Source organism: Streptomyces sp. NPDC048142, from assembly GCF_043202835.1.
In the GTDB taxonomy this organism is placed as follows: domain Bacteria; phylum Actinomycetota; class Actinomycetes; order Streptomycetales; family Streptomycetaceae; genus Streptomyces.
The window spans coordinates 409,398-505,394 of the sequence record NZ_JBIDBC010000002.1 but is presented as its reverse complement, the minus strand read 5'-3'; the positions used below and the strand labels follow the sequence as shown (position 1 = coordinate 505,394).

At 70.1% G+C, this 95,997-nt stretch carries 87 protein-coding genes, 9 tRNA genes, 1 other RNA gene and 3 pseudogenes (1 of these 100 cut by a window edge); 56 read left to right on the top strand and 44 right to left on the bottom strand.

Annotation, left to right across the window (positions count from 1 at the left end; translation table 11 throughout):
• Positions 1 to 148: 148 nt before the first annotated feature.
• The 11 genes from ACGF2Y_RS04945 to ACGF2Y_RS04895 all read left to right on the top strand — a co-directional run bounded on the left by ACGF2Y_RS04945 (position 149) and on the right by ACGF2Y_RS04895 (position 10,274).
• A complete protein-coding gene (locus tag ACGF2Y_RS04945) occupies positions 149 to 1,243 on the top strand; it encodes an IS630 family transposase (RefSeq protein WP_392943286.1) in 1,095 nt (364 codons plus the stop codon).
• 1,106 nt (positions 1,244 to 2,349) lie between these two features.
• A complete protein-coding gene (locus ACGF2Y_RS04940; protein WP_392943285.1) occupies positions 2,350 to 3,012 on the top strand; it encodes an HAD-IA family hydrolase in 663 nt (220 codons plus the stop codon).
• 89 nt (positions 3,013 to 3,101) lie between these two features.
• Entirely contained in the window at positions 3,102 to 4,304 is a 1,203-nt protein-coding gene (locus ACGF2Y_RS04935; RefSeq protein WP_392943284.1) for a helix-turn-helix domain-containing protein, read from the top strand.
• A 193-nt stretch (positions 4,305 to 4,497) separates the two neighbouring features.
• Entirely contained in the window at positions 4,498 to 4,944 is a 447-nt protein-coding gene (locus tag ACGF2Y_RS04930) for a hypothetical protein (RefSeq protein WP_392943283.1), read from the top strand.
• The gene (locus ACGF2Y_RS04925; RefSeq protein WP_030725408.1) at positions 4,941 to 5,135 is read left to right on the top strand and encodes a hypothetical protein; all 195 of its coding nucleotides are present in this window, start codon (positions 4,941 to 4,943) and stop codon (positions 5,133 to 5,135) included. The genes ACGF2Y_RS04930 and ACGF2Y_RS04925 overlap by 4 nt, the downstream gene beginning before the upstream one ends.
• A 79-nt stretch (positions 5,136 to 5,214) precedes the next feature.
• Positions 5,215 to 6,102 (top strand): glycosyltransferase, encoded by an 888-nt coding sequence (locus tag ACGF2Y_RS04920; protein ID WP_392943282.1) that lies wholly within the window; start codon positions 5,215 to 5,217, stop codon positions 6,100 to 6,102.
• The gene (locus tag ACGF2Y_RS04915) at positions 6,099 to 6,980 is read left to right on the top strand and encodes a phosphotransferase (RefSeq protein ID WP_392943281.1); all 882 of its coding nucleotides are present in this window, start codon (positions 6,099 to 6,101) and stop codon (positions 6,978 to 6,980) included. Before ACGF2Y_RS04920 ends, ACGF2Y_RS04915 begins: the two co-directional genes overlap by 4 nt.
• Positions 6,977 to 7,708 (top strand): glycosyltransferase, encoded by a 732-nt coding sequence (locus tag ACGF2Y_RS04910; protein ID WP_390332258.1) that lies wholly within the window; start codon positions 6,977 to 6,979, stop codon positions 7,706 to 7,708. The genes ACGF2Y_RS04915 and ACGF2Y_RS04910 overlap by 4 nt, the downstream gene beginning before the upstream one ends.
• 32 nt (positions 7,709 to 7,740) lie before the next feature.
• Positions 7,741 to 8,622, top strand: a complete 882-nt coding sequence (locus tag ACGF2Y_RS04905) for a PIG-L deacetylase family protein (RefSeq protein ID WP_392943303.1) — start codon at positions 7,741 to 7,743, stop codon at positions 8,620 to 8,622.
• Positions 8,616 to 9,230: a hypothetical protein gene (locus ACGF2Y_RS04900; protein WP_392943280.1), complete on the top strand. Its 615-nt coding sequence runs from the start codon at positions 8,616 to 8,618 to the stop codon at positions 9,228 to 9,230. The genes ACGF2Y_RS04905 and ACGF2Y_RS04900 overlap by 7 nt, the downstream gene beginning before the upstream one ends.
• 6 nt (positions 9,231 to 9,236) lie before the next feature.
• Complete coding sequence (locus tag ACGF2Y_RS04895) at positions 9,237 to 10,274, top strand: glycosyltransferase (RefSeq protein ID WP_392943279.1); 1,038 nt, start codon at positions 9,237 to 9,239, stop codon at positions 10,272 to 10,274.
• Here the strand turns inward: ACGF2Y_RS04895 and ACGF2Y_RS04890 are convergent.
• From ACGF2Y_RS04890 to ACGF2Y_RS04865, 6 genes and pseudogenes are all read right to left on the bottom strand, one after another.
• Positions 10,271 to 11,317: a phosphotransferase gene (locus ACGF2Y_RS04890; protein WP_392943278.1), complete on the bottom strand. Its 1,047-nt coding sequence runs from the start codon at positions 11,315 to 11,317 to the stop codon at positions 10,271 to 10,273. The genes ACGF2Y_RS04895 and ACGF2Y_RS04890 overlap by 4 nt on opposite strands.
• 92 nt (positions 11,318 to 11,409) lie before the next feature.
• Positions 11,410 to 13,114, bottom strand: a pseudogene (locus tag ACGF2Y_RS04885) (mobilization protein).
• Between the two features lie 4 nt (positions 13,115 to 13,118).
• Entirely contained in the window at positions 13,119 to 13,505 is a 387-nt protein-coding gene (locus tag ACGF2Y_RS04880) for a plasmid mobilization protein (RefSeq protein WP_392943277.1), read from the bottom strand.
• Between the two features lie 294 nt (positions 13,506 to 13,799).
• Positions 13,800 to 14,603, bottom strand: a complete 804-nt coding sequence (locus ACGF2Y_RS04875) for a DUF2637 domain-containing protein (protein WP_392943276.1) — start codon at positions 14,601 to 14,603, stop codon at positions 13,800 to 13,802.
• A 191-nt stretch (positions 14,604 to 14,794) separates the two neighbouring features.
• A complete protein-coding gene (locus ACGF2Y_RS04870) occupies positions 14,795 to 16,084 on the bottom strand; it encodes a DUF3631 domain-containing protein (protein WP_392943275.1) in 1,290 nt (429 codons plus the stop codon).
• 230 nt (positions 16,085 to 16,314) lie between these two features.
• Entirely contained in the window at positions 16,315 to 16,545 is a 231-nt protein-coding gene (locus ACGF2Y_RS04865; RefSeq protein ID WP_392943274.1) for a hypothetical protein, read from the bottom strand.
• A gap of 94 nt (positions 16,546 to 16,639) precedes the next feature.
• On the opposite strand from ACGF2Y_RS04865, the gene ACGF2Y_RS04860 reads away from it, so the two are divergent.
• Entirely contained in the window at positions 16,640 to 17,329 is a 690-nt protein-coding gene (locus ACGF2Y_RS04860; protein WP_392943273.1) for a helix-turn-helix domain-containing protein, read from the top strand.
• Positions 17,326 to 18,852, top strand: coding sequence for a tyrosine-type recombinase/integrase (locus ACGF2Y_RS04855; RefSeq protein ID WP_392943272.1), 1,527 nt, complete (start codon positions 17,326 to 17,328; stop codon positions 18,850 to 18,852). The genes ACGF2Y_RS04860 and ACGF2Y_RS04855 overlap by 4 nt, the downstream gene beginning before the upstream one ends.
• A gap of 28 nt (positions 18,853 to 18,880) precedes the next feature.
• On the opposite strand, the gene ACGF2Y_RS04850 is transcribed toward ACGF2Y_RS04855, so the two are convergent.
• From ACGF2Y_RS04850 to ACGF2Y_RS04820, 7 genes are all read right to left on the bottom strand, one after another.
• Positions 18,881 to 19,345: a hypothetical protein gene (locus ACGF2Y_RS04850; protein WP_392943271.1), complete on the bottom strand. Its 465-nt coding sequence runs from the start codon at positions 19,343 to 19,345 to the stop codon at positions 18,881 to 18,883.
• A 588-nt stretch (positions 19,346 to 19,933) separates the two neighbouring features.
• Positions 19,934 to 20,007: transfer RNA gene (locus tag ACGF2Y_RS04845), tRNA-Lys, on the bottom strand.
• A gap of 207 nt (positions 20,008 to 20,214) precedes the next feature.
• Positions 20,215 to 22,446 carry a DEAD/DEAH box helicase gene (locus ACGF2Y_RS04840; protein WP_392943302.1) on the bottom strand — a complete coding sequence of 744 codons (2,232 nt, stop codon included), beginning with the start codon at positions 22,444 to 22,446 and terminating at the stop codon, positions 20,215 to 20,217.
• Between the two features lie 239 nt (positions 22,447 to 22,685).
• Positions 22,686 to 23,258, bottom strand: a complete 573-nt coding sequence (locus tag ACGF2Y_RS04835) for a hypothetical protein (protein ID WP_392943270.1) — start codon at positions 23,256 to 23,258, stop codon at positions 22,686 to 22,688.
• A 389-nt stretch (positions 23,259 to 23,647) separates the two neighbouring features.
• Positions 23,648 to 24,022, bottom strand: a complete 375-nt coding sequence (locus tag ACGF2Y_RS04830) for a fluoride efflux transporter FluC (RefSeq protein ID WP_392943269.1) — start codon at positions 24,020 to 24,022, stop codon at positions 23,648 to 23,650.
• Complete coding sequence (locus ACGF2Y_RS04825; protein WP_392943268.1) at positions 24,019 to 24,519, bottom strand: fluoride efflux transporter FluC; 501 nt, start codon at positions 24,517 to 24,519, stop codon at positions 24,019 to 24,021. Before ACGF2Y_RS04825 ends, ACGF2Y_RS04830 begins: the two co-directional genes overlap by 4 nt.
• Complete coding sequence (locus ACGF2Y_RS04820) at positions 24,516 to 24,866, bottom strand: metallopeptidase family protein (protein ID WP_032790371.1); 351 nt, start codon at positions 24,864 to 24,866, stop codon at positions 24,516 to 24,518. The genes ACGF2Y_RS04825 and ACGF2Y_RS04820 overlap by 4 nt, the downstream gene beginning before the upstream one ends.
• Positions 24,867 to 25,119: 253 nt before the next feature.
• Between ACGF2Y_RS04820 and ACGF2Y_RS04815 the strand changes: the two genes are divergently transcribed.
• From ACGF2Y_RS04815 to ACGF2Y_RS04800, 4 genes are all read left to right on the top strand, one after another.
• On the top strand, positions 25,120 to 26,745 hold the full coding sequence (locus ACGF2Y_RS04815) for a metallophosphoesterase (protein WP_392943267.1): 1,626 nt from the start codon (positions 25,120 to 25,122) through the stop codon (positions 26,743 to 26,745).
• 80 nt (positions 26,746 to 26,825) lie between these two features.
• Positions 26,826 to 26,898, top strand: a tRNA-Glu gene (locus ACGF2Y_RS04810).
• A 38-nt stretch (positions 26,899 to 26,936) separates the two neighbouring features.
• Positions 26,937 to 27,011 (top strand) — tRNA-Asp (locus ACGF2Y_RS04805).
• Between the two features lie 21 nt (positions 27,012 to 27,032).
• Positions 27,033 to 27,109 (top strand) — tRNA-Phe (locus tag ACGF2Y_RS04800).
• 38 nt (positions 27,110 to 27,147) lie between these two features.
• On the opposite strand, the gene ACGF2Y_RS04795 is transcribed toward ACGF2Y_RS04800, so the two are convergent.
• The 3 genes from ACGF2Y_RS04795 to ACGF2Y_RS04785 are packed head-to-tail and all read right to left on the bottom strand — an operon-like array spanning position 27,148 to position 29,433.
• Positions 27,148 to 28,038, bottom strand: coding sequence for a cytochrome c biogenesis CcdA family protein (locus ACGF2Y_RS04795; RefSeq protein WP_392943266.1), 891 nt, complete (start codon positions 28,036 to 28,038; stop codon positions 27,148 to 27,150).
• Positions 28,035 to 28,898, bottom strand: a complete 864-nt coding sequence (locus ACGF2Y_RS04790) for a DsbA family protein (RefSeq protein ID WP_392943265.1) — start codon at positions 28,896 to 28,898, stop codon at positions 28,035 to 28,037. The genes ACGF2Y_RS04795 and ACGF2Y_RS04790 overlap by 4 nt, the downstream gene beginning before the upstream one ends.
• Positions 28,899 to 28,956: 58 nt before the next feature.
• Complete coding sequence (locus ACGF2Y_RS04785) at positions 28,957 to 29,433, bottom strand: hypothetical protein (RefSeq protein WP_392943264.1); 477 nt, start codon at positions 29,431 to 29,433, stop codon at positions 28,957 to 28,959.
• Positions 29,434 to 29,591: 158 nt separating this feature from the next.
• On the opposite strand from ACGF2Y_RS04785, the gene hrpA reads away from it, so the two are divergent.
• The 3 genes from hrpA to ACGF2Y_RS04770 all read left to right on the top strand — a co-directional run bounded on the left by hrpA (position 29,592) and on the right by ACGF2Y_RS04770 (position 34,198).
• Positions 29,592 to 33,539 carry an ATP-dependent RNA helicase HrpA gene (gene hrpA, locus ACGF2Y_RS04780; RefSeq protein ID WP_392943263.1) on the top strand — a complete coding sequence of 1,316 codons (3,948 nt, stop codon included), beginning with the start codon at positions 29,592 to 29,594 and terminating at the stop codon, positions 33,537 to 33,539.
• 126 nt (positions 33,540 to 33,665) lie between these two features.
• Positions 33,666 to 33,740: transfer RNA gene (locus ACGF2Y_RS04775), tRNA-Asp, on the top strand.
• Positions 33,741 to 33,937: 197 nt separating this feature from the next.
• Positions 33,938 to 34,198 carry a DUF6274 family protein gene (locus ACGF2Y_RS04770; protein WP_392943262.1) on the top strand — a complete coding sequence of 87 codons (261 nt, stop codon included), beginning with the start codon at positions 33,938 to 33,940 and terminating at the stop codon, positions 34,196 to 34,198.
• Between the two features lie 616 nt (positions 34,199 to 34,814).
• Here ACGF2Y_RS04770 and bldC read toward each other — a convergent pair.
• On the bottom strand, positions 34,815 to 35,021 hold the full coding sequence (gene bldC / locus ACGF2Y_RS04765; protein ID WP_003949541.1) for a developmental transcriptional regulator BldC: 207 nt from the start codon (positions 35,019 to 35,021) through the stop codon (positions 34,815 to 34,817).
• Positions 35,022 to 35,737: 716 nt separating this feature from the next.
• Positions 35,738 to 36,589, bottom strand: a complete 852-nt coding sequence (locus tag ACGF2Y_RS04760) for a hypothetical protein (protein WP_392943261.1) — start codon at positions 36,587 to 36,589, stop codon at positions 35,738 to 35,740.
• A 176-nt stretch (positions 36,590 to 36,765) separates the two neighbouring features.
• On the opposite strand from ACGF2Y_RS04760, the gene ACGF2Y_RS04755 reads away from it, so the two are divergent.
• Both ACGF2Y_RS04755 and ACGF2Y_RS04750 read left to right on the top strand, forming a co-directional pair.
• The gene (locus ACGF2Y_RS04755; RefSeq protein WP_392943260.1) at positions 36,766 to 37,848 is read left to right on the top strand and encodes a Leu/Phe/Val dehydrogenase; all 1,083 of its coding nucleotides are present in this window, start codon (positions 36,766 to 36,768) and stop codon (positions 37,846 to 37,848) included.
• Positions 37,849 to 38,184: 336 nt separating this feature from the next.
• A complete protein-coding gene (locus ACGF2Y_RS04750) occupies positions 38,185 to 38,442 on the top strand; it encodes a DUF3073 domain-containing protein (protein ID WP_007447468.1) in 258 nt (85 codons plus the stop codon).
• Positions 38,443 to 38,577: 135 nt separating this feature from the next.
• Here the strand turns inward: ACGF2Y_RS04750 and purM are convergent, their stop codons facing one another.
• The 9 genes from purM to purS all read right to left on the bottom strand — a co-directional run bounded on the left by purM (position 38,578) and on the right by purS (position 48,235).
• Entirely contained in the window at positions 38,578 to 39,651 is a 1,074-nt protein-coding gene (gene purM / locus ACGF2Y_RS04745; protein ID WP_392943259.1) for a phosphoribosylformylglycinamidine cyclo-ligase, read from the bottom strand.
• Between the two features lie 60 nt (positions 39,652 to 39,711).
• Complete coding sequence (gene purF, locus ACGF2Y_RS04740; protein ID WP_392943258.1) at positions 39,712 to 41,238, bottom strand: amidophosphoribosyltransferase; 1,527 nt, start codon at positions 41,236 to 41,238, stop codon at positions 39,712 to 39,714.
• A gap of 331 nt (positions 41,239 to 41,569) precedes the next feature.
• Positions 41,570 to 42,424 (bottom strand): META domain-containing protein, encoded by an 855-nt coding sequence (locus ACGF2Y_RS04735; protein ID WP_392943257.1) that lies wholly within the window; start codon positions 42,422 to 42,424, stop codon positions 41,570 to 41,572.
• A 170-nt stretch (positions 42,425 to 42,594) separates the two neighbouring features.
• A complete protein-coding gene (locus ACGF2Y_RS04730; RefSeq protein ID WP_392943256.1) occupies positions 42,595 to 43,398 on the bottom strand; it encodes a sterol carrier family protein in 804 nt (267 codons plus the stop codon).
• A 44-nt stretch (positions 43,399 to 43,442) separates the two neighbouring features.
• The gene (locus tag ACGF2Y_RS04725; protein ID WP_392943255.1) at positions 43,443 to 44,360 is read right to left on the bottom strand and encodes a M23 family metallopeptidase; all 918 of its coding nucleotides are present in this window, start codon (positions 44,358 to 44,360) and stop codon (positions 43,443 to 43,445) included.
• 63 nt (positions 44,361 to 44,423) lie between these two features.
• The gene (locus ACGF2Y_RS04720) at positions 44,424 to 44,930 is read right to left on the bottom strand and encodes an ArsR/SmtB family transcription factor (protein WP_392943254.1); all 507 of its coding nucleotides are present in this window, start codon (positions 44,928 to 44,930) and stop codon (positions 44,424 to 44,426) included.
• A 130-nt stretch (positions 44,931 to 45,060) separates the two neighbouring features.
• On the bottom strand, positions 45,061 to 47,310 hold the full coding sequence (purL, locus tag ACGF2Y_RS04715; RefSeq protein WP_392943253.1) for a phosphoribosylformylglycinamidine synthase subunit PurL: 2,250 nt from the start codon (positions 47,308 to 47,310) through the stop codon (positions 45,061 to 45,063).
• A complete protein-coding gene (gene purQ / locus ACGF2Y_RS04710) occupies positions 47,307 to 47,987 on the bottom strand; it encodes a phosphoribosylformylglycinamidine synthase subunit PurQ (RefSeq protein ID WP_392943252.1) in 681 nt (226 codons plus the stop codon). The genes purL and purQ overlap by 4 nt, the downstream gene beginning before the upstream one ends.
• Entirely contained in the window at positions 47,984 to 48,235 is a 252-nt protein-coding gene (purS, locus tag ACGF2Y_RS04705) for a phosphoribosylformylglycinamidine synthase subunit PurS (RefSeq protein ID WP_010056446.1), read from the bottom strand. The genes purQ and purS overlap by 4 nt, the downstream gene beginning before the upstream one ends.
• A gap of 420 nt (positions 48,236 to 48,655) precedes the next feature.
• Between purS and ACGF2Y_RS04700 the strand changes: the two genes are divergently transcribed.
• The 5 genes and pseudogenes from ACGF2Y_RS04700 to ACGF2Y_RS04680 form a co-directional block, all read left to right on the top strand.
• Positions 48,656 to 48,991: an Lsr2 family protein gene (locus tag ACGF2Y_RS04700; RefSeq protein WP_392943251.1), complete on the top strand. Its 336-nt coding sequence runs from the start codon at positions 48,656 to 48,658 to the stop codon at positions 48,989 to 48,991.
• Between the two features lie 278 nt (positions 48,992 to 49,269).
• Positions 49,270 to 49,341, top strand: a tRNA-Gly gene (locus ACGF2Y_RS04695).
• Between the two features lie 79 nt (positions 49,342 to 49,420).
• A tRNA-Gly gene (locus ACGF2Y_RS04690) sits at positions 49,421 to 49,493 on the top strand.
• A gap of 183 nt (positions 49,494 to 49,676) precedes the next feature.
• Complete coding sequence (locus tag ACGF2Y_RS04685) at positions 49,677 to 50,684, top strand: ABC transporter ATP-binding protein (protein ID WP_392943250.1); 1,008 nt, start codon at positions 49,677 to 49,679, stop codon at positions 50,682 to 50,684.
• A pseudogene (locus tag ACGF2Y_RS04680) lies at positions 50,681 to 50,959 on the top strand (ABC transporter permease); the annotation flags it as partial. The gene ACGF2Y_RS04685 and the pseudogene ACGF2Y_RS04680, both read left to right, overlap by 4 nt.
• Before the next feature lie 31 nt (positions 50,960 to 50,990).
• Here ACGF2Y_RS04680 and ACGF2Y_RS04675 read toward each other — a convergent pair.
• A complete protein-coding gene (locus tag ACGF2Y_RS04675; RefSeq protein ID WP_392943249.1) occupies positions 50,991 to 52,187 on the bottom strand; it encodes an RNA-guided endonuclease InsQ/TnpB family protein in 1,197 nt (398 codons plus the stop codon).
• A 154-nt stretch (positions 52,188 to 52,341) separates the two neighbouring features.
• On the opposite strand from ACGF2Y_RS04675, the pseudogene ACGF2Y_RS04670 reads away from it, so the two are divergent.
• The 3 genes and pseudogenes from ACGF2Y_RS04670 to ACGF2Y_RS04660 all read left to right on the top strand — a co-directional run.
• Positions 52,342 to 53,259 (top strand): annotated as a pseudogene (locus ACGF2Y_RS04670) (sensor histidine kinase); the annotation flags it as partial.
• A complete protein-coding gene (locus tag ACGF2Y_RS04665; protein ID WP_392943248.1) occupies positions 53,256 to 53,876 on the top strand; it encodes a response regulator in 621 nt (206 codons plus the stop codon). The pseudogene ACGF2Y_RS04670 and the gene ACGF2Y_RS04665, both read left to right, overlap by 4 nt.
• Positions 53,877 to 53,899: 23 nt before the next feature.
• A tRNA-Gly gene (locus ACGF2Y_RS04660) sits at positions 53,900 to 53,975 on the top strand.
• Between the two features lie 68 nt (positions 53,976 to 54,043).
• On the opposite strand, the gene ACGF2Y_RS04655 is transcribed toward ACGF2Y_RS04660, so the two are convergent.
• The 6 genes from ACGF2Y_RS04655 to ffs form a co-directional block, all read right to left on the bottom strand.
• Positions 54,044 to 54,958 (bottom strand): phosphoribosylaminoimidazolesuccinocarboxamide synthase, encoded by a 915-nt coding sequence (locus ACGF2Y_RS04655; protein WP_392943247.1) that lies wholly within the window; start codon positions 54,956 to 54,958, stop codon positions 54,044 to 54,046.
• Positions 54,959 to 55,065: 107 nt separating this feature from the next.
• Entirely contained in the window at positions 55,066 to 56,520 is a 1,455-nt protein-coding gene (locus tag ACGF2Y_RS04650) for a N,N-dimethylformamidase beta subunit family domain-containing protein (RefSeq protein ID WP_392943246.1), read from the bottom strand.
• Positions 56,521 to 57,049: 529 nt separating this feature from the next.
• The gene (locus tag ACGF2Y_RS04645) at positions 57,050 to 58,771 is read right to left on the bottom strand and encodes a hypothetical protein (RefSeq protein WP_392943245.1); all 1,722 of its coding nucleotides are present in this window, start codon (positions 58,769 to 58,771) and stop codon (positions 57,050 to 57,052) included.
• Positions 58,772 to 59,159: 388 nt separating this feature from the next.
• Complete coding sequence (purD, locus tag ACGF2Y_RS04640; RefSeq protein ID WP_392943244.1) at positions 59,160 to 60,410, bottom strand: phosphoribosylamine--glycine ligase; 1,251 nt, start codon at positions 60,408 to 60,410, stop codon at positions 59,160 to 59,162.
• Between the two features lie 477 nt (positions 60,411 to 60,887).
• On the bottom strand, positions 60,888 to 63,215 hold the full coding sequence (locus ACGF2Y_RS04635; RefSeq protein ID WP_392943243.1) for a DNA polymerase III subunit gamma and tau: 2,328 nt from the start codon (positions 63,213 to 63,215) through the stop codon (positions 60,888 to 60,890).
• Between the two features lie 130 nt (positions 63,216 to 63,345).
• Positions 63,346 to 63,440: signal recognition particle sRNA small type (ffs, locus tag ACGF2Y_RS04630), an RNA gene on the bottom strand.
• A 133-nt stretch (positions 63,441 to 63,573) separates the two neighbouring features.
• On the opposite strand from ffs, the gene ACGF2Y_RS04625 reads away from it, so the two are divergent.
• The 3 genes from ACGF2Y_RS04625 (at position 63,574) to ACGF2Y_RS04615 (ending at position 66,389) form a co-directional block, all read left to right on the top strand.
• Positions 63,574 to 63,661, top strand: a tRNA-Ser gene (locus ACGF2Y_RS04625).
• A 377-nt stretch (positions 63,662 to 64,038) separates the two neighbouring features.
• Entirely contained in the window at positions 64,039 to 65,652 is a 1,614-nt protein-coding gene (locus ACGF2Y_RS04620) for an Eco57I restriction-modification methylase domain-containing protein (RefSeq protein ID WP_392943242.1), read from the top strand.
• Between the two features lie 11 nt (positions 65,653 to 65,663).
• Positions 65,664 to 66,389, top strand: a complete 726-nt coding sequence (locus ACGF2Y_RS04615) for a PaeR7I family type II restriction endonuclease (protein ID WP_392943241.1) — start codon at positions 65,664 to 65,666, stop codon at positions 66,387 to 66,389.
• A gap of 72 nt (positions 66,390 to 66,461) precedes the next feature.
• Here the strand turns inward: ACGF2Y_RS04615 and ACGF2Y_RS04610 are convergent, their stop codons facing one another.
• From ACGF2Y_RS04610 to ACGF2Y_RS04600, 3 genes are all read right to left on the bottom strand, one after another.
• Complete coding sequence (locus tag ACGF2Y_RS04610) at positions 66,462 to 68,228, bottom strand: tyrosine-type recombinase/integrase (protein WP_392943240.1); 1,767 nt, start codon at positions 68,226 to 68,228, stop codon at positions 66,462 to 66,464.
• Positions 68,225 to 68,524 carry a helix-turn-helix domain-containing protein gene (locus ACGF2Y_RS04605; RefSeq protein WP_392943239.1) on the bottom strand — a complete coding sequence of 100 codons (300 nt, stop codon included), beginning with the start codon at positions 68,522 to 68,524 and terminating at the stop codon, positions 68,225 to 68,227. Before ACGF2Y_RS04605 ends, ACGF2Y_RS04610 begins: the two co-directional genes overlap by 4 nt.
• Before the next feature lie 133 nt (positions 68,525 to 68,657).
• On the bottom strand, positions 68,658 to 69,203 hold the full coding sequence (locus tag ACGF2Y_RS04600; protein WP_392943238.1) for a helix-turn-helix domain-containing protein: 546 nt from the start codon (positions 69,201 to 69,203) through the stop codon (positions 68,658 to 68,660).
• 275 nt (positions 69,204 to 69,478) lie between these two features.
• On the opposite strand from ACGF2Y_RS04600, the gene ACGF2Y_RS04595 reads away from it, so the two are divergent.
• The 5 genes from ACGF2Y_RS04595 to ACGF2Y_RS04575 all read left to right on the top strand — a co-directional run bounded on the left by ACGF2Y_RS04595 (position 69,479) and on the right by ACGF2Y_RS04575 (position 75,012).
• Positions 69,479 to 71,008 (top strand): DnaB-like helicase N-terminal domain-containing protein, encoded by a 1,530-nt coding sequence (locus tag ACGF2Y_RS04595; protein ID WP_392943237.1) that lies wholly within the window; start codon positions 69,479 to 69,481, stop codon positions 71,006 to 71,008.
• A 250-nt stretch (positions 71,009 to 71,258) separates the two neighbouring features.
• Positions 71,259 to 72,104 carry a DUF2637 domain-containing protein gene (locus ACGF2Y_RS04590; RefSeq protein WP_392943236.1) on the top strand — a complete coding sequence of 282 codons (846 nt, stop codon included), beginning with the start codon at positions 71,259 to 71,261 and terminating at the stop codon, positions 72,102 to 72,104.
• 320 nt (positions 72,105 to 72,424) lie between these two features.
• Positions 72,425 to 72,985 (top strand): MobC family plasmid mobilization relaxosome protein, encoded by a 561-nt coding sequence (locus ACGF2Y_RS04585; protein WP_392943235.1) that lies wholly within the window; start codon positions 72,425 to 72,427, stop codon positions 72,983 to 72,985.
• Positions 72,982 to 74,724 carry a relaxase/mobilization nuclease domain-containing protein gene (locus tag ACGF2Y_RS04580; RefSeq protein WP_392943234.1) on the top strand — a complete coding sequence of 581 codons (1,743 nt, stop codon included), beginning with the start codon at positions 72,982 to 72,984 and terminating at the stop codon, positions 74,722 to 74,724. Before ACGF2Y_RS04585 ends, ACGF2Y_RS04580 begins: the two co-directional genes overlap by 4 nt.
• A gap of 156 nt (positions 74,725 to 74,880) precedes the next feature.
• On the top strand, positions 74,881 to 75,012 hold the full coding sequence (locus ACGF2Y_RS04575) for a hypothetical protein (RefSeq protein WP_392943233.1): 132 nt from the start codon (positions 74,881 to 74,883) through the stop codon (positions 75,010 to 75,012).
• On the opposite strand, the gene ACGF2Y_RS04570 is transcribed toward ACGF2Y_RS04575, so the two are convergent.
• Together ACGF2Y_RS04570 and ACGF2Y_RS04565 are read right to left on the bottom strand one after the other, a co-directional pair.
• Positions 75,007 to 76,014 (bottom strand): IS3 family transposase, encoded by a 1,008-nt coding sequence (locus ACGF2Y_RS04570; RefSeq protein ID WP_392943232.1) that lies wholly within the window; start codon positions 76,012 to 76,014, stop codon positions 75,007 to 75,009. The two genes, ACGF2Y_RS04575 and ACGF2Y_RS04570, sit on opposite strands and share 6 nt — an antisense overlap.
• Before the next feature lie 17 nt (positions 76,015 to 76,031).
• The gene (locus ACGF2Y_RS04565) at positions 76,032 to 76,415 is read right to left on the bottom strand and encodes a hypothetical protein (RefSeq protein ID WP_392943231.1); all 384 of its coding nucleotides are present in this window, start codon (positions 76,413 to 76,415) and stop codon (positions 76,032 to 76,034) included.
• A gap of 97 nt (positions 76,416 to 76,512) precedes the next feature.
• Between ACGF2Y_RS04565 and ACGF2Y_RS04560 the strand changes: the two genes are divergently transcribed.
• Entirely contained in the window at positions 76,513 to 76,935 is a 423-nt protein-coding gene (locus tag ACGF2Y_RS04560) for a hypothetical protein (protein ID WP_392943230.1), read from the top strand.
• A 21-nt stretch (positions 76,936 to 76,956) separates the two neighbouring features.
• On the opposite strand, the gene ACGF2Y_RS04555 is transcribed toward ACGF2Y_RS04560, so the two are convergent.
• Positions 76,957 to 77,439 carry an ATP-binding protein gene (locus ACGF2Y_RS04555; RefSeq protein WP_358375608.1) on the bottom strand — a complete coding sequence of 161 codons (483 nt, stop codon included), beginning with the start codon at positions 77,437 to 77,439 and terminating at the stop codon, positions 76,957 to 76,959.
• A gap of 329 nt (positions 77,440 to 77,768) precedes the next feature.
• Between ACGF2Y_RS04555 and ACGF2Y_RS04550 the strand changes: the two genes are divergently transcribed.
• Positions 77,769 to 78,392 carry a nucleotidyltransferase domain-containing protein gene (locus ACGF2Y_RS04550; protein ID WP_392943229.1) on the top strand — a complete coding sequence of 208 codons (624 nt, stop codon included), beginning with the start codon at positions 77,769 to 77,771 and terminating at the stop codon, positions 78,390 to 78,392.
• On the opposite strand, the gene ACGF2Y_RS04545 is transcribed toward ACGF2Y_RS04550, so the two are convergent.
• From ACGF2Y_RS04545 to ACGF2Y_RS04535, 3 genes are all read right to left on the bottom strand, one after another.
• The gene (locus ACGF2Y_RS04545; protein WP_392943228.1) at positions 78,379 to 78,837 is read right to left on the bottom strand and encodes a PPC domain-containing DNA-binding protein; all 459 of its coding nucleotides are present in this window, start codon (positions 78,835 to 78,837) and stop codon (positions 78,379 to 78,381) included. The genes ACGF2Y_RS04550 and ACGF2Y_RS04545 overlap by 14 nt on opposite strands.
• 27 nt (positions 78,838 to 78,864) lie before the next feature.
• Positions 78,865 to 79,866, bottom strand: coding sequence for an asparaginase (locus ACGF2Y_RS04540; protein WP_392943227.1), 1,002 nt, complete (start codon positions 79,864 to 79,866; stop codon positions 78,865 to 78,867).
• A gap of 67 nt (positions 79,867 to 79,933) precedes the next feature.
• Complete coding sequence (locus tag ACGF2Y_RS04535; protein ID WP_358375613.1) at positions 79,934 to 81,337, bottom strand: helix-turn-helix transcriptional regulator; 1,404 nt, start codon at positions 81,335 to 81,337, stop codon at positions 79,934 to 79,936.
• Between the two features lie 305 nt (positions 81,338 to 81,642).
• Between ACGF2Y_RS04535 and ACGF2Y_RS04530 the strand changes: the two genes are divergently transcribed.
• The 11 genes from ACGF2Y_RS04530 to ACGF2Y_RS04480 all read left to right on the top strand — a co-directional run bounded on the left by ACGF2Y_RS04530 (position 81,643) and on the right by ACGF2Y_RS04480 (position 90,684).
• Positions 81,643 to 82,404, top strand: a complete 762-nt coding sequence (locus ACGF2Y_RS04530; RefSeq protein ID WP_392943225.1) for a hypothetical protein — start codon at positions 81,643 to 81,645, stop codon at positions 82,402 to 82,404.
• A complete protein-coding gene (locus ACGF2Y_RS04525) occupies positions 82,401 to 83,087 on the top strand; it encodes a dTMP kinase (protein ID WP_392943223.1) in 687 nt (228 codons plus the stop codon). Before ACGF2Y_RS04530 ends, ACGF2Y_RS04525 begins: the two co-directional genes overlap by 4 nt.
• The gene (locus ACGF2Y_RS04520) at positions 83,080 to 83,949 is read left to right on the top strand and encodes an isocitrate lyase/phosphoenolpyruvate mutase family protein (RefSeq protein WP_392943221.1); all 870 of its coding nucleotides are present in this window, start codon (positions 83,080 to 83,082) and stop codon (positions 83,947 to 83,949) included. Before ACGF2Y_RS04525 ends, ACGF2Y_RS04520 begins: the two co-directional genes overlap by 8 nt.
• Positions 83,940 to 84,410 carry an NUDIX domain-containing protein gene (locus ACGF2Y_RS04515; RefSeq protein WP_392943219.1) on the top strand — a complete coding sequence of 157 codons (471 nt, stop codon included), beginning with the start codon at positions 83,940 to 83,942 and terminating at the stop codon, positions 84,408 to 84,410. Before ACGF2Y_RS04520 ends, ACGF2Y_RS04515 begins: the two co-directional genes overlap by 10 nt.
• A gap of 5 nt (positions 84,411 to 84,415) precedes the next feature.
• Positions 84,416 to 85,081: a TylF/MycF/NovP-related O-methyltransferase gene (locus ACGF2Y_RS04510; RefSeq protein WP_392943217.1), complete on the top strand. Its 666-nt coding sequence runs from the start codon at positions 84,416 to 84,418 to the stop codon at positions 85,079 to 85,081.
• Positions 85,078 to 86,001: an NAD(P)-dependent oxidoreductase gene (locus ACGF2Y_RS04505; protein WP_392943215.1), complete on the top strand. Its 924-nt coding sequence runs from the start codon at positions 85,078 to 85,080 to the stop codon at positions 85,999 to 86,001. Before ACGF2Y_RS04510 ends, ACGF2Y_RS04505 begins: the two co-directional genes overlap by 4 nt.
• The gene (locus ACGF2Y_RS04500; RefSeq protein ID WP_392943213.1) at positions 85,998 to 86,864 is read left to right on the top strand and encodes a hypothetical protein; all 867 of its coding nucleotides are present in this window, start codon (positions 85,998 to 86,000) and stop codon (positions 86,862 to 86,864) included. Before ACGF2Y_RS04505 ends, ACGF2Y_RS04500 begins: the two co-directional genes overlap by 4 nt.
• Before the next feature lie 30 nt (positions 86,865 to 86,894).
• On the top strand, positions 86,895 to 88,754 hold the full coding sequence (locus ACGF2Y_RS04495; protein ID WP_392943211.1) for a radical SAM protein: 1,860 nt from the start codon (positions 86,895 to 86,897) through the stop codon (positions 88,752 to 88,754).
• Positions 88,751 to 89,470: a 2OG-Fe(II) oxygenase gene (locus ACGF2Y_RS04490; RefSeq protein ID WP_392943209.1), complete on the top strand. Its 720-nt coding sequence runs from the start codon at positions 88,751 to 88,753 to the stop codon at positions 89,468 to 89,470. Before ACGF2Y_RS04495 ends, ACGF2Y_RS04490 begins: the two co-directional genes overlap by 4 nt.
• A 90-nt stretch (positions 89,471 to 89,560) precedes the next feature.
• On the top strand, positions 89,561 to 89,722 hold the full coding sequence (locus ACGF2Y_RS04485) for a hypothetical protein (RefSeq protein WP_392943207.1): 162 nt from the start codon (positions 89,561 to 89,563) through the stop codon (positions 89,720 to 89,722).
• A 56-nt stretch (positions 89,723 to 89,778) separates the two neighbouring features.
• Positions 89,779 to 90,684 (top strand): aKG-HExxH-type peptide beta-hydroxylase, encoded by a 906-nt coding sequence (locus ACGF2Y_RS04480; RefSeq protein ID WP_392943205.1) that lies wholly within the window; start codon positions 89,779 to 89,781, stop codon positions 90,682 to 90,684.
• Between the two features lie 246 nt (positions 90,685 to 90,930).
• On the opposite strand, the gene ACGF2Y_RS04475 is transcribed toward ACGF2Y_RS04480, so the two are convergent.
• On the bottom strand, positions 90,931 to 91,623 hold the full coding sequence (locus tag ACGF2Y_RS04475; RefSeq protein ID WP_392943204.1) for a hypothetical protein: 693 nt from the start codon (positions 91,621 to 91,623) through the stop codon (positions 90,931 to 90,933).
• 392 nt (positions 91,624 to 92,015) lie between these two features.
• On the opposite strand from ACGF2Y_RS04475, the gene ACGF2Y_RS04470 reads away from it, so the two are divergent.
• The 5 genes from ACGF2Y_RS04470 to ACGF2Y_RS04450 all read left to right on the top strand — a co-directional run.
• Entirely contained in the window at positions 92,016 to 93,371 is a 1,356-nt protein-coding gene (locus tag ACGF2Y_RS04470) for a hypothetical protein (RefSeq protein ID WP_392943202.1), read from the top strand.
• Positions 93,372 to 94,082: 711 nt separating this feature from the next.
• Complete coding sequence (locus ACGF2Y_RS04465) at positions 94,083 to 95,249, top strand: hypothetical protein (protein WP_392943200.1); 1,167 nt, start codon at positions 94,083 to 94,085, stop codon at positions 95,247 to 95,249.
• A complete protein-coding gene (locus tag ACGF2Y_RS04460; protein ID WP_392943301.1) occupies positions 95,162 to 95,398 on the top strand; it encodes a helicase-associated domain-containing protein in 237 nt (78 codons plus the stop codon). The genes ACGF2Y_RS04465 and ACGF2Y_RS04460 overlap by 88 nt, the downstream gene beginning before the upstream one ends.
• 139 nt (positions 95,399 to 95,537) lie before the next feature.
• Positions 95,538 to 95,870, top strand: coding sequence for a WYL domain-containing protein (locus ACGF2Y_RS04455; protein WP_392943198.1), 333 nt, complete (start codon positions 95,538 to 95,540; stop codon positions 95,868 to 95,870).
• Between the two features lie 61 nt (positions 95,871 to 95,931).
• Positions 95,932 to 95,997 carry the 5' portion of an ATP-binding protein gene (locus ACGF2Y_RS04450; protein ID WP_392943197.1) on the top strand. It continues 1,356 nt past the right edge of the window, so only the first 66 of its 1,422 coding nucleotides appear in the window; it begins with the start codon at positions 95,932 to 95,934; its stop codon lies beyond the right edge, outside the window.

Below are 95,997 nucleotides of genomic sequence, written 5' to 3'. Positions count from 1 at the left end.
TAACGGCTCCAGCTTCGGGCCCCGACGAGGAACAGACGCACCAGCAGCAGAAGTCACACAACAACTAACGATCAACTACTGGCGCAGGACACTAGTGTTTCGTGATTCCGTCAGCGTTACTTGATCTTGTGTGGCAGGGTCTCTTGGTATGGAGCTCTCCGTGGAACAGGCCGCCGAGTTGCGGGAGTTGGTGAACAGCAGGGACGTGCCTGCGGACATAGCCACGCGGGGCCGGATCGTGTTGTGGTCGGGCGAGGGGCGCCGCCGCAAGGACATTGCCGAGCTGCTCGGAGTGTCGCTGCCGACCGTGGACCGCTGGAAGACCCGCTATGCCGAGCAGGGCCTGGCCGGGCTGGAAGGGGAGCGTCCCGGTGGCGCACGGGAACAGGTGCCGGCGCGGGTGCGGGCCCGGGTGATCGCGCTGACGCGCATGACGCCACCAGACGGCACAGGGCTTTCGCACTGGTCCACACGGGAGTTGGCGAAGTACCTGGAGCGGACCGAGAACATCACCGTGTCCTGGCACTACATCGCGCGCATCTGGCGGGAGGAGAGCCTGAAGCCGCACCGGTCCGGCACTTTCAAGATTTCCAAAGACCCCGCGTTCGCGGAGAAGGTGGCCGATGTGATCGGCCTGTATCTGGCCCCGCCGGGCGGCGCGGTGGTCCTCTCGATCGACGAGAAGACGCAGATCCAGGCGCTGGACCGGACCCAGCCGGTACTGCCGGTCGCCTTCGCGGCGAGCGAGAAGCGCACCGCCGACTACGTCCGGCACGGCACCACGAACCTGTTCGCCGCCCTGAACGTGAGCACCGGCGAGGTGCTCGGCGAGTGCAAGCCGACCCGGAACGGCAAAGACTTCCTGGCCTTCCTGAAGAAGGCGGTGAAACCGCACGCCGGGAAGGACATCCATGTCGTCCTGGACAACCTCTCGACGCACACCACCCCGGAGGTCAAGGAATGGCTGTCGAAAAACCCACACGTCCACTTCCATTTCACTCCCGTCGGCTCCTCGTGGCTGAACCAGATCGAGATCTGGTTCGGAATCCTGACCCGGCAGTCCATACGCCGCGGCACCTTCTCCAGCGTCAACGTCCTGGTCAAACAGATCCGCGACTACATCAACTCCTGGAACACAACGGCCAAACCGTTCACCTGGACCGCGACCGCCGGCGAGGTCCTCGCGAAGGTCCGACTCGTCGCGACCAACGTGAAGAAACTCGTCAATAACAACTCGAACTGACATGAACAGGATCACGAGACACTAGCGAGCTACCGACCATTCATGGCTACGCCCACAGCCAGGGTGACGCCCCCAAGGGCAACTGCGAACAGCCGCAGTTTCCACGTTACGGGATGAGTGATCGCTCGCTGGGCCAAAGTCCAGTGCCGATATAGCAAGTAGCCCGCTCCGTCGAGAAGAACAGCGACACCACCTGCCAGCCAGATGTACGGCGTCACGGCGTGGGCTAGGTCTGCGACCCTTGAGAAGAGTTCCCCGCCAGGAACTGACTGCGTCCACCACGCCACTGTTGGGCAGAACGCCCAAGCCAGCATGATCGCAGCCCAGACCTGCGAGGGCAACGACGGCCGGGAGGATGCCGAAGTAGAGGTGGTAGCGACTAGATTTTGGGTCCCCCCGATCACGGTGGGCCCGGTGAAGAGGTTGTGGTGCACCTCCGAAGCGTCAGAGTCCTGAGTCATATTCCACCGCGCGCATGTTGACGATCTGGGTACCGCCCACCTGGGTTGGCCCATGGAACTGGTTGTCATGAACGTTTAGTTGGGTATGAGGCTGCGGCCCTCCCAAGGCATCCTGAAGCTGCCGCGCAAGGCGTTCGTCGGATACGGCAAGTTGGTGGACGTACCCGTACACGGCACTATGCAACGCCGTTGGATCCGATCGTCGAAGACGATCAAGATCTTCGATTCGTACAGCATCGCCGCTTCGCGAACGGCCTAAAATCGCACTCAGTCGCGGGCGCGCGGATGTATAGGCATCACTGACAAGCAGTCCCGTAAGTGCTGCGGTAACGCTCTCGACCAAAAATCTCATATCCGACATGCGACCCCCTACCTCTCAGTATGGGTAAGGGTACGCAGAACGACACCATCTGTCAGAGAGATCACCGAACAACGCCGCCTCCTTCCATGTACTGGCCAGCGGGCGTTCCGCAGGTCCCGGGCCGATTCACTCGATGCTGCACATCTAATGAGAGCGGGGGCGGGTCTTGGCTTGCCCCCCCTGCGGACTGCATGGGGCCAGTGACGCCCCCGGACTCTGCGCAGTCACATCGCCGCGCGATAGCGTCGCCCAGGAGACCAACTGCGGAAGGGGTCAAGCGCCGGATGTCACACAACACGGAGGCGTCTCAGACGGATAAGCAGGGCGGCCTGATCCTCGACTTCGCCGGCGTCCTCACCGCCAGCCCCGTCGACGTCCACCGAGCCTGGTGCGTCTCCGAAGGACTAGCCCCCGGAGCATGGCGCAGGACTCTCAACGATCACCCTGAAGGGCGCCGTCTCTACACGGCGTTGGAGATCGGCGAGATAGGGCAAGCCGAGTGGAACCAGAGCACGGCCCCGCTTCTCGGTGAGCATATCGATCCCGTGAACCTTATGGGGCGGGCCTGGGCCAAGGTGCCTGTGGCTAGTCGTATGGTGGCGCTTGCCCGCGCCGCGCGGGCGGCCGGTCATCGGCTCGCGTTGCTCTCCAACAGCTTCGGCCTCGATCCGTTCAACCCGTACGAACACGTCGGCATCTGGGACTTGTTCGACGTACACGTGGTGTCCGAGCTCGTGGGGCTGGCCAAGCCCGACCCCGTCATCTATGAGCTCGCTCTCGAACTCATCGGCGTCCCAGCCGAGCAGTGCGTCTTCGCGGATGATCACGCGGTCAACCTCCCGCCGGCTGCCGAGCTGGGCATCACCACCGTCCACGCGACCGACGAGGACATCTCGGTGGCCGAGCTGGAGGCGCTCCTCGGCGTAACGGCGACGACCGTCGCATAGGGCCAACTACTGTCCGGTCAAAGCCTGTCGGCACGATCGCTCCACCCAGTACTGTCCGTGTGGATCCCATCACGCGGAGGTTCTAGATCATGCAATGGTCGGAATACACCACCGCGGAGCGTATGAAGGCGCTCCGCGGCGCCCTGACCCAGGAGCAGTTAGCCGAGGCCGCCGCTGTGTCCGTCGGTGTGGTCCGCAAGCTCGAACGCGGAGGAACGGCGTCCCTCCCCTCTCTACTTTCGATCGCCGACGCGCTCGGCACGGACATCGCCGTGCTTCTCGGGCAGCAGGCTCCCCGGCGGTCCATGGACCGCGACGAACGCGCCGCTCTGCGCCTAGTTTCGGCAGCCACCCATGACGCTGCCATCGGTATCCCCGCCGATGTCGAGCCCGGCACCACCGAAGAGCTCCGTGCAGTCGTCCGTCGCGCGGACGCCGCCTACTGGGGAGGCAGGTACACCGAGCTCGGCACCCTCCTGGGCCGGCTCCTCCCCGAGGCGCGAGCCAGGTTCGACGCGGCAAGCAGCGTCGAGCGGGAAGCCGCAGCAGGCATTCTGATCGACACCTTCCAGACTGCGGGCATGGCGGCCAACGTGCTCGGTTCGCGCGATCTCGCGTACGCGGCGCTGACGTACGGCCGCCAGATCGCCGTGCAGACCGGGGACGATCTACGGGACGCCCACCTCGCCGCGACGACCGCGTGGGTCAACCTTCGAGACGGCCGTACGAAGCAGGGCTTCCTTCTCGCCGCAGCCCAGGCCGACCGGATCGAACCCAGGATGAGCGAGCACGATCCGGACCGGTTGAGCGTGTACGGCCAGCTCGTCACGAACGCCGCTGTCGCCGCGTCCCGAGGCGGTGCCGGAGCGGACAGCGCCCGCGAATATCTGTCTCAAGCCCATGCCGTTGCCGCCCGCATAGGTGAGGAACGGGCTCGTGGCTCCCATGCCCAGCCGTACGGGCCCATGTACGCCGCCACGCAGGCCATGAGCATCGCAGTGGCGCTCGGCGACACTGCCGGAGCGCTGCGGCTGATGGATACCGTTCGCCTGGACGAGGCCGTCCCCCTGGCAACCCGGGCCCGCTACGGCTTGGACGTCGCCCTCACCCAGGTCGAATGTCGGCGGTGGGACGCCGCCGCCGACACGCTCCAAAACGTCTGCACGATGGCTCCGGGATGGGTGCGCCACCAGATGCTCCCCGGGGTCATCATCAGTCGGCTCGCCGGAGTGTCCGTTCACCGGCTCAGGGGTCTCGCTGACTCCGCAGGCGTCCCACTCGCTGTGCGCTGACTCTCGTCGGCACTGCAACGGTCCGTAGCAGTGCGGTTGCTGCCATCTGCACGACTGACACGGATCGTTGCACCTAGCCAAGCTGGCTTCCCTCCCATGCCACGACGCGTGGCAGGGCAGTTGAGTTCGGGCCGCCGTCGGAGTCACGGGCCGTGTCTGGGCCCGTGACTGACAGCCCAGCAGCCTTGTGGGCATGCCGATCAATCCATCCGGCGCTCTGGGTCACGTTCCCGTTGCCGTCTACGTCTGCGCCCTCACCTCCACCGCCGTCCGTGAGGGAGAGGAGCGGGGTCGCTACTACGCCGACGCACGCCACTGGCACGTCGCCGGCGCATGGTCCGACTCCGACCCGGGCCTGCCACTCGCGGAACGTCCCGGCTGGCAGGCCGTCACGGCCGCCCTGTCCACAGGCATGATCCGGGGGATCGTCGTCGGTGCGCTGACTCATGTCGCGTCCGATGCGGCCCAGTTCGCCAGCCTCGGTGTCCTCATCCGCGAACGAGGCGGGTTCCTCACCGATGTCGCCGGGGCCTTGCCGACCCGCCACACGCCCGGCCAGCGCGAGCGGCGACGCGACATCGCAGACGCGGCCTCCGGCTGGTCACCACAGAGCCAAGCGGCCGAAGAAGGTGCTTCGTGACTGCGGCAAGGGCGTGGGTCGGCGACCTCGTCAGGGACGGGTGCGGCACACGAGCGATCGTCACCGATGTCCGAGCCCGCGGCACCGTCTGGGTGTTGCGACCGCCGGTCGGCGGCGGCCCCCACTGGGAGACCGACGACCCCGACACCCTGGAAATCATCGCCCGCCGCGGAGTCCACGACGGCCCGTAGGCCCCTGCTGCCCATCTCTTCCGACACCCTTCGACCCGTTCGTCATGCCCATGCACCACGCCCGGAAGGCGGATCACCCATGTACGCGTTCGGCCTGTGCATCGACCAGCAGTACCTCGTCCCCGGTCTCGCTGCCCTCTGCGGGCTGGCGGACGGACTCACTCCTGCGGACCGCCGCAGCGCCGCCGTACGCGTGCTGACGCTCGACCTCACCCGAACACAGGCCCTGCTCTTCTCCGACCTCGCCAAGCGAAGGGGCTTCGGCTCCTTCGACATTCGCCGTTGCGTCCCGTTGCGGACCTTGCGGATGGCTGACGCCTCCTACATCAGCATCACCACCTATCTGCGTTTCGAGTTCACCAGGACCTTCGTCCATCGGCCGTACCTGATCTACGTGGACGCGGATGTCCTCGTGCAGGGAGACCTCACCGTTCCGCTGGGCTCGCTCCGGCCGGACGAGACCGGTGCCGTACGCGACGAGTTCAACCCGACCGTCGGGGCATGCCCGGCCCTGCCCGGAGCTGCCGAACGCTGGCCCCACCTGCGTGGGCGCCCGTACTTCAACGCGGGCGTGCTCTGGCTCCATACCGACCACATGCCCCGTGTCCGCCGAGGCGTCGAGCACGCCCTGACGCACGCGCGGCGCCACATTCTCCACAACGACCAGGACGCCCTGAACCTGTGGCTCCTGCGATCCGGCCGAGTGCGCCCGGTGACCGGCGGCTTCAACCGGTTCGAGGTCGGCCGGTTCCTCGAACGCGGGAACTGGGTGCGCCGGGTCGTCATGCGATCGCCGAAGCCCGATCCAGCCGCCACTCTCGTGCACTTCGTCGGTCCCGAGAAGCCGTGGCAGGCCGGCTGCCCCGCCACGGAGGACGTCGTCGAGTACCGCCGACACCTGGCGGGTGTCATGAGGCAGGTCCGCCGGCTGGGCGCCGTCGGCGTGGAACCGGCGGGTGTGCGGTGACCGGGGCAGTCCCGGCCGTCGTCTCGCGCGCCGCCCGCACCCTGGCCGGTGCTCCGGCCCGCACCGCATGCCGCCTGTCCGTCCGCTCGCGCACGGCCGTGTACCGGGCGGGCCTGGCGGACGGGCGGAGCGTCGTGATCAAGCTGTACGCGGCCACCGCACGTCGAAACGCGGCAACGGAGAGCGCCGCGATCCGATCGGTGGCGGACCACGTCCCCGTACCGACTGTCGTCGGATACGGCCACGTCCCTGGTCACGAGGCGACCGCCCTCCTCACCTCCGACCTGGGGCCACTCACCCTCGGCAGCGCCATGCGATCTGGTCTGGTCTCCGACAAGCGGACCCTGAAGGACCTGGCCAGCCTGCTCGGGCGCCTGCACCGGGCACCCGTCCAGCCGTGGGCACCACGTCGGCCGTTCTACGAACAGGTCGCCTCGCTCGGCCGTCGCTGCCCGCCCAGCGGGCTGGACCGCATCGGTCCCGCCCTGGCTGCCATCACCGACGCATCCCCCACGGCGCTTGTGTGGTGCCACGGCGACCTGCACGGCGACAACGTCGTACTCGCCCGCCCCCGGGCCGTCCGCCACCTGGTCGACTTCACCGACGCCGCAGCCGGTCCCCGCGAGTCCGACGTCGCCCAGACCTTGGTCATGACCGATGCTCTCTCTCCACTCCTGGCCCGCACGGTCACCGACGCCTACCCCCTCGCCCTCGATCACCGCCTGCTGTCCGCATGGGCCGTCTTCCACACCACGCGCTCCTGGGCGTACTCCTCCCCGGGCGACGACCGCGCCCTGTGGGAACGCCGCCTGGACGACCTGAGCCGACGCACCCCGTACCTCTTCCGCACCCACCGCCCGGAAAGGACGCACCGATGACCACACCTGCCCTGTCGGTGGTGATCCCGGCCTACAACGAGGCCGCCTACCTGCCCCGCTACCTCCCCTCCGTCCTCGCCTCGCTCGCCCGCTGGGAGGAGGCCACGGGCCACATGGGGGAGGTGATCGTCGTCAACAACGCCAGCACCGACGCCACCGCCGACACGGCCGCCTCCTTCGGCGTCCGCGTCGTGACCGAGACCGTCCGCAGCATCGGCCGGGTCCGCAACACCGGAGCGACCGCCGCCCGCGGCGACCGGCTGTTCTTCACCGACGCCGACGTAGCCCTTCCCCTGGAGGCGGTCACCGCAGCTGCAGCCGCCATGAACGCCGGAGCCGTCGGCGGAGCCATTCCTCCGCTCTACACGCCCGAACGTCTCGGCGCCCGCCTGCTGTGCGCCTACTGGGACCACCACCGCACCCGGCGCGGGGGAGCCCAGGGCGTCAACCAGTTCTGCACCGCCGACGCCTTCCACCGCATCGGCGGGTACCGGGACGACCTGTTCATGAGCGAGGACGTGGAGTTCTTCGCCCGGCTCACCACACACGGCCAGGCCACCGGCCGCCCCGTGACGATCCTCGACGAACTGCGCGTACGTCCGTCGACCCGCCGCTACGACCAGTGGTCGAGCCTGCGGATGCTCTGGTGGCAGAACCCCGTGACCGCCCGTCTGCGCCTCCGGTCGCCCCGCAAGTGGCGCCACTGGTACGAGACCACCGTGCGATGACGAAGGAGTCCCCTGTGCGCCCGCCCTTGCCCGTGCCGGACGGCCACGGCATCTACACCTTCCCCGACGACCTCCACCGCGCCCACCAGGAGCACACCCGGCAGCTCGCCGACCGCCACCACGCCCACGACCACCACGTCCTGGAGGTGACCGCACCTCACACCCGCGTCCCTTACTACATCGAGGCCCGCACCCCCGCCGGCCGCCCGGTCCTCGTCGTCGAACCCCACCACGACGACTCCGCCCTGTCCGCCTCCGGCACCTTCCTCGCCCGCCCCCGACCGCTCACCGTCGTGACCGTCTTCACCCGCTCCCGCAGCGTTCACCCCGCCCTGGAGACCACGTACACCGACATCGAAGCGGTGTCTGGACTGCGCGACCGCGAGGGCGCCGCCGCGCTCGCACCGTTCGGCGCCCGCCAGTACCTCCTCGGCCACAAGGACGCCGACCCTCCGTACCGGCCCTACGCCCCCGAGAGACTCGACCGGATCACGGAGGAGCTCCACCGGATCGCCGTCGCCCACCCCGGCGCCGAACTCCTCGCGCCCGCCGCCGTCACCCGCCACCCCGACCACCTCCTCGTCCACGAGGCGGCCGTTCGTCTCGGGTGCCGCTGGTTCTGGGAGGACCTCGCCTTCTGGTCCACGTATGCCCTCGCCGGCTGCGACCAGCACCTCTTCCGTACGCGTACGGGGGCGACGATGCGACCCGAGCGGGTTGACATCACCGACGTGGTCTTGGACAAGGTCACCGTCCTGCGAATGCACGGCTCCCAGATGCACCCGGCCCGGAAGATGTACCGGCCGATCCGGCACGCCTTCACCACGGCCGCCGACCTCGTCGACCTCCCCGACCTCGTCGACCCACCCGGCCTCTACGCCGAGCGCTTCTACCGAACGGAGCCGTCGTGCTGATCGTCGCCCTAGAGGGACCCTCGTACGCCGGGAAGTCCACGGCGATACGCCACCTGCGCCGCACCGCCCTCGGCACCCGGGCGTTCGTCTCCGACTGCTACGTCAAGCACATCAGCCACCGCGACGACATCCCCCCGGCCCTCACCGCCTCTGCGGCTGCTCAACTCGGCGCCTTCGAGAGGTTCATGGAGATCGAGACCACCAGAGTCGCCGAGGCCGCCGCGAGCGGCAGACGCCTGGTGATCCTCGACCGTTCCGTGGACACGCTCCTCGCCCACGCGTACGCCCTGGACGCCCTGTTCGGGTACGGCGTCCACCACCAGCTCCACCACCGACTCCAAGTACTCCCGTTCCTCCGCCCCGACCACACCCTCTACCTCGACGTTCCGGCCGAATCCCTCCACCTGCGGCGCAAGGCCGCCGGGCATACGGCTGCCGAGTCCGACTACTTCCTCCACGAACCCGCCTTCCTGGACCACGCCCACGACTACTTCGTCCACACGGCCCGACAACCCGTGACACGAGAACTCACCGTCCTGGACGCGGCCGCCGACCCGGACGTCGTCGCCCAGGCCGTAGAAGCCCTCGTCTCCTTCTGGGCCAGGTGATCGCCGGTGCCCACCGCCCTCTTCGCCTGGCGCCGCACCCCGCCCCCGTTCCTCATCGGCGGCGCCGAGGTCACCCAGCAACTCCTCGCCGAAGAACTCGCCGCCTCGGGCTGGCACGTCACCTACCTCGGGTCGCACGAAGCCCCCTGGAACGGGAGGACCCAGCTCCCGGAAATGCGCGCCCACCTGGACCTGCATCGCGTGCCGTACGACGAGGAAGCGGGTGCCCTGCACTACCGGTGGAACGGGGTCGGGTGCTCCGCGTTGACGCAGAACAACGTGGAGCACGCGTTCGGGAGCCTGCTGAGCACGCTCCGTCCCGACGTCGTCTTCACCTCGCAGGAAGGCTCGGCGCAGCTCGCCGTACAAGCCCGTTCGACCACACTCGTCGCCGGCCTCCTGCATTCCGTCTCCGCCACGGGTCTGAGCGTCCTCGCCGGCCGACCCCACTACGGCCTCGCCGTGTCGGAGTTCGTCCGGGCACGCGCACATCACGCCGCCGGAACCCGCCTTGCCGTGATGCACCCGCCGTTCGCTCCACCCGGGCCGAGCACAGACGAGAACCGCTCCACGTCCGTACTGATGATCAATCCCATCCCGGCCAAGGGCTCGGATCTGCTCCATCAACTCATCCGCCTCATGCCGGAACAGCACTTCACCCTGGTCGAAGGCTGGTGGGACACGGCCGCCGACTTCGCCGCGCACCGGAACGTGACGTACGTGCCCCGCGTGTACGACATGGGGCCCCTGTACCGGAGCCACCGCCTGCTGCTGGTCCCGTCCGTCGTAGAGGACGCCTTCCCTCGCGTGATCATCGAAGCTGCGCTGCGCAGGGTCCCGAGCATCGGGACCAATCGGGGCGGCATCCCTGAAGCGATCGGCGACGCGGGCATCGTCTTGCCCGGCACCGCCGGCCCTGAGGCATGGACGCAAGAGATCCGGAACGCCGACTGCGAGGGCCTGGGAACAAGGGCCCTGCGCCGGGCGACCCGGTTCACGCGACCGTGCCTTCCCCAACTTCTGGAACTCGGTATCCAGAGCTAGACAGTCCCGGCGAACGCCCGCTCCACCGCGTCGAGCCGCTCCGTCCACCAGTGCAGGAGTGCCTCGTCGGCAAGGAAGAGGTCGTCGCAGGAGTGGTCACCCCGGTCGTAGTGGAATTCGAGCTGCCAGAAGTCCGTCATCCGCTTCCACCACAGCCGTCGGGCGGCATCGACCAGTACGGCCGACTCCAGCCGGATCACCGACCGGTAGCCGGCCGTGAACGCCGACACCCGCTCCAGGTCGAAAACACCTTTCACACCGAACTGCACCTGCGCCGTACGCACGACTTCCTCCGCGTACGAACGAATGCCCAGTCGGTCCCAGTCCAGAACCGCGACCAGCTCACCACTCGCCCAGAGGAGGTTCCGGTACTGGAAGTCGCCGTGGGTCCAACCGTGTGGCCCCGCATGGACTTCCCCCTCGGGGCGCAGGTGGGCGTGCTTGTCGAGAAGAAGCTTGCGCTCTTCGAGGGCAGCGGACGCGGCCACGTCGAAGACGTCGCCGACACCCCCGGTCGGCACCGCCCCCGCAAGCCGTTCGGCCTTCTCCACGGCTCGCCCGGCCTCCGTCACCTCCGCGGTAACCGACGGCGGCACGGCGGGCAGCCCTGCGCCCTCGGCGGCGCGGTTCAGTACCGCATGGAGCCGCGCGAGGTGTGCGCCGAGTTCGGAAACCTGCGACAAGCACAGGTCGATTCCACGCACATGCTCACCGTCAGACCAGGGGAACAGGCAATAGCCGCTGCCGCCAACTTCGGCGATCACATCGCCCGAAACGGTGGGTAGCGGAGCATGTACGGGGACGCCGTGCGAAACGAGGACGGGGAGGACCGCGAGGTTGCGCCGGAGCCGGTCGATCGGCACATCCGTGACCCGCTTGAGGGCGAACCTCCCGACCGGGGTGTCCAGCCGCCAGTTCACGTTCATCAGGCCATCGGCCAAGTGCCGCCGATCCAGCACCTCGCCGATGTCGAACACTTTGATCAACTCGGCAAGATCATCTACGGGGATGTGCGTCCTGCCCGCCACGTTCGCGTCGGTCACCTGGGCGACGATACGGGAGCCAGCTGCCCAGGCGCACAAGGATCACTGGCTGCTTCTGCGAGGCCGGACGTCTATGACGGGAACCACCGTGATCAACGTCGCCGTACATGTGGCTGCTGCGGTGCAACGGCCGGTGTGGCCGTCGCAGGGTGGATCGGAGTGCCGGGGCGTCGTGTGGTGCTGCGGGCCATGGCGGCTTGGGCGCGAGGGCCGGGGGTGTGGCGTTGGCCGAGACGGTGGATGCGCCAGGTCAGGGTACGGGCGGGGTTGCGGGCGTCGTCGAGGGTGCGTTGGCCGAGGGCCTGGTCGAGGAGGGTGGCGGGGTTGTGGCCGGCGGTTTCGGCGTCGGCGAGGACGGTGGCGAGGGCGTCCCAGGCGGGGTCTTTCAGGATGCGGTCGGCGTGCTCGGGGGCGGCTTGCTGGAGGTGGCGGGCGTAGCGGTGTGTGGTCTGGGGGCCGGGGGTGCGGCGGGCGATGCCGTCCAGGACCGGGACGGCGACGTGGGCGTAGGCGGTCTGGAGGTGGGTGAGGGTCTGTTCGGCGGCGGCTTCCTGCTGGGTGTGCTGGTGGGTTTGGTGCCAGTGCCGGGCGAAGGCCACGGCGATGAGGACGGCGTCCAGCAGCATCGCCAGTCCGGTCCCGTCGCGTGTGGTGGCGGGGGTGAGCAGGATGGTCTGGATGCTGCGGCGCAGGACGCGGGTGCTGTGGAGGTCGGCGGTGATGCGGGAGCGGGTGGCGCGCTCGAAGGCGGTGGCGGCTCGTTCGAGTTCCCGTTTCGCCTCGGCCGGTGCGGTGAGCGGCAGCAGGTCGAGGGCTTCTCCGAGGGCGACGAGCTGGCCTTGGGCGGTGTGGTCGCCGCTGTGGGTGAGGTGGTCGGGGATGCGTTCAGTGGCAGCGGTGGCCTGGTGCCAGGGGTCGGCCGGCCGCGCGGGGACGGGTTCGGGGCTGGTGGTGGTGAGGCGCTGGCGGATCTTGGGCAGGGAGAGGTCGCCGGCGAGGGTGGAGCCGGAGAACCAGACCGGTTCGCCGTGTTTGTTGAGGTCGCCGGGCAGGGCGACGCTGTAGCCGAGGGTGTCGCCGGACGGTCCGGTCTTGGGCCGCACGTTCACGCCGGTCGCTTCCAGCAGGGCGAAGACCTCCGTCTCGGTGGAGGCTGCGGCCACCGCGCGGCGGACGCGCCGGCGCAGGATCTCGCGGGTCGTGGTGTCCTGGCCCTGGCGTTTGGCCTTGAAGTGCTCCTTGCTGGTGGGGCGTTTGGCGGCGGTGCCGTCGCCGGGGTTGAGTCGGCGCAGGCCGAAGTCGATCTCGATCTTGCGGGCTTCTCGCTGGACGGCGCGGATGTCGTGGTCGCGGCGGGGGCGGCCGTCCTGGCGGACGAGGGTGGCAGCGATGTGGATGTGGTCGTCGGCGTGCCGAACGGCGACCCAGCGGCAGGCTTCCTCGTCGCCTTCGGGGGCGATGCCGGCGGCAGCCACGATCCGGCGGGCGATGTCCGCCCACTGGGCGTCGGTCAGAATCGGGTCCTCGGGCGCGGCGCGGACCGGGCAGTGCCACACCGTGGTGGCCGGGGCCTTGTCGCCGAGCATGTTCACGGGCTGGTCGAGCTGCGCGGCGAGCTGGTCCTCGACGTTCCTGGGGTTGCGGTGGGGGCTGCGGCCGGGGTCGGGGGCGAAGCCGTTCCAGGACGCCACCAGGTGGGGGGGCGGTGTGCTCGTTGGCGGAGCCGGGCCCGTACAGGTAGCCGATCAGACGGCGGGTAGCGCGGGCCCCCTTGCCGAGGATGATCTTCGGTATCACGCGGTCACCGTCCCGAGGTCACTTGGGCGATGGCCACGTCCACGTCGGCGACCGACGCCTCGATGTGGCTCAGCAGCCGCCGCACGAGGTCCGCTTCGGGCCAGGGGCCGTCCTGGTTGAGGTGGCGGGTGAGCTGGTTGAGGTTGTTGCCGACCTGGGCGAGCCGCCCGTTGGCGGCCATCAGCGCCTTGACCGTGGCGCGGTAGTCGGCGACCGCGGCAGCGGGGTCGTCGGAGCGGGCGGCGGCGAGCGAGGTCTCGGCGACGTAGCCGCCGACCGGCATGCGGCTCAGGCGGGCAGCGGTCGCGAGGAGGGCGAACTCGTTCTCGCTGAAGCGCGGGTGGACGCGCTTCTCACGCAGCGTCGGTTCACGCAGACGACGACGCGGCACGGACGACTGCGAGGTCTCTTCCCGAGTCGGCTCCCCCGGGCCGGCCGACACCGGCGCCCCCTCAGCGCCGGATGCCTCCGCGCCCCTGCGGGCGGAGGCCGGGTAAGGACTCCTTACCCGACAACTTGCTGCGCCCGATGCTGGTGTCGAGACCGGGTGCTGGACGGCCTGAGGGGGATCGGGGAGGGGCTGTTCGTGCATGTGCGGGCTCTCTGATCGGGCGACTGCGGTGAGGGAAGAGCTGCTCGCCCCAAGGTTTTCCTGGGGCGAGCAGCCGAGGTTCGGAGGGGCGAGCTACGTCGAAGTGGCGTCGCGGCTCTGGTCGAGTTCCTCCTGGAGGAAGCTCTTGACTTGGTCGAGGCGCTCGCGGCCGACACCGAATCCCTTGTCGCGAATGGCCCCCTCGACCTTGCGGCGGGATACCCGCCCGCCACGTCCCAGGGAGGCGGTGCGTCCGATCTCGACTGCCTGCTCGAAGGTGACGATCGCCTTCTGGGCATGTCCGGTGGCGGTCGGCTTCCTGGACTGAGCCACTTGCCCGACGGGGGCCTGAGCCACGTCCCTCTTGTCGGCCGTCGGCTCGTTCATGGCTGTCACGCCACGTTCCGGATCGGTGTCCACGGTGATGTGGTGGAGGTCTTCTCGTGGCTCCGTTTCCGTGGGTCGGCGTTGGACGATCAGGTAGAAGTGGACGGCTCCGGCCAGGGCGATGGCGGAGATGACGCCGACGGTGATGTTGTCGAGCGTGAGTCCGTCCCGGTGGGTCTGCTGGTTGAGGCGGACGGCGTGCAGGACGTTGGCCCAGATGCTCGTGATGGTGGCGACCCCGACCAGCGCCCCCACATAGCGGCGGGACCTCACGGGCGCGGTGCGCATGACCAGGAGGGCGCCGACGCCGATGGCGATGAAGCCGTCGATCACGAGGGGGAAGGCGTAGGTGAGCACCCGGTGGATGTGGCTGGCGACGGCCATCTGACGCAGTGCGTCGTAGGAGAGCGCGAGGGCGGCCACGGCCATCAGGGCGATGCCCGCGCGGATCAGGGCGGGAAGGGCTGTCGGTGCGGTGTCGGGCGGTGCGGTGGTGCTGGGCGAGGGCAAGGGGCGGGCACTCCAAGGGGTCAGGGAAGGTGGGCTCGGCCGTGTCGGGCAGGGACCTGTCGCAACCCGTCGCGTGCCTGGTCGGAGCAGGTACGGGTTGAGGTGGCGACATCGGGACGACCCGTCACGGGCGGGTGACCCGTCCCGGCCCTGACCTGCGAAGGGACGGGTCGTGCCGGGTCAGGCGCCGGTCATGCGGTCTGCAGGAGCAGTGGCTCGGCAGCCGGTGGAGGCTCAGGGCAGTAGCGGGCCCAGGCGTCGGCGAACTGCTCGCGGGTGAAGCCCCGGGCCTGGGAGTCACCGGGGAAGCGGTGGCTGGAGGCGCTGATGCCGTAGTCCTTCAGCAGGAGCTGCAGGCCGCGTGCGGTCAGGCCCTTGTCCTTGTACTCCGGCCAGGGCGACTCGGTGTCGTCGTTGAGGATGCTGAGGAGACGGCCGGTACGGAGCAGGGCCGGGTTGCCTTCGGCGGCGAAGGCGCGGCGGATGTCGGCGAGAAGCCGGAGGTTCAGGGCGCTGTTGTCCTGGTCCTGTTCGGCCTCGTGCCGCGTCATGGCCAGGCAGGCGGCCCGGGCAGCGGCAGGCCAGGTGCCGCCCGCAAGGTCGGCGACGGCTACCAGCGGCTCCCAGGTGTCGGCGGCCCGGTCTTCGACCGGCATGGGCGGGGTGAGGCCCATGGCGGTGTCGTAGAGCGGCCCGAGCCAGGCCACGAGCCGGTCCCGCACGGCGTGCAGGGCGGGGGTGTCCCGTACGGTGCGGAACTCGGCGGCCTTCTCCCCCGGCCCCCGGCGGCGCATCCGGATCACGACCGACCTGTCCATGATCGTGTCCGGTAGGTCCCCGATCCCGGCGAGGGCGGCCATGGCGAAGGTGGGGAACTTCGCCACCTCGTGGTTCGGGCCGGAGACCCGCAGGGTCGGGCGGTTGCGCTGGTGACCGGCGTTGAGCAGGCCGCGCATCTCCTCGTTCTTCTCCGCCACCTTCGCCGACCCGAAGAGCGTGTCGGCCTCGTCGACCAGAAGGGTCGGAGGGGCGTCGGTGATCGACCGGAACACCGCGGCAGCAGACGCGTTGACCGTGATCAACGGGTCGTGCACGGTCTCGGTCACTACGTCCAGGAGCCGCGACTTACCGCACCGCTTCGCCGGGCCGACGACCGCGAGGCGCGGCGCGTGCTGCCACGCCGTCTGCAGGTGCGTGGCCGCCACCCACAGCGTGACGGCGTCCAGCGCCTCCGGCGAGGGCAGGATCACGAACTTCGCCAGCTGCCCACGCAGTTCGTCTAGCACCTTCAACCCGGCGGTCGGCTCGGGGATCGGTGCCGCCTCCTCCGTAGGCACGTCCGCCGAGGCCCTCCCGGTCCCGTCGGCTTCATCGGCGACGGACTCTTCGCCCGTGTACCGACCGGGCATGCCGGGGATCGCGGTCGGCGGCCAATCCCGCGCGTCGAGATCGGAATGGGTCGGAGGTTCGGGGTGTTGCACAGGGCAGCTCCTTGTCTGGCGGCGGGCTCGCACGCCCTTGTCGCCGGGTTGGTTCTTCCAGGGCCGTTCGGGGTTGCTCGGGCCTCCGGCGTTGCACCGCCGGGGGCTCACCCCTGTCTCGCGGACTCCAGGCCACAGCGAGGGAACACGGACCGTACGTCCAAGCCCGGCAACAGTCCAGCCTTTCTGTGTCAGCTCAGCGCAGAACGGTTCGCTACGTTTCCGCCCCGTCACGCCGCCAGCCCGAGCAGCGCCAGCAGATCTGCGGTCACCACTCGGTAGGCGCTGCCCAGCCGCAGCACCCTGCACGGGTACTGGCCGCGCTTCGCCAGCTCGTACCCCTTGCTCCTCCCCAGCCCCAACGCTCGATTGCCCGTATCCAGGTCAACGGCAGCTGGCAGCTCCAGCAGCTCCTCGCGACTCATGCCCTTGGCACTGCTCGCGGGTCGACTCTCGCGCATGCACGCTCCATCCATGACTGAGCCCTCGGCGAACACGACGATCACGCTCGTCTCCAGGCCATGGAATCAACGGTAGGCAAGCTAATGTGTCCTCATGACACAGCGCCGCTCCGAACATGGATACGAAGAAGACACCGAGGCCGACGACCTCGAATGGGAGGACCACGTCATGGCCACCGTGGCCGGCGAGGTCCGCAGACGACGGAAGGAACTGCGTTGGAGCGCACAGGATCTGGCCGACAGATGCGAGGACATCGGCTACCCGATCCCCCGCAACGTGATCGCCAACATGGAGTCCGGCCGCCGCGCCGTCCTCCCCCTGGTCGAGGTCATGGTCCTCGCCAAGGCCCTGCGCATGTCCCCGATCAGCCTGATCTACCCCGTCGGCTACGTCGACGAAGTCCGCCAACTCCCCTACGAAGACCCGCAACCGGCCTGGGACGCGCTCCAGTGGTTCACCGGCAACGAATCTGCCGAAGACGCCACCGACCACATGCTCGACCACTTCCTCGCCCACGACCTCGAACTCCGCTCGGCCCTGGCCGCCGTGGAAAGCGAGGACTACGAACGCTGGAAGGTGAGGACCGCCCCCAACCGCGTCCAGCGGGAGGCAGCCGAGCGCGCACTGGCCCGGTACGCCGACCAAGCCGCCAATGCCAAGTACGAACTGGGCCGCCACCGCGACGCCATCCGTGAGGCCGGCGGCACCCCGCCCCACCTGCCCTCCCCGCTCGCCGACATCGACTCGCCCGACACCGACCCCACCGAGGAGAACGATCTTTGAAGGGTTCCACCCACCGCCGCTGCTACTGCCGAGACCCCCACACCGGCAAACCGCTCGGCAAGAAGTGCCCCAAGCTCACCAGCCGCAAGCACGGCTCTTACTCCATACGCCAGGAACTCCCACCCCGCGAAGACGGCACCCGCCGCTCCTTCAGCCGTGCCGGCTACGACTCCCTCAAGGCCGCCCAGGCCGACCTCGACCACGTCCGCGCGCTCCTCGCCCTGGCCGACACGGACGATCCCGACAGCCTCCAGCGCCTCGTCACGCTCCTGGAGGAGGTCGGGGACGAGAAGGCGCCACTGCCCGACGTCGAGGAGACACGGCGGCGTCTCAGGGCCGGGCTCGGGCTACGGGGCAGCCTCACGGTCGGCGAGTGGCTGGACGCCTGGTTCGCGTCGAAGAAGCGCCGCAGGACCACCCTCAACGGGTACGCGTCGCACATCCGCGTCCACCTGAAGCCCCGTATCGGGCACATTCGCCTGGACCGGCTCAATGTCGGCCACCTCGTGGAGATGTTCGATGGGATAGCCGACGACAACGAGGTGATCGCCGCCGAGAACCAGGCCCGCCGCGAGCAGATCGCCCGCTGCAAGCCGAGCCGTCCTGGCCGCCCGGTCACCGCCGAGCGGGCCCTGCTCGCCGCCGAACGGGCCAAGCTGGCGGAGATGAAGCCGTTCCGGAAGATCACCGGCCCGGCGACCAGGCAGGCCGTTCGCCGCACCCTCCGCGCGGCCCTGAACTCCGCCATCGCCCAGCAACTCATCACGTTCAACCCGGCCGCCCACGTCGAGCTGGAGTCCGGCAAGCGCCCCAAGCCGCTCCTCTGGACCGACGAACGTGTCCGCCGCTGGCGGGACACGGTCGAGGTCCCCGGTCCGGTGATGGTGTGGACCCCGCAGCAGTTCGGCGTCTTCCTGGACGCAGCCGAGAAGGACCGGCTCTACGCCGTCTTCCACCTCATGGGCACCCGCGGCCTCCGGCGCGGCGAGGCAGTCGGCCAGGACTGGCACGAGACCGACCTCGACGCCGGCCTCATCACCCCCGCCAAGGAGATCGTCGTCGACGGCTGGGACCCGTACGAGTCCGAGCCGAAGACCGACGGCAGCGCCGGCACGATCGCTCTCGACAGCGTGAACGTGGCCGTCCTGCGCGCGCACAGGAAGCGTCAGGCACGGAAGCGGAAGAAGGCGGGTGCCGCCTGGCAGGAGACCGGAAAGATCTTCACCAAGGAGGACGGCTCCTGGCTCCACCCGGAATCGGTCTCAGAGACCTTCCGCCGCCTCCTCGCCACCACCGGCCTCCCGCCCATCACCCTGCGGGACCTCCGCCATGTGGCGGCGACGCTCACCCACGGGGCCGGCGGCGACATCCACACGATCAAGGAGACCCTCCGCCACTCCACGATCACCCTGACCTCGGACACGTACACGAGCCTCCTTCCGGAGGTCGACCGCTCCGTGGCAGAAGCAGCAGCAAAGCTCGTGCCGCGTTCCCCTAGTCCGCAGCCGAAACGGGCACGGTGAAGAGCTACGGCAAGCCTCCGGGCCAGGCTCAGGAGGGCACGAGTCCTTCTAGAAACGGGGTTACCTCGTCGCTGTACATCTCAACCCACTCCGAGGGGTCGGCAAGTGGGTGCCCGACCACCGGAATACGCCGACAGAGGTTGCGGAGGTCCACAGAAGTGACATCCGCGCTATACCGGAGCCATTCGTCGGCGACCGGCCACCCTTGTCGATCGAGGATCGATTCGACACCACTGACTGGCCCATCCAGCCTTCGGGACGTGAGAACCCAGGCAAGCGGGGAAAAGTAGACCTCGGCAAACGTGTTGTAGTGCTCCCGTCTCCCAAGGACTCGCTGGGAGTACACCGGGCCGGTCAGCCGTGCGGTGCTGTGGGGATAGAGCGCCAAGCGCAGCTCAAGTCCCTCTGGCATGGAGATGCTCGCCTTGCACTCATGCAGGTTGGCCGCGAGCTGAGGGAACAGTTCCCGTAGATGCGGACTGATGGCGAACATCCCAATCATGACCGACCGCGCCACCAGACCTGGCGCAACGGAGACAGCCGGCGCTGCCTGCGGGTCAACTAGCCGGAGACGTTGGGCGGCCCACCCATAGGCCCGCAGCCTTCTCGCGAAGTCTCCGTAAGCAGCGTCATATCGGGCACCGGCGAAGTTGTTGCACTGCTCACACAGGCCCCGCAGCCAAAGTCCCCCTGCCGCGAAGCGGCCGTTCCTACGGACTCCATCCGAAATGCGCACGACCGCGCTCGTCACCTTGGCACTGTTGCCAGCGGCCTGGGGCGGCACGTGCGCCCGAGACATTCGCCGTATGTCGCCGCACAGCCCACATGGCCGCAGACTGCGGCTTCGCAGGTCCAACCCCAAAGTTCCTGGCGGGCGCTTATCAGCCATCGCTTGAGTGTAGAAGCCGACTGGGAGCGACCTGGGCGATTTTCTCGAACCGGCAGGTGTCCCCCAAGATCGACGCGTCCCGCTCACGCATCGCTCACGCACCCGCCCCCGAACGCCGAAGCGCCCCGCCCGGTCAAAACCGGTCGGGGCGCTCCAGCGCAGGTCAGAGGGTTGCTCCTCCCCTGCTGTCGGTAGGCCGTGTGGGACTCGAACCCACAACCAACGGATTAAAAGTCCGCTGCTCTGACCAATTGAGCTAACGGCCCTCGACGGATCACCCCCCGAGCATAGCCCGCCCGGCCCCGGCAGCCGATCCGGTATGGGTGTCGGGCTCGTCGCGGGCCCCGGGAGGCGGACTCCCGGGGGCCGGGAACAGCAACAGGGCCCGTACGTCACCGAGTCGGTTCGGTGGCGTACGGGCCCTGCCGGTCTGTCAGGCGGACCTGCTCGGCCGGGTGCCGGCCGGGCCGGGGTCAGCCGTTGCGCTTCCAGCGCGGCTTGTCGTCACGGCGGCCGAAGGAACCGGTGTTGGTGCCGGTGTTGGCGCCGCGGTCGTCACGACGGCCGGTCGGGCGGTCGCTGCTGCCGGGGCGGAAACCGCCCGAGGGGCGCTCGTCACGACGGCCGGTCGGGCGGTCGCTGCCGCCGGAGCGGAAGCCACCGGAGGGGCGCTCGTCACGACGGTCACGGTTGAACGCCGGACGGTCGTTGTCCCGACGCTCGAACGAACGGCCACCACGGTCATCGCGACGGTCACCGCCACCGGAGCGGAAACCGCCCGAGGGACGCTCGTCACGACGGTCACGGTTGAACGCCGGACGGTCGTTGTCCCGACGCTCGAACGAACGGCCACCACGGTCGTCCCGACGGTCGCCACCACCGGAGCGGAAACCGCCCGAGGGACGCTCGTCACGACGGTCGTTGCCGCCGCGGTAGCCGCCACGGTCGCCACCGCGGTTGTCGCGGCGCTCGTAGTTGCCCCGCTCGTCGCGGCGCTGCTCGTCGCGGGCGGCCGGCTGCTCCGGTACGGAGACGGCTGCCACGAGGGCGGCCTCGGCCTCGGCGGCGACCTCTGCCACCGCGGCCTCGGGGTCGTCGCCCCGCTCGCGGGCGGCACGGGCGACCAGGCGGTCGGCCTCCTCGCGCAGCTCGACGGCGCGGCGCTGGATGCGCTCCAGCTGCTTCGTCAGGTCGGCGGCCTCGCGCTCGGCCTGCTTGGCGGCGTTGTTCGCGGAGTCGGCCTGGACCTCGGTGAGCGAACGGGCGCCGGTGATCTCGGCGACCTCCGGCTCGAAGACGCCCGCGCCCTGGACGATGTGGCGCGAGGCGTCGACGCCCGCGTCCTCCATCAGGCGGAAGATCTGGCGGCGCTGGTGCGGGAGCGCCAGCGAGACGACGACACCGGACTTGCCGGCGCGGGCGGTACGGCCCGAGCGGTGCAGGTAGTCCTTGTGGTCACCGGCCGGGTCCACGTTCAGGACCAGGTCGATGCCGTCGACGTGGATACCGCGGGCGGCGACGTCGGTCGCGACGAGCGCGTTGACGTAACCCTTCTTGAAGTCCTCCAGGACCCGCGTACGGGCGCCCTGGGTCATGCCGCCGTGCAGCGCGTCGGCCTTCACGCCGGACTCGATGAGCTGCTCGGCGATGCGGTCCGCGCCCAGCTGGGTGCGGACGAAGATGATCGTGCGGCCCTTGCGGGCGGCGATGGCGGACGTGACCGGCGCCTTGTCCTTCGGCTTCACGACGAGGACGTGGTGCGACATGGTCGTGACGTTGCCCTGGGCGCTGTCGACCTCGTGCGTCACCGGGTTGGAGAGGTAGCGCTTGACCAGCGTGCCGATCTCGTTCTCCATGGTGGCGGAGAAGAGCATCCGCTGACCGCCACCGGGGATCTGGTCGAGCAGCTCGGTGACCTCGGGCAGGAAGCCCAGGTCGGACATCTGGTCGGCCTCGTCGAGGACGGCGACCTGGACGCTCGCCAGGGAGCAGGCGCCACGGTTGATGATGTCGCGCAGCCGGCCCGGGGTGGCGACGAGGACGTCGACACCGCGCTCCAGCGCGTAGATCTGGTTGCCCATCGACGTACCGCCGCAGACGACCTTCATCTTGAGGCCGAGCACGTCGCCGTACGGCTGCAGCGCGTCCGCGACCTGCATCGCGAGCTCACGGGTCGGGGTGAGGATGATGCCGCGCGGCTTCTTCTTCTCGGTGGTGCCACCGGAGAGGGAGGCCAGCAGCGGCAGACCGAAGGAGAGCGTCTTGCCGGAGCCCGTACGGCCGCGGCCGAGGATGTCCTTGCCGGCCAGGGCGTCCGGGATGGTCGCCGCCTGGATCGGGAAGGGGGCGGTCACACCGTTCTGCGCGAGCTTGCGGACGATGCCCTCGGGCAGACCCAGGTCGCCGAAGGTGACGGTCGGCTCGGCGTCGGCGTCGTCGGCGGTCTCCTCGGCGGAGGCCGCGATCTCCTCGGCGGGAGCGTCGGTCTGTGCGTCGGCGGTCTGTGCGTCGGCAGCCTTGGTGTCGGCAGCCTTGGTGTCAGCGACGAAGTCGGCGACCGACTTCTCGACGACGGGCTTCTCGGCGACGACAGGCGTCTCGGCGACGGTCTTCTCGGCGGCCGGGGCGGTGGCGCCGGCGGGGGCCTCGGTCACAGCGGCCTCGACGAGCTCGGCGAGCTCGGCGTTGTCGACGTTCTCGGGCATGACGGTGTGGTCAGAACTGGAAATTGACATGCGAAATGCGAAACCTTCCGGAGTCTCGGCACGCGCCCATAACTCCGTGATTCGCAATTTCGACCGCCTCAATGCGGTCCAGCCACGGCAGGGGAGAGTACGCGCCACACGGCGCTCTTCTGTGTCGGCGCCGGGCAATGGGATCAAACGATCTACTACCATACGCACTCTCACCCACATTGCGCAAACCGGCCGTGCCGGCCTCCCGGCTACACCGGCCTCACCTGCGGCGATGCCTCCGGAGTCCGCAACGGCCCGGCGTCCCCCGGTCCGCTCATCGCATGGGTCCGCAGCTGCGCGGCGGGCGAGGCCGAGGGGGGCGGCTCGGGCGGATCGGTGGGCTCCGGTTCGGGCTCCGGATCCGGGTCGGACGTCGGCGGGGCCGAAGGCTCCGGGGTGGTGGGCGGCGGCTCCCCCGGCCCCGGCGTCGAGGGCGTCGGCGAGGGCGGGGGGTCGCCCCGGGTGGGCACCGGAGCGCCCGGTTCGGGGCGCGCGCCCTTGGGGGTGGCCGACGGCACGGCGCTGGAGGCGTCCGGGCTCGGGCTGCTCCCGGGGGCGGCCCGGTCCGAGTGGGGGTGAGCGTCCCCGCCGCGCCCGCCGGCGTGCCCGGAGCCGGGAACCGTGTCCCCGGCCGGATCGGCGGCGGAGCCCTTCGGGCCGGCGGACCGTGAGGGCCCCGGCGCCCCGGCGCCGTCCTCGCCGACGCTCATACAGCCGGTGGACGCGGCGATCGTCAGCGCGGTGACGGCTGCCCAGCGAACAGGGGCGGACAACTGGCGCACGAGTGGCACCTCCGGGGCGGGAGCGAGGGAGCGGGAGGGGAGAGCGGGAGCGAGGGGGGAGCAAGGGGGTGGGAGCGAAGAGCGGGAGCGGAGAGCGCGGCGCCGGGGCGGAGCGGGACGTCAGGAGCGAGCGGTACGGCATCGCACCGTGCCCAACTCCCCCGACCCCGCCGGAGACACGCCCGAAACACCACACGCCCGCGCGAGGACCACCGAAGCGCCCCCCGAGCACCGCCCGGAACGGCAGCCCCAGGAGCGCCGAACACCCCCGCGCCACAACCACCGGGCCGCCCCCGACACCGCCCGGAACACCCGCGTCGCGCCGCGATACGTACGCCCCGGGCGGCGACCGCCGAAGCGCCCCCGCCGCCCGCCGCCCGCCGACCCCGCTACCCCCCGAATCCGCCCGCCAGTTCCGCCCCCAGGAACACCGCGCCCAGGCCCGCCAGCAGCGATGCCAGCACATTGGCCGCGGCCAGGAAGCCCCGGCCCGTCTCGGCCAGGCGGAGGGTCTCGTACGAGAACGTCGAGTACGTCGTCAGCGCCCCGCACAGGCCCGTCGCCAGCAGGGCGTACGCCGGGGTGGACACCGCGGCGCCGGTCAGCAGCCCGAGCAGCAGGCTGCCCGCCGTGTTCGCCGTGAAGGTGCCCCACGGGAAGACGTACGGGACGCCCGGCCCCTGGCCCGCCTGCACCGCACGGTCCGTCAGATAGCGCAGGGGCGCGCCCACCGCACCGCCGATCGCCACCAGCAGCCAGTTCACGCGGCCCGCCCTTCTCCCCGGGTGCCCCGGGTGCCCCGGATGTCCCGGATGCCCCGGGTGCCCCGGTCCAGCCAGGTCCGCGTCGCCACGGCCGCCGCCCACACCGCCCCGAGCGCGGTCAGCGCCGTCGCCGCCGCGTACGCCATGGCGGTCAGGGCCTCCTGACGCACCAGCAGTTCCGAGACGCCGACCGCGTACGTCGAGAAGGTCGTGAAGCCGCCGAGCACGCCGACGCCGATGAAGGGCCGCACCAGCGGGTGGGTCACCCGGCCCCGTTCGACGGTGAGCACCATCAGCACGCCGATCAGGGCGCAGCCGATCGCGTTGACGACGAACACCGTCCACGGGAAGCCGCCCGCGCCGGGCCACAGCTCCAGGGCCCCGTAGCGCGCGAGCGCGCCGAGCGCACCGCCGGCCGCGACCGCCGCCAGCACCCGGCCCTGTGGGGCGGCCGGCGGACCGGGCTCCGGCAGCTCGTCCGGCGCCTGCTCGCTCATCCGTAGCCCAGGGCGTGGAGCCGCTCGTCATCGATGCCGAAGTGGTGGGCGATCTCGTGGACCACGGTGATCTCGGTCTCCGCGACGACGTCCTCCTGCGACTCGCACATCCGCAGCGTCGGCCCCCGGTAGATGGTGATCCGGTCCGGCAGCACCCCGGCGTACCACTCACCGCGGTCGGTGAGCGGGGTGCCCTCGTAGAGCCCGAGCAGGTCGGGGTCCCCGGGCTCCGGCTCGTCCTCGACGAACACCGCCACGTTGTCCATCAGCCGCGTCAGCTCCGGCGGAATCCGGTCCAGAGCCTGGCTCACCAGCTCCTCGAACTGTTCGCGCGTCATCTCCAGCACCCGGCCATTGTCACGCACGACGGCCCCGCACGGGCAGGCGCGACCACACCGGGCCGCTCCGGGCTCGCTCGGGACCCACACCGGGCCTGCTCCGGCCCCCTCCGGGCTCGCTTCGGACCACTCCGGACCCGGGCTCCGGGCCCGCTCCAAACCCGGCTCCGGGCCCGCTCGGCACCGCTCCGGCCCCGCTCCCGCGACCGACGCGCACCCCGCGACCGGCATGGCGGAGGCCGCAACGGGGCATACGGGCCCAATGGCCCGCGTCCCGTTCCGTGCCGCAGCCGACCGCGTCCGGCACCGCCTCATCCAGCTCCTCCGCCCGAAGCCCCGGGGGCGTACCCCGGTCGGCTCCCGCACCGGCACGGCGGCCCCCGCCGACCTGACGGGCCCCGCCCGCCACCCCGGCCTCCGCGCCCTCGGCATGCTCGCCGTCGTCGTGCTGGGGGCCTGGCTGGGGCTGCTCGCCGTGGGCAGCATCCGTACGCCGGTCGGCCCCATGGACACCAACATGACGCTGCGCCCCTCCCTCACCGGCGGCAGCAAGATCAACGTGGCCCCGCTCGGGGCCCTGGAGCTGGACTCGCACATCGCGCCGCTCCGGCTCGACGTGGACGTGGACCGCCTCGACCCGCAACGCTCCCAGGCCCTGGTCGACCGGCCGGAGCGGTTCGCCGGCCTCCAGGACGAGGTCACCCGGGACGTCACCGCCGGCACCCGGGAGCTGGCCGTACGCTCCTGCGTCGCCGTCGTCTCCGGCGCGACCGCGCTGGGTCTCGTCGTCTACCGCCGCCCGCGCCGCGCCCTGACCGCCGGCGGGCTCGCCCTCACCCTGCTGGCCGCGTCCGGCGTCAGCGCGTACGCCACCTGGAACCCGAAGTCCGTCCTGGAGCCGAAGTTCTCCGGGCTGCTCTCCAGCGCCCCGTCCGTGGTCGGCGACGCCCGGTCCATCGTCACCGAGTTCGACATCTACCAGCAGGAACTGGCCCGCCTGGTCACCAACGTCACCAAGCTGTACGACGCGACCTCCACGCTCCCCGTCTACCGGCCCGACCCCGGCACCATCCGGGTCCTGCACGTCTCCGACCTCCACCTCAACCCGGCCGCCTGGCACATCATCGCCTCGCTCGTCGAGCAGTACGAGATCGACGTCATCGTCGACTCCGGCGACACGATGGACCACGGCTCCGCCGCGGAGAACAGCTTCCTCGACCCGGTCCGCGACCTCGGCGCGCCCTACGTGTGGGTGCGCGGCAACCACGACTCCCTCGTCACGCAGGCCTATCTGAAGAAGTTCAAGAACGTGCACGTCCTCGACGACGGGAAGGCGGTGAACGTGGGCGGACTGCGGATCGCTGGCACCGGCGACATCTCCTTCACCCCGAACCGGACCGCCCCGGTCGGCGGCAAGGCGGCCGCCCAGCTGGAGGGCGCGCGCCTGGCCTCCGCGCTGCGCGACCAGAAGCGGGCCGGCACCCCGGTCGACATCGCCGTCGCCCACGACCCGAACACCGCCCGGGAGGCCGACGGCACGGTCCCGCTGGTGCTGTCCGGCCACCTCCACCGCCGGATCAACGAACAGCTGAAGCTCGGCACACGGCTGAAGGTCGAGGGCTCCACGGGCGGCGGCGGGCTGCGCGCCGTGGAGAAGGAGAAGCCGGAGAAGGTGCGCGCGTCGGTGCTCTACATGGACCGCGCCACCCGCCGGCTCCAGGCCTGGGACGAGATCACCCTGGGCGGTCTCGGTCTGACGACCGCCGAGGTCAGCCGCCATCTTCCGGAGGAGAACCTGAAGAAGGGCGCCCCCGCCCCAGCCACCCCGTCCCCGGCCTCCTCACCCTCGCCGGACCGCTCCCCGACGCGCCCGACGCCCTCGCCGTAAACCGTTTTGGCGATAGCTCCACCCATCCCATATGCTTCTCTCGTCCCCGACGCGCTGCAAAGCGAACAGGCGGGCCAATAGCCCTCATCGTCTAGTGGCCCAGGACGCCGCCCTTTCAAGGCGGTAGCACGGGTTCGAATCCCGTTGGGGGCACGTTTCACCGTGTGCGAGACTTGTTTCGCACATTGCTTGGTCCTGTGGAGCAGTTTGGAGTGCTCGCCACCCTGTCAAGGTGGAGGCCGCGGGTTCAAATCCCGTCAGGACCGCTGCAGCCCCAGCGGCTGCGTGGCTGGGTAGCTCAGTTGGTACGAGCGATCGCCTGAAAAGCGATAGGTCGCCGGTTCGATCCCGGCCCCAGCCACCACTCGAAGGCCCCGTCCGGTGGACGGGGCCTTCGCCGTGTCACACCTTCTCGGTCTCCTCGTTCTCGCCGGTCCCGCCGGTCTTCTCGGTCTGCTCCGCCGGTACGTCGGCGTCGCGCCGGCGCCAGGCCCGTACGCCCAGGACCAGCAGCACCACGAGCACCACCGCCCCCAGCAGCACCCCGTCCGGCACCTGCTCGCCCAGGTTCTGCGCCCACTGCTCGACCGCGAACGAGTCGTCGACCCCCAGCAGACCGGGCAGCGCGGTCGTCCCGTCGTACACGAGGAACAGCGACCCGAGCCCGATGAAGAACAGCCCCGACAGCAGCGACGTGGTGTGCAGCTCGAACCGGCCGAGCCGGACGGCCCGGCCGCGCAGCCAGGCCCGGCGGCCGAGGTCGAAACGCTCCCAGAGCAGGGCGAGCACGAAGAGCGGTACGGCCATCCCGAGCGCGTAGACCGCCAGCAGCAGCCCGCCGTAGACCGGGCTGCCGCTGACCGCCGCGACGGTGAGGACACTGCCGAGGATCGGGCCCGCGCAGAATCCGGCCAGTCCGTAGACCGCGCCCAGGGCGTAGACGGAGAACGCGGTGGTGGGGCGGATCCGGCCGCTGAGCGCCGCGATCCGCCGGGAGGCGAAGCCGAGGCCGACGATCTGCGCGACGCCGAGCACGATGATCAGCCAGCCCGCGCCCGTGACGAGGGCGTCCCGGTGGCCGTAGAAGAGGCGGCCCGCGTAGCTGCCTGCCGCGCCGAGCGGGACGAGGGTGGTGGCGAGCCCGGCGTAGAAGATGCCGGTGCGGGCCAGCAGCCGGGAGGCGGAGTCGATGGAGTACGCGAAGAAGGCCGGCAGCAGCAGCGCGCTGCACGGGCTGACCAGGGCGAGCAGCCCGCCGAGGAAGGCCGCGAAGTAGCCGATGTCCGCCGTCACTTGGCGGAGTCCCCGCTGCCGTTTCCGGCGTTGCCCGTGGTCTTCGCCTTCGCCTGCTCGGCGGCTGCCTCGATGGCCCGGGTGAACGTCTCGTCCGGCTGGGCGCCCGCGATCGGGCGGCCGTTGACCAGGAACGACGGGGTGGACGTCACGCCGATCCCGTACGCCTGCTCCTGGTCCTTCGCCACGGCGTCCCGCGCGGGCTTGCCGTCGAGATCCTTCATGAACCGGTCCAGGTCCTTCACCCCGGCCTCCTCGGCCAGCGCCCTGACCCGGTCCTTGCCGAACCCCTTCTCCTTCGCCCCCTCGGCGTAGGCGGCGCTGTGGAACTCCCAGAAGCGGTCCTGCTGCCCGGCGGCCCAGGCGCCGCGCGCGGCGTTCTCGGACTCCTCGCCGAAGATCGGGAAGTTGCGCCACTCGATGCGCAGCGTGCCGTCCTTCACGTACTTCTCGATCAGCTTCGGCTCGGTGTCCCGGGCGAACTTGCCGCAGTAGCCGCACTTGAAGTCGGCGTACTCGATCAGGACGACCGGGGCGTCCGCGCGGCCGGTGGCCAGCTTGTCGTCCGCGTCCCGGCGGGCGAGCTTCGCCAGCTCCGGGTAGACGCCCTCGTTGGGGTCGGCGGAGACCTCGGCGGCCGGGGCGGAGGAGGTGTCCCGGGCGGTGTCGTCGGGGGCGGTGGCCCGGTAGGAGGCGAAGCCGAGGAGAGCGGCGGCGACGACGATCACGGCACCGTAGGCGAGGGGCTTCTTCGATCCGGACGAGGACTTCTTGGACGTGGACTTCGCGGGCGTGGGCTTCTTGGGTGCGGAGTTCTTCGGTGCGGACTTCGCGGGCGTGGGCTTTCCGGGCGTGGGCATGTGGCACTCCGTGCTGGTGGTGCGGGACGACTGGGGCGGGGGTGAGCGGGGTGCCCGCCTACACCCTCAGCACGGAGAGCTCGACCGGGGTCGGTGTGGCGGGGACCGGGGCCCCGGCCCGTATCCCCGGCGGCGGCTCGGCCGGCAGCGCGCCCGTCGCGGCGGGCAGTCCTCCCGGGGCGAGGCCGGGCGCCTGGTCGTACGCGGTGCGGGCGCGGGTGGGGACGGCGGGCTCGCCGTCGTGGTCGCGGAGCTTCCCGCAGCCGGGGACGGGTGCGCCCGCGCCGGCGGCTTCGACCACGGGGGCCGGGGCCGGGGCCGGGGACTGCGCCTGGGCCTGCGCCGGGGACGGCACCGGGGCCGGGGACGGGGACTGCATCTGGGCCTGCGCCAGGTCCTGCGTCTGCGTCTGCGCGACGGAAACCGCCGGCGCGAAAGCCCCGCGCTCCGCCGCCGAGGCCGCCGCCGGTCCGCACAGCAGCCCCACGACGACCGCGAGCAGCGCCGTCAGGCTCCACCACTGCGTACGGGACACGGGAACCGGGCCTTTCTCGCGGCAGGAACGTCTGGGGGCGGGAACGTCTGGGGGCGGGGCTGAGTGTTCGACTGCCCGAAATGGTACGTGGAGCGTGACGCAGCCCGCGCGAAATGAGGTCGCCACTCTGCGGGCCCGGGTGAGATCCTGGGATCCGTATGTCTACTTCCTTTGCCGATCTCCAGTCCCAGCTCGGACAGCTCTCGCTCCGTGACGCGAACCGGCTCGGCCGGCGCCTCGAAGGAGCGCGCCGCATCCGCAAGCCCGAGGCCCGCCAGTCCGTGCTGGACGAGATCGCGGCCGAGGCGGGCAAGGCGGCCGAACGGCTCGCGGCGCGCGCGGCCCGGCTGCCGGCCCTGTCGTACCCGGAGGAGCTGCCGGTCAGCCAGAAGAAGGACGAGATCCTGGAGGCGATACGCGACCACCAGGTCGTGATCGTCGCCGGGGAGACGGGGTCCGGCAAGACCACGCAGATTCCCAAGATCTGTATGGAGCTGGGGCGCGGCGTCCGGGGCATGATCGGGCACACCCAGCCCCGGCGGATCGCCGCCCGTACGGTCGCGGAGCGGGTCGCGGACGAGCTGAAGACGCCGCTGGGCGAGACGGTCGGCTGGAAGGTCCGCTTCACCGACCAGGTGAACCCGGAGTCGACGTATCTGAAGCTGATGACGGACGGCATCCTGCTCGCCGAGATCCAGACGGACCGCGAGCTGCTGGCGTACGACACGATCATCATCGACGAGGCCCACGAGCGGTCCCTCAACATCGACTTCCTGCTCGGCTATCTGGCCCGGCTGCTGCCCAGGCGCCCGGATCTGAAGGTCGTCATCACCTCGGCGACCATCGACCCGGAGCGGTTCGCGCGCCACTTCGGCGAGGCGCCGATCGTCGAGGTCAGCGGGCGGACGTATCCGGTGGAGGTGCGGTATCGCCCCCTGCTCGAAGATGACAGCGAGGACTCCGACCGCGACCAGATCACCGCGATCTGCGACGCCGTGGACGAGCTGGGCCACGAGGCCCCGGGCGATGTCCTGGTCTTCCTCTCCGGTGAGCGCGAGATCCGGGACACGGCGGACGCGCTGAACAAGCGGAACCTCCGGCACACCGAGGTCCTCCCCCTCTACGCGCGCCTCTCGCACGCCGAGCAGCACCGCGTGTTCCAGCGCCACACGGGACGCCGTATCGTCCTCGCGACCAACGTGGCCGAAACCTCGCTGACGGTCCCCGGCATCAAGTACGTGATCGACCCGGGCAACGCCCGCATCTCCCGCTACAGCCACCGCACCAAGGTCCAGCGGCTGCCGATCGAGCGGATCTCCCAGGCCAGCGCCAACCAGCGCAAGGGCCGCTGCGGCCGTACGTCGGACGGCATCTGCATCCGGCTGTTCTCCGAGGACGACTTCGTCACCCGGCCGGAGTTCACCGATCCGGAGATCCTGCGGACCAACCTGGCCTCCGTCATCCTCCAGATGACCGCCGCCGGGCTCGGCGACATCGAGAAGTTCCCCTTCATCGACCCGCCGGACCACCGCAACATCCGCGACGGCGTGCAGCTCCTCCAGGAGCTGGGAGCCCTTGAGCAGGGCGAGAAGTCCCCCCAGGAGGGGAAGAAGGGGCAGCGGCTCACCCCGCTCGGCCGCAAGCTGTCCCAGCTGCCCGTCGACCCGCGCCTGGCCCGCATGGTCATCGAGGCCGACCGCAACGGCTGCGCCCGTGAGGTCATGGTCATCGCCGCCGCGCTCTCCATCCAGGACCCGCGCGAGCGGCCCGCCGAGAAGCAGACCCAGGCCGACCAGAACCACGCCCGGTTCAAGGACGAGACGTCCGACTTCCTGGCGTATCTGAACCTCTGGGCCTACGTCCGCGAGCAGCAGAAGGAGCGTGGCTCGTCCTCGTTCCGCCGGATGTGCAAGCAGGAGTATCTGAACTTCCTGCGCATCCGTGAATGGCAGGACATCTACACGCAACTGCGTACGGTGGCCAAGCAGATGGGCATCACCGTCGAGGAGCCCAAGGCCGACGCGCCCATCCCGGAGCAGGCGGTGCACACCTCGCTGCTGGCCGGGCTGCTGTCGCACATCGGGCTGAAGGACACCGAGAAGAACGAGTACGTGGGCGCGCGCAGCGCCAAGTTCGCGATCTTCCCCGGGTCGGCGCTGTTCAAGAAGCAGCCCCGGTTCGTGATGTCGGCGGAGCTGGTGGAGACCTCCCGGCTGTGGGCGCGGGTCAACGCCAAGGTCGAGCCCGAATGGATCGAGCCCCTCGCCGAGCACCTGCTGAAGCGCACCTACAGCGAGCCGCACTGGGAGAAGGACCAGGCGGCGGTGATGGCGTACGAGCGGGTCACGCTGTACGGGGTGCCGATCGTCGCTCAGCGCAAGGTCAATTTCGGACGTATCGACCAGGAGGCCTCGCGGGATCTGTTCATCCGCAACGCCCTGGTCGAGGGCGACTGGCGCACCCACCACCAGTTCTTCCATGACAACCGCAAACTCCTCGGCGAGGTCGAGGAGTTGGAGCACCGCGCCCGCCGCCGCGACATCCTCGTGGACGACGAGACCCTGTTCGACTTCTACGACCAGCGGATTCCCGACCACATCGTGTCCGGGGCGCACTTCGACTCCTGGTGGAAGCAGAAGAAGCGCGAGGAGCCGGACGCGCTCGACTTCGAGCGCTCCATGCTCATCAACGAGAAGGCCGGGGCCGTCACCAAGGACGACTACCCGGACTCCTGGCGGCAGGGGAAGCTCAAGTTCAAGGTGACGTACCAGTTCGAGCCCGGCGCGGACGCGGACGGCGTGACCGTCCACATCCCGCTCCAGGTGCTGAACCAGGTCACGTCCGAGGGCTTCGACTGGCAGATCCCGGGGCTGCGCGAGGAGGTCGTCACCGAGCTGATCCGCTCGCTGCCGAAGCCGGTCCGCCGGCACTACGTCCCCGCGCCGGACTACGCGGACAAGTTCCTCGACCGGGCGGTCCCGCTCCAGGAGCCGCTGCCGTTCACGCTGGCGCGGGAGCTCCAGCGGATGGTCGGGGTGCCGGTCACGGCCGACGACTTCGACCTGGGCCGGGTTCCGGACCATCTGAAGATCACGTTCCGGATCGTCGACGAGCGGCGGCGCAAGGTCGCCGAGGACAAGGACCTGGAGGCGCTGAAGCTCCAGCTGCGGCCGAAGGCCCGGCAGGCACTCTCCAAGGCGGCCGCGGCGACCGCGGGACCGTCCGGCGAGTCCATCGAGCGCTCCGGCCTCACGGACTGGACGATCGGGGCGCTGGACAGGGTCTTCGAGACACGTCGGGCCGGGCAGCCGGTGAAGGCCTACCCGGCGCTCGTCGACCAGGGCGGGACCGTCGCCGTACGGCTCTTCGACACCGAGGCCGAGCAGCAGCAGGCGATGTGGCGCGGCACCCGGCGGCTGATCCTGCTGAACATCCCGGTGAACCCGGCGAAGTTCGCCTCGGACCGGCTCTCCAACCAGCAGAAGCTGGCCCTGTCCCGTAATCCGCACGGTTCGGTCCAGGCCCTCTTCGAGGACTGCGCCACCGCCGCCGCCGACCGGCTGATCGCCGCGCACGGCGGTCCCGCGTGGGACGAGAAGGCGTTCCGGACGCTGTACGACAAGGTCCGCGCAGATCTGGTGGACCTGACCGTCCGCACGATCGACCAGGTGCAGCAGATCCTGGCCGCCTGGCAGGCCTGCGAGCGCCGGCTGAAGTCGACCAACAGCCTGACGCTGGTGGCCAACGTCACCGACGTACGGGAGCAGCTGGCCCGTCTCGTACCGCCCGGTTTCGTTACGGCCACCGGACTGCGCCGGCTGCCGGACCTGATGCGCTACCTCGTGGCGGCCGACCGGCGGCTCCAGCAGATGCCGACGGCCGTACAGCGGGACACCACACGGATGGCGAAGGTCCACGAGATGCAGGACGAGTACGCCTGGCTGCTCGAACAGCTCCCGCAGGGCAGGCCGGTGCCGCAGGAGGCGCTGGACATCCGCTGGATGATCGAGGAGCTGCGGGTCAGCTATTTCGCCCACGCGCTGGGCACCGCGTTCCCCGTCTCGGACAAGCGGATCGTGAAGGCGATCGACGCCCTCGCACCCTGACTCAGCGGCTCGGCGGGGCCGGGGAAGCGGTGACGGAGTCACCACCAGGAGTGAAGTCGACCTGGGCCTCCCACCTCCTGTAGAGTCTGGTTTCGCAGCAAGCCGCAAGGCAAGCGGCGAAAGCCTGGTCCTGTGGAGCAGTTTGGAGTGCTCGCCACCCTGTCAAGGTGGAGGCCGCGGGTTCAAATCCCGTCAGGACCGCAGTAGAAGAAAGCCCGGATCGTTTTCGATCCGGGCTTTCTTGCGTCTTGCCTTGCGTCTTGCCTCGCGTCTTGACGGCGGCATCTGACGCGAGTAACCCGTAGAAGCAGAGGTCGTCCCTGTTTCCGTGTTCCGTCGGCGCCCCCTCGGCGCTCCCCACGGCGGGGGACGGCCGGGCTCACCGGGAGGTGGCTCGTATGGCCGCGTTCACAGCACGACATGAGACCCGCGCGCTGCTGCGCGCCCACCTGGCGGCCGCTTCCGCCTATCGCCACCTCACCCGGCACTGCGCGGTCTGCCATCGCCTCCTGCGCCTCGCCATGGAGCCCGGAGACCCCGGACACGTCGGGGAGCCGGGCGGGGACGGCGGCGGGAACGAGGCCGGGGACGGGGGCGGAGACAGGAGCGGGGACGGGGGCGGAGAGCGAGCCGGGGCCGAAAGACCTGCCGCGACATGACCATCGGCCGGATGTTTCCGCGTCCGGACAGTGGCAGGCTCGGAGTTGGCAAGCATCATGTGGTGTGACGGTAGTCACCGAAAGAGTTTTCAGGCCGGGGGATTTTACGCCTCGCCTACAACTGATGAATTTAATATGTGCAATTGCACGAGGGTGTCAGGTGCACGAGGACCGTTCCGTCCGGAGCTGTCCCGCCACGTCCCCACCCCTCGCCCGACCCACTCCGGGACGCTCACCCACACTCCCCCACAGACCCGCCCACAGGCCCACGAAGACCCCTCGGCGCCCGGCCCGCCACCCCTCGTGGGGCGACCGCCGACAGCGCGCCGGGAAGTCCGCTGAGCCTCCGAAGCCGACCGACCGCCCGGTTCTCGGCCGGCCGGCGCCCCGGGGCCGGGAGCGGCCCGAGCAGCCCCGCCGGGGCATAAAAAGATCGCGCTGGACTCGGCGGAGTCCAGCGCGATCGATACGACGACACCTGCGGAACACAGGTATGACGCCCGTTGGGGCAGGCGTCCGTCGAGTGGAGCTATGGGTGGGCGGCTGGGGTTGGGGGACCTGGCAGCTGCCCGGGTTGTGATGCTGTACTGCTGCGTTGCCGCGTGACAGGGGTGTGTCAGGCCTCGCTGCGCTGCTGCGGAATACCCGCAAGCAGTGCGCGGACCTCTGCCTCGCGGTACCGGCGATGCCCACCGAGCGTGCGGATGGACGTGAGCTTGCCAGCCTTGGCCCAACGGGTGACCGTCTTCGGGTCCACGCGGAACATCGTGGCAACCTCAGCCGGGGTCAGCAGCGGCTCGGCATCAGGGGTGCGAGCGGTCATGAGCGGCCTCCTCGGGAGAACCGAACCTTCTCGGTTCTTTCCTCTAAATTCTGCACCTTGACCCGCGTTGCCCGAAATGGCGGACGCGGGCCGAGTCGGTTATAGGACGAACGGCTTGTCCTCGGCACTACAACTACACCATCCGTCCAGCCACGTCGGCCAAACCGATGGAATTGCCCTCCCAGGTGTTCATCAGCGACGGAAGCCGATGGACCATGCCATAGCGGACAGTCACGCCCCAGTGACGATCAGTCACAGAGCGATCAGGAGTCGTCAGACCCCCCATAGGGTGCAATATCGAGCATTCCACTCTTACTTGGACAGAAGGAGCCCTCCCCGGACTCCTTGTCCTATTTTGGCATGAGGGGTAGGGATAGACGCAAGGGCCCCGTTAGTGCTGTCCATCACGCTTGAGGCAAAGGCCCGGTTCGGGACGTAGGTCCTGGACCCAGCGCAGTACGCTTCCGCCTCACACATCACACGCGTCACACAGGACGCAGGTTCACGGCCCGTCAACTGTTTGTCGAGCCCCTTCGTCGCCTCCGTCGCCCTCCTCGCCGCGCTCCGCCGAGGCGACCCGGCCTCCCCCTCCTTCCATGCCCTTCCGCTTCCTTCCGTACGGCCCGGCCCCGCGGCCCGTACGCCGGCCTCTCGGCCGTCCTGGATGAAGGATGCCCCGGTTCCATCACCTTGATGCCGCTGTGGGCCTTTTCGCGTCAATTGGTGAACTGGAGGTCCCGGACCGCCCGCCAGCGATCCGCGAGCCGCGCGTACGCCACCCCCGCGCCCTCGCTGTCGCCGTCCCGCAGCGCGGCGAGCCCCTCCGCCACATCCGCCGCCGACCGGTCCCCGGCGAGCCGCTCCGCCGACAGCGCGTGCACGAGGCCCCCGTAGTCCAGCTCGACCAGGGAGCGCGGGTGGAACTCCTCCAGCCAGCGCCCCACATCCACCAGGCCCTCGGTCAGCGGGCCCTCGGGAACGTGTCCGCGCAGGGTCCGCAGCGCCCGCGCCAGCCGGCGCCGGGCCTCGACCATCGGGGTGCGGTAGCGCAGGACCGGCGCGGCCCCGTCCTCGCCCGCCGCCGCGCACTTCCACTCCCGCTCCTCGTCGCGGAAGAGGACGAACCAGCGCACCGGGACCTGCCACACCGTGGTGCGGATCCAGGGCCTCGCGTCCGGGTGGAGCCGCTGCCAGCGCTCGTGGTCCGCCACCGCCTGGCCGCGCACCACCGCGGGCAGCAGGGCATCCAGCACGTTGGCCGGAAACATGCCCTCCCACTCCTCCAGGGCCAGCCAGCCCCGCAGCCTGGTCCGCCACGGGCAGACGCACACCACCCCGTCCAGCTCCGTCACGAACGCGTCGCCGCTCTCGTGCACCGGCACCCCGACCGGCGGCGTCGACGTCAGGTCGGCCAGCGAGCGGCGCAGTTCGTCCTGGGCCGTGGGGAGGTCCTCGCGCCGCGCGTAGCGCGCCCAGTGGCTCCGCTCGGGCTCGGCGAATGCGGCGAGCGGCTCGTAGACCCGGAGGTAGGACGTGTAAGGGACGAGCACCGAAGACACCACCGACATGCAGCGCATCGTGTCACGGCGGAGCACCCCCAGAGGGTGATCCTCCACGCGGGGGCAGATCCACGCCGCCGGAGGACTTACGCTCTTGCCCATCGGACCGGCCGTGCCGGTCGGTCCGGGGCCCTCCCCACCCCTAGGAGGGTCTTCCGCCGCTTCGTTGTTTGGGAGTCACCACAGTGACCGATGTGACTGACGGCGTCCTGCACACCCTGTTCCACTCGGATCAGGGGGGCCACGAGCAAGTCGTGCTCTGCCAGGACCGTGCCAGCGGCCTCAAGGCCGTCATCGCCCTCCACTCCACCGCCCTGGGCCCGGCCCTCGGCGGTACCCGCTTCTACCCGTACGCCTCCGAGGCGGACGCCGTCGCCGACGCGCTGAACCTGTCGCGCGGGATGTCGTACAAGAACGCCCTCGCCGGCCTCGACCACGGTGGCGGCAAGGCCGTCATCATCGGCGACCCGGACAAGATCAAGAGCGAGGAACTCCTCCTCGCCTACGGCCGGTTCGTCGCCTCGCTCGGCGGCCGCTACGTCACCGCCTGCGACGTCGGCACCTATGTCGCCGACATGGACGTCGTCGCCCGGGAGTGCCGCTGGACCACCGGCCGCTCCCCCGAGAACGGCGGCGCGGGCGACTCCTCGGTGCTCACCGCGTTCGGCGTCTTCCAGGGCATGCGGGCCTCGGCCCAGCACCTGTGGGGCGACCCGACACTGCGCGGCCGCAAGGTAGGCGTCGCCGGGGTCGGCAAGGTGGGCCGCCACCTCGTCGAGCACCTGCTCTCCGACGGGGCCGAGGTCGTGATCACCGACGTCCGCGAGGAGTCGCTGCGCCGGATCACCGACCGGCACCCCGAGGTCACCGTGGTGGCGGACACCGAGGCGCTGATCCGTACCGAGGGCCTGGACGTCTACGCGCCGTGCGCGCTCGGCGGTGCGCTGAACGACACGACCGTGCCGGTGCTCACCGCGAAGGTGGTGTGCGGCGCGGCCAACAACCAGCTCGCGCACCCGGGCGTGGAGAAGGACCTGGCCGACCGGTCGGTTCTCTACGCACCCGACTACGTGGTCAACGCCGGTGGCGTGATCCAGGTGGCCGACGAGCTGCACGGGTTCGACTTCGACCGGTGCAAGGCGAAGGCGGCCAAGATCTTCGACACCACGCTGGAAATATTCGCACGTGCGAAGGCTGACGGGATTCCGCCGGCCGCGGCGGCCGACAGGATCGCCGAACAGCGGATGGCGGAGGCGCGCGCCCACTGACCGGGCGGCGGCACGGGAGCGTCGAACGGGTTCCGAACGAACGCCGAACGAGTTCCGAACGAGCGGCATACGGCCCGCCGGCCGGCGAGACAAGACTCACGCCGGTCGGCGGGTCGTCCCTCCACAAGAGGTTAAAATCGCAGTTGACCAGGGAGGACGGGCTCTTCCCTGGCCCTGTGCCGGGTGCCGGAATGCGGGCGGCGTACCGTATGGCCACGGAAGCAGGTACCGTTAAAGCCCTACGGGCGCGGTCTCTCTGCCGAGAGTCCGTCCTGAAACATGAACGCGTGTCAAGACTCTGGGGCCGTCGAGCCCCGTCACCGAGGGGGTCGAGCCATGGGGCGCGGCCGGGCAAAGGCCAAGCAGACCAAGGTCGCCCGCCAGCTGAAGTACAGCAGCGGCGGGACTGACCTGTCGCGTCTGGCCAATGAGCTGGGCGCATCGCCTTCGAGTCAGCCACCGAACGCAGAGCCGTTCGAGGACGACGACGAGGAAGATGACCCGTACGCACAGTACGCGGATCGCTACAACCAGGACGATGACGAGGATCAGGACGATCAGTCCGGTCCGTCGTCACAGCGCCGCGGAGCTTGACCTCGCGCTGACACAGAAACCCGGTCCGGGCCAGCCCCGGACCGGGTTTCTGTGCGTCCCGGTCCGGGTTTCCCGCTTCCCGCGGTCCCGTGCGTGGTGCGCCCGGCGGGCCGCCCGGCGCACCACGGCGTACGGCTAGCGTGCGTAGTCGCCGGTCAGTCCGGCGCCCGTGGCGTGGTCACCGCGGTCGGTGATCTCACCGGCGACCCAGGAGTCGACCCCGCGGTCGGTCAGGGTCGTCAGCGCGGCGTCCACCGAGTCGGCCGGGACGATCGCGATCATGCCGACGCCCATGTTGAGCGTCTTCTCCAGCTCCAGCCGCTCGACCTGACCGGCCTTGCCCACGAGGTCGAAGACGGCGCCGGGCGTCCACGTGGAGCGGTCCACGGTGGCGTGCAGGCCGTCCGGGACGACCCGGGCCAGGTTGTTCGCCAGGCCGCCGCCGGTGACGTGGCTGAAGCCGTGCACCTCGGTCGTCCGGGTGAGGGCCAGGCAGTCCAGGGAGTAGATCCGGGTGGGCTCCAGGAGCTCCTCGCCCAGCGTCCGGCCGAACTCCTCGACCTCGCGGTCCAGGGACCAGCCGGCCCGGTCGAAGACCACGTGGCGGACGAGCGAGTACCCGTTGGAGTGAAGACCGGAGGACGCCATGGCGATGACCGCGTCACCCTTGCGGATACGGTCCGGGCCGAGCAGGCGGTCGGCCTCGACCACGCCCGTACCGGCGCCGGCGACGTCGAAGTCGTCCGGGCCGAGGAGACCCGGGTGCTCGGCGGTCTCGCCGCCGACCAGGGCGCAGCCGGCCAGGACACAGCCTTCGGCGATGCCCTTCACGATGGCCGCGACACGCTCGGGGTGCACCTTGCCGACGCAGATGTAGTCGGTCATGAACAGCGGCTCGGCGCCGCAGACGACGAGGTCGTCCACGACCATGCCGACGAGGTCGTGGCCGATGGTGTCGTACACGCCCATCTGACGCGCCAGGTCCACCTTGGTGCCGACGCCGTCCGTGGCGGAGGCCAGCAGGGGGCGCTCGTAGCGCTTCAGCGCCGAGGCGTCGAAGAGGCCGGCGAAGCCGCCGAGACCGCCGAGGCCCGCGACCTCGGGGCGCTGCGTCTTCTTCACCCACTCCTTCATCAGCTCGACGGCACGGTCGCCGGCTTCGATGTCGACGCCGGCCGCCGCGTAGGAGGCACCTGTTGTCTCAGACATGGCCTGGGATCTTTCGTGTGGAGATACGGGGCTGGTGGGGGAGGCGGCGGCGCGTCCGGGTCACGGACGGCGCAGCGCGTCGGCCGCGGCGGTCGCCGCCGGGCCCGCCGCCAGCTCGGTCTCCAGCAGCTGCTTGCCGAGCAGCTCCGGGTCCGGGAGCTCCATCGGGTACACACCGTCGAAGCAGGCGCGGCAGAGGTTCGGCTTGTCGATCGTGGTCGCCTCGATCATCGCGTCGATCGAGATGTACGAGAGGGAGTCGGCGCCCATGGAGGTGCAGATCTCGTCGACGGTCATGCCGTTGGCGATCAGCTCGGCGCGGGTCGCGAAGTCGATCCCGAAGAAGCAGGGCCACTTCACCGGCGGCGAGGAGATCCGGATGTGGATCTCGGCGGCGCCCGCCTCGCGGAGCATCCGGACCAGGGCGCGCTGGGTGTTGCCGCGGACGATCGAGTCGTCGACGACCACCAGGCGCTTGCCCTTGATGACTTCCTTCAGCGGATTCAGCTTGAGCCGGATGCCGAGCTGGCGGATGGTCTGCGAGGGCTGGATGAAGGTCCGGCCGACGTAGGCGTTCTTGACCAGTCCGACGCCGAACGGGATGCCGCTGGCTTCGGCGTAACCGACGGCCGCGGGGGTTCCGGATTCCGGGGTCGCTATGACGAGGTCCGCCTCGACGGGGGCCTCGGCGGCCAGCCGGCGGCCCATCTCCACCCGGGAGAGGTAGACGTTGCGCCCGGCGATGTCGGTGTCGGGACGGGCCAGGTAGACGTACTCGAAGACACAGCCCTTGGGCTTCGCTTCTGCGAATCGCGAGGTACGCAGACCGTTCTCGTCGATGGCGACGAGCTCGCCCGGCTCGATCTCGCGTACGTAGCTGGCGCCGCAGATGTCGAGCGCGGCGGACTCGGATGCGACCACCCAGCCGCGCTCGAGACGGCCGAGCACCAGCGGGCGGATGCCCTGCGGGTCACGGGCGGCGTAGAGGGTGTGCTCGTCCATGAAGACGAGGGAGAACGCGCCCTTGACGTCGGGGAGCACCTTGGCGGCGGCTTCCTCGATGGTGAGCGGCTTGTCGTTCTCGTCGCGCTGCCCGGCGAGCAGCGCGGTCACCAGGTCGGTGTCGTTGGTCGCGGCGACCTGGGTGGCGCGGCCGTCCTTGCGCGGGAGGTCGGCGACCATTTCCGCGAGCTGGGCGGTGTTGACCAGGTTCCCGTTGTGGCCGAGGGCGATCGAGCCGTGCGCGGTGGCACGGAACGTCGGCTGCGCGTTCTCCCACACCGAGGCACCGGTGGTGGAGTAGCGGGCATGACCGACCGCGATATGGCCCTGGAGGGAACCCAGAGACGTTTCGTCGAAGACCTGCGAGACCAGTCCCATGTCCTTGAAGACCAGGATCTGGGACCCGTTGCTCACTGCGATGCCCGCGGATTCCTGTCCGCGGTGCTGCAGGGCATACAGTCCGAAATAGGTGAGCTTGGCGACCTCTTCACCCGGAGCCCAGACACCGAAGACGCCACAAGCGTCCTGGGGGCCTTTCTCTCCGGGGAGCAGGTCGTGGTTGAGTCGTCCATCACCACGGGGCACAGCACCGAGTGTAGGCGAGATCGACCACTGGTCCGAATTGGGGACCGGTGGGCAAACGTGCGGTGAAGCACGGGGAACGGACCCGCCCGCTGCCCGGGGCGGGCGATTCGCGGGACTTCGGCCGGTGACGTTGCGTAACTGCCATGCGGGCGGCGCGGGCCCCGCGAAGCTGACGCGGGGCCCGCTTCCTGGCCGGGAGACCGGTTACCAGCCGGTAGGGACCGACTGTGACGGACGGTAGGCCGTGGCGCTCGGTGAACCCGCCCCTTCGCCGCCCCGGCCGTCGGCCGAACGCTCGTTCCGTGGTGAGACTCACACCGGGGAGCCGGGTTCAGCCGCCCTGAGAGCTGTTCTCGGCCCCTGGAGGTGTGGCCGTCGCGCCGATCCCCTTGCCGTCGTCCGCGGTGACGGTGAGCGTGCTGCCCTTGATCGTGTACGTCGTCGGGCCGCTGAGGGCGGCGAGCACGGCGCGCTCCACCGTCATCTCCGCCTCCGGGCACATCTTCCGGGTGGCCACCGCCGGCCCGAAGACGATCGTGGAGCCCTTGACCGCCGCCCGGCCGCGGAAGGAGTTGCAGCCGGAATCGCCCCGCACGGTGCCGTCCTCGGAGAAGGTCAGACGGGGCACCCGCTCCTTCGGCAGATCCGCCGGTACGGACGTGGCCGTCTCACCACTGAGCAGCGTGGTCACCGTCCACCGGGTGCCCACCAGGCCGGCCGCCTTCTCCTCGCTGAGCGCGATGGTGTCGCCGCCCTCGGTGGTGAGGGTCAGCTGCTCGCCGGCGAGCTTCGCGGTGAGTTCGCCGCCCATCGCGCCGGTGGCGGCCCTCTCGAACTTCTCGGTCTCCTCCTCGCACGCCATCTGCGTGGAGACGGGCTTGCCCACGGTGATCCGATCGCCCTCCACCCGGGCGTCCGCGCTGATGTGATTGCACCCGAAATCGGCCCCGATCCGGCCCTTCGGGTCGATCTCCAGCCGGGCCCCCGCCGGGGCCTCGGTCCTCTTCCCGCCGACGGTCACGGAGTCGACGCTCCACGCCACCCCGGTGACCGGGACATCGCTCCGCACGGTGTCACCGCCGTCGCCGGAACCCTTGCCGGAGCCCGAACCCGACTCCGTACCGCAGGCGGCGAGGGTGAGGAGGGCCAGGACGCTGACGCTGAGGGCCATACGTTGTGTGCGCATGGCGATGTGACGGTACGAGGGCCCGATCCGGTTCCGCGTGTACCCGGTCCGGCTGCCCTACGAGGCTCCGATCCGGATCCACGTGGCGCCCCCGATCCGGCCTCCGTACGAGGGTCCGATCCGGTTCCGCCCGTTTCGCTGCGGGGCGGGGCGGGGTGCGGTGGGCCGCCTCAGCCCATCAGGGGCAGCAGCGCGGCCAGGTCGGCACGCTCCCCGCCGGCGCTGACCTCGGCGTCCTCCAGGGCCCGTGCCCACTCCGTACGCCCGGTGGCGAGCCGGATCCAGGTCAGCGGGTCGGTCTCCACGACGTTGGGCGGGGTACCCCGGGTGTGCTGGGGCCCGCCAATGCACTGGACCACCGCGAACGGCGGGACACGCACCTCCACCGAGCCGCCGGGCGCCCGGTCCGCGAGCGTGTCCACCAGCATCCGGGTACAGGCGGCCAGCGCCTGCCGGTCGAGCGGAATCTCCGAGCCGAGCGCCTCGTTCAGGTCGTCCGTGTGGACGACCAGTTCGACGGCCCGGGTGACCAGGAAGTCGGTCAGCCGCATGGAGCCGACCACGGAGGCCACCAGCCGCTCCCCCGTGCCGGAGGCCGCGAGGGCGGCGGTGACCTCCGTCTCCACCTCATCGAACAGCGCGGTGAGGTCGGGGCGGTCGGCCGCCACCTTCTGGGCGTCCTCGGCGACCCAGGCGGCGAACGGGGCGGTGACCGAGGGATAGCCCAGCAGGGTCACCTCGGGCTGGGAGCCGGGCGGCTCCGGAGGGGCCAGGGCCCGGCTGATGCCGGCGAACCCCGTCGCGATGTGCACGGCCAGCTCGCGGACCGTCCAGCCGTCGAGCTGGGTCGGCCGGGCGAGCTGATCAGGCGTCAAAGTCCGTATGACATCGCGGACATGGGCGAACTGGGCGAGGACCGCCGTCTGGGTCTTGAGGTGATCGTAGGCGCGTGGGCGCTTCTTGGCCGGAGGCATGGTGCCGAGAGTAACCGCTAACCGGCCCCATGGACACCGTTCGGTCAGACCCCTGCGGCCCGGTCCCCGACGGTGAACGTCTCGCCGTTCGCGGGCAGTTCGAGGCCGCGCCAGGTGAACGGGACACCCCGGGCCGCATCGAGGTCCGGGCCGTCCATCAGGTGGAAGTGGAGGTGGGGTTCGGTGGTGTTCCCGGAGTTGCCGCAACGTGCGATCGGCTGCCCGGCCCGGACGGTGTCCCCGGCCCTCACCTGGAGCGAGCCGCGCTGGGCATGGGCGTAGACGGCGTACGTGCCGTCGCCGAGGTCGAGGATCACGTGGTTGCCGACGATCCGGTGCGCACCGAGGACCGAGCGGACGTTGGCCTCGATGAGCATCAGGTAGGCGAGAGCGGGCAGCGAGTTGCGGCTCAGGTGGTCGCGCTGGCCGTCGCTCGCCCGGACGACCGTGGCGTCGGCCACCGCGAGCAGCGGGGCGCCGAACGCCGGGAAGTGGCGGTTGCGGCGGACGACCGGCCAGAAGAGGCGGAACGGCGGACGGACCTGGGCCTCGCCCGCACCCGGCTCGGACCCGGAATCGGGCGCGGTCGCGGTCCCGGCCACGGACTCCGGCTCCGGCTCCGGCTCCGGCTCCGGCTCGGCCACGATGTCGATCGCGTACGTCTGCCCGTACACGTGCGTTCCGTGGCTCGGCACCTTGTCCGCCGGGCTGTTCAGGGCGGACCAGCGGCCCGTCACCGGCGGGTCGACCTCGACCGGGGGCCTCGGCTCTCCCCGGGGCGCGGCGGTGCGGACCTGCAGGGTCATCGCCGCCACCATGAGGGCGAGAACGACCGTCGCGGGCAGGGAGGTGGTCGCCCAGCCCGGTCCGGGCAGATCCGTGAAGAACTCGCCGGTCATCAGCGCGAACAGGACCAGCCAGGACAGCCGCATGGCGATCGGAACGGCGGTGCGGACAGACATGTTTCCCCCATGGCTTCTTGCGTTCTTCTCGTCGTGCCGGCCGCGCTCGTCGTGCCGGACCGGTCAGGGCCGCGCCGCCGTCAGCATCACCAGCAGCGGTACGACCCGGACCGGCGGGACCTCGTACCGGCCGCGGCCCGCCACGTGCAGCCATCCCGCGCCGGTCAGCTGGCGCAGGTGGTGGTAGATCTGGCCGGTGGTGCCTGCCCCGTCGAGCGCGGCCAGTTCGGCGGCCGTCCTCACGCCGCCGAGGATCTCGCGGAGCAGGCGCAGCCGGACCGGGTGGCCCAGCGCGGCGAACGACTCGGCGGTGTCCGTCCAGTCCCCGTCGACCAGGGCTTCGGTGAGCGCACCGTACTGCCACTCGTAACTCTCGCCGGTGGGCAGCCGTACCGAGCCGGTGTAGAGCACTCCCCCGTCGGACGCGGCCTCCCCGACATCGGTGAGCTGCTGTTTCAGCCCGTTCAGCGCCCAGAAGTCGCCGTCGCCCAGGCGGGGGGACTCCTCGTCCTGCCGTTCCAGCGCCGTGAGCCGCCGCTCCAGCTCGGCGACCCGCTGCTCCAGCTCCATGAGACCAACCTTACGTAATTACGTAATCTCCATCAAGGGATTCGGGGAAAGCCCGAAGCCCCCACCCGGACGACCCGGGCGGGGGCTTCAGACATACAGGTCGACGCGCGACCCGGCGGCTCGGCTCGGCTCAGGCGAGCAGCGCGGGGATCGTCGCTTCGTGGACCGTACGGAGCTCGCTCAGCGGGATGCTGAACTCGCCCTGGATCTCGATCTCCTCGCCGTCCACGACACCGATGCGGGCGACGGGCAGACCGCGCGCGCCGCACATGTCGTTGAAGCGGAGCTCCTCGCTGCGCGGGATCGAGACGACCGCGCGTCCCGCCGACTCGGAGAAGAGGAACGTGAACGCGTCCAGGCCGTCCGGCACGACCAGCCGGGCGCCCTTCCCGCCGCGCAGGCAGGACTCGGTGACGGCCTGGATCAGACCGCCGTCGCTCAGGTCGTGCGCGGCGTCGATCATGCCGTCGCGGGAGGCCGAGATGAGGATCTCGGCGAGCAGCTTCTCGCGGCCGAGGTCCACCTTGGGCGGCAGGCCGCCGAGGTGGTTGTGGACCACCTCGGACCAGGCCGAGCCGCCGAACTCCTCGGCCGTGTCGCCCAGCAGGTAGAGGAGCTGGCCCTCTTCCGCGAAGGCGATGGGCGTACGCCGGTTGACGTCGTCGATCACGCCGAGCACGGCCACGACCGGCGTCGGGTGGATCGCCGTCTCGCCGGTCTGGTTGTAGAGCGAGACGTTGCCGCCGGTGACCGGGGTGCCCAGCTCCAGGCAGCCGTCCGCGAGACCGCGGGTGGCCTCGGCGAACTGCCACATGACGTCCGGGTCCTCGGGGGACCCGAAGTTCAGGCAGTCAGAGATGGCCAGCGGCTTCGCGCCGGAGGCGGCGACGTTCCGGTACGACTCCGCCAGCGCGAGCTGGGCGCCGGTGTACGGGTCGAGCTTGGCGTACCGGCCGTTGCCGTCGGTCGCCATGGCCACGCCCAGGTTCGACTCGGCGTCGATGCGGACCATGCCCGCGTCCTCGGGCATCGCGAGGACGGTGTTGCCCTGTACGAAACGGTCGTACTGGTCGGTGATCCAGGACTTCGAGGCCTGGTTCGGGGAGGCCACGAGCTTCAGGACCTGCTCCCGCAGCTCGGCGGCGTTCGCCGGACGGGCGAGCTTGCCGGCGTCGTCCGCCTGGAGCGCGTCCTGCCAGGACGGGCGGGCGAACGGGCGGTGGTAGACCGGGCCGTCGTGGGCGACCGAGCGCGGCGGCACGTCCACGATCTGCTCGCCGTGCCAGAAGATCTCCAGCTGGGAGCCCTCGGTCACCTCACCGATGACGGTGGCGATGACGTCCCACTTCTCGCAGATCTCCAGGAAGCGGTCCACGTGCTGCGGCTCGACGATCGCGCACATGCGCTCCTGCGACTCGCTCATGAGGATTTCCTCGGGCGAGAGGGAGGAGTCGCGCAGCGGCACGGTGTCCAGCTCGACGCGCATCCCGCCGGAGCCGGCCGAGGCCAGCTCGGAGGTGGCGCAGGAGAGCCCGGCGCCACCGAGGTCCTGGATGCCGTCGACGAGCTTCTCGCCGAAGATCTCCAGGGTGCACTCGATGAGGAGCTTCTCCTGGAACGGGTCGCCCACCTGGACGGCCGGTCGCTTGGCCGGGCCGGTCGACTCGAAGGTCTCCGAGGCCAGCACGGAGACGCCGCCGATGCCGTCGCCGCCGGTGCGGGCGCCGTACAGGATGACCTTGTTGCCGGCGCCGGAGGCCTTGGCGAGGTGGATGTCCTCGTGCTTCATCACACCGATGCACCCGGCGTTGACCAGCGGGTTGCCCTGGTAGCAGGCGTCGAAGACGACCTCGCCACCGATGTTGGGCAGGCCCAGGCAGTTGCCGTAGCCGCCGATGCCCGCGACGACGCCCGGCAGGACGCGCTTGGTGTCGGGGTGGTCGGCAGCGCCGAAGCGCAGCGGGTCCACGACCGCGATCGGGCGGGCGCCCATCGCGAGGATGTCGCGGACGATGCCGCCGATGCCGGTGGCCGCGCCCTGGTAGGGCTCGATGTACGAGGGGTGGTTGTGCGACTCGACCTTGAAGGTGACCGCGTACCCCTGGCCGACGTCGACGACCCCGGCGTTCTCGCCGATGCCGACGAGCATGGCGTCGGACTGCGGCTTCTTCTCGCTGAACTGGGCGAGGTGGACCTTGCTGCTCTTGTACGAGCAGTGCTCCGACCACATCACCGAGTACATGGCGAGCTCGGCGCCGGTGGGACGGCGGCCCAGGATCTCGCGGATCCGGGCGTACTCGTCCTCCTTGAGGCCGAGGTCCTTCCAGGGCTGCGCGGCGTCCGGGGTCTCGGCCGCGTGCTTGACCGTATCCAGGCTCATGCGTTGACCAGCTTCTTGATGATCGAGGTGAAGAAACCGAGGCCGTCGGTGCGGCCGGTGCCGACGAGCGGCTCCACGGCGTGCTCCGGGTGCGGCATCAGGCCGACGATGTTGCCCGCGGCGTTGGTGATGCCCGCGATGTCGCGGAGCGAGCCGTTGGGGTTGCCGTCCAGGTAGCGGAAGGCGACGCGGCCCTCGGCCTCCAGCTCGTCGAGCGTGTGCTCGTCGGCGGTGTAGCGGCCGTCCATGTTCTTGAGCGGAACGCTGATCTCCTGGCCGGTGCTGTAGTCCGAGGTCCAGGCGGTCTCCGCGTGCTCCACCCGCAGCTTCTGGTCGCGGCAGATGAAGTGCAGGTGGTTGTTGCGCAGCATCGCGCCGGGCAGCAGGTGCGCCTCGGTCAGGATCTGGAAGCCGTTGCAGATGCCGAGGACCGGCATGCCGGCCTTCGCCTGCTCGACGAGCGTTTCCATGACCGGCGAGAAGCGGGAGATGGCTCCGGCCCGGAGGTAGTCCCCGTAGGAGAATCCACCGGCCAGGACGACCGCGTCGACCTGGTGCAGGTCCTTGTCGCGGTGCCACAGGGATACCGGCTCGGCGCCCGCGATCCGGACGGCGCGCAGGGCGTCCTGATCGTCGAGGGTGCCGGGAAAAGTGACGACGCCGATACGGGTGGTCACTTCTCCTCCTCCACCTTCACGACGAAGTCCTCGATGACGGTGTTGGCGAGGAACGTCTCGGCCATCTCGTTAATACGGGCCAGGGCGGCGTCGTCGACCGGTCCCTCGACCTCCAGCTCGAAACGCTTTCCCTGACGAACGTCCGCGATTCCCTCGAAGCCGAGACGGGGCAGTGCGCGCTGCACCGCCTGTCCCTGCGGGTCGAGGATCTCGGGCTTGAGCATGACGTCGACTACGACGCGTGCCACTGGCACTCCCGGTGTGGTGGTGTGATGCGGCTGTCTCTCCGGGGGGTTCCCCAGACCCCCGCGGGTCCACTCAGCGTACCTGGCCAAAATTTCTACGCGGGTAGATATCGGACGGCACGGACACGGCGAGCACCCTGCGCGGATCACACCGAGATATCGGCCGCGACACCGTACGGGAAAAGGTCTGGAAAAATCCCGCCCGGATTGCACACGGATTGCACACGGACACGCGGATGCAATTGACTGGGCTTCACAATGCGGTGCCCACCGCTGTACAAATGATTACCGGGGAAAGCACCATTGCCCCGGGACAACGGAACAGTCGACATCTCGTCGATCCGCATCCGCCCGCCTGACAGCCGGAAGGCCGGCATCCGCGCACGCGACACGCGCCGGTGCCGTAGGAAAGGACCGATATCCGTGGCTCAGCGCGTAGTGGTGACACTCTCCGACGACATCGACGGGGGAACAGCGGCGGAAACGGTGACCTTCGCCCTGGACGGGAAGACGTATGAGATCGACCTCAATCCCGCCAACGCGAAGAAACTGCGGAAGACCCTGGCTCCTTACGTCGCCGCCGGTCGAAAGCAGACAAATGCCAGCAAGCACGGCAGGACGCCCACGACCTACCACCACACCTCCCTCGCCCCGGACCCGGCGGCCGTCCGCGCCTGGGCCCGCTCGCACCGGATGGAGGTGCCGGCCCGGGGCCGCATCCCGAAGAAGGTCTACGAGGCGTTCGACGCGGCCGACTGAGCCGCGAGGCCGGCGGGCCGGCTGAGCCTCCCGGGCCCGCCGGCGTCCGGCGGGCCCGGAAGCCGGACACTCCGTCAGGCGGCCCCGCCCGACGGGACGGCCGGGGCCGCGGGGCCGTTCCGGGCTCGGCCCGAGTTCGGTCCGGGCCCGTTCCGGATTCGGTCCGGTCCCGGTCGGCAGGACCTGCGGGGAGCCGACTTGCGCGACACCCCCGCAGGTCGGCTAGAGTCTGGAGCACGCCGAGGGGCGAGGCCGCAAAGCCGAATCCCACGCAGCGTGCGGGTGTAGTTCAGTAGTAGAACATCCCCCTTCCAGGGGGAAGGCGCAGTGTGCAATTCCTGTCACCCGCTCTGCACAACTCTTCGGACCACTTCGTTGGATCAGGTAGAGTGGTGCTTGCTCCACCGGTGAAAGCCGAGTGGCTGCACTGCGGACGTAGCTCAGTTGGTAGAGCGCAACCTTGCCAAGGTTGAGGTCGCCAGTTCGAACCTGGTCGTCCGCTCAGCATCAAAGGCCCCGACCTTCTGGTCGGGGCCTTTGTCGTGCTCGGTCCTTTGTCGTGCTCGGTCCTTTGTCGTGCCCCTCGGTCTCCGCCTTACTCCCTGGGCACCCTCATGACGTTTGTCATGAGCAGTGGTGACAGCGCGCACTGCTCGCGAGCCGGTTCCGGCGGAAGCCTTGCAGCATGACCAGCGACGACATTCTCAGCGACCGCGTGGACGGTCCCGTGATCGAGGCGAACGGGGTCCGGCGCCGCTACGCCGGCGGCTTCGAGGCCGTGTCCGGGATCTCCTTCTCCGTGGCCCGCGGCGAACTGTTCGCCCTGCTCGGGACGAACGGCGCGGGCAAGACCTCCACCGTGGAACTCCTGGAGGGCCTGGCGCCGCCGTCCGACGGCACGGTCCGGGTCCTCGGCCACGACCCGTACCGCGAACGCGCCGCCGTCCGCCCCCGTACCGGGGTGATGCTCCAGGAAGGCGGCTTCCCCTCCGACCTCACGGTCAGGGAGACCGTACGCATGTGGTCGGCCTGCACCACCGGCGCACGCCCCGCCGCCGAGGCCCTGGAGACGGTCGGCCTGACCGCCCGGGGAGACGTGCGGGTCAAACAGCTGTCCGGCGGCGAGAAGCGCCGCCTCGACCTGGCGCTCGCCCTGACGTCCCGGCCCGAGGTGCTCTTCCTCGACGAGCCGACGACCGGGCTGGACGCCGAGGGCCGTCAGGAGACCTGGGAGCTCGTCCGGGCACTGCGGGACAACGGCACGACCGTCCTGCTGACCACGCACTACCTGGAGGAGGCCGAGGCGCTCGCGGACCGCCTGGCGATCATGCATCAGGGGAGGATCGTGACGACCGGGACCATCGCCGAAGTGACCGCGCGGCAGCCCGCCCGGATCCGGTTCGTCCTGCCCGAGTCCGTGCCGGCCGCCCGGCTGCCGCTCTCCCTGCGGGCCGCGGCCGAGGGAGCCCGGGTCGAGATCCGCACCCCCGCCCTCCAGGAGTCGCTGCACGAACTCCTGGAGTGGGCCCGGGAGTCCGGCGTACGGCTGCACGGCCTCGACGCCCGCTCCGCCTCCCTGGAGGAGGCGTTCCTCGACATCGCGAAGACCCGGCACGCGCCCCGGGACCAGGACCCGCGCCAGGCTCCGGTCCGCTCCACCCGCTCCGGCGGCACGAAGAAGGTGACGGCATGACGACCACGGCCCCCGTCCGCGACCGGACGCCCGCCGGCTCCCCCACGGGTGCGGCGGCCGTGGCCCGGCGACTGACCGCACTCGGCCGCGCCGAGCTGATCCTCCTGGTGCGCAACCGGACCGCGATCGTCGTGGCCCTGCTGCTGCCGCTCGCGATGATCTTCGCGATGCGGTCCTCGCTCGAACAGGTCGACCTCGGCGGCACCGGGCTCACCGTCGCGGGCGCGACCCTGACCGGCGGCACCGGCATGGTGCTCGTCCAGGTCGTCTACTTGACATTCTCCCCCTCCTGATGGAGGGAGGTTCCTACGGCTCGCGCCGTGGGGTTTTCTGCTTCGTCGCCGACTGCCCGCCCGGAGATCTCCGTTGAGGTCTTACACCGGCTCCACAGACTGTCACCGAGAGCCCCTCGGCCAGCACATTCTTCGCGGCGTTCACGTCACGGTCGTGCGTGACACCGCACGCGCACGTCCAGGTGCGGACGTTCAGCGGCATCTTCCCCTGAAGCGTTCCGCAGGCGGAGCACAGCCTGGAGGAGGGGAACCAGCGGTCGACGGCGACCAGGTCCCTTCCGTACCAGGCACACTTGTATTCCAGCATGCCGCGCAGCGTGGTCCAGGCCGCGTCCGAGATGGCGCGGGCCAGGGAATGGTTCTTGACCATGTTGCGTACGGTCAGGTCCTCGATCACGATCGTTTGGTTCTCACGAACGAGCCGAGTGGTCAGCTTGTGCAGGTGATCCCGCCTGCGGTCGGTAATGCGGGCATGGACCTTCGCGACCTTCCGGCAGGCCTTCGCCCGGTTCGCTCCGTCACCCCTGGCCTTCTTCGCCAGGTTCCGTTGGGCTTTCGCCAGGCGAGCCCGGTCCTTCCGTTCATGCCGGGGGTTGGTGACCTTCTCCCCGGTGGAGAGCGTCACCAGGCTGGTGATCCCGGCGTCGATCCCGACCGCGTTCGTCGTTTCGGGCATCGGTGCGGGAATGTCGTCGCACAGCATCGAGACGAACCAGCGCCCGGCCGGATCCTGCGACACGGTCACGGTCGACGGGGATGCACCCTCGGGAAGGGGACGGGACCACACGATGTCGAGCGGCTCGCGCATCTTCGCGAGGGTCAGCCGACCGTCCCGGTAGCGGAAACCGCTGGTGGTGTACTCGGCGGACCGGCGGGACTTCTTCCTCGACTTGAAGCGCGGGTACTTGGCCCGCTTGCCGAAGAAGCTGGTGAACGCCTCCTGCAAGTGCCGCAGCGTCTGCTGCAACGGCACCGACGACACCTCGGACAGGTAGGCCAGTTCCTCGGTCTTCTTCCACGAGGTGAGCATCGCGGAGGTGGCGTTGTAGTTGACCCGCTCCTGACGAAGCGTCCACGCCTCGGACCGTGCGGCGAGCGCCAGGTTGTAGACCTTGCGAACGCAGCCGAACGTGCGCGACAGCTCGGCTGCCTGCGCATCGGTCGGATGGAAGCGGTACTTGAACGCCCGCTTCACCTGGTTCGCGGCCATGCTCACAAACTAGCGACGCTGAGACTTAAGATCAAACCTGCGGGTCAGAGCACGACCTTTCGTCCGGGGGGCGAAAATCGCCCACTGCCCTGCTCCGCAGGAGCTTCGTTTCCTCCCCCACCCAAAGGTGAGGGTATCCACGGAAGGAGCCCCGATGATGTGGCAGGCGGAGGAGGCGCGGGACATGCAGGCCCGGCTGGCGGTGGCGGAGGAGCGGCTGCGGTTCGGCCGGGACATGCACGACGTGCTGGGCCGGAACCTGTCGGTGATCGCCCTGAAGAGCGAGCTGGCCGTGGAGCTGGCCCAGCGCGGGAACCCCGCGGCGATGGACCAGATGGTCGAGGTGCAGCGGATCGCCCGCGCCTCCCAGCAGGAGGTCCGCGATGTCGTACGCGGCTACCGGGAGGCCGACCTGCCCACCGAACTCATGGGCGCACAGGGCGTGTTGCAGGCCGCCGGCATCACCTGCACCGTCGAGGGCGCGGACGGCCCGGCCGGTATCGGGGCTCCTGCCGCCGTCCAGGCCGCGCTCGGCTGGGTGGTGCGCGAGAGCGCGACGAATGTCCTGCGCCACGGCGACCCGCGCCACTGCTGGATCCGGCTCACGCGGACGCGGGACGCGGTGGTCCTGGAGGTCGAGAACGACGGGGCCGGCGCCACGGATCCGCTCGGCGGCCCGGACAGCGGCGGCGACGGTTCGGGCCTCGCCGGGCTGCGCGAACGGCTCGGGGCACTCGGCGGAACGCTCAGCGCCGGAGTGGTCGGGAACATCGAAACCGCCGGATCCGCCGGGGCGGCCGGGAACACCGGATCCGCCGGGGCGGTCGGGGTGGCCGGGAACACCGGATCCGCCGGAACCGCTGAAGCCGCTGAATCCGGCGGATCCGGCGGGGACGACCTCTTCCGGGTGACGGCGACGGTGCCGCTCACGACCCCCCGCCCGCATGCGAACGCCCACACCCGCACGAACGGCCGCCCGGCTCCCTCCCCCCACACCCCCACCCCTACGCCCACCCCCGTCTCCGCTTCCACCTCCACCGACACCCCATCCGCCCTCCCGGAGGAACGATGACCACCGCGCAGCCCCTGCGGGTCCTGCTGGCCGACGACGAGCACCTGATCCGGGGCGCGCTGGCCGCGCTGCTCGCCCTGGAGGAGGACCTCGTCGTGGTCGCGGAGGCGGCGAGCGGACCCGAGGCGCTGGCGATGGCGCTGGCGCACCGGCCCGACGTCGCCGTCCTGGATCTCCAGATGCCGGGCGCGGACGGTGTGAAGGTCGCCACATCCCTGCGGGCCGAGCTGCCGCGCTGCCGCACCATGATCGTGACCAGTCACGGCCGCCCCGGGCACCTCAAGCGGGCCCTGGCCGCCGGCGTACGGGGATTCGTACCGAAGACGGTCAGCGCCCGGCGGCTGGCCGAGATCATCCGTACCGTCCACGCCGGAAACCGTTACGTGGATCCGGAGTTGGCGGCCGACGCGATCTCCGCCGGGGACTCCCCGCTGACCGCGCGGGAGGCCGAGGTGCTCGAACTGGCGGCGGACGGGGCGCCGGTCGCGGAGATCGCGGAGCGGGCCTCGCTGTCCCAGGGAACGGTACGCAACTACCTGTCCTCGGCCGCCGGCAAGATCGGTGCGGAGAACCGGCATACGGCAGTGCGTCTCGCACGCGAGCGGGGTTGGGTATAGTAGGCATCGCGCTGCGGCGCACTGCGGACGTAGCTCAGTTGGTAGAGCGCAACCTTGCCAAGGTTGAGGTCGCCAGTTCGAACCTGGTCGTCCGCTCCACAGAACAGAAGGCCCCGGTCCTTTCGACCGGGGCCTTCTGCGTATGCGTTCGCCCTTTGCGTTCGCCCTTACGACCAGTTGGTGCCGGTCAGCACCTCGTACGCCTCGATGTACTTGGCGCGGGTCGCCGTCACGATCTCCTGCGGCAGCGGCGGGGGTGGCTGCTCGCTCGCGCGGTCCCAGCCGGAGGCCGGCGAGGTCAGCCAGTCGCGTACGAACTGCTTGTCGTAGCTGGGCTGCGCGCGGCCGGGCTCCCAGCCGGCGGCGGGCCAGAAGCGCGAGGAGTCCGGGGTCAGCACCTCGTCGGCGATGATCAGCCGCTCGGTGCCGTCCTCGGTGGTCTCGAAGCCGAACTCGAACTTGGTGTCGGCCAGGATGATCCCGCGCTCGTACGCGATGTCCCGGGCCCGGCGGTAGACGTCGAGCGTCGTCTGCCGCAGCTCGGCGGCCGTCTCCACACCGACCTCGCGGGCGACGTCCTCGTAGCTGACGTTCTCGTCGTGGTCGCCGACGGCCGCCTTGGTGGCCGGGGTGAAGATCGGGCCGGGCAGCTCGGAGCCGTTGACCAGGCCTTCGGGGAGCCCGATGCCGCAGACCGTACGGGTGGCGTCGTACTCGACGAGGCCGGAGCCGGTCAGATAGCCGCGGGCCACGCACTCGACCTCGACCATGCGCAGCGACCTGCAGATGAGGGTGCGGCCCGCCCAGTCGGCCGGGGCGCCCGGGGGCAGCTCGGTGGAGATGACGTGGTTGGGCACGAGGTCGGCGAGCCGGCCGAACCACCAGAGCGAGAGCCGGGTGAGGACGCGGCCCTTGTCGGGGATCTCGGTGGGCAGGACCCAGTCGTACGCGGAGATACGGTCGCTGGCGACCATGACGAGGTCGCCCGCCTCGTTCCGGTACAGGTCACGCACCTTGCCGGTGTGCAGGTGGGTGAGGCCCGGAACCTGTACGGGCTCGGGCTTTTCTACAAAACCGGACACGGTGCCTCCGCGTAGATTGATCCAGGAGCGGTTCCGATTGTCCCGTATCCGCGGGGCGGTCTTCGCGCGGGGCCCGGCCGGCCGGCCTCGCGTCTCACGGACCCGGGTCAGTCGCGCTTGCAGATCCGGTCGAGAAGGTTGGCCGTGGCCCGCTGGATCCGGGGGTCGGTGTGCCCGGGGCGGTCCAGGGCCGGGGACCAGGCGAAGGTGCCGGAGGCGAAGACGAGCGCGCCGGAGGGGGCCTGGTAGAGCGAGGTCTCCTGGTGGCGGGTGGCGCCCTCGGAGTCCTCGTACGGCGAGTGGGCGAGCAGGATCCGGTTGTCGTGCTCCGGCAGGCTCGTACGCGGAAAGTAGCGGTCGGCCTCACCGGCGACCAGGCCCGAGATCTCGTCGCCCTCGACCGCGCCCGTGGAGTCCCAGAGCCAGTGCTCGGCGTTGCGCACGACCAGCGGGCGGGGATCGGGCACCCGGCCCGCGTACTGGATGCCCAGGAGCTGCTGCTCGGGCCGGTCCACCTCGCGCCACAGGGCGGACTTCCCGGGCCCCCGGCGCTTGCGGCAGGTCAGCAGCCGGTCCGCCTCACCGGAGGCGGACGGGGCGAGGCCCACCTGCCAGTACATGGTGTTGGCGGAGAGGAAGACGAGGGAGGTGCCGGAGTCCCGGGCGCGCTCGGCGGCCCGGCGCATCGGCAGCGACCAGTACTCGTCGTGGCCGGGGAAGACCAGGCCCCGGTAGCGGCTGGGGTCGACGCGGCCCGCGTGCAGGTCGCGGGCGTCGGCGTAGGCGAGGTCGTAGCCGTACCGCTCGGCCCAGCGGATGAAGTCGTACGCGTGTCCCACGTGCAGCGGCAGGCCGGCCCCGGCGTACGGGCGGTCGAAGGAGATCGTGACGGCGGCGTCCTCCTCGCCGAGCAGCCGCCCCCGCTCGTCCCACGCGTGGTAGAGGCTGGCGCCGGTACGGCCGTCCTCCGGGTAGAGGTTGTACGCCTGCCAGGTGACGTCGGGCAGCAGAAGCAGCAGGTCGGCGGGGTGGTCGTGGCGCACGGTGAAGGGGATGTGCGAGCGGTAGCCGTCCGCGGTGGTCAGGACGGCCACATAGGCGCCGACCGACCAGTAGCCCGGGATCTGGAGCCGCCAGGACATCCACCAGTGGTGGCAGGAGACGGTCCGGTCGGCGGCGAGCGGCGGGGGCTGGACAATGCCGGAGAGCCGCGGGCTGGTGGCGATCTTGGCCGCGCCGTCGCCGCCGTAATGACCGATCCGGTAGACGTCGACGGAGAACTGCTGGGGCGGGTCCACGGTGATGTGGAAGTCGATGGCCTCACCGGGGGCCACCGCTCCGGGCGAGACGAAGCCCTTGATCTGGCGGTGCACGTCGTCGGCGGTACGGGTGCCGCCGCCGGTGGAGCGGGCGAGGTCGGCGTACCAGGGGACGACCTGGCCGGTGTCGTCGAAGTAGTTCTCACTGCCGCGCAGCCAGGGCAGCGGGCCCTGCCCGAAGGGATCGCTCACCGCGTGCGCGAGGGCACCCGACTCCCACCGGCGAATCTGCTCCGCCCCCATTGCCGCGCCCCTCCCTCGGCTCCCCCGGAGCCGGACGACTCCGGGGATCCTCCGGACAACTCCGGTGCGCCGAATGTCAGCGCCGATCCCCAGCACATCACATAACGCATGCGGCCCGTCACCCTTCGTCGTGAATTGACGGAAACGGAACCTTTCCCTCCGGGGGTGCGCCTCGCGGTGCGTGTGGCGGCTCCGGGCTGGGGTGTCGCGTTCGCGTGACGGCCCGGGGATGTGGACTCGCGGTACGCGTGAGGGCCCCGGGTGGGGTGCGGCCTCGCGGCAGGTGTGGCGGACCCGGGCAGGGTTCCGCGTTCGCGTGACGGTACCGGGGGGCGGGCGTCGCGGTACGCGTGACGGTCCCGGGGTCGGGCACGGCCTCGCGGTACGCGTGACGGTCCCGGGTCGGGTGCGGCCTCGCGGCAGGTGTGACGGGCCCGGGCAGGGTTCCGCGTTCGCGTGACGATCCCGGGTCGGGCGCGGCCTCGCGGCAGGTGTGACGGGCCCGGCGGTGCCGCGTTCGCGTACGCGCTCACACCAGGCGGACCGGCTTGTCGGAGCGCACGCCCACCTCGGCCAGCCAGGACAGCAGCGGGTCCGGATCGCCGTCCTCGACGAGGCTGAGAACCGGAGTCGCGAGGTCCGCCCGGCGCTCTCCGCCGACGAGCAGCGCGGGGCCGTCCAGCCAGTCCAGGCCGGGGGCCGCGCCCGCCGTGTCCACAGCCGCGCAGCAGACCATGGCCGCGACGTGGTCGGCGAGCAGCTCGGTGCCCGTACGCGGCGGCTGGAGCGGGAAAAGGGGCAGCGGCCCCGGTCCCCAGAGGTCGAGGGGGTCGTCGGCCCCGCCGGACTCCGGTCCGCCGTGCCCCGGCCCGCCGGACTCCGCCCCGCCCTGAGCCGACCCGCCCTGCCCCGGTCCGCCGCGCCCGGGGGTCTTGGACTCCTCACGGGCGACCGCGGCACCGATGCCCGCCGCGAGCTCCTCGCCCGGACCGCCGGGTCCGCCGGAACCGGACAGGTGCTCCATGACCCGGGCCAGGGTGGGGACGGCCGGGTCGGCGGAGGAGGCCCGGGGGACGCCCAGGGTGTCCAGGACCCGGTGCAGCCGGGCCGCTTCCGTACGCCACTTCCGGTCGACGACCTCGTCGGGATACTGCTGCCAGTCCACCGGCGCCCAGCCCGGACCGCTCTCGGCGGGGCCGCCGTGGAAGAGCCGGGCGGCGAGCAGGGACGCCGCCTCGTCGGCCACCCCGGGCTCTTCGAGCAGGTCGCACGCGGGCCGCTCGCCGAGGCGCAGGGCGAAGCCGTCGGCCAGCCGGTCCCGGCGGGAGAGCTCGGTGAGCGCGGAGACGACCCCGGCGTCCAGCCGAGAGGGCCAGCGGCCCATCCGCCAGGCGGGCAGCGCCACCCGGGTCAGCAGCCGGTCCCAGCCGGCGTAGGCGAGACCGACCTGCTCCTGGGCGGCGATGCGCAGCCCGTAGTCGACCGTCCGGGCCCGCGTGGACGCGGCGGAGGCCACACAGCGCTCCATCTCGGCGGCATGGCCCCGGCAGGCCCGCAGCAGCAGCCGGGCGACCCAGCCGGCGAAGGCGAGCGGCGCCCCGCGCACCGCGCCCCGGCCGGGGGCGGCGGCATCGGCGATCGCCGCGTCCAGACCGCGTACGAAGCGGCGGGCGGCGGCTATGTCGGGGTGCGCGGACGGGCCGGTGCCCGCCACCACGGGGGCGAGGACCGCGCGGAGCTCGGCGACCCGCATCCACCACAGGAACGGCGAGCCGATGACCAGGACGGGGGAGGTGTCCCCGGCCTCCGCCGAGGCCCCCGGGCCCCTCCGCAGCGCGCGGTGCGTCCGGTCCTCCAGCCAGCTGTCGCAGTCCGGGGTCAGCGCTATGGCCGAGGGTGCGGGCACGTCGAGCCGGTCGGCCAGGTCCCGGACCAGGCGGTAGAGGTCGGGGGCCCCTTCCTCCGGCACGGGGACGGTCGGACTCATGGCGGGCCGCGCACGGGCCACGGAGACGGCGACCAGGACGGTCACCAGCAGCACGACGACCGCGACGCCGAGGACCGTCCAGCGCACGGCGTCCCAGGCCGGACCGGCCAGATGGCCCTGGGCACCCGCCGCGAACAGCACGACGGCGACGGCCGCGGGCAGGATCGCCACGGCCAGTGCCCTGCTGCGGATCCGCAGCAGGCAGAGCGCTCGGGCCTGTGCGGCCCGCGCACCCAGCTCCTCACCCACATCGATACCGGACACGGCCGGACGTCACCCCCTCTGCCCCACGACGGTGTTGCTCACTCCCCCACTGTGGCATCCGTCACTGACATCGCAATGCCGGTGGGCCAAGTGCCGGAACGCTTGCGCCGCACCCTAGTTGGGGCTCCGGCAGCCGTCATCCGGATGGCCCAGTCGTCACCCGATGGAATGGCTTTGGGTAAAGCTGCTGACGTGTCCGCGTCCGTGGGCAAGCGGCCGGCGGGGGCGGGCGGACAGGGAGCAGCCCCTCGCGCCCTCCGCGTACGCCGGTGACGTACGGGAGCGGGCGGAGGGGCTGCTGCGGAGCCCGGGGACTTGCGGAGCCCGGGGACCCGCGGAGCCCGGAGACCCGCGAAGCCCCGGTCGCCTGCGGGACGCGTTAAGGGGGTCAGCCCTGGGAGGCCTTGAGGGCGATGTCCGTACGGTGCTGGGAGCCGTCCAGACGGATCCGGCCGAGCGCGGTGTAGGCGCGCTCCCGGGCCGCCGTGAGGTCCTTGCCGGTCGCGGTCACCGAGAGCACCCGGCCGCCCGCGCTGAGCACCGCGTCGCCCACGGCGCGGGTCCCGGCGTGCAGGACGTACGCGTCGGGGGCGTCCTGCGCCGCGACGTCCGCGAGCCCGTCGATCGGGTCGCCGGTGCGCGGGGTGTCCGGGTAGTTGTACGAGGCGATGACCACGGTGACCGCGGCGTCGTCGCGCCAGTTCAGCGGCGGGAGGACGTCGAGGGTGCCGTTGGCGGAGGCGAGCAGGACACCGGCCAGCGGGGTCTTCAGCCGGGCCAGCACCACCTGGGTCTCCGGGTCGCCGAAGCGGGCGTTGAACTCGATGACCCGTACGCCGCGCGAGGTGATCGCGAGGCCCGCGTAGAGCAGCCCGGAGAAGGGCGTACCCCGGCGGCGCAGCTCGTCGACGGTCGGCTGGAGCACGGTCTGGAGGACCTCGTCGACCAGCTTGGGGTCCGCCCACGGGAGCGGGGAGTAGGCGCCCATGCCGCCGGTGTTCGGGCCCTCGTCGCCGTCCAGGGCGCGCTTGAAGTCCTGGGCGGGCTGGAGCGGCAGCACGGTGGTGCCGTCGGTGATCGCGAAGAGGCTGACCTCGGGGCCGTCGAGGAACTCCTCGATGACCACGCGGTCGCAGGACAGCGCGTGGGCGCGGGCCGCGGCCAGGTCGTCGGTGACGACGACGCCCTTGCCGGCCGCGAGGCCGTCGTCCTTGACGACGTACGGGGCGCCGAAGGCGTCGAGGGCCTCGTCGATCTCCGCGGGGGTGGTGCAGACGTAGCTGCGGGCGGTGGGCACACCGGCGCCGGCCATGATGTCCTTGGCGAACGCCTTGGAGCCTTCCAGCTGCGCGGCTTCGCCGGAGGGGCCGAAGCAGGGGATGCCGGCCGCGCGTACGGCGTCGGCGACCCCGGCGACGAGCGGCGCCTCCGGGCCGACGACCACCAGCCCGGCGCCCAGCTCGGTCGCGAGGCGCGCGACGGCGTCACCGTCGAGCGCGTCGACCGGGTGCAGTTCGGCCACCTCTGCGATGCCGGCGTTGCCGGGGGCGCAGTACAGAGCGGTGACATCGGGGTCGAGGGACAGAGAGCGGCACAGGGCGTGTTCGCGGGCGCCGCCGCCGATGACGAGGACCTTCACGGGTGCAGCCTAGCCGCCGGGCGCGCGGAGCCCCGACGGCAGCCGGTCCGTGGACAGGCTCGGGGTGAGCCGGTGAGCCGGTGGCCGTCGGTCCGTGCACGAGGCTCGGGGTGAACCCGTGGCGGCCGCCGACAGCCGGAGGCAGGCTCGGGGTGAGCCCGTGGCCGCCAGCCGCCAGCCGGAGGCCGGCTCACGGCGATGCCGTGGCCACCGGCCCGCGGTCTCCGGCCACCGTCACCGTCCACTGGGCGAGCGGTGCGTCTCCGGCCACCGAGCAGTGGAGGCAGTGTCCGACCACCGGGCGGTGGGGCGGTATCCGACCACCGGGCGGTGAGGCGGTGTCCAGCCCACCGGGTGGTGAGGCGGTGTCCAGCCCACCGGGCGGTGGGGCGGTCTCCAGCCCACCGGGCGGTGGGGCGGTCTCCAGCCCACCGGGCGGTGGGGCGGTCTCCGGCCGCTGACCGCCCGGCCGGCGCCTCACTGCTCGTTGGCGAACTCCTCGACCACCGTGGCGCCCAGCTCGCGGACGATCAGCTCATGACCGGAGAGCGCGGAGTCGACGAGATCCGGATCGTCGGCCTCCGGGGTGTCGTCCTCGGGGGACACGGATCGCGGCGGCTCCGCCCCGTACGAACTGGGGGAGGCCTCGGGGGCGGGCGCGGCCTCCCGGCCCTGCGGCGGGGCGGAGGGCGACGGCGACTGCGGGGCCGGCGGCGCGTGCTGCCCCTGCGGCGGGGACGAGGGCTGCTGCGGGGCGGCGTGCTGGGGCCGGGGCTCGTACGCGACCGGGGCAGCCGGTGCCGCCGGGGCGGGCTGGTACTGCGGGGCGGGGCGTCCGCCGCCTCCGCCGGGCCCCGGGGGCATCCCGCCGCCACCGGAGGGGTCGACGACCGCTTCGATGCGCCACTGGGCGTTGAAGCGTTCGACGAGGGCCTGCTTCAGGACCTCCTCGCTGCCGCTGCTGGCGAAGTTGTCGCGGGCGCCCCCGTTGAGGAAACCGATCTGGAGCGTCGTTCCGTCGAACCCGGCGACCTGGGCGTTCTGGCTGAGCAGGATCCAGGTGAAGCGCCGGCGGTTCTTGACCGCTTCCAGGATGTCGGGCCACATGTTCCGCACCTGGGCTGCGCCCTGGGCCATGCTCTGCCCGCCCTCGGGCGCGGCCGGCACTGCGGGGGCCGCCGGGACCGGGACGGCCGACGGGGCTGCGGGCGGCGGGGCGGCGGGGGCCGGGCCGCTGCCGGGGGCGGACGCGGTGGGCCAGCCGCCGGGGCGACGGGCCTGCTCCCCGCCGGCGGCGGGCCAGGAACCGGGCCGCTGGGCGGGCTCGGGGGCCTGGGCGGGGGCGGGGGCCTGTGGGGCGGGCTCGGCGGCAGGCGGCGCGTAGGCGGCGGGCGGCGCGTAGGCGGCGGGCGGCGCGTAGGCGGCGGGGGCGGCGTGCGGTGCGGCAGCAGGCGTCCCGGGGGCGGGCGTCCCGGGGGCGGGCATCCCGGGGGCGGGGGCCTCGCCCCGTACGGCGGCACGGGCCGCGTCCGGACCGGCGGGGGCCACGGGGGCTGCCTGGGGAGCGTGGGCCTCGGGGCCCGGTACGTAACCCATCGGCGCCGCGGCGGCGGGCGGGACGGCGAACGAGGCGGCAGCGGCAGCCGGGGCCCCTCGCTCCAGCCGGTCGAGCCGGGCCTGCATCGACCGCTCGTCGTCGTAGGCGGCGGGCAGCAGAACCCGGGCGCAGATCAGCTCCACCTGGAGGCGCGGCGAGGTGGCCCCGCGCATCTCCGTGAGCCCGTCGTTGACCAGGTCGGCGGCGCGGCTCAGCTCGGCGGCGCCGAAGACGGAGGCCTGGGCCTGCATCCGCTCGACCACATCTGCGGGCGCGTCGATGAGGCCCTTGTCCCCGGCATCCGGCACGGCGGCGAGGATCACCAGGTCGCGGAGGCGCTCCAGCAGGTCCGCGACGAAGCGGCGGGGGTCGTTGCCGCCCTCGATGACCCGGTCCACGACCTCGAAGGCGGCGGCCCCGTCACCGGCGGCGAAGGCGTCGATGATCGAGTCGAGCAGCGAGCCGTCGGTGTACCCGAGGAGCGAGGTGGCCATGGCGTATGTCACACCGTCGTCGCCCGCACCGGCCAGCAGCTGGTCCATGACGGACATCGAGTCACGCACCGACCCGGCCCCGGCCCGCACGACGAGCGGGAGGACGCCGTCCTCGACGGGGCTGTTCTCCCTGCCGCAGACGTCGGCGAGGTAGCTGCGCAGGGTCCCCGGGGGCACCAGCCGGAACGGGTAGTGGTGCGTACGCGACCGGATCGTCCCGATGACCTTCTCGGGCTCCGTGGTCGCGAAGATGAACTTGAGGTGCTCCGGCGGCTCCTCGACCACCTTCAGCAGGGCGTTGAAGCCCGCCGGGGTGACCATGTGCGCCTCGTCGATGATGTAGATCTTGTAGCGACTGGAGGCGGGCCCGAAGAACGCCTTCTCGCGCAGATCACGGGCGTCGTCCACACCACCGTGCGAGGCGGCGTCGATCTCGATCACATCGATGGAACCCGGCCCGTTGCGCGCGAGGTCCTGGCACGACTGGCACTCCCCGCACGGCGTGGGCGTGGGCCCCTGCTCGCAGTTCAGGCAGCGGGCGAGGATGCGCGCACTGGTCGTCTTTCCACAGCCGCGCGGCCCGCTGAACAGGTACGCGTGATTGACCCGGTTGTTCCGCAGGGCCTGCTGGAGCGGGTCAGTGACATGCTCCTGACCGATGACCTCGGCGAACGACTCGGGGCGGTAGCGGCGGTACAGCGCAAGGGACGACACACCTACGAGGTTATCGGGACCGACCGACAACCGGCCCCACGCCGCCCGAGCCCCCACCCCTCAAGGCCTCCGACCAGCACGCGCCGCCGTCCACCCAACCGGTCCCGTACGCGCAACCGGCCCCGAAACGCAAAGGGCCCCCCACGCACCCGCCAGAGCCGACCTACCCTTGCTGCCTTCCGGCCCTGGGGGAGTTCAGTCAGATAGCGCCACGTGAGGGGCTGACGCCCACCTTAGCGGATCCCCACCCCCTCCGGTCCACCCACCCACCCCCGCCGGACGCCCCGCAGCAGCTCTCCGGACGATCTCCGGGGAACATGTTCGCGAGCACCCTCCAACGTCTTGTATTGTTTGCGGCGGAGGATTCGCCTAGTGGCCTAGGGCGCACGCTTGGAAAGCGTGTTGGGGGCAACCCCTCACGAGTTCGAATCTCGTATCCTCCGCCATTGCTCTCACCGGGCAATACGTCGAAGGGCCCCGCAGCTTGCTGCGGGGCCCTTCGACGTTGGTGGTCTCAGTTTTGGTCTCAGTTGCTCCGAGGTGACGCATCGGCTCGGTTGCTGGTCCGCTCTCTCCGCCGTGCGCCCCCTCAAGGCCGACGAGCCAGAGCGCGCTTTCGTTGATCATGGGTACGGGTGGATGTCGATCCCACAAGTCCCACGAGCCCGATGCTCCGCAGATGGAACAGATCACTCCGTTGAGAGCGAGCACCCCTGTGGATAACTCCCATGGCCGAAATCCTCCCTAGTAGTGTCAAGACGTGGCCACTCCCCTGTTCTTCGACACCACCCTCCACTCCCTCCCCTCGGTTCCCGAGGAGACCGTGGAGCACGGCGAGGTGTTCACGCGGCGCTGGGTCGTCGATCTGATCCTCGACCTCGTGGGCTACACCTCGGACAAGCCCCTCTGCGATCTGAAGCTCGTGGAGCCCGCCTGCGGTTCAGGAGCGTTTCTGGGAGCCGTGGCTTCGCGGATCAGTGCATCCTGCCGGGAGCAGAGCCGCCCCATCGGTGACGCACGCGGGGCTGTGCGTGCGCTCGACCTGCTGGAGCGCAATGTCCGCAGGAGCCGGGATGTAGTCGAGAAGCACTTGGTCGGCGATGGCTGGGACCCAGCAGAAGCCCAGCAGGTGGCGGAGTCCTGGGTCGAGCAGGGGGACTACCTACTTCAGCCCGAGGCGACCCAGCACGCGGACTACGTGATCGGCAACCCGCCCTACATCCGCCTGGAGGACGTCCCCGCCGACCGGATGGCGGTCTACCGCCACGCATGCCCGACCATGGGCGGCCGTGCCGACATCTACGTCGGCTTCTTCGAAGTCGCGCTCCGCAGCCTCGGGCCAGGAGGACAGCTGGGCTTCATCTGCGCGGACCGCTGGATGCGCAATCAGTACGGCCGGCGGCTCCGCCAACTGGTGACCAAGAACTTCAGCATGGACCTGGCTCTGGTCATGCACGACGTGGATGCCTTCGACGACCAGGTTTCCGCGTACCCCGCCATCACTCTGATCAGCAAGCGGCCTCAGGGCGCCGCTGTGGCAGCGGACACCACGCGGGCGTTCGGAGCCCCCCAGGCAACGGAGTTCACGCGCTGGTACGGAAGCGATCAAGCTGAAGCGATTGCGACCAACGCCTTTCAGGCCGCTCGCATGCCGCACTGGTTCCCGGACGAGGACTCGTGGCCGAGCGCCTCCCCAGCCCGGCTGGCCGTCCTCGAAGAGCTGACGGAGCGCTTCCAACTGCTTGAGAACGACGGCACTGGTACCCGAGTCGGCATCGGCATCGCCACTGGCGCCGACAAGATCTTCCTCACCAATGACGGCAAGTTGATCGAGGACGACCGACTGCTACCGATGGCTATGGTCCGCGACACCACAAGCGGGACCCTGGACTGGAACGGCACCTACCTGGTCAATCCCTGGTCGGCCAGCGGCGACCTGGTCGACCTGACTGCGTATCCCCGGCTGGCCCGGTATCTCGACAAAAACGGCGCAGCGCTGCGCAAGCGCTACGTGGCGGTGAAGCAGCCCCACCGCTGGTACAAGACCATCGACAAGGTCGATCACGCGCTGACCCGGCGGCCCAAGCTGCTGTTCCCAGACATGAAGCTGACGATCCATCCGGTACTCGACGAGGGCGGACTGTACCCTCACCACAACCTGTACTTCATCGTCTCGGACGTCTGGGACATGCGCGTGCTGGGTGGCCTGCTCCTCTCCAAGGTCGCGGAAGCATTCGTGGAGGCGTACGCGGTCAAGATGCGAGGGGGGACCCTCCGCTTCCAGGCTCAGTACCTCCGCAAGATCCGGGTTCCTGACCCGGCAGCGATCAACGAGCGTGACCGGGACGCCCTGGCGGCAGCCTTCGACAAGCGAGACGTGAGGGCCGCCACGGAGGCCGCCCTGCGCGTCTACGGACTTGCCGAACTGCCTGACTAGGAGGACGGATCTTGACGGTCACCCGCCAGGATTTCGAGGACGCGATAGCGACCTACTGGGGTGCCAAGAAGCTCCAGCGCGAACAGTCCGCGATCAAGGCTGCGGTCGGTGCCGGCACAGCCGGATCGGTGCGGGGCGGTAAGCACTTCGATGCGATCGCGATCCTCTTGGCGAAGTTCTTCCTCGATGCCGGCTATCCGCCCGACAGCATCCGGGTCACCAAGAAGCAAGGTCTCGAACTCCCCGGTTACTACCGCCCCCAGAAGCAGTGGGACCTAGTGGTCGCCCACGAGGGCGTCCTTGTCGCGGCCTTCGAACTCAAGGCGCTGGGTGCACCCTCCTTCGGCAACAACTACAACAACAGGGTCGAGGAGGCGCTCGGCAGCGCGGTGGATCTGCGACGTGCTGCCCTGGCGGACCTGTATCCGAAAGAGAGGCCCTGGCTCGGCTATTTCTTCATCATGGAGGACCACAAGAAGTCCCGGAACCCGGTCAGGATCGCGAAGGGCGCTCTGCCTAGCGACTCGCACTGGCACGGAACTTCCTACCAGGACCGCTGCGGGATCTTCTGTGAGCGCCTCGTGGCGGAGCAGTTGTACGACGCCGCGTGCTACGTCACGTCGTCGGCAGCGGAGCCCAAGCCCATCGAGCTGGTGGAGAGCCTTGACTGGCGGCACTTCTCAGCAGCCATAACTGCCCGCCTCACGTATCTGAAGGAGCTCGGGCTTCCCGGCTAGGAATGACGAACGGGGCCTCGACCAACTTGGTCGAGGCCCCGTATTCGGTTCCCTTCGAAGGGGCGGGGACCCCTACCTCTGCCCGTCGCCGTACGTGCCGGGGTTCCGCGCGCGGTCCGCAGCCTGTGCGCACGCCTTCATGTAGGCCGACGAGACGGCGTCCTTGTCCGTGCCACGCACGTGGGCCTCGATCTCCTGGCCTGGCCGACGCGAAGTGTGCCAACGCACCGGCAGGTCCGTGTACAGGTCGGGCTCGAATTCCCATGCCCACGTTGACCATTCGGCAGGATTTCCGACGTTGAGCCGTTCACCTCCCGCCAGGAACACGGCATGGGCGTGGTGCACCATCCGGCGGTCGGGGATCTCGTGGCGGATGAACTGAATGCCGTCACCCGCCTCGTCCTCCCACTGTTCCCGCTCCAGCTCCTCAACCTGAGCCGCTTGACCGGGCCGGTCCTCGCCCCACTGGGTAACCACACGCTGGGCGTGCTCTCGGGAGGCAAAGGCCAGGCGTCGCCCACCGAGGTCGGAAAGGTAGACCGCTGAGTCAACCAAGGCAGCACCGGGGCTCAGGACGGTCCCGGAGTCGGCCTCCACCGACACGTCCGCAGGCGCGGCCCAGAGCAGGGCACCGATCTTGGCGGCCGTCTGCTGCAGGACGGGGCCGGTCATGTGCTGGTAGCGGCGACGCATCCGAGCGGACTTGCCGGGCTCCCAGCCCATGATGGCGTCGACGACAGCGTCGGAGACGCCGAGGATGAGCAGGACGGTCGCCGCGGTGTGGCGGGCGTCATGGAGACGGCCGTCACGGACCCCCGCAGCCTTCAGCAGGTCCTTCCAGCGGTGGAAGTCGGTGTTCGGGTTCAAGGGTTCACCGACCGGCGAGGTGAAGACGTACCCCTTGTCCGTCCAGAGGTCCCGAGCTAGAGCACGCTCCCGGCCCTGCTCCTCCTTGTGCCGGCGGAGCAGGGCCATCAGCTCGTCCGGGGCACCGATGGGTCGCTGCCCAGCCCGTGACTTCACGTTCTTGGTCTCGCGCCGGACGTTGATCTTCTGCGGGCAGAAGCCGGGCTTGCGCCCGCAGCGGTCGCCACATCCGTGTTGGTACCGGGGCCGCAAACGACCTCGCCGAACACGGATCACGCCAAGCTCGAAGTCCACGTCAGTCCACTGCATGCCGAGGACCTCGCCCTGGCGAAGGCCGAGCGCCAAGGCGATGACCCAGCGGGCTGCGTTGCGGTGCTTCCCCGCTTCTGCCAGGAGGCGCTGGACCTCCTCGACCGAGTACGGCTCGACTTCGTCCTCTTCGAGGCGTGGGGCCTTCGCAATCGTGGCCGGGTTGCGGGTGAGGTGGCCACGGCGCACGGCCTCGTTAAGAGCGGTGCGAATGGTGCGGTGGGTCTGGTGCGCGGTGCCGGCAGCGCTGCCAGCCTCCTGCATCTTCTTGTAGAAGCGCTCCAGGTGTTCCGGCTCCAGCTTCTCCAGGCGGTGGGCACCGAGGCCGGGGATGAGGTGGTGGTTCACCGCGACGCGATAGCCGTCGATGGTGTTCTCGGAAACGTTCGGCGCCGCTATGTTCTCGACCCAGTGGGTCAGCCATGTCTCCAGCGTCCAGTTCTGGCCGGCCTTACGGACTGCGCCCTTGTCGCGCTGCCGCTCCAGCTCCCGTACGACTTTGGTGACCTCGGCACGCGTCTTGCGGCTGACGTGGCGGCGATCGGGCTTTCCGTCGTCCTTGACGCCGACGGTGACGCGTCCGTGCCAGCGCCCGTCCTTGCCGAGATAGATGCTGGAAGCGCCGTTGGGCTGGCGGCTTTTCGCCGTCGCGCCCCGCGTCATGCTGCGGTCCCAAAGTCGCTGGCCGTGAGCCGTCGGGCCAGAAACTCGTTCACCGCCTCCGCTGGGATGCGGCGCAGGCTGCCGATCTTGACCGAGGCGATCTCGCCGGAGGTGACGTACTCGTAAAGCTTCGTGCGGCCGATACCGATCCGTCGCGCGGCCTCGGCAACGGTGAGGGCTACGAGCGTCGTGTCCCCTCCGGCTGGACGACGTTCGGATATCAGGCTCCGCAGGGCGTCTTCGGGAACATTCAGCAGGTCGGCTATCTGGGCAAGCGGCAGTTCGGTTCGGGGCAAGGGAGGGTCCTCTCCTGGCGGGCCATGGGACGGCGAATCCCGATAGGGCCCGGCAAGTCGTTCAGGGATGGGCGTGAAGAGAAGGAGCGGGAGACGGCAAGACCCGCGCTGTTCGTAGCAGCGAGGGGCCGAGTCAGCTCTGTTCGGTCGGCGCGTCCATGCGCTCACCGAGGAAGCTGCGGAGCTGTGTCGGGGCGCCGCGGTGGTGATGGAACTCGCCGTTGGAGGCGACGGCCAGCTCGTGGGTCAGCAGAGCCTTGACCATGTCTTCCTGGTTGGGGTTGGCGTCCGTGTACGCCGCGAGTTCGTCCTGGATCCGGCGCATGTCCTTGCCCAGGGCCCGCCATTCCTTCCATCTCGCGACGTACTCGCCGACGAGACGACGGACCAGCGGATTGGCGAGCTGCCCCGGCGGGCTGGTCAGCTCGTCGAAGGTCAGGTCGAAGACCTTGCAGAAGCCGAGCGCCTCATCGAGGTTGACCCGCCGCCGTGGCTTGCCGCTCTCGATGCGCCAGATGGCGGACTGGTTGACCGGGTGGCCGGCGTCGGCCATTCGCTCGGCGAGCGTGACCGTGCTCCATCCACGGGCCTCGCGTTCGAGCTTGATGCGCTCCGCGACGTGATCTTCGGCCAGCGGGCGGTCAGGCCCCGCGCGGGAGGCGCCTTCGTCACTGCTCACTTCTGCACCTCCTTGCCGGGGCCCGACGGACAGCCGGGGTGATGGTGAAAACTAAACACCATTCCGGAGCGGAATGCAACCGTTGCGCTTCCAAAAACGTCAGGTACTGTGGTTGTCCGCCCTCGAACGTGCGTGAACGCAAAAAGCCCCCGACGCTACGAACGTCGGGGGCCAAGCACGAACTCTCGTAACCGCCCATCCCTGAACGATTGACCCGCGTGGCCTGGGATTCGCCGTCCCGTACGGCCCGCAAGTTGAGGAGCTCAATGTCCAGTATGGACGAACCCCGGCCGAACGCGCCACACCTCGCGGACGCCGGCCGCCAGCCCATGGCGGGTGACCTCACCGTGGTTCCGCCGCACGACGTCGATGCCGAGGCTGCCGTGCTGGGCGCTTGCATGCACGACGCGGCGGTGATCGACGAAGTACGCCAACTGCTCGACGCGGCCGACTTCTACCGCCCCGCGCACGAGACGGTCTGGCGGGCCATCCTCGCTCTGTACGGCGAGGACAAGCCGACCGACCCCATCGCCTTGTCGCACCAACTACGCGCGCAAGACGACCTGGAGCGGGTCGGAGGAGTGGTGCACGTCCACCAGCTCGCCGACGTCGTGCCCTCGGTCAGCAGCGCCGCCTACTATGCGGGTATCGTGCGCCGGATGGCCGATCTGCGCCGCTTGCGTACCTCCGGCATGCGGACCGCCCAGCGCACGATGGAACCGGGTGCGGACCCGGACGCCATCCGCAGCGAGGTCGAAGCAGAGGTCCGGATCGAGCGCGAGCGTGCACTCGCCTCCGGCCAAGGTCGGCTCTCCCGCTTCATCACCGACGGATGGCGCTTCGTCACCGAGACAGGCGCCGACGCCGAGCCGCTATGGGGCACGCGGGAGCAGACGGCCTGGTCCTCGGGCGAGAGCCTGATGATCGTCGGAGCGCCTGGTGTCGGGAAGACCACCCTGGCCCACCAGGTGATCCTTGCCCGCTTGGGCCTGGCGGACAGCGTCCTGGACATGCCGGTCGCACCGAGTCGGCGAGTGCTGTATCTGGCACTGGACCGGTACAAGCAGATCGCCCGGGCCATGGCCCGCAGCGTCGTTCCCGAGCACGAACACCGCTTGCGCGACGGTCTCGCTGTCTGGCAGGGCCCTCTGCCCGCCACCCTGGACAAGGAGCCCGATCTCCTGGCGGACCTCGCTGCCGCTCACCAGGCCGACACGATCGTGATCGACAGCCTCAAGGACGCGGTGAGCACGCTGGTCGACGACGCCCTTGGCGTCGCCTACAACAACGCCCGCCAGCGAGCCATGCGCAACGGCGTCGAGATCATGGAACTCCACCACCAGCGCAAGGCCACCGAGGGGGCCCCACGCGCCCAGAAGCCCACCCTGGACCGCGTCTACGGATCCACCTGGATCACCTCCGGCGCGGGCAGCGTCCTCTTCGTCTCCGGGGAGGCCGGCGACCTCGCCGTCACCCTGCACCACCTCAAAACCCCCACCGGCGAGATCGGCCCCCTCCAGGTCATCCACGACCACGAACGAGGCACCTCGACGCTCGACCCTGCCCTCGACCCGGTTTCCATCCTGCGACAACGACCCGACGGCCTGACCGTGCGCGAACTCGCCATGATCCAAAGCGGCCATAACAACCCCGAGCGCTCAGCCACCGAGAAAGCCAGGCGCACCCTGGACCGCCTCGTCAGGGCAGGGCTCGCGGACAAGGCCGAAGGAGCCGCAGGGGGCACTGGAGGCGGCCAGCAGACCCGCTACCACGCCTCGGTCCGCCATATCGGCGCCGTCTCCTGACCTCACCGCCGGACACCGGGACCGTACACGAGGGCGTACACGCCCCCCTCCCCCGCCCACCGGCCCACGCCATCCCCGCAGGCGTACACGCCAGGCACAAAACCCCAGGTCAGACGATCACGCGATCGTTCACGCCGTACACGCACCCCAGCGTTCACGCGTGAGCCCCTCTCTAGAAGGGGGCTCACGTGTACGCCCCCTCCGTGAACGCCGTGATCGCCTCCGCAGAACCACCTCGGAGAAACCCCGCATGACCACACCCGCCGCACCCCACGACACCTCCCAGCAGTCTCACGAGACGCCCCGCACCAAGCGCGCACGGGAAACGAGGCGAGAAGCAACGCCTCAGCATGCCGCCGAGCGATATGCCCTCGTCGCGGCCGGAACAGTCATCGTCGCCCTCACGGCCGGCGGCTTCTGGCTCTCCTACGCACACCTCGCCCAAGTAGCCGGGCAGCATGGGCTGGGAAGTTCCCCGGTCCGGCAATGGGCCTGGCCCGCGACCCTGGACGCGTTCATCGTCGCGGGCGAACTGCTGATGCTCCGCGCCGGCCTACGCCGGGTGACCGACTGGTGGGCGGTCGCTCTGACCGCCATCGGATCGGCCGGTTCCATTGCGCTCAACGTGGCCGGGGTGAGCGGCACGGGCAACGAGAGTGTCGCACCCCTGCTCGACTACGTGGTCGCGGCGGTTCCCCCGACCGCAGCCCTGCTGGCTTTCGGAGTGCTGATGCGGCAGATCCACCAACTGGTCGACCGGGCTTCCGACCGGCCCGCCACCGGTTCCGTCGAGAAGCCGGAACCGCCTGCCCTGCCGCCCGCACACCCCGGACAACCGCCAGCCACCGCGTCCGTCCACCGGACCACGCTGCCCGGGATCTCAAAGAGCCTTCCGCGAGGCGGCCGTCCGGTCAGCGCAACGGTCGAAGAACTGGTCGAGATCGGGCGGATCGCCGCAGCCGAGAAGCACAAGCTCACACGGGGCATCGTCCAACAGGCCATACGGGACAAGGGCCACACGGTCGGCGGCCAGAGGCTGACCGAAGTCATGGAAATCCTCCGGTCGGAACCCGGCGCCGGTCGGAACGTCGGCTGATCGCCCGCCAACCGGTGGCCGGAACTCCTCCGGCCACCGGTCAGGGCGGTGCCCGCCTCTCCGCTTGATCACTTATTCCCACCTACGGCCGTAGCCGTGACCCTCGCACGCCATCTTCCCGCCCGCACTTCTCCGGAGCACTATCCGTGACCCATAACCCGCACCATCCCGGCGCCGGCATCGGATCGCCGCTGACACTGACGAAATCACCTACGCTGACAGAACGTCTACGGCGGGCGTTCGGACGGACGGCTCCTGGCGGAGCCAGTAGTACCCCGAGTCCGACTCATGGCCGGTCTTCGGGGGTCTCCGCCCCGGGGGTGGCGGAGAAGGCCCAGCGCCAGGGGGCGCCGGACCAGGTCCCCGTGGCCGAGGAAGACCCCGACTCGGACAACCTTCACGCCGCCCAGCAAGCGATCCTCCGCCCGACGCCTACTGACGTTCCCCTCGTCGGCGAACCCTCTGTGCAGAGCGTCCAGCCCACGATCCGCCGGTTCACCGGCGACAAGCGCACCAAGCGCGTCGGGCCCTTGCGCTTCACCGACGACGAGCGCACCAGCTTGCAGGAGGCCGCAGCCGAGCACGGCTACAAGGGCGAATCCGGCTTCGCCGCCGACATCGTCCTCGCCTTCATCGACGGCCGCTTCAGCGCGAACCTCCCCCTGTCCGAGGACCGCCGCCGCACCCACATGTTCCGTGCCCAGGTCCTGCGCGCCCTCAACCGCATCGGAGTCAACGTCAATCAGATCGCCCGCGCCCTCAACAGCGACCTCACCCCGCCCGACATTCGCCAGCGCCTTGACGAACTCCGCCGCCTGCTCACCTTGATCGCCGAGGCCCTGCGTCAGCCCACCGACTCGAGGGAGGAATGGTCCGCGTGATCGCCGCCATCAAACCGGCCGGGTCCAACACCCGCGGTCTGCTCGCCTACCTCTACGGTCCCGGCCGGCACGACGAACACCTCGACCCGCACCTCGTCGCTGCCTTCGCCATGCTCGGCATGCCCGACCCTGGCCGCGACGAACACGCCACCCTGACCGGACTCGGCCACCACCTCGACGAGCCCGCGCGCCTGCGGAATAGCGAGTTTGGCAAGCCTGTCACCGACCATGTCTGGCACTGCCCCGTCCGCGCAGCACCCGAAGACCGCTACCTCTCCGACACCGAGTGGGGCGAGATCGCCCAGCGCATCGTCCAGGCAGCAGGCATCGCCCCTGACGGCGACGACCTGGCCTGCCGCTGGATCGCCGTCCGCCACGCCGACGACCACATCCACATCCTCGCCACCACCGTCCGCGAGGACGGCCGCCGACCCAAACTCCACGACAGCGGCATCCGCATCGGCGACGAATGCCGTCAGATCGAGAAAGACTACGGGCTACGCCGCCTGAGGAAGGGCGACCGCACCGCCACCCGGCGGCCCACCCAAGCCGAGATGCACAAAGCCGAGCGCCTCGGCTGGGAGCAGACCAGCCGCGAGTGGCTCCAGGACCGCATCCACGCCGCCATCCCGCAGGCCACCAGCGCCGAACAACTCCTCGCCTACCTCGAAGCCGGAGACATCCTGGTCAAGCCCCGCCGCGGCCCCTCAGGAGACCTCCTCGGCTACGCCGTAGGCCGCCCCGGCGACCTGAACAAGGACGGCGAGCAGATCTACCACCCCGGCGGGAAGATCGCCCCCGACCTGTCCCTGCCCAAGCTGAAGGCTCGCCTGGAGACCAGCGTCCCCGAGGAACACCCCACCGCCCGGCGCAACCGCCCCGCCACTGCCTGGCATCAGGCCACCGAAGCCCTCGACACCCTCCACACAGAGATCACCGGCACCGACACTGGTGACCAAGACGGATACGGAGACGCGCGAGCCCAGGCTCACATCGCAGCCCTTGGCGAATTGATGGAAGCCACCGCGCAGAAGGCCCCAGCAGATCTGCGCGGCGAACTTCAGGCCGCGTCCAAGGCGTTCGCCCGAGCCCAGCGCTCCCAGATCCGAGCCGAAGACCGCTCTGCCCACGCCCTGCGTTCTGCGGCTCGCGACATCGTCAGCACCGCCACCGGCCCCGAAGGCAGCGCCCTCGCAGCTCTCGTCGCAGCTCTCGTCTGGGCGACCATCGTCGCCGGACGCTGGCACGAGGCGATGCAGCACGCCCACCAGGCCGACGCCGCCCGCCAGGCTGTCCAGCACCTCCAGGCCGCCGCCGACCACGCCCTTGTCCCCACACTCGCAGAACTGGAACGCCGCCAGCCGAAACAAGAGGCCCGTCGCACTCTGACCGACGACGTCCGCACAGCCGTCCCCGACCATGCCGAGCGGATCCTCACCGACGCCAGCTGGCCCGCCCTCGCCACGGTCCTCGCCGAGGCCGAGGCCGTCGGCCACCAACCCCACCAGCTTCTCAAGGAGGCCGCCGCACAGCGCGAGCTGACCAGCGCCCGCCATCCGGCCCGTGTCCTGATCACCCGTATCCAGCACACCGGCCGCAACCCCGTTCCCAACCGCCGTGCCGAAGCCGCCCGACGGCGCTCGACCACAGGAGCATGGCCTGCGGGAAGCGCGACTCCTGCGCTGCAGCAGGCCGGCCCTGCCGCCGCCCCAGGACGGACCAACCGCCCGCGGCGGTAGTTGGCCGAGCAGGCTCCGGGCTGATCACGGAGTCCAATCAGTCGCGTACGACCATTTCGCTCTCGTCGACCGTCAGCTCTGCTCAGGGCGGCATCAAGGCCGATCGGGAGCGAACTCTGCCTGAACTTTCCGCTGCCCAACGCTACGGTTTCGGCCATGCGGGAGGTGGAGTATGAGAGCTACGGCTGTCCGCTGGAGGACTACCAGCTCACCCGAGCCGATCACCGACAGCAGAAGCAGTCGGAAGCGGAAGATTTCAAGTCCAGTGAGACGGTCGTGACGCTATGAGGTTTGTGGTGCGGGTTCCCTGCGCTTGGCCGGGTCGTTGATCCATGCCTGCTGGGGTATCCGGGGTGGTCGGGGGCGGCGGCCGAAGCGTTCGGGGTGGCGGGCGTATGCGTCGGCGAGGGTGACGGCCCGCTGGTCGCGAACCTCCTCGGCGGTGCCGAAGTGCACGCTGGCGGGTGTGTGCCAGCCGATGCCCGAGTGCCGGTGCTCGTGGTTGTAGTACGCGATGAACGCGTCGAACCACTCGCGGGCATGGGCCAGCGAGTCGAAGCGTTCGGGGTAGTCGGACATGTACTTCGTGGTCTTGAAGTGGGCCTCGCTGTAGGGGTTGTCGTTGGAGGTCTTCGGCCGCGAGTGTGACCGGGTGACGCCGAGGTCGATCAGCAGCTGCGAGACCTTCTTGGAGGTCATCGAGGTGCCGCGGTCGGCATGCACGGTCTCGGGCACGATGCCGTTGCGGCGGATGGTCTCCCGGATCAACTCCTCGGCGCGTGCGGCTGATTCGGCGGCCTCAACGGTGTGGCCGACGATGTAGCGGCTGAAGATGTCGATGATGACGTAGGCGTGGTACCAGACGCCCTTGACCGGTCCGGCCGCCTTGGTGATGTCCCAGGTGAATACCTGCGAGGGCCTGGTGGCGACCAGTTCGGGCACCGACTTCGCCGGGTGGGTGGCCTGGCGGCGTCGCTCGCCCGTCTGTCCCTTCTCGCGCAGGATCCGGTACATCGTGGAGACGGAGCAGTGGTAGCGCCCGGCATCCAGCTCGCGGGCCCAGATCTGCGCGGGAGGAAGTTCGGCGTGCTCGGCGCTGTTCATCAGCTCCAGTACCGCCGCCCGTTCCTCGGGGGTGAGAGCCGAGGGCTGGACCTGTGGTTTCCTGGGCTTTCGCTCTGGTGGGGGCCGCAGCCGGCGGTAGTGGGTGGCCCGGGAGCGGCCGGTCAGCCGGCAGGCGGCCGTGATACCGAGCTCGCCCTCGACGCCGGTGAACGCGTCGTCGGCCACCGGGTCGGCGGCAGCGATCAGTCCGCGCCCTCGGAGATCATTTCCAAGAGCGCGGAAGCTTTTCCCATAACTTCCAGCGCGGCCTTGTTCCGGGCCAGTTCCTTCTCCAGTCGCTCCACCTGGCGGCGCAGCTTCTCGTTCTCCGCTTCGGCTGCCGGCTTCTTCGGCCTCGCCGGGCTGGTGCGCTTGTCGACCAGCTTCTCCAGGGCCCCGGCATCCCGCGCGGCCCGCCATTCCTTGACGTGCGAGTGGTACAGCCGCTCGCGGCGCAGGACCGCGCCCTTCTCGTTCCTGGGCGCGGCGTCGTACTCGGCCACGATCCGCAGCTTGTACTCGGGACTGAAGGTGCGGCGCTTCGGCCGGGCAGCCGGGTCGGGTCCGGCGGGGTTGGTGCTGGTCATGAGGGGGTGGTTCTCCTGTCGTGCCCTCTCAGGCTAACCCGACGAAGCGGGACGTCTCACCCAAGACTGACAGAGAGGGGAAGACATCAGACGTTGTGTGGAGAAGCAGGCCGCTGAGGAGAAGGCCGAAGAGCAGGCAGACCCTGTGCTCGCAGCAGATCGCCGTGCTGTCGTAGAAAAGGTACTGGCCATGCTGCATAGCTGCCCGACGCCTGAGCGCGACATCATGCGGTGGCGCGTACGGCTCTATTGCGGCCACATCGTCGAGACTCGGCGGCATCGTGAGAATGGCAAGCCCACGCTGCACGGCTCGTCGTCAATGCAGTGCCCGGAGTGCGGGAAGGACCCATCAGCGATCGTGGCCTTCGAGCCCATCGGGCTGGCCGGCCAACCGCCCTCTCCTCCGAAGCCAGCGGCTTGTCCGCCGCCAAAGAGGCCGACCCGTGCGGAGCTTGAGCAACATGTAGCCGCACTGAAGAGGGAGAACGAGCGTCTCCGCTCACAGGTGAGCGAGGGGTAGCTTCCCGCATCGGCACGTCCGTCACGTCTGTCCGCCTCGGGTAGCCAGCGCAGCCGGAGCATCGGCCAGCACTACCCAGGCCGCCTTGGTCCCGCAGTTCGTGACCTGGAACCCCCATTGTCCCTGGGTCAGCTCGTTCACGATGTGCAGGCCCCGTCCGCGCTCAGTGAGCAGCCCGCTCACTGCCTCCGACGCGGTGGCTTCCGGCGAGGGCACGGCAGCCAGGTAGAGGTCCGTAGGAAGAAGAGGATTCCCGTCGTGGATCTCGCAGATGTATCTTCCCGCAGCAGATCGAAGGTGTACCTCGTACGGGCCGCGCGCGTGCTCGTGCGCGTTCGCCACGAGCTCCGAGACGGCCAGGACTCCGTCGCTGATGACGTCTCCTGACAGGCCCAGATCCTTGAGGACACGTCGCAGAACCACGCGGGCTTCTCCGGTCGGGTTGATGGTGTGGTCGGTCCAGTGGTAGACGAGGCCGAAAGCGGCGGACGGCGCGCTGATCATCGGGTGGCGGACCTCCTGTGGGTGACGTCGGTGGCCGTCTCCCGGAGCTGCGACGTGGTCGCGGACGCGCGTCAGGTACACCGCTGAGAGGCGTACGGCCGCAGGAAGCACCCCGGCCTCGGGCGCGCGGCCCCGGGAGGATCGTGGCTCAGGCACCAGCCACGAGGCCGGTCGCAAGTCACGCACTCAACGATGGCCGCCGGTGCTCATGGTGCTCATGGGCGTTTATGAGCGCGAGGGGCCAGCGAGCGACAAGGCACTCCAGCGAGACCGCCGACCCGCCGTCGGCCTTCGCTCCCGCCCGTCTGGATCATTGGGAGTATGGGCGGGTGAGTGCTGACGTGTTGGGACGTTGGGCGCCGGAGCGCCCCGAGGATGTGGCCACGGTCTTCGCCAAGGCGGACTTCCCGTGGTGGATCGCCGGTGGCTACGCGATCGAACTCGCGGTCGGCCGCGAGCTGCGCGCACACGGCGATCTCGACGTCCTCGTTTTCCGACGTGACCAGGCCCTCGTACATGAACTGCTGGCCGACTGGGACCTGCACGTGGCGGATCCGCCCGGCCAGGGGGAGTTGCGACCGTGGCGTCCTGGAGAGGTCCTTCGACCGCCGCTCCACGACATCTGGTGCCGCCGCACGTCCAAGGCGCCCTGGTCGGTGCAGCTCATGCTGGACGAGGTCGAGGGCACCCAGTGGGTCTCGCGGCGCACCCCGGTAATCCGGCTCCCGATCGACCAGCTCGGGCAAACGAGCGAGGCAGGCATCCCGTATCTCGCGCCCGAGGTGCAGCTCTTCTACAAGGCAAAGGCGACCCGGGACAAGGACGAGACCGACTTCGAAGCGGTACTGCCGCTGCTCGACGCTCCGGCACGCGCTTGGCTTGCGGGCGCGATCAAGGTGATCGCGCCCAACCACCCCTGGCTCCGCCGGCTCCTGCCGGTCAGCCGAACGTGAGCAGCGGTACGTCGTACAGGTCCGGGTTCCGGGGCCGGGTCATGGTGGGCGACGCGACCTCCACGATCAGCAGTTCGCTGAGGAACTGGACCTTGGCGCTGAGGAGGTGGCTCGTCCTGCCGTCGGCCGACTGGGCCTTCAGGCCGGCGGAGACGTGGATGTGCGGGAGTATCTCGCCGGTGGCCGGGTCGTGGGCGAGGGTGCCGGCGCCGAACGCCTCGACGTTGGTGACGTACGTCTTCGCCCAGACCGGTGCGTCCGGGTCCGCGAGCTTCTCGCAGGCGCCCACGATCTCGGCCTCCGCGAAGGCTCCGATGAACGAGGGGATGTACCCCTGCCGTACGCCGTTGTCCCGGCAGAAGGTGGACAGCGCCTCGAAGAAGTCCTCCCCGTGGTCGAAGGTGACGCCGAAGGTACGGCCTACGGTCAGCTCGTGAGCACGCATGTGCGGGTGTCTCCTGATGTGGTGGGATCAGCGGGCGGAGGCGGTGGTGAAGGTCTCGCTGACCGCCGCGCCGTCGGCGCCCTGGGCGAGCAGGGCCTGCAGCAGGAGCCTCGCCTGGTACGGGCCGAGGTCTCCGGCACCGATGAGCCCGCGGTCGAGGAGGTCCTTCTCGGAGCCGGGGAAGCCGTACGTGTTGGTCAGGACGGGTCCGTTGCCGATGCGGGATGCGAGGACCACGGGGATGCGGGACGCGAGCTTGGTGAGCCCTTCGACGAGGCGCTCCGGAACGTGGCCGACGCCGAAGGCCGCGACCACGAGTCCGTCGCAGTTGCCGTCCCACAGGTCGAGCAAGGCTCCGTCATCGCCGAGGGTGACGGTGTAGAGCCCGACGCGCGCCTCACGGTCGGGGGCGCTCACCAGCGGTCCGCGGCGCGGCAGGCCGCTCACCATCCGCACCCTGTTCTCCGCGATCCGCGCGATCGGGCCGCACGCCGGTGAGACAAAGGCGGCCGGGCTGGTGGTGTGGGACTTGCGGACGGTCCGGGCCGAGTGGATCTCGTCGCCGAGTACGACGAGGCAACCGGCGCCGCTGAGGCCGGGCTCGGCGGCGGCCGCGATGGCGGCGTGGAGGTTGGCCGGGCCGTCGGCGCCGGGCAGGGTGGGGTTGCGCATGGCACCGGTGACGACGACCGGCTGCTCGTGACCGTGGTAGAGGTCGAGGAGGAAGGCGGTCTCCTCGATGGTGTCGGTGCCCTGGGTGATGACGACGCCGTCGAGGTCTCCGGTCTCCAGCTCCGCCGTGATCGCGGCCGACAGTGCGGTGAGGTCCTCGAAGGTCAGGGAGGCGCCGGGCAGACGTCGGAAGTCGCGCACCTTGAGGCCGATGCCGCTCGTGGCCAGGGCGGGTACCGCGGCAAGGAGTTCGTGGGCTGAGAGGGCGGGTACGACGCCTCCGGTGGTGGGATCGGTGGTCATGGCGATCGTGCCGCCGAGGGAGAAGACCGCCACGTTCCTGACCGACTGCGTCATATCCCCTGCTCCCCTGTTTGGACCCCGCCGAGCGCGGTCTCACGAGTGGTTCACACAAACTATCGGGTCAGCGCCGTCCGGGACGCGGAATGATCACCAACTGCTCGGCCACGAACCTGCAGGCGGCTTCCAGCCCTTCGAGGCCGAGCAACCGACTGCGCGGCCGGGCGAGCCGCTCCGTTCCGACGGCCGACAACTGTGCGCACCGGCGACCGAGCCAGGAGGCGTCGAGGCCGAGGTACTCCGCCGTTGCAGCGAGGCGCTGTCCGGCCCGCTCAGCCGCTGTGGCCGAGTGCTGGCTGACGTGGCCGGTTACGTCGGCGAACGCCCGCAGGGCTCCCGGCCGCGCGGTGACCGCGAGGTGGGACGCCCCATCGGTCCGTACCCATGAGGCGATGATGGCGCGGTGCCCGTGCGAGAGGGCGAAGCCGTCGGTGTGCGCGAAGCCTCCGTCGTCGGTCACCCAGGTGCGGATGCCGAAAGACTCCATGAGCGCGATGGCGAGGAAGAGCAGAACGCGCTCGTACGCCGGCGAGGAGGCGACCGCCGTCTCGGGGACGCAGAACCCCCGGCCGCTCGAACCGCCCGGACGCCGGGGTGCCATTCGTTCGAGGTACCGGTACTTGTGCTGGAAGAACAGCCACGTGGCGGCCTCTTCACCGCGCTGTTCCCTGGTCCAGAAGACGGGTGCGTCGCCCATGTGGTCGCGGTGGCCCAGGATGTACCGGGCTGCGGTCTCCGAGCCGATCAGCATCCGGGAGACTTCGGTCAGGCCGTGGTCGGCAGCGAGCGGCGAGCCTGGGGAAGCGGTGAGCGAAGCCAGCGAGGTGTGCAGAGTCTGATCGTCGCCGAGCAGTGCTGCCTCGAATCCCGACACGGCCCACAGGATGCCGTAAGTCAGGTCGTCCAGTTCGTACGCGGCGGGGATGTCGACCGGGTCGGAGGCTGTGGCGTGTACGCCGCTCGGCCGGGCGTCGGCGACGAACTGCCGGACCGCCCCGTCCACGATGCGGTTCGCGACGACGAGCGCGCGCATCGGCATGGTGCGCCAGGCATCCAACTCCGGGCGGGAGTCGAGTCTCAGGCTGTCCCCGAGGAAGGAGGCCGCCGGAAGGGTCAGCACGGGAAGCGCCGTCGTCGAAACGGACCGCCCGGCGGGTAACAGAAGCTGTCCTGTCCCTTCGGGCAACGCCGCGTACCCACGGGCTCCGGTGCCCGCCGTTCCCGGTCGGCCTGTGAAGTCCGGGATGTGCGGATCGGCCGTGGGCAGGAGCCCGAGCAGTTCCTCCGGGACGCCCAGCGCATCGGTCCACTGGACGAACTGCCGTCGGTCGCGGATCTGCTTGAGCCCGCGTTCCAGTCTGCTGACCTCGGCCTGGTCGATGCTGACCATCCGCGCTACGCCGGCCTGGGAGAGGCCCGTGTGCTTCCTGAACAGCTTTACGACGGTGCCGAGTTCCCATGCGGCCACGGCTCGCCGGACCGTCGGATCACGCCAGAAGGCAGGGTCGGCCCGTCGGGCGGCCGGCCCGTCCTGGCACGAGGCGCAACGTGTACCGGCGTTGAAGCGACTGAGAAGGGCACCGCAGCGCGTACACCGCCGCTGTCCGCTGTCGACCATGGTCGGCATTCTCTCTCGCTCTGCGACCGCCCGGACACGTTCCGGGGTGGGGCTCATAAACACTCATAGGCGTGGGCCTTCGTGGCGGCCATCGTGGTGGAGCACCACCGACCGGAGCCGCGTACCGCGACTCCCCGGACGTGAGGATCCGACCTGTGACCTCCTTGACCCTGCCGCCCCGGCCTCCCGGCTCGCCGCCGCTGGCTCACGCCTGGCAGACGCTGGCGGACGGGCTGCTGACCCAGCGGCTCCATCTCCATCTCCACGAATGGCAGGCGGCCGTCGCCGAGGAGAATGCGCTGCCGGACGTGCCGGGCGCCGATGTCTCCGTTCTGGCCCAGCGCCCGGCCCCGCTGCCGGCAGGCGACGGGGCCGCGATGGCGCTGCTGGAGGACGCCGGGCTCGGCTTCTGGTGGGAGCTGCCCCAGCGGCATGGAGCGGAGTCGCGGAACCGGCGTGGGGCGCTTCACCGCGCCGCCGACACCGCTGCCCAGAGCATCCTCGCGGAGCAGTCCGGGGCGGCCTGGTCCGACGCCGTGACCGCCGTCAGCGCCGCCGCCACGTGGTGGGTGGGCTTCTTCACGGTCATCCGCCACCGCGGGGTACACCACGTCACGCTGGAGCCGCACCCGAGCCCGCTCCATGAGCAGGCCCTGGGCACCGCGGTGGGCGTCGTGGCCCACGGCATGGCCACGCGAGTGCTGGAGGCTGCGCTGCGTAGCTCCGACGACGACCCGGACCTCCGCGCCGCGTACTGCCAGGCCATCGAGGCCGGCATCTGCGCCGAGCCCGAGCTGCCCCGACTGGTCGACGAGTTGGCGGAGCTGCGGCTGGTGGACCTGGTGTCCACCACGGCCCGCTGGCGAGGTCGCTTCACCAAATACGCCGGCGGCACGGGAGCTGGGCAGGTCGAATGAACCACCGCTTTCCGTTCATCGTCATCGAGGGGCTCGACGGCACCGGCAAGACGACGCTGCGCAAGGGCCTGTTCCGTCTCTGGGAGGGGCTCTACGGCGTCACCCCGCTGTGCATGCTCACCACCAACTTCCTCGCCGCCGACCAGGCCGCCGCAATCGTCACCGTGAAGTACCAGCCGAACGCCGGGAACCGTGACGCCTACCTGTCCGCGATCGCGGCGGACAAGCGGGCCACGCTGGATCGCCTCGTGCTCCCCCAGCGGCCGGCCCGGCCCGTGATCGCGGATCGCTGGCTCCTCAGCGAGCTGGCCTTCTTCGCCGTGAAGCACGACATGAGAATGTCGGAGACGTACGAGGCGCTGGCCTCGCAGCTCACCGCGGCCCCGGATCTCACGCTCGTCCTGGACCTGGAGACCGACGCCTCGATGAGCCGGGCGCAGGCCCGCCAGGGTGACGCCGTCCGGGCCGACTGGGATGTGCACGACGTCCAGAGCCGGGTTCGCGAGACCTACGAGGCCGTGGTCACGAAGCCCGACGAGTTCCCGCTCCTCGGCGACGTGGTCCGCTTGGACGCCCGCCGACCCCGGTCCGAGGTGCTGCTCGCAGCCTGGGACGTACTGCGCGAACGGCAGCTGGTGCCGTCGCTCGCCGCCCGTACGGAACGAGGAGAAACTCATGGCTAACGGCACGAAGGCGATGCATCTGCGTGAGGCCCTCGACGACAGCGAGCGGAAGCAGCCTCTCCTTGGGATCGGTGCGGTGAACGCGCTCGCCGCGCACGTCGCGGCGGAGGCGGGCTTCGACGCCCTGTGGGTGAGCGGTCTGGAGGTGTCGGCGGCCTCCGGGCTGCCTGACGCCAACGTTCTGGGTCCCCGGGACCTGTCCGACGTGGTCGCCTCGCTCGGCCGTGTCACCGATCTGCCCGTCATCGTGGACATCGACAACGCAGGCGGTTCGGTGCGCACGGCGGAGCGGTTCGCGTACGACCTCATGCGCGCCGGAGCCGCGGCGGTGTGTGTCGAGGACAGCGCGTACCCGAAGTGCAACAGCTTCGCGGCCCACCGGACCCAGAGCCTCGCCGACCGGGACCTGCTGTGCGAGCAAGTGGGGCGCATACGGAAGGTCGCCGGTGACGGCCTCCTGGTCGTGGCCCGCACCGAGGCCCTGATCGCCGGCGAGGACATGGCCACGGCGATCGCCCGCGCCGAGACGTACGCCGAGGCCGGAGCGGAGGCGGTACTCATCCACTCCAAGGACGCGACCGGTGATCAGGCGCGGGCCATCGGACGTGCGTGGAACCACGGCGTACCGCTCGTCAGCGTGCCCACGGCGTTCCCCGACCTGAGCACCTCCGAACTCGGCGAGGTCGGCTTCAGCCTCTGCATCTACGCGAACCAGCTCAGCCGTGCCGCCCTCGCGGGTATGCGCACCGCCGCCCGTCAGTTCCGGCGCGGAGGGAGCTTCCGCTCCACCGTCGCGGGGTCCCTGGCGGAGGTCGGCGACCTGATGCGCGTCGGCGAACCGGAGGCACTGTCGTGCCTCTGACAGCCGAACTGCCACGGATCAGCGTGTCCGTGAAGGCGGCGATCGTGCGCGACGGCGCCATCCTGTTGCTGTCGTACGACGACGAGGCCGGGTTCCACTACAACCTTCCCGGCGGCAAGGCCCGGGTCGGCGAGGACCTGCGCCAGGCCGTGAGGCGGAAGGTCGCGCAGGAGACCGGCCTCCAGGTCGTGGCCCGGCGTCTGCTGTGCGTCGTCGAGTATGTCCCCGAGTCGTGGCAGGGCGAGTTCGGGGACGTGCAGAAGGTTCAGTTCAACTTCCTCGCCGAGCAGGTGGACGACGCCGAGCCGCGCATGCCGGAACCGCCGGACCCCATCCAGGTGGGCTTCGAGTGGGTTCCGCTGGAACGTCTCGGCGACGTGTACTTGCTGCCCCGGATCAACCGCCCGCTGTCGGCGGCGTTGAACGGGGAGCTCGCCGACCCCTTCGTGGACAGGTGGTGACCTTCATGGATCCGTCGCTGAAGGATCTGCGGGTGTGGCTGCTGCGGGAGCACTCCGGGACGGTCTGTGCCGACCGGCTCCACGTGATCGCCGACGAGCTCGCTGGCTTGACCGCCCACGGTCTGCCGGGCGCCGTGGTGGAGCTCGGCTGCTACAGGGGCGCGATGGCCCTCTGGATCCGTAGCGTGCTCGACTCGCTGGGCGACCGCGACCGCGAGATCCACGTCTACGACTCCTTCCAGGGCATGCCCGCGCCTGGCGCCGAGGACTCGGACCATCTGGCGGCAGGCGAGCTGCGGTCGTCACCAGACGACGTGCGCGCGACGCACGCGGCCTGGGGCAGACCGGCGCCGGTCATCCACTCGGGATGGTTCGACGAGACCCTTCCCGGAGAGCTTCCCGACGAGATCGCCTTCGCCTACCTGGACGGCGACTTCTACGACTCGACCGTCACGGGACTCACGCACTGTGTCACCCGTCTGGTGCCGACGGGCGTGTTGCTCGTCGACGACTACGCGGATACGGCGGTCAATCCGCGTGCCTGGGACGGGCTTCCTGGGGTGAAGCGCGCCTGCGACGCGTACTTCGGCGCGCCTTCGCCCGTAACCGTCGTCTTCGGCGAGGGTGATCTCGCCTTCGGCCGGTACGAGAAGCCGGAGTCCCTCGGATGAGCGCTGTCCTGGTGCTGCGCGGTGCGGCGGACGCGAGCGCGATCCGCCGAGCCCTGCCTGATGTCCTCGTACACGAGTTGCCGGACCTCAATTCGCCTCTGCCCGACGACGCAACCGTGGTCGTCCTACGTTCCGGCGTCCGTCTCGGCGAGCGGGAGCTCGACGCGCTCCCTCGTCTGTGCCACGTCGTACGGACGGGCTCCGGCATCGACCACATCGACGTGAACGCCCTCCAGCACCGTGGGATCACGCTGCACCGCAACGCCGAGGCCGGCGCGGGCGCCGTGGGCGAGTGGGTCTTGGCCGCTGCCCTCGCCCTGGCCCGACGGATCCCCTTGGGGCAGCACGCGCTGCTTCTCGGCCGGCACGAGAAGCAGGCGTGTATGGGCGCGTCGCTCGGCACACTGGCCGCAGGTATCTGGGGCGCGGGTCCGGTGGGGCTGGCCGCCGACTGGGCCCTCGCCCCCTACGTGGGCCGCACGGCCTTCGCCGCGTGGCCGTCGAACCCTCCCGGTTTGCGGGAACTGTCGCAGACAGCGCTCATGGAGCAGTCGCGGGTACACGTGATCGCTCTACCGCTGCGCCCCACGACCGAACAGCTCATCGGCGAGGAATTCCTCGCACGCGTCGCTCCGCAGCGGCCTCTGCTGATCTGCGCCGGACGGCTGGAGACCCTCGACGTCGCCGCCTGCCTGCGGGCACTGGCGGACGGGAGGCTCTCGGGCCTCGCACTCGACCCGGTCGAACGGGAGCATCTGCCGCTCCTCACCGGCTCCACGACGCCGCTCAACCTCTTGGCCTCGCCCCACATCGGCGCCCAGCGCTCCGACGTGCGCGGCGCACTCGACCGGTGGGCCACCGATCTCCTCAGGGAGATCACCGCTGACGACAAGATCCTGATCAAAGGAGGGAACCGGTGAACTCATCGGCACGGCTTCGTCAGGAGATCGCCGACAGAGTCGCCCAGGCGCTGCTCGCGTCCGGCGAGGCCCGCGAGGTCTGGCTGGAGGGAGCCCTCGCCTGCGGCTTCGCCCACGCGGCGAGCGACATCGACCTGCGTGGCATCGTGGACGGTGCTCTCCCCGTGTGGGAGTCACGCATCGTGGAGGGCGTCCGTGTCGACCTCCAAGCAACAGCGCCGCAGCGGGCGGAGGAACTCCGTCACCTGCTCCGCTCCTTCGACGTCCACCGTGACGATCTCCGATCGTTCCGTCGGGTACGCGCCTCGATGCACGACCTCATGTGTCTGCGCACTGCTCTCTCGTACGGTTCCGGACGCTGGCATCCGGTGCTCACTTACGAGGAGCACCAGGGCTACCGACGCTGGGCGGTCGCCGACCAGGCAGAGGTGGAGGCAAGTCTCGCCGAGGACCTGACCGGCCTCGTCGAGGACGGCCTGGCCGAATCGGCCGACGTCGTGTGCCGGAAACTGGAGACCTGCCTCGCCGCGCTCGGCTGCGCGGCGGCGGGCCACCCGGTCCTGGGCGACAAGTGGCTGCCGCTGCTTGCCAGCGCTCCGCTCCATCCGCCGCTCGGCCCGGCCCGCCCGGAAACGTGGGAGTGGTTCCGTCCGGTTCAGCGACGCGTGACCAGAGCGCTCCTGGACTGCTGGCCCGTCGACGACCCGCTGCAGAAGCCTCCCAGCATGGGTGCCCCTGACGCCGGCTGGCTGCCCCAGCGGTACGCCGACGGATGGTTCCTTCGCCGTGGCGACGTCCACATCCCCATCACCGGCGGACAGCTTCTCGGGTGGCTGTCCACGGTCTCCACCGATGGCGCGTAGACCGCGCCTCTACTCCTTGGGAGTCCTCTGATGCCCGTCGCCCGCACCGCACCCACGGACCTGGAGAGTCTCTACGCCCCGTTGTCGAGCACCGGGCCGGACACGGCGGTCTCCGTCATCCTCAAGCTCCGGGGAGAGACCTGCGACATCGACTGCCTGTACTGCTTCGAGAAGCGCAAGGAGTCACCGGGCGGCGCCCGTATCAGCGCAGCACAGGTCCACCGCCTCGGTTCGATCTTCTCCGGGCGCCCGCTCAGCGTCGAGCTCCACGGCGGGGAGCCCCTGGCTGCCGGCCGGGGAAGGATCGCGGAGGTCCTGGACGCGCTCGCCGCACAGCCGAACGTCATCCGCGTGAGCCTCCAGACCAACGGCCTCCAGCTCGACGACGCCTGGCTGGACCTGTTCGAGCGGCACTACTCAGAGCTGGAGATCGGCATCTCCCTCGACGGGGACGCGCTGGGGAACTCGTGGCGAGTGAGCTACGACGGCCGCCCTACCTACCCGCGAGTGGTCGAAGCCCTGAAGCTCCTCGGCCGTCGGGAACGCCGCGTCGGCGTCATCTGCGCCGTCACCCCGTACGTCCTCGGCCGAGCCTCCGAGGTCATGGAGCACCTCGCCTCCTTTCCCGCCGTGACGACGGTCAGCCTTGTGCCGTGCTTCGACGCGGCGGTCACCCGCTCGACCACGGTGGTCGGATCCCGCGCGCCGACCAGTCGGGCACTCCAGCGCCGGGCCATCGGCCCCACCGGCCCGGCCTGGGCCGTCACGCCTCGTCAGTACGCCGACTTCGTGTTGGAGGCCGCCCACCACTGGGTCGCCGACGGCCTGTTCCGCCGCGTCAAGCTGGAACCCGTCGTCTCCGTCATCCGCCGCCTGAGGGGTCTACAAACCCGTTCCTGTCACTTCTCCGACTTGAAGTGCGACCACGTCCTCACCCTCTACCCCGATGACCGTCTGGGAAGCTGCGACGAGCTGCCCTGGCCGCAGGCGGGCCTCGCCGCACTCGGCGATGTACACGCCGAGGCGGACGTAGCCGGCGCTCAGAGCGGCTCTCCCCTGCTTCAGCAGGCTCGCTCCCTGGTCACGAAGTGCACGACCTGCGACTACCGCGACACCTGTGGCGCGGGCTGCCCCGCGGTCCGCCTCCGCTTCGCCGCCGCGGGCGACGAAGACGCGTACTGCGACCACCGCATGCGCCTGATCGACGGCGTCGCCGCCCTCCTCGCCCAGCCAGGTCTCCCGCCCGACGCCTCCTGCTCCAGGCTGCGCTGGCGTCCTGTCCACCCCAACGACATGCACCACGTCGCGGTGTTTCTGGCTCGCTGGGACGATCCCACGGTGCCCCGCCCGCCCGCGCGCCTGCAGGTCAGCCCCCAGGGCAACATCAACACGGTCGGCCTCCCCGGCGTGCACGAGGCAGACGATCTCGACCCCCACCATCCCCAGTGGTACGAGGGCATCGAGCCCGGCATCCGCCCGGTCGTCGACTCGCTCACCTCAGGCTGGAACGCCGTCACCTACGACAGCTGCCAGGGCCACGCCCACGTCGACCTCCCTGGAGCCGAGCCCCGGTTCCTATCGGTCGGCATCCTGCCGCGCGACCGCGCCGAGTACGCGCACACAGCCGCACGCCTGTGCCGTGCCGCCAGCCGAGCCGAGTCCTCCCTGTCGGGCGCATGTTCGCTGGTCCTCGGTCGCAGCGAACTCGCCTGCCGCACCACCGGCCGGGTGTATCCGACGCTCGACCTCTCTCTCGTTCCCGCTGCCGGCACCACGTCGGCCGAGTACTTCGAGGACCTCGCCCAGGCGGTGCGCGTACTCACGGTGGCCCTGGCCGAAGCCGTCTCCGCCCCACCGTCCACCCCCTGCGCGTGCGAAGGCGACCAGTGATCCACATCGCCGAGACGCTGTCCATCCGTACTGTGGAGGGCTTCCTCAAGCCGGACGAGATCGAGCAACTCAACCTCGTCATGGACGACACACTCGGTTCTCTCGGGCGCAACCGGTACGGCACGGCCCGCCGTACCACCATCCATGAGATACCCGGTCACTCACCCACCGAGGCGCAGGACGTCTACGAGCCAGCCGGCCGGATCGAGATGACCGACATCCCGTCCAAGGCGACCGCTCTCCTCGACCAGGCCCTGAAGCTGCACATGACCGTCATCACGCGCACCCTGCCGTCAGTCTCCGGCCACCGGCCGTGGATCTACCTCGAATACGGCCCCGGCCAGCACATCACCCCGCATGCCGATGGCATCGCTCCGGATCCTCTCACCCGTCCCCGCCAGATCGCCGCCGCGACGGTCACGCTCACAGACATCCACGAAACCGGCGGCGCGTTCTACGTGGAGACCACAGGCAGCGACGCCGCCTGGACCGCCGACGAGGCGCCGATCGGATCGGGATACGCCCAGGGAATGTGCTTCGCACGCGAAGGGACGGACATGTCCTCCCCCTGGTTCCGCACCATGCCCCGCACCCGATGGAGCGTCGCACCCGCTCCCGGCACGCTCGTGGTCTTCGGCAGTCAGCTCGTCCACGGCACCGAACCGGTCCGCGCCGGCCGCGTTCGCAAGTTCCTCACGCTTTTCGTCTCCGAGTAGGAGGCTTCCCCGCCATGACCGGCCCCCGCGGCCCGCCCCGCAGCCACCCCTCCCCCAACCCACCGCCCTAACCAGAGGAGAGAGCGAGCAGTGGCAGAAGACAAGACGTTCGACGAGTTCCTGGAGGCAGTCGCGTCCCTGCGCGACAGCGACCCCGTGCGCACCACCGCGCACACCTCCAACGCGGCCACCGAGACCTGGCTGGCCACCACGGTGCAGCACGACGCCGCTGAGCCCCCCACCGAGTCCTGACCCGCCACGGGGCCGGGCCCGTACCGGTCCGGCCCCGTTCCACCCCGGAGCCCCAGATGAGCGCTCTCTTCCCGGAAGCCTTGGTCACCCTCGACGGCATCGCTGGCCACCAGCACCTCCGGACCAGCCGTATCGCCTCCGTACTGGGCAACCGCCTCGGCTCATCCCCCCTCGACTACGCCGTCGCCCACCACCTGCTCGAAGGAGCCGAACACGCCGCAAGCGCCCGGGACGCGGACCGCCTTGCCTGGTACCGCAATACGACGGTGCGAGATCTGACCCACTTGTCGGTCGACCCGCACATCGTGCTCAGCCCACGCCCTGCGGACATGCTGCGCTCGGAGATCTCCGAAACCGCGTACTACCTCGTGGACCCTGACACCAACCCCGCTACACCCGAGGCCCTTGGCCTCGTTCGTGCCGCCATCGCCTCAGCGACCGAGCACGGCTTCGGGACCCTGCTCACCCAGCACGCCCCCGTCATCTGCCTGCTCAACCGTCGCCAACTCGACGAGACCCTCCACAGCTGGGCCCTCACCCGCCTCCCGAGCACCGTCTTCACGGACTACACCTCCCACCCCGAGGTCCTGGCCCGCGACCTGATCCACGAGGCCGCCCACAACTGGCTCAACGACGCCCTTGCAGCACACGACGTGCGCTTCCCCACGGACGTCACATTCTTCTCGCCCTGGCGAGGCACCGACCGTCCCGTCTTCGGATTGCTCCATGCGTGCTGGGCGTTCGCCCTTACCGTGCTGTACGTACGGGAGGCCCGGCGCAGCGCCACGGGCGCCGTCGTACCCTTCCTCGACACCCACCTGCGCCACCAAGCGGTTCAGTTCGCTGCCGCCACCGAGCATCTGGAACAGGCCCTCCCCCACGTGACCGCACACGAGGTTCGTGAACGGATCGTTCGCGCGGTCGGCAAGGTCGTGGGTCCAGCGGGAACAGGCTGCTGGTAGGTGTTCGGCGGGCCAGTTTCGTCCGCGACCAGCGCACAACTCCGAACGTGGGCATCCGTTCGAACTTGACCTACTCGTCGCCAACCCTGGGGATTCACTCAGGGAGGCGGAATCGGAGACTTCACCTTCCGCCTGCATGCGGTAGCAGCCGACTCGAAGCCGAAAGTTGCCGCAGCTCCCCCGTCGCCGGGGACACTCCCAGCCAAGCGCAAGCCCACACCGATACGTGGCGAGAACCGGCTTGGATCACCGGGTCGCCGCGAGTGTGGCGGCCGGGCGGCACGGCCGACCGAAGCTCGCACATTTCTGCTCGAACCCTGGGGGGAGCCATCCACCGCTAAGCAGACGGGGATGCGCGGGAAAAGCGGTGATGGCGGCGACAGCGAAAGCGAGGGAAGCCCATGGCGTGTGCACCATCGTCGTGACCTGCTGGCCGCGAGTATTGACGAAGCTTGTCTGGAACGCATCGACCCAGACGAGGTCGATCGCGCTCAGGGCCTTCCAATCAAGGTCAAGTCCGCCCGCGCTGCTCGCAAAGTGCAGCTTCTGACGGGTGATCGTCACTTCCCCCGGGCCATCGACCATCCATCGCGGTTGGGCGGCACGTGCCGCCTCGCGCCGCCTGGCGGAATTGCCGACTGCGGAACCCAGAAGACTCCCGATGACGAATGCGGGATTGCCGACCGCGACCACACTGTTGTGCTGGTACCGGCCGTTCCCCGGGGCTCGCCAGGTCGAACGCTTACCGGGGCCGACAGCAAGAGCACGGTCGTCACGCTCGATTCTCGCTGTCGTGGCGATCAACGGACGGCGAGCCAGGCTGCCTGCAAGGAGATCCGCGACGATCTCGCACGAGTGCCACAGATGGTCGTCCAGGGATGACCACGCCGGGGTGTGCACGTGCCCTGATGGCGGCGCGAAGGGGTTGGCCTCTGTCACTCTGCGGGTCCATTTCCCGAGGGGGACTTGATCACTTCAGTGCGATCGAGAGTATCCAGGAGACTCCTCGGTCGGCAGAAAATATAAGGATCTCGCCACCGTGGCTGATCCTCGCACTCGGCGACATGAGAGCACCAACAGGCACTCTTACCTTTGGGCCGGCACCGACAACAGCGGCGCCGTTAGACCGCCGTTTCGGCTAACGACCGGATGGCCCTGGTGGCCGCGCTCGCCGACGGCTGGCGAGTGCGGGACCGCACACCGCTCGAACGTTCCTCGAAGGGGACTGGCCGAATACCGGCCTGCGCCCCTCGTGCGCACTTGATTGCGCTCCCCTCTCCCGTCCTACGGTCCTCCAGCTCACGCCGCGCACATCGACAGAAGGGCTGCCGGTGAACCAGGACGAATCCAAAGCCGTCGCCGAGATCCTCCACGAGCTGAGCATCACCTCCCACGTCCAGGTCCGCTCATCCCCAGAGCTCGCCGCCCAGGTAACCAAGGCTGCGGCAGACGAGGACGAGAAGCGGATAGAGAACGGGCAGGGCTCCCTTCGCCGACGCACCGACTACAAAGCCGTCCGGGCAGCGCCGCGATCACTGACACTCACACCCTGGCAGGTCATCCACGCCATCGGCCTCGGAGCCGCTTCAGCCCGCCAAGGCGCGGGGCGAGGACTCGCCGAGCACTGGGGCAGCCTGCGCTACAGCCAGGCCCTGGAAGCCAACCGCGGCCGTTACCTGCAACTGTCGTCCGAAGGGCGCGATCTCCTACGTTTCTACAAGGCCACCCAGTCAGGAGAAATCGGCACCGGCTTCGCCTCACTTTTGGCCGAGAAGCTGGTCAGGTCCCGCTACCCCGACCACTCGGTCTCCGTCATCCCGGCGGACATCACTCTGAAGGCAGGCTGGACCCTACGCAGCACCGGTACAGGCACTCGCCCGGAGCCGCTACAGCGACGGCCCCACTTCTTCGTCGAAGCCTGGAAACCAGGCCAGCCGTCCAAGGTCCTCCTCCTCTCCTCCAAGGGCACCCACAGCAGCGTTCACCAGGTGCAGAAACAGCTCGGTACGGCCAGCGCCCACGTTGAGTCCGTGCACATCGGGCCGTACGGCACGGTCCCGTACCTGCTCATCGGAACCGAGATCCCCACCACAGAGAGCCTTGCCGTGCACATCTTGGAGGCGCCGGGCACGACCACCCTCCGCCCGTCCGGAGAAACATCAGAAGCCGACCTGGACCTCACCCTGGACCAGGAGAACCGCGTGGCCGACGTCGTACGGCACGCCGAGCAAGAGCGCACGATCGTCCCCGGGTTCCAGGTACTGCCCGAATCCTTCGCCTGGTTCAACATCGTGCTGGCTCGGACGGAAGCAGCCACGCTGACCGCCTTCACCGGAGGCGGCAAACCCACCGCCCAGTACCTGACCAAGGAGCAAGGGCGACGCCACTTCCAGCACGACGTCCACGCCAACACCGACAGGCTGCGAGATGCGGAGCACCGCATCCACGACATCGACTTCCTCGGCACCGACCACATCTACCGCCTCAACGGCACCCGCGTGGAGGCGTTCTCCGGGCTCGAGAAGAGCCTGTACACGCATCTCCACCATGGGCGCGTCAACGAGTACCGACGCGAAGTACACGAGCGCCGAGACCAGTGGCCGGGCCGCAGCACAGCGAAACAGTGGAGCGCGGTGTCCATCCGTGCCGACGGAACTGTGCTGGCAATCCGTCTCCAGGAGGAGTAACCGTACCGACGGGGCCTTCGCTCAGATGGTCTCAGTTCTGGTCTCGTTCGCCCCCGTCCGACGTCGTTCGCGGGTGCCGCCATCACCAGCTCCGCCGCAGGTCAGGACGCCCACGGCCCCCGCCGGACCCCCATACGAACATTTGGAAAGCGTGTTGGGGGCAACCCCTCACGAGTTCGAATCTCGTATCCTCCGCCATTGCTCTCACCGGGCAATACGTCGAAGGCCCCCGCAGCAAGCGCTGCGGGGGCCTTCGACGTATGCAGTCTCAGCTGGATCGGGGCACCCAGTGAGAGCCCGGACCTCCTCTGCGTCTCGTCCTGCGCTTCCCGCGCTCGGCGCTCGGCGTGGATGTTGCGCCCTGGATCCCCGCCGCCGCGCATGTGCGCTCCTCACCACCCACTGACCCACCTTTGGTGCGGGTTGCTCGGAGCGTTCTCGTCTCGTCCGACCGGCCCCAGGCGGTGGCTACCGCACCGAGATGGCCGAACGCTTCCGCCTCTGAGAGGGCCGTCACCGGACGGTCGGCAACCGCCTGAACGACACGACCCCGGCACTGGATTGCTCCCTCACACACCGCTTCACCAGCCGCACCAACAACGTGACAACGCCTTCCGATCAGCCTCGGCCTACGCACGTCAGGCGCACGGCGGGGCGTACCCTCCCCGACGAAGCGGCGCCATTGCCCGGGTGGAGGAACTGCTCGCGGGCATGACCTCCGACGAGCTGCGCGGAATGCTGGCTGCACTGGACGTCAAGCCGCCGGGCAGCAAGGCGCAGCGGCTGGCCGCGCGGGTGGAGCACCACAGCGGCCCGGAGCGGATCCTCTCCATGGTCGCCAAGGCCCCTGCGGCGGCCCGGAAGCTACTCGAAGGCCGAGCGGGGGCTGGGCCGGCGAGGCCCACTCGGCTGATCATGTTCGGGAGTCCGGGATCCGATCTCGAACCGGGCGCTCGATGGGCACTGGAGCGGGGGTTCCTGGTCCAGGACCGTCACCGCTACGGCCCGGCACGTATGCCGGCCGAGGTGGCGCTCGCGTTGCGCGGGCCCCGCTGGCACGCCCGGTTCCAACCCGCGCCGCCTTCCGTGGGGTTGGTGTCCATCACCTCGCGTGACGTGGACCGCGAGGCGTCGGCCGACGACGCCGTCGTACGCCTCACCCTGGAGACCGCGTACGCCGCCGGGCTGCTGGCCCGGGACGGCGATCGCGTGGCCCCCACCGAGGCTTACGACGCCTGGGCGGAACAGGAACCCCCTGAGCAGTTCGCCGTACTGCCCCAGGCCTGGCGGAACCTGCCGCTCGCCCCCACCCAGGCGCGCGACGAGGACAACAAGGCTCTCCCCGCACTCGTCGGCGCACCGCCCTGCAACGGCTGTGTGCAGGCCCGCCACGGGCTGCTGGCCGCATCGGCGCGGCTCCCGGCGGGGCAAGGCGCGCGGATCGCGTCGGATCTGGGGCCACTGGTCGCCTGGTACCGCCCCCTCGCCGACTCGTCGCCGGACGGACCACCGTTCGCCACCGTGATCCGCGAGGCCGAACTCCTCGGCGTACTCGCGCGAGGCGCCCTGTCCGCCATCGGCATCCACCTGCGGACCGGCGACGCGGAGGGGCTGGACGTCGAGTGCCGGCGGCTGCTGCCCCCGGCCACCGCGACGGCCCGGATCGGCGCCGGCCTCACCGCCGTCGTCACCGGCACACCGTCCGCGCGGCTGGCCTCGCTCCTGGAATCCGTCGCGGACCGGGAGACCAGTCGGTGTGGCGGTTCAGCGCCAGCAGCGTCCGCCGGGCCCTGGACACCGGCCGCACCTGCGAGGACATCACAGCCGACCTCGCCGCTGTCGCCGCCGGGCCGCTGCCACAGCCGCTGTCGTACCTGATCGCCGACACCGCACGAGGCCACGGGCGTGTACGCATCGCCCCGCCGCCTGCGTCCTCCACGGCAACGAGCCCGCACTCCTGGCCGAACTCGCCGCACACCGCAGGCTCGCCGAACTCGGACTACGACGGCTGGCACCGACCGTGCTGATCAGCCGCAGCCCGCTCGACACGACCCTCGCCGCGCCGCCGCTGCCGTTCCGGCTTCGCGCAGCTCAGGGGCGAGGAGTGGCGGCCGGATCGCTGCCGCGAGCACGGCGAAGCCATCCGCCACCCTTGACCCGAGCACGTTGGCGATCCGGCTGCTGGCCGCCCCGGCCACGACTCCCGAACCGGCACCGCTCGACGGAGAAGCGCCCTTCACCACGGACACCGAGGAAATCGTCGCAGGGTGGGCGAAGCTCCTGCAGTACAGCGACATCCGCCAGCTCGCCCACGCCATCGACACCGGTCAGGCCATCACCGTCGAGTACGTCGCCACCTCAGGCAACCGGCCCTTGCGCACCCTCAGCCGCCTGGACCTCGATCCGCCCTACCTCGAAGCCTGGTGCCACCTGCGGGACGCCGAGCGCGCCTTCACACTCTCCCGCATCCACAGCGTCATGAGCGCTGCATCTGAATGAGCAGAAATAGTATCGACAACGATAGTATCTTCGCCGATACCATTGCTCGCGGGAGGCTTGAATGCGACGTTTTATCGGACGGGACCGCGAGCTGAACGTGCTCGGCAGCGCCCTGAGGTCGGTCCAC

Coding starts and splice junctions, on each gene's coding strand:
- ACGF2Y_RS04565 (WP_392943231.1), bottom strand. CDS start 76,415: ATGACCAGCACCAACCCCGCCGGACCCGACCCGGCTGCCCGGCCGAAG.
- ACGF2Y_RS04525 (WP_392943223.1), top strand. CDS start 82,401: ATGAACCACCGCTTTCCGTTCATCGTCATCGAGGGGCTCGACGGCACC.
- ACGF2Y_RS04520 (WP_392943221.1), top strand. CDS start 83,080: ATGGCTAACGGCACGAAGGCGATGCATCTGCGTGAGGCCCTCGACGAC.
- ACGF2Y_RS04595 (WP_392943237.1), top strand. CDS start 69,479: ATGGACGAACCCCGGCCGAACGCGCCACACCTCGCGGACGCCGGCCGC.
- ACGF2Y_RS04865 (WP_392943274.1), bottom strand. CDS start 16,545: ATGCGCGAGAGTCGACCCGCGAGCAGTGCCAAGGGCATGAGTCGCGAG.
- ACGF2Y_RS04540 (WP_392943227.1), bottom strand. CDS start 79,866: ATGACGCAGTCGGTCAGGAACGTGGCGGTCTTCTCCCTCGGCGGCACG.
- ACGF2Y_RS04735 (WP_392943257.1), bottom strand. CDS start 42,424: ATGCGCACACAACGTATGGCCCTCAGCGTCAGCGTCCTGGCCCTCCTC.
- ACGF2Y_RS04665 (WP_392943248.1), top strand. CDS start 53,256: ATGACCACCGCGCAGCCCCTGCGGGTCCTGCTGGCCGACGACGAGCAC.
- ACGF2Y_RS04760 (WP_392943261.1), bottom strand. CDS start 36,589: ATGTCGGTGGTGTCTTCGGTGCTCGTCCCTTACACGTCCTACCTCCGG.
- ACGF2Y_RS04935 (WP_392943284.1), top strand. CDS start 3,102: ATGCAATGGTCGGAATACACCACCGCGGAGCGTATGAAGGCGCTCCGC.
- ACGF2Y_RS04505 (WP_392943215.1), top strand. CDS start 85,078: ATGAGCGCTGTCCTGGTGCTGCGCGGTGCGGCGGACGCGAGCGCGATC.
- ACGF2Y_RS04590 (WP_392943236.1), top strand. CDS start 71,259: ATGACCACACCCGCCGCACCCCACGACACCTCCCAGCAGTCTCACGAG.
- ACGF2Y_RS04720 (WP_392943254.1), bottom strand. CDS start 44,930: ATGGAGCTGGAGCAGCGGGTCGCCGAGCTGGAGCGGCGGCTCACGGCG.
- ACGF2Y_RS04480 (WP_392943205.1), top strand. CDS start 89,779: ATGAGCGCTCTCTTCCCGGAAGCCTTGGTCACCCTCGACGGCATCGCT.
- ACGF2Y_RS04610 (WP_392943240.1), bottom strand. CDS start 68,228: ATGACGCGGGGCGCGACGGCGAAAAGCCGCCAGCCCAACGGCGCTTCC.
- hrpA (WP_392943263.1), top strand. CDS start 29,592: ATGTCTACTTCCTTTGCCGATCTCCAGTCCCAGCTCGGACAGCTCTCG.
- ACGF2Y_RS04730 (WP_392943256.1), bottom strand. CDS start 43,398: ATGCCTCCGGCCAAGAAGCGCCCACGCGCCTACGATCACCTCAAGACC.
- ACGF2Y_RS04940 (WP_392943285.1), top strand. CDS start 2,350: ATGTCACACAACACGGAGGCGTCTCAGACGGATAAGCAGGGCGGCCTG.
- ACGF2Y_RS04840 (WP_392943302.1), bottom strand. CDS start 22,446: ATGCCCGAGAACGTCGACAACGCCGAGCTCGCCGAGCTCGTCGAGGCC.
- ACGF2Y_RS04930 (WP_392943283.1), top strand. CDS start 4,498: ATGCCGATCAATCCATCCGGCGCTCTGGGTCACGTTCCCGTTGCCGTC.
- ACGF2Y_RS04675 (WP_392943249.1), bottom strand. CDS start 52,187: ATGGCCGCGAACCAGGTGAAGCGGGCGTTCAAGTACCGCTTCCATCCG.
- ACGF2Y_RS04510 (WP_392943217.1), top strand. CDS start 84,416: ATGGATCCGTCGCTGAAGGATCTGCGGGTGTGGCTGCTGCGGGAGCAC.
- purM (WP_392943259.1), bottom strand. CDS start 39,651: ATGTCTGAGACAACAGGTGCCTCCTACGCGGCGGCCGGCGTCGACATC.
- ACGF2Y_RS04650 (WP_392943246.1), bottom strand. CDS start 56,520: ATGGGGGCGGAGCAGATTCGCCGGTGGGAGTCGGGTGCCCTCGCGCAC.
- ACGF2Y_RS04860 (WP_392943273.1), top strand. CDS start 16,640: ATGACACAGCGCCGCTCCGAACATGGATACGAAGAAGACACCGAGGCC.
- ACGF2Y_RS04575 (WP_392943233.1), top strand. CDS start 74,881: ATGCGGGAGGTGGAGTATGAGAGCTACGGCTGTCCGCTGGAGGACTAC.
- ACGF2Y_RS04495 (WP_392943211.1), top strand. CDS start 86,895: ATGCCCGTCGCCCGCACCGCACCCACGGACCTGGAGAGTCTCTACGCC.
- ACGF2Y_RS04910 (WP_390332258.1), top strand. CDS start 6,977: ATGACCACACCTGCCCTGTCGGTGGTGATCCCGGCCTACAACGAGGCC.
- purL (WP_392943253.1), bottom strand. CDS start 47,310: ATGAGCCTGGATACGGTCAAGCACGCGGCCGAGACCCCGGACGCCGCG.
- ACGF2Y_RS04920 (WP_392943282.1), top strand. CDS start 5,215: ATGTACGCGTTCGGCCTGTGCATCGACCAGCAGTACCTCGTCCCCGGT.
- ACGF2Y_RS04685 (WP_392943250.1), top strand. CDS start 49,677: ATGACCAGCGACGACATTCTCAGCGACCGCGTGGACGGTCCCGTGATC.
- ACGF2Y_RS04750 (WP_007447468.1), top strand. CDS start 38,185: ATGGGGCGCGGCCGGGCAAAGGCCAAGCAGACCAAGGTCGCCCGCCAG.
- ACGF2Y_RS04790 (WP_392943265.1), bottom strand. CDS start 28,898: ATGCCCACGCCCGGAAAGCCCACGCCCGCGAAGTCCGCACCGAAGAAC.
- bldC (WP_003949541.1), bottom strand. CDS start 35,021: ATGACCGCTCGCACCCCTGATGCCGAGCCGCTGCTGACCCCGGCTGAG.
- ACGF2Y_RS04725 (WP_392943255.1), bottom strand. CDS start 44,360: ATGTCTGTCCGCACCGCCGTTCCGATCGCCATGCGGCTGTCCTGGCTG.
- ACGF2Y_RS04770 (WP_392943262.1), top strand. CDS start 33,938: ATGGCCGCGTTCACAGCACGACATGAGACCCGCGCGCTGCTGCGCGCC.
- ACGF2Y_RS04825 (WP_392943268.1), bottom strand. CDS start 24,519: ATGAGCGAGCAGGCGCCGGACGAGCTGCCGGAGCCCGGTCCGCCGGCC.
- ACGF2Y_RS04555 (WP_358375608.1), bottom strand. CDS start 77,439: ATGATCAGCGCGCCGTCCGCCGCTTTCGGCCTCGTCTACCACTGGACC.
- ACGF2Y_RS04850 (WP_392943271.1), bottom strand. CDS start 19,345: ATGTTCGCCATCAGTCCGCATCTACGGGAACTGTTCCCTCAGCTCGCG.
- ACGF2Y_RS04545 (WP_392943228.1), bottom strand. CDS start 78,837: ATGCGTGCTCACGAGCTGACCGTAGGCCGTACCTTCGGCGTCACCTTC.
- ACGF2Y_RS04815 (WP_392943267.1), top strand. CDS start 25,120: ATGGCCCGCGTCCCGTTCCGTGCCGCAGCCGACCGCGTCCGGCACCGC.
- ACGF2Y_RS04945 (WP_392943286.1), top strand. CDS start 149: ATGGAGCTCTCCGTGGAACAGGCCGCCGAGTTGCGGGAGTTGGTGAAC.
- ACGF2Y_RS04465 (WP_392943200.1), top strand. CDS start 94,083: ATGACCTCCGACGAGCTGCGCGGAATGCTGGCTGCACTGGACGTCAAG.